Origin of the sequence: Hymenobacter negativus (genome assembly GCF_016056375.1) — a bacterium.
Lineage (GTDB): Bacteria > Bacteroidota > Bacteroidia > Cytophagales > Hymenobacteraceae > Hymenobacter > Hymenobacter negativus_A.
Map to the genome: position 1 here is coordinate 173,015 of NZ_JAEDAE010000008.1, position 98,646 is coordinate 271,660.

Sequence of the window (98,646 nt, forward strand, 5' to 3'; positions counted from 1 at the left end):
GGAAAGCCAGCGTGAAAACACCCGTGACGGGCAGCGTGGCCGGCCCGGGCAGCAGTTCTACATCGGCCGGATTAGTGGCGGGGAGCTTGGGCTGAGCGGCTGGCGCAGCCGGGCCAGGCTTGGCTGGGGGAGCCGGTGGGGCCTGGCCCAATTCGGCCAGCCAAAGCCCCGGCAGCAGCCCCAATGCCCAAAAAAGTCCTCCCATAGTTGCTAGCGCATTATCACCCGCTAAAAGTAGCTCAAAACGCTGGGTTCAGCCATTCTGGCTAAAACCACAATTCATTATTTGCCACCCGGCGGCGGGGGCCATAACAAAAAATACGGGCATAATCAATCCCTATCCCCACCAGTTGCCGTATCTGCTTTCAAATCACCCATACGGTTGCGGTTTAATCTTATTACAGACGGGCTCCTGGCACCGTCCGGGATTGTATTGCCTTCTCCGTTGGTTCCAATTTCCACCTAACTACTTCACGCTCATGTCTGACAACCTCCAGCCCCGCGGCTCCGACGATACTTCGTTCGCTCAGCCGCTCTACACTCCCATCAAGCGTCGTTCGTTCTTTATGTATGCCGGCGCTACGGCTGGGGCCACGGCCCTGGTACTGGCCGGTTGCTCGAAAGACTCTGACAACGCTACCCCTTCGCTGCCCGCCGGCAACAGCGTTACTTCGAGTGGCGCCATCAGCCTGGGCTCGGGCGATGTGGGCGTATTGAACTTTGCTTACGCGCTGGAACAGCTTGAAGCTGACTTCTATAGCAAAGTAGCAGCTTTATCCAACGGCTCAACCCTGCTCGGGTCTGATTTTGCCTACTTCCAACAAGTAGCCAAGCACGAAGCCATTCACCGCGATTTCTTCAAGGCAGCCCTCACCCGCGACGCCAGCAGCCAGGTACTTCGTGGCCTCACGCCCAAATATCCTGCCCCAACGTTCACTGACCGCACCAACATCCTGGCGACGGCCAAAGCCTTTGAGGACCTGGGCGTAGCAGCCTACAACGGTGCCGGCAAGCTCATCAAAAAGGCTGACTACCTGGTTATTGCCGGTCAGATTGTATCGGTTGAGGCACGCCACGCCGCTTATATCCGCGACCTGATTACGCCCGGCTCGTTTGCGGCCGACGAAATCGTGAACACGACTACAGGCCTGGACGATTCCAAAACGCCCAAGGACGTGCTTGCTATTGCCCAAGCTTATATCACGGAAACGCTCGACGGCAGCTACGTTGGGGTTAATAGCTAAGCGTCCTTTCCATCACTTGTAATTCTCCTTCGCCATGGATTTCTTCAAAATAATTGACCAGCTTTCGGAAGTAGACGCCGACGTAATGGGCCGCTTCGATTCGCGTCGCTCCGTTTTTAATTCTCTGGGCAGCATGGCCAAGCGCACCGCGCTGGCTGCCACGCCCTTGTTTCTTGGCTCACTTTTCCAGAAAGCCTACGCCGGCACTACCTCCACTGCGGTAGAAGTGCTGAACTATGCGCTGACCTTGGAATTGCTGGAAGCCGACTTCTACCGTCAGTTCATCGCCACCGGCTTTATTCCGACGGGTGCTCCGGCCAATGCCATTGCCCAGATTAAGAAGCACGAAGATGCCCACGTCAAGCTTCTCAGCGGTGCTATCAGCCAGATGGGTGGCAAGCCCGTAGCGGGCACTGACACCACGGGTGTACGCTTCAAGGGCTTGCCGGCTGGCATCCCCAACACTTACGCGGGCTACCTGAGTGTGGCTCAGCTGCTGGAAGACGCCGGGGTGCGTGCATATAAAGGCCGCGCCGGCGAACTCATCGGCACCGATTTGTTGACTACGGCGCTGCAAATCCACTCGGTGGAGGCCCGCCACGCCGCCCACATTCGCACCATGCGCAGCCAGACGCCTTGGGTAAGCCCCACCGACGACTTGGCTAGCCATCCCGTGTACACCAGCGGCCTTACTTCGGGCAGCACGGCACCCACCTCCATTACCGCCGGGGGCAGCAGCTACGGCATTCCTGCTTATTCGGCTGCCAGTCCGGTAGAAAACAACACCACTCAGTCGGGTGTAGCCATTACCACGGCTCTGGCCAACCAGTACACGGCTGCCGATGCCGCCGCCTCGTTCGACGAGTACCTGCAAGCCGCCGAAATACTGGACGCTTCGCGCGCTGGTGGTTTGGCATTGTTGTCTTAGAGTCTACAGTGCGCTGCTTTTTAGCAGCAATTGTTTCAAAGCCGGTTCCGCACACGCGGGACCGGCTTTGTGGTTTATAATATCCGCCGAGGCCGGGGTTTCGTTTCCGGGGTGTGCAACGAGTTAGCTTTGTATCGGCATCTTCTAACCGAATCCGCTTCAGCCTTCGGGAAATGGGCTGGTTGCGGGTTTCGCACCGGCCCGGCCCCGAGCCAATGGCTTTCGCAGTTGCCCCTCCTTTTGCTCATCAAACGCTATTTTCTCATGTCCGATACGCTTCGGCCCACTGATTCTCAAAGCCCGCAGCCGGTGCAGCCCTTGCTGGCACGCATCAAGCGCCGGTCCTTCTTTATGTATGCCGGCGCTACGGCCGGGGCTACGGCGCTGGCCCTGGCCGGCTGTTCGAAGGATGAAACCACGCCCAGCAGTGCCGCCACCAACGTCAGCTTCGGCACTGGCGATGCCAGCGTGCTCAACTACGCCTACGCCCTCGAGCAGCTCGAAGCTGCCTTCTACGCCAAGGTGGCCGCCCTCACCACCTCGCCACTGCTGGCCGCCGAAGTGCCGTATTTTGCCAAATTGGCCACCCATGAGGCCATTCACCGTGACTTTCTGCGCACGGCCATCAACCGCGACTTCGGCGGCACCATCATTCCCGACCTCACGCCGAAATTCGACAGCATCGACTTCACCAAGCGTGTGAAGGCCGCTACCGATACCAAGCTGGGCATTCTCGATGCCGCCAAGGCATTTGAGGACCTGGGCGTGGCGGCCTATAATGGCGCGGCCAAGCTTTTCAAAGGCTCGGTGTACTTGGGCATTGCGGGCCAGATTGTGTCGGTCGAGGCGCGGCACGCCGCCTACGTGCGCGACCTGATTACCCCCGGCTCCTTTGCCACTAACGAGGGAACCGATGTGCTCGGCTTCGACCGGCAGCTGACGCCGACCGCCGTATTCGCCATCGCGCAAACCTTCGTGGAGCAAAAGCTCGACGCCAGCACCATCGGCCAGTAATCCTCTTCTTCCGACTTCTTTTTTGCCATGAATTTTTTCAACATCATCGACCTGCTGGCGGAAGCTGACCCCGACGTACTGGACCGTTTCAGCTCGCGCCGCGCCGTGTTCAACTCGCTGGGCACTGTGGCCCAGCGCGCGGCCCTGGCCACCTCGCCCCTGTTTCTGGGCGCTTTATTCCAGAAGGCCTACGCCGGCACGGCCTCGCTGCCCACCGACATCCTGAACTACGCCCTGACCCTAGAGCTGCTCGAAGCCGACTTTTACCGCCAGTTCCTCGCCGCCGGCCAGATTCCGGCCGGCGCGGCCTTCGATGCCATCACCGTCATCAAAACCCACGAGGACGCGCATGTAGCCTACCTGCACGATGCCGTCATCAAGGCCGGAGGCACGCCGGTCACAGGCTCAAGCACAGCCGGCATCCGCTTCAACCCCAGCCTGCTGCCCGCCACCTACGCCGACCAGCTGAAGTATGCCCAGGTGTTGGAAGACACCGGCGTGCGCGCCTACAAAGGCCGCGCCGCCGAGCTAATTGGCACCGATTTGCTTACGCCGGTGCTCCAGATTCACTCCATCGAGGCCCGGCACGCGGCGCATATTCGCACCATGCGCGGCCAGCAGCCTTGGGTGAGCATTGGCGACGACCTGGCCGCCGATGCCAACTACAAAGCCGCCTATACCAGCGGCGTAGCCAGCAGCACGCGCACCACCGTCGCCCTCGGCGGCACCACCTACGGCATCCCAGCCTTCAACCCGGCCCAGCCCAGCCCCCAGGAAAGTAATTTGCAGCAGGGAGCGGCCGGCACGAAACTCGCCCTGCTCATCACCACGGGCATCGGCAGCACCACGTACCTGCCCGATGATGCCGCTGCCGCCTTCGACGAGCCCTTGCAGGCCGCTGAGGTACTGGACTCTTCCCGCGCCGGCGGGCTGCTGGCTTAAGCCATAACCACACTCTGAGCGGCACTCTTTCGGCTGCCAGCCGGTTCTGCCCCGCGCAGGACCGGCTTTGTTTTTTAGGGCTTTGCAACCAATGGATGGGTAGCGAGTACCTTTGTAATGGCTGGAACCCGGCTTCTCGGGTTAGCGGGCTGGCTTGAATACTTTACGAATGTCTGACCACACTTTTTTGCCCGCCTGGCGGGAGCAGTCGCTGGGGCGACGCGTGTTTCTACGGGTTTCGGCGGCTTCGGCGGCCTCAGTGGCTCTGATTGCGGCCGGCTGCTCGGGTACTACTACCACCCCCACTCCTGCCGACCCTTACCAGCTGGCTCTACCAGCCGGCGACTCGGGCCTGCTGTACTACGCCTACCTGCTGGCCCTGGCCCAGATTACGCTCTACCAGAAAGTAGTAGACGCTCCGCCCACGGACCTGACCACTGCCGAGCGCGCCGTTTTTGCCGACCTGCGCGACCATGAGGTAGTGCATCAGAAAACCATTAGTTACCTCATCGACACGACGGGCGCTACGCAACTGGTTCCTACCGACTTCGTGTTCAATCTCAGCAAATTCACGCTCAGCACCCGCGCGGGTGTGCTGGCAGCCGCTCAGCAGGTTGCCGACCTCGTGGCGGCTGCTTACCCGGTGCTGCTGACGTTGTTCACCACCAGCAGCGTGCCGCAGCGCACCATTCTGCTCAAGATGTCGTCGGTGCAGGCCCGCCAGGCCGCGGCAGTGCGCGACCTGCTCACGCCCGGCTCCTTTGCCAACAGCGACGTGGTGGACAGCGCCGGCCAGCTGCTCACCAAAACCCCTACCGAAGTGATGACGGCACTGGCCCCCTACTTCGCTCCTTACGTTATTTCCGTGGCCAGCCTGGCTGTTCCTGTATGAAGCTGATTTCCATTCTTGACCACCTAGCGGCTGCGCCCGCCACTGCCGCGCCGGCCCCCCGCCGCGCCCTGCTGGCCCAGCTGGGGCGGGCCGCCGTGGCGGCACTGCCGCTGGGGGCAGCCCTGCCCGCCGCCGCCGCGCCAGCCGATACGTCCTACGATGCCGTGACGCAGCTGCTCCAGCTCGAACGCACGCAGGTTGCTCTTTATACCCAGGCCCTGGCCGCTACCGGCCTCATCCCGGCGGCGCAAACTGCCGATTTTCAGCGCCTGTTGGCCCACCAGACCCAGCACGCCGCCCTGTTCCTCAAAGCCCTGCAGGATGCCGGAGCCATTGTACCCGCCCTGCCCCGGTTCGATTTCAGCGGCAAGCACGGCGTGGCCACCAACCCCGAGCTGTTTCCTAACGTGCTCACGAACTATGACGCCTTCCTGGCCCTGGCCCAGCAACTGGAAGACCTGAGCGTGCGCCTCTACCAAACACAGTCCATTAATATCAGCGACTCGCAGCTGCTGCGGGCCGCGCTGCGCATTCACGCCGTGGAGGCCCAGCATTCGGCCCACATTCGCGGGCTGCGCAAGGGCCGGGGCGCAGTAGTGCAAAACTGGCCCAGCGAGGAAGACACCGCTATAGTGCGTCCCGCTGCCGCCCAAGCCTTGACCACGGCCGCTACGGGCGGCGAAGAAAATGGTGTTCAGTACGTAACGCCGGGGGTGCCAATTCCATTCGCTTCTTTGCTGCTCATCAGCACCAACACGGCCATTCACGACCCGGCGCTGGCCGAGGCTTTTGATGAGCCCGTAAGCAGCGCAGCAGCTCAGGCAGCCCTGAATTTGTTCGTGTAACCCGCACTTATAAAATTTTGGCTTTTTATCCAAAAAGAGTGGCCCTGGCTGCTCTTTTTGCGTATCCGGCCCGCTAGTGTTCCACTTCAGGAGCACCATGGATTGTGAAAATCTTAAGTATATATATTAACTTTAATATCCGACAGCAAGTCTTATCAATTAATATTGCTGCGCTTCTACTTACTATTTCACCGTCCTTTTTTCCCCACCCTATGCTGGATTACGTGAAAATGATTCTGACCAAGGTCAGCTTCAACAAAGCCCTGTTTGAGAAAGAACTGCGCAAAGCCCTCAAAATGATAAAGCCCGCCGAACTGCCTGACTTCCGCACCTGGTGCTACCGGCAGTTTGTGCGCCTCTACCGCCGGGTGCTCAAGCGGGTATTTGCCAGCACCACGCCGGAAATCGGCCTGGCCTAGGAAAAGCCCCCGCGCGGGCCGACGCTATTCGGCCACAAACCTGATGTTGCGTTTCAGCCCTTCGTAACCCGTGCGCTTCACGGCCGACTGACGGAACAGCTCCGTAAATAATTCGTGGGTGATTTCGCGCCAGTCGCCGGGCGTCAGGTCTTTGAGGCCGGGCGCGGGGTTGAACTGTGGCTCGTTGTGCGGCTTCGCAAAGCGGTTCCAAGGGCACACGTCCTGGCAGATGTCGCAGCCGAAAATCCAGTTGCCAAACTGCCCGGCCACCTCGGTCGGAATCTGGTCTTTGAGCTCGATGGTGAAGTAGCTGATGCATTTGCTGCCGTCTACCACGTAGGGCTCGGTGATGGCTTGGGTGGGGCAGGCATCCACGCACTTGGTACAGGTGCCGCAATAGTCGCGGATGGGGCCGTCGGCGGGTAGCTCTACATCCACAATCAGCTCGGCAATGAAGTAGAACGAGCCCGTGCCGGGTGTTATTAGGTTCGAATTTTTACCTACCCAGCCGAGGCCGGATTTCCTGGCCCAGGCCTTGTCCAGCACCGGCGCCGAATCAACGAAACACCGCCCGCCAATGGCACCGATTTCAGCTTCCATGTCGGCCAGCAACGTTTTCAGCTTGTCTTTGATGACGAAGTGATAGTCGCGGCCGTAGGCGTATTTGCTGATTTTGAGGGTGTCGTCGGGCTGCTGGGTTTCCGATGCGGGGTAGTAGTTGAGCAGCAGCGAAATCACCGATTTGGCCCCGTCTACAAGCAGGCGCGGGTCGAGGCGCTTGTCGAAATGGTTTTCCATGTAGCCCATCTTGCCGTTCATGCGGCGCGTGAGCCAGGTTTCGAGGCGTGGGGCTTCTTCCTCCAGGAATTCCGCTTTCGAAATGCCGCAGGCCATAAAGCCGAGCTCGGCAGCACGGCGCTTGATGAAGGGAGCCCATTGGGACTGGGGAAGCATGGGCAATGGAATTGATAACAGGTAAAAATAGGTCATCCTGAGCGCAGCGAAGGACCTTATCACGCTTAGCCGACTGTGCTGAACAATCTTTTAGGCGTGATAAGGTCCTTCGCTGCACTCAGGATGACGGACAATATAAGGCGACAGCCTTACGAGGTTATCTCATCAAACAAGCTCGCGCCGTTATTGCCGCGCAAGTGGTTTGGCAGCAGGCGGCCGAGGTGCTGGTACGCGGCCTCGGTGGCCTCACGGCCGCGCGAGGTGCGCTTGATGTAGCCTTCCTGAATCAGGAACGGCTCGTACACTTCTTCGATGGTTTCGCCTTCCTCACCGCAGGCGGTGGCAATGGTGCTGATGCCCACCGGGCCACCCTTGAACTTGTCGATGATGGTGGTCAGGATGCGCTTGTCCATGTCGTCGAGGCCGCGGGCGTCTACATCGAGGGCGTTAAGGGCAAACTGCGCGATTTCGACCGTGATGGTGCCGTCACCCTTGATTTGGGCGAAGTCGCGGGTGCGGCGCAGCAGGTTGTTGGCGATGCGGGGCGTGCCGCGCGAGCGACGGGCAATTTCAAAGGCCGCGTCCTCGTGGATGGGCGTGCCCAGAATCTCGGCCGAGCGCTGCACAATGCTGGTCAGCAGCTTGGAGTCGTAATACTCCAAGCGGGCCGAGATACCGAAACGTGCCCGCAGCGGGGCCGTGAGCATGCCCGAGCGCGTGGTAGCGCCCACCAGGGTGAAGGGCGACAGCGAAATCTGCACCGAGCGGGCATTCGGGCCCGAATCGAGCATGATGTCGATGCGGTAATCCTCCATCGCCGAATACAAGTATTCTTCCACCACGGGGTTGAGGCGGTGGATTTCGTCGATGAACAGCACGTCGTGTGGCTCCAGGTTGGTGAGCAGGCCAGCGAGGTCGCTGGGCTTGTCGAGCACGGGGCCACTGGTCATCTTGATGCCCGAACCCAGCTCGTTGGCAATGATGTGCGATAGGGTAGTTTTGCCCAGGCCGGGAGGGCCGTGCAGCAACACGTGGTCGAGGGCATCGCCGCGCATTTTGGCGGCGGCCACAAACACTTTCAGGTTCTCCAGAATCTTGTCCTGGCCCGTAAAATCGTCGAAACTGAGCGGCCGGAGGGCTTTGTCGATGTCCTTGTCGGTGGCATCAAACCCGTCGGTGCCACCGGTAAGATAGGCTTCGCGCATAATGATATTGCTAAAATGATTGGTCGGCGCTTGCTAAGCGTATGAGTAACTAAATCAGCAGCGAAAAAGCTCCTTGCGTTGAATAAAAATCGGCTGTCATCCTGAGCGCAGCCAAGGACCTTATCAGGTTGGAGCGGCTATTCTGATGTGATAAGTTCCTTCGCTGCTCTCAGGATGACAAAAGGCCTCCAGAGGCCCCGTTCCTACTCGTGCAGCAGCACTTCGATGTCGAGGTGCAGCCAGTCGGTTTCCCAGGATTTGTGGTTGAGGCGGGCCGAAAGGTGCTTGCCGGCATCGAGCAGGCGGGCTACGGTCTCGTTGCGGCCCTCGGGCAGGTAGCCGAGCCAGACGTTGGCGGGGTCGGTGGCGGGGGCGGTGTGCACCTGCACGGCCCAGTCGTCGTAGTGGTTATCGGCTTCGCGGCTTAGGTGCAGGGCCTGGCCCACCTTTAGCTTGGGCTCGTATTTTTCCAGGTTGGGGCGGTGCGAGGTGCCGGCCACGAGGCATTCGAGCAGCACAAGGGGTTCGGAAGCAGGGACGACTTTCATCATGGGGCCAAATTACGGCACCGGGATGGCTTCTGCTACCGGCACGGCGGCCACAGCCGGCGTAACAAGCGGCGGAACCGGCCCGAAACGACTCCGCTTGTACCGCGCCTTGATGTAGTGGTTGCTGGGCATTTCCACGAAGCGGTGCAACAGGTAGCTCAGCACCATGCTCAGCACGAAGATGAGAGCGGCCAGCACGTACATGTTATCGAAGAGCCCGCGGTGGTCGTTCTCATACTTCAACCAACGGATTACCAGCTGGTGAATGAGGTAGAAGCTGAAACTGATTTCGCCCAACAACACCATCGTCCGGCCAGACAGTAGCGTCGAAAGGTAGCCCCGCTGGTAGGAAAACGAGAGGATTACGAAGGCAATGGGCAGCCAGTAGTAGCACGAATACCGGTACACGATGGCAAAGTCGCGGTGAAAGTGAAACACCGTGACGAAAGCCGCTAACGACAACACTTCGAGCGCGGTAGCACCCAGGCGGGAACGGTAGGCCCGGCCCACAAAGCCCTGCTTGTAAACCTGATGCAGGGCAATGCCCAGCAGAAAGTCGACCAGCCGGAAGAACGGATTGATGTAGAACAGCTTGTGGTACTCGTCTTCCTGCGATACCTGCATCAGAAACGGCACCGCGAGAAACAGTACCCACCCAAAGCGGAGCAGCAGCTTGTTGCGGACCAGCAGAAACACCACGAACGGGAACGTGAAGTAGAAGAACATTTCATCCGAAATGCTCCACGACGGCCAGTTGTAGGAGAAATAGTACGGCATCTCCGGAATGAATGCCTGCAACAAGGTGGCGTTGGTGAACAGCACGTTGAGCCCGGTGGCCATGTTCTGGAAAGGGCCCGCGTATTCCTCGGCCGAATACAGCATAAGGCCCAGGGCCAGCAGCATGGTGACGAGGTGCAGCGGGTACACCCGGGCAATGCGGGCCACCCAGAATTCGCGAAACGACACCCGCCGGCTCAGCAGCCGCTCATCGTAGTTCAGCGACAGAATGAAACCGCTCAGGATAAAGAAGAAGCTGACCCCAATAAAGCCCTCGCCCATTACCAGCTCGTACCAGTGGGCATACCGGGGGTAGGTGGCCGCATCGAAGAACTGGATGTGGCTGGCAAACACCATGAAGGCAAACAGAAACCTCAGCGAGGTGAGCGGCTTAATCATTGAGCTGTGCGTAACGGGACTGCGCCCGCATGGGTTAGTGATTGGGTGATTTATCTGCCGGCCACTGGGGTAGAGAGGCGCTGGCAGGACGTGAATACCCTGGATTACGGGGCCGATGCCGTGCGTGGGAAAGATTAACTGTGAAGCGCCTGCCCCAACAGACAGTTCTGGTTGAAACTGTACATCAGATAGCTGAACTGCTCGCTGACATTGCTGTTCGCACTGCCGCTGACTAAGTTCGTTACCGAAGTTTTGCACCGATAACGCTGCTTAACAAGAAGTAAAACTACGGTACGGATGGGAGTTTTACAGTGCAGACATAGTTGGGCAGGGCGCATTTTCAGGTTTTCTTCCCAATTTACCGTAGCCATCGTGCGTGGCAGCCCAGCCCTTCCCCATGGCCGATTTTGATGACGACGACTTGGATGCAGCTTCTGAAGAAGAGCATGCTGCCGAGCAAGCCGCACAGTTTGAAGCCGAATTGCAACGGCAAATTGCCCTGCTGCCGCCCCAACTCTACGAAACCATGCAGCCGCTGCTGCTGCTGGGCAGCGTGGCCAGCTACATGCTGCTGGGCCACGACGACGACCCGGTGCCCCTGGCCCTGAAGGAGCTACTTAGCTACGACCTCGACACGCTGCAGCTGGTGGTGGCCGCGGCCGACAACCACAGCCTGGCCCGCCTGATGGCCGCCCACACCCTCCAGCTGTTCGACTTTGTGGTAGTGGGCCGGCTGGTGTTCGAAAGTGCCCTGGACGAGCCCCTGCGGGCCTACCTGTCCCGCCACCAAGCCCCAGAAGGGGGGTTCGCCGGGCCGCGCCAGTACATGCTCACCTTCGGCGAGTCGCTGCTGGAAAACATTGCGCAGTACCTGGCCGGGACCGATGCCGAGCTACGCGAGGAGTTGCACCTGCGCCGCCTGCAAACCGAAAGCATCTTCGCCCGCCTCGACGACACGCTGCGGCCCTACTATCCGCCCGGCCACTCGCCCGAAGAAATCCAGGCCGAGGCGCTGGACGCGGCCGACGAAGCCGAAGACGCGGAAGAGCCGGCCGTGCACGTCACCTTCAACGCAGGCCAGCGCGTGACGCTGAGCACCGCCCTGCGCCTGCCCTACATTTTGGCCGAACTGGGCGAAACTGCTTTTGGCCGGGCGCTGGGCGGGGTGCGCCGCCTGCGCCGCAAGGCCCTGGAGCGGCTGGCCGCCCGCCTGGCCGCCTCCGATGCCGAGGAGCCGCTCAGCCTCAGCCGCTCGGAGCTGCTGCGGCTGTACCAGGCGGCGCAGGTGTGCGCCCTGAGCACCGTGACCGACGTGATGGCCACCGGCAGCCTGGAAGACGTGATGCGCAACGCGGCGGCCAGGAGTGAAGAAACCGCGGAAGAAATAGCCGCCTCGGCCCACCATGCCCGTGAAGTGCTGCTGCTGCTGATGGCCGGCTTCGTGGAAGTGGTCGAAGTCAACCACCCCGATGATGAGGAAATAGCCGAGGCGAAAGCCGAAATCTCGCAGCTAGCCGAGCTGCTGGCCGAGTGATGATTCGGCCGCCCGCAGCCAAGCTTTACGCTTGCTAAAATTGTAGCACTCCTTTCCAACCACATTCCCTATGACAAACTTTTACTCACTCCCCCGCTGGACACTGCGCACCGGCTTGTTGCTGGCCCCGGCGGGCGTGGCGCTGGCCCAGGCTCCCGTCATTACCTCGGTTATTCCGATGGCTAATGCGCGGGCGGCGGCTCGCAGCGGCCCCGTCACGGTTAACTTTAACCAACCGCTCACGGCCGCTTCGGCGGGGTCGCTCAAGGTGTTCTCGGCCCAGCAGGGCGGGCTGCGCTCGCGTGGGGCCACGCCGGCGGTGGCGAGTGGTAGCACGCTGAGCTTTGCGCCGACGGCCTATGATTTTCGGCCCGGCGAGACGGTGCAGTACACCGTGACCACGGCGGCGGCTGGCAGCGGCGGGGCGCTGGCCCAGGGCCGGGTGGGGCAGTTTACGGCGGCGGTTGGCGGCACGGGGCGGGGATATTTTCAGCCCGGTAATGAGCCTGCCGTGGGCGGTATGCCTGCTTTTATGACAGCGGCCGATGTGAATAGCGACGGTGCCCTGGACCTGCTCCTGTGTAATATGGGCAGTGCTGCCGCCCCAGGTTCAACAGTAAGCATAAGGCTGAATATGGGCAATGGGACTTATAGCGGCACGCTAAATGTGCCAGTAGGCAACATGCCGAGCGGTATAAATACAGGTGATGTAGACGGAGATGGCGACATCGACTTCGTGGTGGCCAATCAGCTCAGCAACACCGTAAGCGTGCGTCTGAATGATGGCAGTGGGGGGTTCACGGGTGGCCAGGAAATAGCCGTGGGTCCTGCTCCCTACTCGGTGACGCTGGGCGACGTGGACGGGGACGGCGACCTGGATTTACTGGTCCCCAACTCGGGGGCGAATTCTGGCACTACCACCGGTAGCGGCACTGTAAGTCTATGTCTCAATGCTGGCAACGGCACTTTTGGTGGTGGCCAGAACGTGCCCTCGGGCGGCTTCAGCCCATGTAATGTAGTAGCCGCCGATGTGGACAATGACGGCGACCTCGACCTGCTGATAGAAAACTATGGTGGTAACAACGTGAGCGTACGCCTGAATAACGGCACCGGTAGCTTTAGCGGCACCCAGAACGTGGCGGTTGGCAGCATTCCGCTGAGCATGGTGGCCGGCGACGTGGACGGCGATGGCGATGTAGACTTGCTCACGGCTAACTTTTATGGCAATACCGTGAGTGTGCGCTTAAACGATGGCAGCGGCATATTCTCAGGGAGCCAAGAAGTGAGTGTAGCAGGCGGTCCGCTAGGCATGGCTTTAGGCGACGTGGACAGCGACGGCGACCTAGACCTGCTTGTGCCTATTGCCACTACCACTCCTTACTCCCCCAATAATCCGGTGAGCTTACGCCTTAACAACGGCAGCGGCATCTTTGGCGGCAGCCAGGAGATGGCCGTAAGGGGTATACACTCTTTTATAACAATTGGCGATGTAGACAGCGACGGCGACCTGGATTTCATTACCGATAACGGCACCAATACGGTGAGTGTGTATCTAAACGGTGCTACGGCCTTGGCGACTAGTAATGGCCTGCCCACGCTGCAGCTACTAACCCTCTACCCCAACCCCGCCTATGGCGCAGTAGCCCTCACCGGCGCCGCCCCCAACGCCCCGCTCACGGTGCTCGATGCGCTGGGCCGGGTATTGCTCACGGCCACGGCTGATGCGGCTGGCGCGGCGCGGCTGGTGCTGCCCGAGGGTCTGCCGGCTGGCGTGTACTTAGTGCGCAGCGGCGGGAAGGTACGCCGCCTAACCGTGGAGTAAGCCCAGGCGGAATCCTGACGCTGCGTAAGTTGCGGGGGCATTCATTTCCTCCTCCCCTCCCTTTTTATGAAAAAATTCCTTCTCCTGGCTTCTTTGTCGCTGGCCGTGGCTGGCTCGTGGGCGTTTTATCCCAACGCAGCGCCCGCCCCTACGGGCTACCTGATGGTGGTGGGCAGCGGCCGCCCGGGCAATGAGTCCTATGTGCCCGAAATCATTACCATTCAGCCCGATGGCAAGCAGCAGGTGCAGCGCCTGACCAACGTGAAGCCCGGCACCGACCGCACCAGTACCGACGTGGCCGTGGCCCTGCATCATGCCGAGGTATTACAGGTGAATGCCTTGGCCGCCAAAGGCTGGCGGTTGGTGAGCGTGGCCCAGAGCACCGTGGGCGTGGGGGCTACCACCGAAACCGTGTACATGATGGAGCGGCGCTAACACGTTCTGCTAAAACAAGAACCGGCCGCCTCAGCAATGAGGCGGCCGGTTCTATTACCGCTGTTCGGCTAAAACGGGCCCTATTTAAATGCCTGAATACCCGTAATATCCGCACCCGTAATGAGCAGGTGAATGTCGTGCGTGCCCTCGTAGGTAATCACCGATTCGAGGTTCATCATGTGGCGCATGATGGAGTACTCGCCGGTGATGCCCATGCCGCCGTGAATCTGACGGGCTTCGCGGGCCACGTGCAGGGCCATGTCGACGCTGTTGCGCTTGGCCATCGAAATCTGGGCGCTGGTGGCTTTGCCTTCGTTTTTGAGCACGCCCAGGCGCCAGGCCATGAGTTGGGCTTTGGTGATTTCGGTGAGCATCTCGGCCAGCTTCTTCTGCTGGAGCTGGAAGGCACCGATGGGCCGGCCGAACTGCTCGCGCTGCAAGGAGTATTTCAGGGCCGACTCATAGCAATCAATGGCTGCGCCGATGGCGCCCCAGGCAATGCCGAAACGGGCCGAATCGAGGCAGGACAGCGGGCCTTTCAGTCCATCTACGTTGGGCAGGATGTTCTCTTTGGGGATTTTCACGTCCTCAAACACCAGCTCGCCGGTGCAGGAGGCGCGCAGGCTCCACTTGTTGTGGATTTCGGGCGTGCTGAAGCCTTCCATGCCGCGCTCCACAATCACACCTTTGATGCGGCCCTGCTCGTTTTTGGCCCACACCACGGCCACTTGGCACTCGGGCGAGTTCGAAATCCAGAGCTTAGCGCCGTTCAGCAGGTAATGGTCGCCCATGTCCTTGATGTTGGTAGTCATGCCGCCGGGGTTCGAACCGTGGTCGGGCTCGGTGAGGCCGAAGCAGCCCAGCCACTCGCCGGAAGCCAGTTTGGGCAGGTACTTCTTGCGCTGCTCTTCGGAACCGTAGGCGTAGATGGGGAACATTACCAATGAGCCCTGCACCGAGGCCGTGGAGCGCATGCCGGAGTCGCCGCGCTCAATTTCCTGCATGATGAGGCCGTAGCTGATGTAGTCGAGCCCGCCGCCGCCGTATTCCTGCGGAATGGTGGGGCCGAAGGCGCCCACGTCGCCAAACTTGCGCACGATTTCGCTCGGAAAGTGCGCGTCCTGCGCCCACTTTTCGATGTTGGGGCTGATTTCCTTCTTCACGAAGTCGCGGATGGACTGGCGGATGAGGAGGTGCTCCTCGGTCAGCAGGCCGTCGAGGTCGAAATAATCAGTGAAGCCGTTGGCATTGGTGCTGCCTTTCTGGGCAGTGTGGGCCTTGGCCTGGGGGGAGAGAACGTCAGCTTCGGATGACATGGGGCGGGGATTGGGGTGGTGAGGTGGGAATTTGGGCAAAGATAACAGGCTGACCGGAGCCGCCGGAGGTTGGCAGGGCCGGGCGGCAGACGAGGTAGCCGGCTTACATTTCGGCACTTTTACCAGGCTGGCAGACGGCTGCTCGCTTGCCGGCTTCGTTAAAAGCCTACTGCCCTTCTTTCTGCTCGCCGCGCCATGCCCAACCCAATGCCCACCCATCATCCCGAAAAGCTCAACGAGCTGGAAGCTACCGCTATTTGCGGCAACGACATATCATCGTCGTGCCTGTATGTGTCGGCGCTGGCCATTTCCTACGCCGGGCAATATGCCTGGCTGGCGCTGCTGATAGTGGGCATCGTGTTGTTTCTGTTTCGCAAAATCTATGGCGAAGTGGTGGGGGCCCTGCCCCTGAACGGCGGGGCCTACAACGTGCTGCTGAATACCACTAGCAAGCGCAACGCCGCGCTGGCGGCATGTCTCACCATCCTGTCGTACATGGCCACGGCCGTGCTATCGGCCAACGAGGCCATGCAGTACCTGCACACGCTGTGGCATGGGCTGCCCATTATCGGAGCTACCATGGGGCTGCTGGGGCTGTTTTTGCTGCTCACCATTTTGGGCATGTCCGAGTCGGCCATCGTGGCGGTCATCATTTTCATTACGCACCTTACTTCTCTCACGCTGCTGGTGGGGGTGGCGGGGTGGTACCTGGCCACCCACGACCTGCACACCCTGGTGCTCAACTTCCAGGTGCCGGTGAAGGGCGGCAGCATTCTGAATGCGCTGTTTTTCGGGTTTAGTGCGGCCATGCTGGGCATTTCGGGGTTCGAGAGCTCGGCCAACTTCGTGGAAGAACAAGCCCGGGGCGTGTTCCAGAAAACGCTGCGCAACATGTGGGTGGTGGTCACGGTGTTCAACCCGCTCATTGCGTTTCTGGCGGTAGCGGTGCTGCCGCTGGCGTCCGTGGGCCAGCACACCGAAACGCTGCTCTCGTACCTGGGCACCGTCACGGGCGGGCCGTGGCTGGGCACGCTGATTTCGGTGAATGCCGTGGCCGTGCTGAGCGGGGCCGTGCTCACGTCCTTCGTGGGCGTGAGCGGCCTGATGAAGCGCATGACCCTGGACCGCATCCTCCCGCAATTTTTTCTGAAGGAAAACGGCCGGGGCAGCAACTACTTCATCCTGCTGGCCTTTTTCCTGCTCTGCATTTCGGTGCTGCTCATCACCAACGGGCAATTGGGGCCGCTGGCGGGCGTGTACACCATTTCGTTTTTGTCGGTGATGGCCTTCTTCGCCCTCGGCAATTTCCTGCTGAAGGGCAAGCGGCCCAACCTGCCGCGCCCGGTGGTGGCGGGCATCGTCACAGTGACGCTGGCTCTGGCCGGTGTGCTGCTGGCTCTGTTCGGCAATGTCAAGATTCACCCCGAGTACCTGATTGTGTTCCTCGAATACTTCCTGCCGGCCCTGGCAATAGTTTCCATCATGCTCAACCGCATTGCCATTCTGCGGCTGCTGCTGCTGGCGGCCGAGTGGCTGGTGCAACACCTGCCGCGGGTGGCGCGCCTGGCCCGTCTCAAAATTCAGCGGCACCTGCGCGAGCTGGCCCGGCAGGAATTCGTGTTTTTTACGAAAGGCGACAACGTGGCCAACCTCAACAAGGTGATGACTTACGTGGTCGAAAACGAATTTACCAACCGCCTCAAAATCGTCACCCTGCTCCAGCCCGGCGAGAAATACCCCGAGGAGCTGCTAAACGACATCAAAGTGCTGGACCGTGCCTACGAACAGATTGAAGTCGACTTCGTGACGATGGAAGGCCACTTCGGCCCGACGCTGATTGAGGAGTTGTCGAAGCGCTGGAACATCCCCAAAAACTTCATGTTCATCGGCTCGCCCGGCGACCGGTTCCCCTACCAGATTTCGGAACTGGGCGGCGTGCGGCTCATCATCTGAACCACGGATTCATTCGGATTTCACGGATTTTGTGGACAGCAATATAGAGCTTATAGTAAATCTGCACAGAATCAACAAAAAAGGCCACTCATTGAGCGGCCTTTTTTGTTGGAATACTACGTTGATAAATCGTCCACGAAATCCGAAAAATCCGAATGAATCCGTGGTCTAGAAACGCAGATTCAGCGAAGCCAGGAAATTGGTCTTGGCTTGTGGATAAACGTAGTTGAAATACTGTGTCTGGCCGCCGTACACGTAGCCGTAGGTGTAGCCGTTATTCACGTACTCGGTGGCGAAAACGTTGTTGACCAGCAGGGCCATTTCTACTTCGCGCAGGCCAGCGAAGGCCGCCGGGTGCCAGAGGTAGCGCAGGCGCACATCCTGCACGTAGTAGGGCGCGATGCTGCGGCTCGCGGTGCTGGTGTTGTCGAGGTACTGGCGGCCGGCGTAGCGGGCCAGCGCGGCCAGTTTCAGGCCGGCCACGGGCTCCACCTCGGCGGTGTACGCGGCGGTGAGGTCGGGCGAGAAGGCAATGTTGGTTTGCTTGAAATACGTGGCCTTCTCGCCACCCTGGTCGTAGTCGGCCAGGTAATCGGTGTAGTTGTTGATTTTATTGCGGCTGGCCGTGGCCGTGGCCGTGAGCGTGAACTTAGACACCGGCTGCCAGGCAAGCTGGCCCTCCACCCCGGCGCGGTACGAGTCGGCCACGTTGGTATGAATGGGGTTGCCCACATCATCGAGGTGGCCCGACAGCACGAGTTGGTTGCGGTAGCGCATGTAGTAGCCGTTCAGGCTGGCCTGCACCTTGCCGGCGGTGCGGCGCAGGCCGGCTTCGTAGTTGAACAGCGTTTCGGCGGTGGGGCGGCGCTCGGCGGGCGTGTCGGTGTAGTCGGTGCGGGTGGGCTCGCGCTGCGCCACGGCAAACGAGGCGTAAAGCTGCGTGCTACCCGTGAGTTGATAGGTGAGGCCGGCTTTCGGATTCAGAAAGCGAAAGTTGATGGCTTGCTGGCTCTTGGCACCGTCGGGGCGGCCATCGGGCGCAAACAGCTCGTAGCGCACGGTGCGGTACTGCAAGTCGCCGAAGATGCCCAGCGCGTCGGTCAGGCTCACGTTGGCGCGGGCATAGACGTTGAAATCCGTCTTGTGGGCGTTGGGCTCGTCGTAGTAGCGGGTGCCGGTTTCGGGGATGTTGAGGCCGCGCTGGGCCCAGGTCAGCTCATCAAAATGCTGCCCCCGGTAGCCCACGAATGCGCCGCCCAACGTGGCCTCGGTCAGGCGGCCGGTGGTGGGGCGCAATTGCAGGGCGTAGGTAGCGCCGTATAAATCGGTCTTGAGCCAGCGCCGGCGAATAACGTCGGTACTCGTGAGCGTATCGAGGCTGCCACTGGCATTGGGCTGGAAAGCAGGCCCGCCGATGCCGTACTTGGCGAAGCCCTGGTTGGCTTTGTATTCCTCGTAATAGCCGCCGCCCCGCGTCCAGAACGGCGTTACGCTCAGGTTGAGGGTGCTGGTAAGCTGGCGCGAAATCAGGAACTGGTAGTAGTCCTGCTGGTAATTGTCGGTCTGGTTTTTATAGCCCGGCTGGTGCTGGCCGGCGTCGGTGCCGGCTTCGTTGTAGCGGCGGTTTTTGTGCAGCAGCGAATCGGCCAAGCCGTACCAGCTTTGGTAAGTGGTTTCGTAGCCGGTGAGGACGAGGGCGCGCAGCAGGGTCTTTTCGTCGGAATACGTACCGGCCAGGTACAGGCTTTTCAGCCGGCTCCAGCCCCGGTCAATATACCCCTCACTCTGCACCCGCGAAGCGCGGGCATCCACTGTGAAGTGACCGTTTATCAGCCCGGTGCCAGCCATAATGGTCGATTTCCAGGTGCCAAACGAGCCCGCCGAGTTGTTCACCTCGGCGTAAGCTTTGGAGCGCAGGCCCAAGGTTTCCACATTCAGGCTGGCCCCGAAGGCACCCGCGCCGTTAGTGCTGGGCCCGGCCCCGCGCTGCACCTGAATGCTCTGGGTGGATGAGGCCAAATCCGGCAAATCGACGAAAAACACGCCGTGGCTTTCGGCTTCGTTCACCGGCACGCCGTTCAGCGTCACGTTGATGCGGGTGCCGTCGGTGCCCCGAATGCGGATGCCGGTGTAACCTACGCCAGTGCCCGCGTCGGAGGTCGTGACCACGCTCGGCGTCTGGTCGAGCAGGTAGGGAATGTCCTGGCCGAAGTTGCGGGCCTGCAGCTGGTCGCGGCTCACGTTCTGGTAGGTAGTGCCGGTTTTGTCGGTGGCGCGGGTGGCCGTCACAATGGCCCCGGGCGTGAGGATGCGACGGGCAATGGCCGTATCAGTGGGCACGGTGCCGGACGCGGGGACTTGCGCCCACGCCGGCGCGGCGGCCAGCGCGCACAGCGCCACCCCCGCAAGGAGTACAGTTTTCAAAAAAGAGTTGGGTAAAAAGTGGAACGCGCCGTCGCCCCAGGGGTCGGAGCGGCCGCGGAATCGTCCGTGGATTGTTTATTCCCTTCGCCGGCATTACCCGGTTCAGGTTCGATGGGTATCATCTCAGCCGATGTCGTGCACAACATCAGCACCCCTAAACATGGCGCAAAGATATAACCTGCCGCTTTGGGGCGCATCTTTTTTATTTTTCAGGACGGGCGCAGGCGGCGGTTTGCTGACTGTCAGTTAATTTAGGGACGTCGGCCGGCAGAACGCCGGGCCGGGGGCCTACGTTATAGACTCCGCACCGCTTTAGCCGCTTTCGCCATGTTCAGCTTAGTCTACGCCGTCGCCTTTTGCGCCTTCTTCCTGTTTGTGCTGGTGCTGCCGCGCCGCCGCCGCGTAGTGCCCCCGCCCCCGCCCAGCGACGGCGACGACGATGGCGGCGAGCCCCACGACCCCGGTCTGCCCGACCTCGACCTGCCCCCCGGCATCTCGCGCCCCATCAATGACTGGGAACCAGACTACAACCGCCGTAGGGTAGAGATTTAGGATGCGATTTCAGAACAGCGGAGTTAAAAGGCTAAAGCCCCGTCGAACGCGGATTTAGCCTTTTACTCCGCTTTGTTTATGGCTTGCTCATAGCGCCACGGCCATGCGCACATAGGCCACGGGGCCTTTGTAAAACGTTTCGCCCTCGGGCCGCAGTCCGAACCGGGCGTAGAAACCGGCGCTGTTCTGCCGGGCATCGCACCAGATGCGGGCAGCGCCCAACCGCAGGGCCTCGCCAAAAACATGCCGGAGCAGCGCGCTGCCGATACCCTGCCCCTGGCAGTCGGGCCGGGTGGCAAACTTGCGAAAACGGGCCGTCTCATTCTCCACGAACAGGGAGATTACCGCCACCAACTCCTCTTGTCGAAAAGCGCCGAAGTGGTGGCCCGTGCTGTCATCTTCAATTTTGACGTAGGCCAGGGGCTTATCGGGCCACAGCACCTGGTGGCGCAAGGCATACGTGTCCTCCGGCCGGATGAGGCAGATATCAAAAGAGTCGTGCATTGGCTAACGGCACTGAAATCAGCCGACGGTGATGGTGTAGGCGGCGGTGAACGTCTGGCCGGGCTCCAGGGTCAGGATGCCTTCTTTCTGGCTTAGCTCGCCGGGCTTGCCGGCGGCGCTGGCAATGCCGTGCCAGGGCTCGACGCACACAAAATTGGCGCCCGGACCTTTGGTCCAGAGGCCGAGGTAGGGAAAGCCATCGAACTGGAAGCGCACGAAGTGGGCCGACTTATGCGAGCGCAGCGTGAGGCCGCTGAAATCGTAGTGCTTGAACACCAGCGCGTCATCGGCAAACAGGTTGTAGCTCAGGGGCAACTCCCGTTCTTCGGTGAGCACGGGAGCAGTTTGGCCCGTGAGCAGGCCGCCCTGCAGCAGGTGGCGCTCCAGGGTCACGGGGTGGTCGAATTCGAAGTAGTAATCCTCGAATTTTTCATCCGGCAGCAGCGGGCAGCGCACGGCCGGGTGCGCCCCAATGCTGAAAAGCAGCGGTGCATCGGTGGCCGGGTTGCGCACGTCCCAGCGCACGGTGAGCTCGGTGTCGCGCAGGGTGTAGGTGATGGTGAGCTCGAAGGCGAAGGGGAATACGACGCGGGTGGTTTCGTCGTGGTGCAGGCGGAACACCAGCTCGGTGGCCGTGTGGCGCACCACGGCAAACTCCTGGTCGCGGGCGAAGCCGTGCTGCGGCAGCTTGTAGTGGCGGCCTTCGTAGGAGTAGGCGTCATCGGGCAGGCGGCCCACCAGCGGGAACAGCACGGGCGCGTGCCGGGCCCACACGGCGGGGTCGGCGGGCCAAATGTATTCGAGGGCGTTGACGGTGGTGCGCAGGCTGGTGAGCTCGGCTCCGTGGGCGGCAAACGTGGCCTGGCAGGCGGGCGTGCTGAGGGTGTAGTGGGCGGGACGGTAGGCCATGCGGGGTTCTTCTAAAATAGGAGCAGAATCAGCGGCAGAATATTGGGCGGCCGTGCGCAGCAGCTCATCTACCAGAAAGCGGGCCTGGGCAAAGCGGCGCTCGCCGGAGCCGGAAATTTCGGCAAAGTTGGACATGCGCTCGCTCAGCTCGCGGCGGTAGAGGTCGTAGAAATGTTGGCGCAGGTGCGGGTGCTCGCGCAACGGGTCGGGCTCCCAGGGCAGGTCCACGCCCATTAGCAGGGCCAAGTCGTACTGCTGCTGGTCGATGGTGCGCAGAATCCACTCGGGGCAGGAGCCGAAAGAATGCTCGGACCAGATTTTTATCACCAGCAGGTCGCTGTCGCAGAAAAACAGGCCGTTGCGGGCGCGGGTTGCGGCTTCGGCTTCGGCGGCGAGCTGGCCGCGGGCTATTTCCTCCAGGTCCTCGGGGGTATAGTGCGGGCCGGACAGGGCCAGGTATTCGCGGGCAAACTCGGGGGCAAAGGAGGTGCCGTAGTGCGCCGCCAGCTGGGCGGCCAGCGTCGATTTGCCCGTGGACTCGGGGCCGGTGAGAGAAACGCGCAGCAACGTATTGGGTGGGTGGGGCAACGGACGCGGTGAAAGAGGAAACAGCGGGCAGGCAAGCGTCGGGAGTCATCATCTGGGTGGGATGACGCGGGTGTCCCCCGGCGCAATTAATCAATTTATCAGCGGGCCGAAACCGCTCATACGGCAGCCGGTGTGGATGGTACGGCAGTGGGGTGCACTAATTCGCGCCGCCACTGCCAATAGCCGTAGGCGGCCAGCCCCAGGTAGAGCGCATAGAGCAGGCTGGTAGGGTAAAGGTCTTTGTACCAAAGCACGGGCACGTAAATCAGGTCGACCAATATCCAGATGAGCCAGTTTTCGAGGCGCTTGCGGGTGAGCAGATACTGGGCCACGATGCTGCCGGCGGTGGTGAAGCTGTCGAGGTGTGGCAGCGAGGCATCGGTGTTATAGTGCAGGTAGTAGCCGAAGCCCAGGGTGAAGGCCACGGCGAAGGCCAGGCCCGCCAGCCACTCGCGGCGGGTGGCGTGCGTCACGCCCAGCTCCGTGGCGTTGCGGCCGCCGTACAGCCACTCGTACCAACCGTAAATGCTGAGGGCGATGAACAGAACCTGGAGGTAGCAGTCGGAATAGAGCCGCGCCCGGTAGTAGACAAAAACGTAGAGCAGGCAGCTGATGATGGCCACCGGGAAGTTCCAGATGGACTCGCGCGCGGCCAGCCACACGCAGGCAAACCCCGTGGCCACGGCCACCAGTTCCAGCGCAGTGGTGGCGTGCCAGTACTGCACAAACGAAGTCGGAATATTGAGCAATAAAGGAGCAAACACGCGGGCACGGCCTGGTATGAAGCCGCAAGGTAGAACGCGACGGGCCTATTTTTACGGCTTCAATCCCCGCTCCATGTCCAGCTCCGCCCTAGAAATCAGCCCCGAAGACCTGCACCGCCGCCTGCAAGCCGGCGACGACATTCAGCTCATCGACGTGCGCGAGGAAATGGAATTCGAATATTGCCACCTGCCCGGCAGCCTGCTGCTGCCCCTGGACGAGCTGCCGCGCCGCGCCGCCGAAGTCCGCACCGAGGGTCCGGTGGTGGTTATTTGCCACCACGGGGTGCGCTCGGCCCACGCCCTGGGCTACCTGCGCCAGCGCCTGGGCCGCACCAACGTCATCAACCTGCGCGGCGGCGTGGCCGCCTGGGCCGAGCGAGTCGACCCGGCGTTTCCCACGTATTAGGGCCAGCCGCGGCCGCCACTTGCCGGGGTTCGTTGTTATCCCTGCTAACCGCTGCCGCTCTTCATGCCCGCCTTCCCGCTGCCCACCAGTCCCCTCCCTGCCCCCAACGCCCCTACCCTTTCGGACCGGTTGGCCCTGCGCGAGCGGCCCGAAGGCCTGCCCCTGCTGCGCCAGCAGTGGAGCGAGCTGCTTTTTCTGCACTGGGCCGTGCCGGCCGAACTACTGCAGCCGCACCTGCCGCCCCGCCTCAAAATTGACCTGCACGAAGGCATGGCGTGGCTGGCCGTGGTGCCGTTTCAGATGAGCAAGGTGCGGACCCGCCTCACGCCCGAGGTTCCGGGCACCAACGCCTTCCTGGAGCTGAATGTGCGGACTTACGTGCATCTGGACGGCGTGCCGGGCGTGTGGTTTTTCTCGCTCGATGCCACCAGCGCGCTGGCCGTGTGGGTGGCACGCACGTTTTTCCGGCTGCCCTACCTGCGGGCCGATATGCGCATGGAACGGCCCAGCGCCGATTTGCGGCAGTTTACGGCCACGCGCACCCACGGTGGAGCGCCGGCCGCCAGCTTCCGCGCCACCTGGAAAATCGGCGCGCCGCTGCCGCCCGCGGAGCCGGGCTCACTGGCGTTCTTTCTCACCGAGCGGTACGCCCTCTACACCAGCAACAAGGCCCGCACCAAGCTCTACCGGGGCCGGGTGGCGCACACGCCGTGGCCGCTCAGCACCGCCCAGGTGCTGCACCTGGAGTCGAACCTGATTGAGGGGCATGGCCTGCCCACGCCGGCCGGCAAGCCTGTGGTGCACGCCGGTGGCCCCGTGAGCGTGGAGCTGTGGCCCATGCAGCAGGTGTAGCACGGCTACTCCCGCAGCCAACGGGTCATTTTTGGGAAGCCTTCCGTCGTCGTTAGTCCCATCCAGACCAGCAAGGGCAGGCCGGGATAGATGCCCTGGCGAAAATTGTTCAAAATCCAGTTGCTGGCGTTGCGGTAGCCGTCGGGGTGAAACACGATTTCGGGTGGCATTCCGATGACCTCGCTGGCAGCATAAGACCAGAGCATGGCCACGATTTCCTCGCCATCGATGCCGTTTTGGTCGGGTTTGCCGGCCATCACATTGCCTGCCAGCTGGGCGCGCTCGGCGGCGGGCGTCACGGCCAGGTGGCCGGCCTCGTGGAGGATGTCGCCGGGGTAAAGCAGCTTGGCCGGGTCAATCAACAGGCCGCCGTTTTCGATGAGGATGCCGGGCAGGAAGGTCTCGACGCTCAGCTCAACTTCCTGGGTTGGGATGCCGATTTCGGCCAAAAACTGCCGCATGGCGGGCAGGTGGGCGAGGGCGGCCGCATCAGCGGGCAGAGAGGCGGCGGGATGATTAGACATGACGAGCAATATGGCGTTGGGCCAAACTTACGGCGACGGCCGCTTCGGCAGTGGCGCAGGCTTCCTGAAGCAGCCCCAAAGCCGGTGCTGCTATTTGGCTAATGGCAGCCATTGCAACCGCCACTGCGCCCGGGCACACCTTGCCCGCCGGGCAGTTTCCGGCTATCTTTCAGCATGCAGCACCAGGAATTTGCGCCTCCCGAAGAACTTCGAAATACCATCAAGTGCTTCTGGCACAACCGCCGGGATTTCGGCGACCTTCCATCGACGTTCGAGGTACAACCGGATGGCTACGCGGAAATTATTTTTCAATTCGGCAGTGCCTTGAGCATTGCGACCCCGGCCGGCTGGCAGCCTCTGGCTTCCCCGTTTCTGATGGGGCTGCTCAACCAGCCGGCGCTTTTGCGCACAGCAGGCCCGCTCGAAATTATCGGTGTTCGGTGCTTTCCCTGGACGGTGTTCGATGTGCTGGGCCTGCCGCCCAACAAGGCCGGCGGGCGCCTCGTGGAACACCCCATCGCCCAGCTGCAAGCCCCGCTGGCTGAACTGATGCAGGCGGGCCGGCTGGCCGAGGCACTGGCGCAGCTAACCGGGTATTTCCTACAGGCCGGATTGCCGGGCACCGACGACCCGCTGCTGCTAAAAGCGGGCGCGGCAATGCGCGAAGCCAACGGCACCCTGCCGGTAAGCCAGGTAGCGGCCGCAGCCCACGCCACGGTCCGCACCCTGGAGCGGAAGTTCAAGCAGGCGGTGGGCCACACGGTGAAGGACGTGGCCGGCCTGATGCGCTTCGAGCAGGTGCGCAACCAATTGTGGCGGCACCCGGCGGCCAGCCTGGCCGGCCTGGCGCAGGAGCTGGGCTACGCCGACCAGGCCCACCTCAGCCGGGAATTCAAGCGCTACAGCGGCACGACGCCCGCCGCCTTCGCCCGCCAAGCCCGGCACGGGCAGCAGGCCATCAGCCACGATTTTGTCGCGTTTGTACAAGCCTAACGCCGGGGCCTTCCGGAATTTTGTGCGGCAAATTATTCACCCCGAAAGCCGCCCTCAACCGCATGGAATCCGCCCAAAATCAATTGGTTTACGATGTTATCATTTCCGGGGCCGGGCCGGTCGGGCTGCTGCTGGCCTGCGAGCTGGCCCTGGCCGGCTGCTCCGTGTTGCTCCTGGAAAGAGCCGAAAACCCGCACTCGCCCCTCAAGCAGCTACCGTTTGGAATACGCGGGCTCTCGGCCCCCACCATTGAAGCGCTTGACCGCCGGGGGCTGCTGCCGGAGCTGGAACTGCACAAGCGCCTGAAGAGCCCCCACCAGCACGCCGGGGAAGGGGCTCGCCGGCAGGTAGGGCACTTCGCCGGCATTCCTTTTCACGAAGGCGATATCGACTTCACGCAGTGGAAAAATCGCCTGCCCGGCTCGACGCCAACCAGCCTGATTTCCGAAATGCAGGAGCTGGAAACGGTGCTGGCCCGCCGCGCCGAAACCCTGGGCGTGGTCATCAGACGCGGCCTGGCCCTGACGGGCTTTCAGCAAACCGCAGATGCGGTGACTGTTCAAGCCGGCGACCATTCCTTTACCGGCCACTGGCTGGTGGGGTGCGATGGCAGCCGCAGTGCGGTGCGCAAGCTGGGCGGGTTTGATTTTGCCGGCACGGAGCCGGAATTCACCGGTTACACCGTGAAAGCGGACCTCGCCGACCCTGAGAAACTCCGGCCCGGCCGCAACCTGACGCCCAGCGGCATGTACCTGCAATCGCAGCCCGGCTACCTGATGATGCAGGACTTCGACGGCGGCGCGTTTCACGATGCCGGCCAGCCCATCACGCCCGAACACGTGCAGGAAGTGCTGCGCCGCATCTCGGGCACCGATGTGACCGTCAGCGCCCTGCACACCGCCACCACCTGGACCGACCGGGCCCGGCAAGCCACCGCCTACCGCCACGGCCGGGTGCTGCTGGCCGGCGATGCTGCGCACATTCATTCGCCCCTTGGCGGCCAGGGCCTGAACCTGGGGCTGGGCGATGCCATGAACCTGGGCTGGAAGCTCGCCGCCACCATTCGGGGGCAGGCCCCTGCCGGCCTGTTGGACAGTTACTGCGCCGAACGGCACCCCATTGGGGCGCAGGTGCTGGATTGGTCGCGCGCCCAGGTGGCTCTCATGAACCCCACCCCGCAGGCCCGCGCCCTGCAGGCCATCGTGCGCGACCTGCTGAATACGCGCGACGGGGCCACCTACTTCGCCGGCCGGGTGTGGGGCATTGCCACGCAGTACGACTTCGGAGCCGGCCACCCGCTGGCAGGCCGTAGCGCGCCCAACGTTGAGCTCGAAGACGGAACGACAATGGGCGAGCTCCTGCACGACGGCCAAGGAGTCCTGCTTGATTTCGATAGAACGGCATCTCTCAAGGCATTGGCCGGCGCCTATAGCAAACAGCTGAAGTATGTTTCGGGCCGGGCAAAAGACCAGCTAGGCTTACGCGCCGTTTTGGTACGCCCCGACGGTATTGTTGCCTGGGCTTCAGCCGCCGATGAGGCCCTGGATGGCAACGACTGGCAGCAGGCAGCCGCGCGCTGGTTTGGGGGCCGCGCCGGAGCGGAGCAGTAGGCCGCAAGGGCACTGCTTCAGCAAACGGCAGGCTTGCGGCTGTTAGCACCCAAGGCCTCGCACAACAGGCCGTAATTTTGGGACGATGCCCAACGCCTTCGTCCTGCCGCCCCTCCCCGACCTGCCCATCATCGCGGCGCTGCCCAAACTGCGGGCTGCGCTGGCCGCCCACTCCCGCGTGGTGCTGGAAGCGCCGCCCGGCGCGGGCAAAACCACTGTGGTGCCGCTGGAGCTGCTGGCCGCCGAGTGGCGCAATCCCGACGATAAAATCCTGGTGCTGGAGCCGCGCCAGCTGGCCGTGCGTGGCGCCGCCGCCCGCCTGGCCCAGCTGCTGGGCGAGCCCGTGGGCCGCACCATCGGCTACCGCGTGCGGCTCGATAGCAATGTGAGCCAGGAAACCCGCGTGGAAGTCATCACCGAAGGCATTCTCACGCGCATGATTCAGGACGACCCGGCGCTGGAAGGTGTGGCGGCGGTGGTATTTGATGAATTTCATGAGCGGAGCTTGAACGCCGATTTAGGTTTGGCGCTGGCGCTGGATGCCCAAGCCGTGCTGCGGCCCGAGCTGCGCATCCTGCTAATGAGCGCCACGCTGGAGGCCCGGCGGCTGGGCCAGTGGCTGCCCGCGCCGGTGGTGTCGTCGGCCGGGTTTCTGTTTCCGATTGAAACGCATTACCTCGACCCGCGCCGAGCTTCCGCCTTGCCCAACAAGCCCGCCGAGCGGCTGGCCGAGCTGGTGCCCGCACAAGTACGAGCAGCTTTGAACGCCCACCCGCAAGGCGACATCCTGGTTTTCCTGCCCGGCGTGGGCGACTTGCAACGCAGTGCCCGCAAGCTTCAGGATGCCTTGCCCGACCACGTCGTCCTGCACTTGCTGCACGGCGAATTGCCGCTCGAAGCGCAGGACGCGGCCCTGCGTCCGGTAAGCGGCGGCCGGCGCAAGGTCATCCTGGCCACCAGCATTGCCGAAACCAGCCTCACCATCGAGGGCGTACGGGTAGTAATTGACGGCGGCTTTGCGCGGGTGCCGCGCTTTGTGCCGCGCACCGGCTTCACCACCCTCGAAACCGTGCCCGTGGCCCGCGCCGCCGCCGACCAGCGCCGGGGCCGCGCCGGCCGCCTTGCCCCCGGCACCTGCTACCGCCTCTGGACCGAAGCCGAGCATCACAACCTGCCGGCCCACCGCCCGCCCGAAATCCACACCGCCGACCTCAGCAGCCTCGCCCTGGAGCTGGCCCTCTGGGGCGCGGCCGAGCCCACCAGCCTGCGCTGGCTGGACGTGCCGCCAACGGCGGCGTTTGCGCAAGCCACTGAGCTGCTGCTGCGACTGGGAGCTTTATCAGGGCAGGAGGGTAAGGGAGTAGGAGGGTATGAGGCTTCGAAAGCAGAACCATCACAAATAACTCCTGCCCTCCTACCCTCCCACCCTTCTACCCTAATAAAACCCACCCCCCACGGCCGGCAGCTAGCCGTGCTGGGCCTGCCGCCACGCCTGGGCCACCTCGTGGTGCGCGGGCAAGAGTTGGGCCACGGCTCTGCTGCCGCCTCCTTGGCCGCGCTGCTGGCCGAGCGCGACCTGTTGCGCTGGGCCGCCCCCTCCGACACCCGCCCCGCCCCGCCCGACCTGCGCCTGCGCCTCGAAGCCCTGGCCAGCGGCCGCCCGCCCTTGCCCGGCCTGGCCCTGCACCACGCCACCCTGCAACGCGTGCGCGACGTGGCCCGCAACCTCACCGGCCGCCTGGGCAAAACCGCCAAGCCACCAACCCACCAATCCGCTCACCCGCCTGTGGGCCTGCTCACCGCGCTGGCCTACCCCGACCGGTTGGCCCAGCGCGAAACCCACGACCGCCTGCGCCTTGTGACCGGCCAGCGGGTGAGCCTGAACACCATCGATGTAGACCCACAAGCCACCTTTTTCGCTGTGGCGCACCTGGCAGGCACAGCCTCGGCCCCGCGTGCTACGCTGGCCGCTCCGCTCGGGCAGGATGAGCTGGAATTAGCCTTCGCCGACCAAATTACGACCACCGACGAGGTGCGCTACGATGCCACCACCCAACGCGTGACCGGCCGCCGGGTGCGCCGCCTGGGGGCCTTGCTGCTCGAAGAAAAAATTATTGGCCAGCCCGATGCGGTACTGGTGGCACGGGCCCTGCTGAATTATTTGCAGGAAGCCGGCGTGAGCAAGCTGAATTGGACGCCCGCCGCCCGCCAGCTGCAGCAGCGGCTGGAGTTTCTGCGGCAGCACTTCCCAGGTTCTGATGCTGCGGAACCCTGGCCGGCTTTTGACGATGCCACGCTGGCACTGGAGCTGGCCGACTGGCTCGGGCCGCACCTCGACGGTCTCAAAACCCTCGACCAGGTGCAGCGCCTCGACCTGTATGAACCGCTGCTGGCCCGCCTGCCCGGCGGCTGGAACCAGCGCCAGGAGTTGGACCGCCTTGCTCCGGCCGCGCTGGAAGTGCCCAGCGGCTCGCACATCACCTTGGACTACAGCGACCCTGCCGCCCCCGTGCTGGCCGTGAAGCTGCAGGAATTATTTGGCTTGACGGAAACGCCCACCGTGGCCGCCGGCCGCGTGCCGCTGCTACTGCACCTGCTCTCGCCGGGCGGCCGCCCGGCGCAGGTAACGCGCGATTTGCGCAGCTTCTGGGAGAAGGGCTATTTCGAAGTCCGCAAGGACTTAAAGGGCCGCTACCCCAAGCATCCCTGGCCCGACAAGCCGATGGAGCACATTCCGACGCGGCTCACGAAAAAGCGGCTGGGGCAGTAGCGCAGGGCTGAGTCAACGGCTTTTACCCAGTTGAAGAATTGGCTAAAAAACCATTTCGCCGCCAAAAAACCGTCACGTAACTTCGTAGAAAATCAAGCTTTTTCCACAGTTACATGGCTTCTACTGCTACTCCCGAAGCGCCGGTTATTGCCGGCGACCAACTCACGCCGGGCTGGCTCAAAATTGTTTGGCTTTACCTGATGCTGGTGCCCGCATTGGTGTGGGGCTTTTCCAGTTTATCCGGGCCGCGCAGCCTGGCCTCGGCCCTGATTACGGTGGTAACGGTAGGCTTCGGGCATTCCATCGGCCTGCACCGCGGCATTATCCACCGCTCGTACCGCTGCGCGCGGTTCACGCGCGGCATGCTGGCCTACTTATTTGTGCATACCGGGCTGGGCGGGCCGCTGTCGTGGGTGCGGGTGCACTATTTCCGCGACTACTGGCAGAACCGGCTCGACTGCCCGGCCTACTTCCGCTACGACCACTCCATCGCGAAGGACTACTACTGGAATCTGCACTTCGCCCTGAAATCGGGCGACATCGGCCGCTACGAAATACCCGACGAAGACTTGTACGACCCCTGGCTGGCCTTCCTCGAAAAAACCTGGTATCTGCACGTATTGGCCGCGGCGGGCCTTATCTGGGCCTTTTTCGGATTTGAGGCGATGATAGTGTGCGTGCCGCTGCGCATCAGCATCACCATTCTGGGGCACTGGTTTGTGGGCTTCATCTCGCACAAGTACGGCTACGCCCGCTACGACATCGACGACGCCACCGAGCACGGCTACAACAACTGGGTGCTGGGCGCGCTGTCGTTCGGCGAGGGCTTCCACAACAACCACCACGCCCACCCCAGCTCGGCCAAAATGAGCACCGAATGGTACGAGCTGGACCTGGGCTGGTACCTGGTGGCCGGCCTGCGTGCCGTGGGCTTGGTGTGGGACGTGCAGGTGGTGGGCCGCGACCACACCCAGAAAGCCCGCGCCAAAGAGCGCAGTTTCCGCTGGCGCTGGCCCTGGCAGGACTAGCGGACTAGTGGGATAGCGGGTTGGCGAATGGAATCAGGTGTGCGGATATAGCCTAACCCACCAATCCACTAACCCACCATTTATCGCATCTCATTGTCATCCAAAAAGTTCTTGCCGTCGGCGCGGGGCGAATAGTGGCGGTGCAGCCAGCGGCTAAGGCCGCCCAAGCCCGGCAGCAGCACCCGCTCGGTGATGTTGGCCTGGTCGAGCTTGTCGCGCACTTCCCACTTGAGGCGAGCCGGAATGATGATGCGGAAGTACAGCTCCGGGCGGTCGGCCAGCCAGTCGTGCAGCACGCTCTGGGCCGTGCTCATCAAGGAAAACAAGGCGTACTGGTGCACAATACGCGCGTCGAGGCTGGGCGGCTCCAGAAACAGCACGTAAGGCTCGGCCTGCAGCTCTTCGAGCTCGCGCAGGCTGCTGCTCACGGGTTGCAGCAGCTCAGAAGTAAACACGTTGGACCCCTCCCCCTGCAGGGCCTGGCGCAGGCGCTGGGGCAGGTGCTCGGCCGCTTTCACGTAGTTCAGCGCCCAAATGATGCCGTCTTCGTGGTAGGCGGCCAGGTCGTCGGTGGCGAAATGCAGGGCCACATAAGGTGAGTACGTCCAATCGAGCAGGCGGGTGGGCAGGCCGTGGTGCTGCGCCAGCGCCAGCCAATCCCAGGTGCTGGTGGTGGCGGTGGGCAGGCTGTTTTCGCGGGCGTACTTGCGGAAGTTGCGCAGCAGGTGGTGCTCCAGGTTCTGATATTCACCGCCCAGCCGCTGCAAGCTGGTTTCGAGTTGAAAATGGCGCGAGCGGCCGCCCCGGTACACAAACGGCGACCGAAACCGCCCAATGCGCGCATCCCAGGTGTTCTGGAACAGCAACCGCTGCAGGTCTTCCCAGGAAGTGGCTTCGTAGTCGTTGTTGGCAGAAAGTGGCATGGGGCGAAGATACGCGGGGCTGGAAAGCTTGTATGCAGTAGGGGCAGGGCTTGCCCCCGCCCAGTCGTCAGAACCGACCCAACGATTCCCTTCAACGACCGGGCGGGGGCACGCCCCGCCCCTACCTCATACGTTGCTTACTCCCCCGCCGGAAAATCGGCCGCGTCGCCCACCTCAGCGTACTGCTCCAGCTCCTTCGCAATGCTTGCGAACTTCTCGCGGGCACCCTTCACGGCTGCTTTGCCAAGGGGCAGGTGCAGCGGCGGATTCTCCAGCTGTACCACGTCGTACATGGCCTTGGCAGCGCGCACCGGGTCGCCGGGCTGCTTGCCGCTGTAGCCCTGAATGCCGCGCAGGTTTTCGCCTACGGTGGCCTGGTAATCATCGATTTTGGTATCGGCAATGGTGGCCGACTCGCCGGCCCACTTTGTGCGGAAGCCGCTGGGCTCGATGTTCGTCACCTTGATGCCCAGCGGCCCCACCTGCTGGCTCAGGCTCTCGCCAATGGCCTCCAGGGCAAATTTCGAGGCGTTGTAGATGCCCACGCCGGGGAAAGTTTTCAGCCCGCCAATGCTGGTGATGTTGAGCACGTGGCCGCTGCGCTGCTTGCGCAATTGCGGTAGCACGGCGCGCAGCACGTGCAGGGCACCGAACACGTTCACATCGAACTGCCGCTGTACTTCCTCGGCCGGCACTTCTTCGATGCTGCCCATCGAGCCGTAGCCGGCGTTGTTCACGATGACATCGAGCTGATTGAATTTGGCGATGGCATCGGCAATGGCGGTTTTGACGGTGGCCTCATCGGTCACGTCGCACACCAGGCCGAGGGTGCGGCCTTCGGCTTTCTTGGTGAATTCGTCGGCTTGCTCGGGCTTGCGGAAGGTGGCGGCCACGCGGTCGCCTTTTTCGAGCACGTAATCGGCCAGGGCTTCGCCGAAACCGGACGAGGCCCCGGTAATAAACCAGGTTTTGGCAGTGGAATCAGACATAATTGGTTTGAATAAAATGGTAGCTGCTAAGACGGGTTGGAGCCGTGAATTGTTTGCCGGCATTTTGGTGTAGAGACGCGACACTTCGCGTCTCGTCGTTGAGCGAGACCGAACGACACCCGCGCGGCGCAGACAACAAGACGCGAAGTGTCGCGTCTCTACACAGCTCCCTACCCCCTACCGTACCTTTGCGGCCCAGATTCGCTCAGCCTTCCCAATCCCACCCACTCCCTATGAAAAAGCTTTTCTCGCTACTGCTGGCGCTTATTGGCTTCACTGCCCAGGCCCAGGTTACATTCAAAATCACGGCTGTGCCGGCCAACACGCCGGCCAACGCCACCCTCTACATCGCCGGCACCTTCAATAGCTGGAACCCCGGCAGCGCCGCCCACGCCCTTACCCATAACGCCGACGGCAGCTACCAAATCACGCTGCCCGCCGCCACCGGCACCATGGAATACAAGTTTACGCGCGGTTCCTGGGCCGCCGTCGAAACCAACGCCTCGAATGGCTCGGTGCCCAACCGGAGCTACACCTTTAGCACAGCTCCGGCCACCGTGCTGTGCCAGGTGCTAAACTGGGAAGACCTCGCCGGCGGCACACCCGGCACGGGCACATCCACCGCCGCAGCCAATGTGAGCGTGATTTCGACCACGTTTGCCATGCCGCAGCTGGGCCGCACGCGCCGCGTGTGGCTCTACCTGCCGCCCGGCTACGCCACCAGTGGCCGCCGCTACCCCGTATTGTATCTGCAGGATGGCCAGAACGTGTTCGATGCCGCCACTTCCTTCGCCGGCGAGTGGGGCGTGGACGAGGCCCTGAACCAGCTGGCCGCCAGCGGCCAGGACCCCACCGGCTGCATCGTGGTAGCCGTCGACAACAGCGCCAATCGCCTCGACGAATACTCGCCCTGGAACAACCCGGCCTACGGCGGCGGCCAAGGCGATTTGTACATCGATTTCTTGGTGCAAACCCTCAAGCCCTACATCGATGCCAACTACCGCACCCTGCCCGACCGCGCCAACACCGGTATCGGCGGCTCCAGCATGGGCGGGCTCATTGCCACCTACGCGGCCCTGCGCGAGCCTTCGGTATTTGGCAAAGTGGCGTCGTTTTCGCCGGCCTATTGGTTTGCCTACCCGCAGCTGGCTGCCTACGTCCACCAGCACCCGGCCAACCCCAACACTCGTTTCTATTTCGTGAGCGGCACCACCGAAAGTACCACCATGGTGCCCCAGATGCAGGCCCTGCGCGACTCGCTGCAGCGCGGCGGCGTGCCGGCCGCCAACCTCAACTTCAACACCCGCACCGACGGCCAGCACGCCGAATGGTTCTGGAAGCGCGAGTTTCCGGCCGGCTACTCCTGGCTGTATGCGCCTGCCACGGCCACTGCGACGCGCCCGGCCCAAACCCTCGCCGTGAGCCTCTACCCTAACCCCACCGCCCGCGAATTGCGCGTATCGCTGCCCGCTACCCTGGCCGGCGATGCCCTGCTCGAAATCAGCGATGCGCGGGGCCGGGCCGTGCTGCGCACCCGCGTGCGCAACGGCCAGGCTGTAGACGTGAGCCGCCTAGCCTCCGGGCTGTACCTGTCGCGCCTCACGGCAGGCAGCGCGGTGGGCACCAGCAAATTCACCAAAGAATAATCATAGTGCGGCGGGCAGGCGGGCTTCTAACCCAACTTCCCGCCGTATCTTTGCCTGGCAAAAGGCCTAAACCCCCAACCCCTTTTGCCATGGCGGACTCCGCAACCCCCAAAATTGCCTTCGAGGCCCTCACCTACGACGACGTACTGCTGCTGCCAGCATACTCCGAGGTTTTGCCCCGCGACTGCGACACCGGCACCCGCCTCACCACCAACATCCGGCTGCAAACCCCACTGATTTCGGCGGCTATGGACACCGTGACGGAGTCGGACATGGCCATTGCGCTGGCGCAGGAAGGTGGCCTGGGCATTATTCACAAGAATATGTCCATCAAGGCGCAGGCCGAGCAGGTGCGCCGCGTGAAGCGCAGCGAGTCGGCCCTGATTCAGGACCCTTTCACCCTGCCGCCCACCGCTACCCTGGCCGACGCCCGCCAGCTCATGCGCAAGCACAACATCGGCGGCATCCCGGTGGTGAACAGCGGCCACGTGCTCGAAGGCATCCTTACCAGCCGCGACCTGCGCTTCGAGAAGGACATGAACCAGCCGGTCACGACCGTGATGGTGCCGCTGGCCCGCCTCGTAACGGCCCCCGCCGGCATCACCCCGGCCGCCGCCGAAACCCTGCTCACCGACAGCAAAGTCGACAAGCTGCCGTTGGTTGACAGCGAAGGCCGCCTGGCCGGCCTGATGACTTACAAAGATATTCGCAAGCGCCGCCGCGCCCCGCACGCCAGCAAGGACCAGTTGGGCCGTCTGCGTGTAGGGGCCGCTGTGGGCGTCACGCCCGACCTGCTCCAGCGCGTGGCCGCCTTAGTCGAAGCTGGCGTGGACATCGTGAGCCTCGACACCGCCCACGGCCATTCCAAAGGCGTTATGGATGCCGTGCGGGCCATCAAAGCTGCCTACCCTACCCTAGACGTGATGGCCGGCAACGTGGCCACCGCCGCCGGGGCCCGCGCCCTGGCCGACGCCGGGGCCGATGTTGTGAAAGTGGGCGTGGGCCCGGGCTCCATCTGCACCACGCGCATCATCGCCGGCATTGGGGTACCGCAGCTTTCGGCCGTGCTCGAAGCGGCTAAGGGCCTGGAAGGCACCGGCGTGACGCTGGTAGCCGATGGCGGCATCAAGTTCTCGGGCGATGTGGTGAAAGCCCTGGCCGGCGGTGCGGCCGCCGTGATGGTGGGCTCGCTGCTGGCCGGCACCGAAGAAGCCCCCGGCGACCTCATCATCTACGAAGGCCGCAAGTACAAGAGCTACCGCGGCATGGGCTCGGTGGAAGCCATGGAAGACGGCAGCAAAGACCGGTACTTCCAGGATGCCGAGGACGACGTGAAGAAGCTGGTACCCGAGGGCATTGTGGGCCGCGTGCCGTTTAAAGGCAATGTATCGGAGGTGATTTATCAGTTGGCGGGCGGCCTGCGGGCTGGCATGGGCTACGTGGGCGCAGCCAACATCGAGGCCCTGCAGGCGGCGCAGTTCGTGCGCATCACCGGGGCTGGCCTGCGCGAAAGCCACCCGCACGACGTACAGATTACCCGCGAAGCACCGAATTATTCGAGCCGCTAGCCCGATTGGTACTCCGCCATAGCTGGATTAGTGCTTTGAATTACAATGGGCAATACTGGCTACGGCCGGTATTGCCCATTTTTTATGCTTTCCAATGGATGGAGCCTTTTCAGGCAGCCGATTGTATCTTGCATGCCGGTTGAGCGTCGGCGACGGCGCGGCGGGCTGGTGTGCTTGTGTTATTCCTGGTTTCTGTCTGTGCGTCATCCGTTACTGTACATTGGTTTTCTCTTAGCGCTGCTGAGCGGAGCGCTGGCCGTCGGCAATCTGTTGGCTGACGGCGGCCCCGGAGCCGCGCCGTGGACCACTTGGCTGCTACTGCTGGCGGACCTGGGCACGCTTGCGGTACTGCTTAAGCTGTTTTTCCGGGCCCCGGCAGCCTCTGCGACCTCGAGCGTTGCCACCCCGGCTGCCCTCCGCGAAAGCGAGGTACTAAGCCTGCAGCGCTTGGCCCAGATTGTGCAGCGGGGCCAGACCTCTACCGAGGTGTACACTGTCTTGCTGGAATCGGCAGTGCAAACCGTGCGGGCCGACGCCGCCTGGCTCGACCTCGACGCCAACCATACCGGCACCGACGACACCAACGCCACACAGTATTACAACATCGTGCCCGCGCAGGCCGAGGCCCTGCGCGCCGGCCTGCGTGCTCACCCCTTGGTGGAGGGTGAGCACGTGGTCAACGACCTGAACCGCCGCCCCGGCTTTCTGGGCACCTCGCAGGCCTACCGCTCGCTCATTCAGCTACCGTTGCGTGGCCTGCATTTCAACTACGGCACATTGTATTTGCTGAAAGTGGAGCCCGGCACCTTCAACCGCGAAGATGTCAGCATCCTCCAGACTTTCACCGGCCAGGCCGTGCTCAGCATCGAAAACCTCGAGCTGATGCGCGCCTCGCTGGCCAATCAGCGCACTCAGGAAGAGCTAAAAATTGCTTCCCAGGTTCAGGACAGCCTTATTCCTAAAAACCTGCCCACCGATAACTGGTTCGAAATCAGCTCGCACTCGCTGGCGGCTAAGGAAGTGGGCGGCGACTTCTACGATTTCCTGCACCTGCCGGGCCGGCGACTGGCCGTCATCATCGGCGACGTGAGCGGCAAGGGCGTGACCGCCGCCTTCCACATGGCCCAGATGAAGGGGATTTTCCACTCGCTGATGCAGGAAAACCCGCTGGCCAAGAACGAGCGCGACAAATTCCCGGTGCCCAGCAAGTTCATGGCCCAGGCCAACACCGCCCTCATTCACTGCCTGGAAAAATCATCTTTCATTACATCTTCGCTCTATATTATTGACTATGAGCAGGGTGGATTTGTATTTGCCCGCGCCGGTCATTGCCACACGCTTTACTACCACGCCCTGCGCGAGGAAGTTTTTTACTTCGACTCGGCCGGCCTTGGCCTCGGCATCATCCGCAACGAGAGCTACGAGAAGCACATCAAAAACCAGTTTTACGACTACAGCCCCGGCGATGTGATGGTGATTTACACCGATGGCATTGTGGAGGCGCGCGGCGGCTCCGGCACCGACGAGTACGGCGAAGACCGCCTCAAGCTGCGCCTGGAGGAAAGCTATTTCCAAGAGGCCGAAGACATTAAAAACTTCATCCTCGACGACCTCAACGCCTTCACCCACGGCTTCCCCATCCACGACGACCAGACCCTGCTCGTGATTAAATTCAAGTCGGCCCAACCCCTACCGTAGGCCTGACGTATCGCCCTCATTATGAAAGTTACTGCCCAACCCTCCGCCGATACCCTCACCCTGCTGCTTGATGGCGAGCTGGATGCCAGCTCCGCCATTGTGCTTGACACCGAGCTGGCCAAGCCCGACATTCTCAACTATCGCAAGGTCCTGATTGACTGTGCCAAACTCAGCTATATTTCCTCGGCTGGCCTGGGGGTTTTCATCTCGCACCTCCAGCGCTTTCAGGATGCCAACGTGAAGCTGGTGTTCTTCAACATGCAGGAAAAAGTATTCAACGTGTTTGAAATCCTGGGCTTGGATGCGCTGATGACCATCGTACCCAGCCTCACCGAAGCCGAAGCCGCTTAATTCAGTTAAGGGTTAAGAGTTAAAAGTTATACGGTTGAATTCGTCGTCTTTGTCATTTCAACTGCCAACTCTTAACTCCTAACTTCTAACTCTTAACTTCCCATGAAGTCAGCTCTCCGCATTGCCTGCTCGCGTGCCCACCTGCAACAGGTGCGCGATTTCGTGCGGAATTATCTCAACACCCGGCCGCTTTCCGAGGTGATGGTGAACCAGGTAGTGCTGGCCGTGGATGAGGTGGTGGCCAACTTCATCATCCACGCCAATGGCGAGGATGAAACCCAGTTTCTGGACCTTACCCTGGCGTTTGATAAACAGGACCTTAACGTGGAAATTGCCGACAATGGCGACACCATTTTCCTGCCCGGTCCCACGGCCAGTCCCGATTTCCACGCCTACATTCAGCAGGGCCGCAAAGGCGGCATGGGCATGACGCTGGTGAACCGGCTCATGGACCGCGTGGAGTTTTTCACGCGTGGCAACCACACCGTGTGCCACCTCAGCAAGCACCTGGCCTGAGCCCTGCTTTTGCCTCTTATTTTTGAGACCGTTGTGCCCGGCACGACGGTCTTTTTTTTATCCCGCCTCTCCGGCCGAGAACATGCGTCATTCCGCCCGGATTTTAGTTAATTTCGCACCGGTAATTTTATGCCCGCGCCGCTACTTACTACTGGCTTAGCGCTTTTGTCTTCTAAACTTTCCTATGCATAAACGCATTCTGTACGCCGGCGCGGCCGTCGCTACGCTGCTGGCTGGCTGCCAAACCACCAAACCGGCCGCTTCGGCCACCACGGGTTCTACTGCGGTCGGTCCGGCCGTTGAAACGCTGGGCAACTACCCGGTACCGGCCAACGAGTTTGCCTACGTCTACCGGAAAAACAACAGCTCGGCCCCCGACTACGGCACCCGCCAGAGCGTGAATGACTATCTGGACCTCTACACCAACTTCCGCCTGAAAGTGCTGGAAGCCGAGCAGAAGGGCCTCGATACCACGCAAGCCTTCAAGCGCGAGCTGGAGGGCTACCGCCAGCAACTGGCCCAGCCCTACCTTACCGAAAAAAGCGTGACCGACCAGTTGGTGCGCGAGGCTTACGACCGCATGGGCCAGGAGGTAAACGCCTCGCACATCCTTGTGCGCGTATCGCCCGATGCCACGCCGCAGGATACCCTGATTGCCTACCAGAAGATTGTAAAACTGCGCGAGCAGGCTCTGTCCGGCGCCGATTTTGGCCAGCTGGCCCGCGCCAACAGCGAAGACCCTTCGGCGCGGGAAAACGGTGGCAAGCTGGGTTACTTCACGGCCATGCAGATGGTGTATCCGTTTGAGTCGGCGGCCTACAAAACGCCCGTGGGGCAGGTGTCGCAGCCCATCCGCACGCGCTTCGGCTACCACATCATTAAGGTGAACGACAAGCGCACGGCGCAGGGCGAAATCAAGGTGGCCCACCTCATGATTCGCATGAACGCCAATGCCGCCAAAAACGACTCGCTCACGGCCAAAAAGAAAATCGACGAGCTGTACAGCCGCCTGAAAAAGGGCGAGAACTGGGACAAGCTTGTGGCTCAGTTCTCGGAAGACGCCGGCTCGGCGGCCAACGGTGGCGAGCTGCCGCCCTTCGGCACCGGCCGCATGATTCCCTCGTTCGAGGATGCCGCCTTCAAGCTGCAAAAGCCCGGCGACATCGCGCCCCCAGTCCAGACGCCCTACGGCTGGCACATCATCAAGCTGATTGAGCGCCAGCCCTTGGCCAAGTTCGCCGACATGGAGCCCAGCCTGAAAAGCAAGGTGGCCAAGGATTCGCGTTCGGAGCTCAACAAAGCCGCTTTCCTGAAGCGTGTGCGCCAGGAAGACCAGTTCTCGGAAATAGCCGCCGCCAAAACCTATGCATTCAGCAAAGCTGATACGGCACTGGTAGCTGGCCGCTTCAAATACACGGCCCCCGCAGCTACAATGAAGGCTGCGAAAGGTGCATCCAACGACAATTCAACCCTTTTCACCATCAAGGGCAAGCCCTATCTGGTGAAGGATTTCCTGGCTTATGCGCAGCAAAACCAGCGGCCCCGCACGGGCGCACAGCCGGCTTTCGCCATGCAGCAGCTCTACGACCAGTACGTAGAGCAAAGCCTGACCGACTTCGAGAAAAACAGCCTCGACACCAAGTATGAGGACTATCGCATGCTGGTGAAAGAGTACCGCGACGGCATCCTGCTGTTCCAGTTGATGGACGAAAAAGTGTGGAGCAAGGCTATTGAGGACACTGTGGGCCTGAAAAAATACTTCGCTGACAATCAGGCCAAGTACCAGTGGGACCAGCGCGTGCAGGGCACCGTGGTGAGCGCCGCCACACCCGCCTTGCTGGCCCGCGTGCAGCAGGCCATGAAAGCCGGGCGCTTCCCGCTCACCCGGAGCGTGCCTCCCCGCATCACCTTCACCAACGGCACGGCGCTGGCGAAAACCGGCGTATTAGCGCTGGATGATATCAGCAAGCGCATGAACCAGGATACCAGCATGCTGGTAACCATCACCGGCCGGGTGAAGAAGGGCGAAAAAGCCAGCCTGGCCAACGCCCGCGCCGACTCAGCGGTGCGCCAGCTGCGCCGCCGGGGCGTGGCCGCCGGCCGCATTCGCAAAGTGGTGCAGGCCAAGCCGGGCACCGATAATTCGGCGCAGGTGGCCCTGTTCAGCGGCAGCCCCGTCGCCATCGAATCGGAGCTGAACGAGTTGAACCCGTTGTCGGTGCAAATCAGCCAGAAAGTGTTCCAGAAAGGCGATAACAAGGTGATGGATGAGCTGATGAGCAAAGGCCCCGGCACCTACAACGTGCAAAAGGACGGCCGCTATTACGCCGTCACCATTGACCGCACGCTGCCCGCCGGCCCCAAAACCCTGGCCGAAGCCCGGGGCCAGGCCACGTCGGACTACCAGACCTACCTGGAAAAAGAATGGATTGCCCAGATGCGCGCCGCCCGCCCCGTGAAAGTGAACGAGGCCGAAGTAAGCAAGCTGGTAACCAAGTAATCATTGGGTGAATGAGCGAATGGCTGAATGGGTGAATGACCAATAAACATTCACCCATTCAGCCATTCGCTCATTCACCTAGGCTTATCTGCAACCTTCCCGGCGGGCTTGGGCTCCTTGTTTTTGCCTGCCAACGGATTTATGGTGAAATTTGTGGGGCCGTTTGGGTGTTAGCCCCGCACGGACCAGGCCGGGACATCTGTCCACTGGCTTTTCAATACGACTTTATGCTTGTTAATGTGAATCGCGCTGTAGCGTCGGCCCTGCTTACTCTATTGCTGTTACTGGGCTTTGCGCCCGCTTCCCAAGCCCAGTTGGGTATCAGCCGGCCGAAGGGCCAGCAGTTGCTCGACGGCATTATTGTGAAGGTAGACAACCAAATTGTGCTGCGTTCCGAAGTGGAGCTCATCTACGCGCAGGAAGTGGCCCGGGCCGAAGGCAAGCCGCTGCCGCCGGATTTGAAATGTAAAATTCTGCAAAGCCTGGTGCTGAACAAGCTGATGCTGGCCCGTGCCGACGTGGACTCCGTGACGGTGGAGGACAAGCAGGTGAACGGGGAAGTAGACCGCCGCATGGCCTATTTCGCGCAGCAGATTGGCTCCGAAAAGCGCCTCGAAGAGCAATACGGCAAGTCCATCAAGGCACTAAAAGACGACTTAAGGCCCCAGATTAAGGACCAGCTCACGCAGCAGAAAATGCAGGAAACCATCACCGGCAAGGTGGCGGTGACGCCGCGCGAGGTGGCCGCTTACTTCACCCGCATTCCGAAGGACAGCCTGCCCTACTTCAGCACCGAGGTGGAAGTGGGTCAGATTGTGGTGCCGGCGCAGGTGAACGACAAGGCCAAGCAGGCCGCCATTGCCAAGCTCAATGATATCCGGGCGCAAGTGCTGGCCGGGGCTGATTTTGCGACCCTTGCCAAAGCCAATTCGGAAGACCCGGGCTCGGCGAAGGAAGGTGGTTACCTGGGCTTTTTCAAACGCGGCGAGCTAGTGCCGGAATACGAAGCGGCATCGATGAAGCTGGAGCCCGGCCAAATGTCGCCGGTGGTGCAGTCGCAATTCGGCTTTCACCTCATTCAGTTCATCGAGCGCAAAGGCAACACGTATTCGACGCGCCACATCCTGCTGAAGCCCGAAACCGGCTCGGCCGACGTGAGCGCCTCGGCCAAGCTGCTGACGCGCCTGCGCCGCCAGATTCTGTCCGACAGCATCACCTTCGCCAAAGCTGCCAAGGACAACTCCTCCGATAAAACCAGCAGCAGCAACGGCGGCCTGCTCGCCAACCGCCAGGACGGCGGCTCGCGCCTGCCCCTTGACAAGCTCGACCCCGCCATCTTCTTTACAATCGACACCATGAAGGTGGGCCACATCACCCCGCCCATGCCCTACCGCACCGACGACGGCAAGGACGCCATGCGCATCCTGTGGCTGAAATCGAACACGCCGCCCCACCAGGCCAACCTGCAGGACGACTACCAGAAAATTGCTGCCGCCGCCCTCAACGAGAAAAAAACGAAGGCGCTAGACGAGTGGTTTGCCAAAAACCGCGGCACGGTGTACCTCGAAGTGGAGCCGGAATACGCCCAGTGCAAGGTGCTGGACGTGGCGGAAAAATAACTTTCTGGCGCTTCGAAACGTCATGCAGAGCGCAGCGAAGCATCTTGCCGCCATCAGTAATTGATTTTACTACTGCGGTAAAGATGCTTCGCTGCGCTCGGTATGACGGGCTTTCTCCTTCCTCCTAAAAATCTCAATGGCTCAATTCCAAAACGATAAAGAAGCTGCCGATGCCTTGGCCGCCTCCTTCCAGAAGCTGCGCCAGGAAATCGGCAAGGTCATCGTGGGGCAGGACGAAGTGGTGCGCCTGGTGCTCACGGCTGTGTTTTCACAGGGCCACAGCTTGCTGGTAGGCGTGCCCGGCCTGGCCAAAACGCTATTGATTCAGACCATTGCCGACTCGCTGGATTTGTCGTTCAACCGCATCCAGTTCACGCCCGACTTGATGCCCTCCGACATCGTGGGCTCGGAAACGATGAACCAGCAGCGGGATTTTCACTTCGTGAAAGGCCCCATCTTCGCCAACATCATCCTGGCCGACGAAATCAACCGGACGCCGCCCAAAACCCAGGCCGCCCTGCTCGAAAGCATGCAGGAATACGCCGTGACGGTGGCCGGACAGCGCTACCCGCTCAGCCGTCCGTTCTTCGTGCTGGCCACCCAGAACCCCATCGAGCAGGAAGGCACCTACCCCCTGCCCGAAGCGCAGCTCGACCGCTTCATGTTCAACATCGAATTGGGCTACCCCACCTATGCCGAGGAGCTGAACATCGTGAAGCAAACCACCTCCAACGCCAAACAGACGGTGAACAAGGTGCTGCACGCGGCCGACATTCAGGCCTTTCAGGAGCTGGTGCGCCGCGTGCCGGTGGCCGACAATGTGGTGGAGTACGCCGTAGGGCTTGTGCACAAAACCCGCCCCAACACCGAGCGCGCCCACGCCCGCACCAACCAGCTGCTGGAGTGGGGCGCCGGCCCCCGCGCCTCGCAGCACCTCATTGTGGGGGCCAAGTGCAACGCCCTGCTCAACGGCAAGTACTCGCCCGACATTGAGGACGTGCGCGCCGTGGCCGTGCCGATATTGCGCCACCGCCTCGTGCGCAACTTCAAAGCCGAAGCCGAAGGCATCGGCGTGGAACAGATTGTGAAAGAGTTGTTATAAGGGACTTGGGGTCTTGGTTTCTTCGCCAGACTGTAAGCCAACCAAGTACCCAAGCCCCTAAGTACCCAAGACCCTAATATGGAAGCCCAAGCCTACTATCAGCAATTTGAGCGCAACGTGCGCATCATCCTCGACGCCCTGGCCGCTGGCCTCGACCTGCGCACCACGGCCCTCGAAACCAGCCTACCCATCGAAGTGTACGTGCTGTGCGAAGTGCTGAATCAAGGTGCCGGCGAGGACTTCGCCCTGAGCGCGAGCGGCGTGGCCCGGCTGGCCGAGTTCCAGCAGCAGTTCATGAAGCACGAGGGCCAGACGCTGGCCGCCATGCAGCGCGTGCTGGCCGACAAGCGCGGCACCATGCGCACTCCTGAAGGCCGCGTGCTGGTGAAGGAAATGCTCATCCGCCGCCTCGAATTCTTCAACGAAGCCGCCCGGCAGGTGAACGTAATGCGCACCCAGCAGTCGCTGGGCAGCCCCAGCCAGTACGTGGGCGTAAACAAATAGCCCGCTTATTTCTTGTAAAAGGGCCGCATCCGGGCACGGATGCGGCCCTTTTTTTCGTAGTTCGCTGCCTATGCTGTCACGTGCCCCGCTTTACACCGAACGCCTCTGTCTGCGCCCCTACGAGCCAGCCGACGCCGACGCGTTTTTCGCGCTGCTGCACGCCGACCGCCCCCGCTTCCAGCCCTCCTTCCCCGACCGCCTGCAGGCCGTGCGCTCTGTGTCCGATGCCGTGGTTTCGCTCCGCGCCTTTGCCGAGGACTGGCGCACGGGTCGCTTCTATGTGTTCGGCATCTGGCACCGCGCCACGGCCGAGTACGTGGGCGATATCTGCCTGATGCCGCAGCACAAGGGCCAGGCCGAAATTGGCTACTATCTCTCGGCCCGGGCCGAGGGCCACGGCTATGCCCGCGAGGCCCTGGCGGCCATCATTGCCTTTGGATTTGAGGCCGTGGGCAGCCAGCGGCTGCTGGTGCGCTGCTTCTTAGGCAATGCGCGCGGGCAGGCCGTGGCCCGCGCCGTGGGTTTCCAGCCCGAGCCGCCGCCTAAGCGCCCCATGTGGTTCCGTAATTCCGATGCACTGAGCGAAATCCGGCGCTTCTGGCTAGCAAAACCTTAGCTCAAGCTACTGGCCCACCCGTACGCGCCGGCCCACGTTGCCCAGCAGCCAGTCTTGCCGGAAGTTGAAGTACATCCCGAAAGAATAATCGAGCAGTTTGGCATTGAGGTCAAAGACCGGCTCGACCCGCGCCGTGAGCGCCGCACCGTCGGAAATGCGGAAATCGCGCAGCAGCCGCACCATGATAATCTTGCGCTTGGGGTCCAAAAAATCCGGGTTCGACACCGTGCGCGAGGCGCTTTGGTACAAATCGCCCCCCAGCGGTGCCATGAAGCGCGAGCCCTGCCAGTAGCTTACCATCACGTCAGCGTAGCGGGTTTCCAGGGTGCCGTTCAAATACAGGCCCCGGCCGTACTGAAACGGAAACTGGCCCTTGGTGAAGGAATAATCCTGGTAGCCGAGCACGTAGCCGTTGAACCGAAAGGCCCGCACCGTGGGCCCGCTCAGGGCGCGGCGCGCTTCCAGGCCGAAGGCTTCGTTGAACACCGTTTGCAGGGGCTTGTCGAGCGTATCAATCTGCCCGCCGTGGTGAATGGCCGTGAACTGAAACGGCAGGGCCACCGTCCACTGGCTGCCGTCGGGGCTGATGCGGTAGCTCGTGCTCAGGCCACCGGCCACTTCCTCCTGGTAGTTGCTGTAGCGGTACTGTTGGCGCTGCCAGTCCACCCACTGGTCCACAAACAGCCGCTTGCCCTGGTAGCGCATCTGAATACCTTCTTCCAGCGGATTCAGCATCACCCGCTCAAAGTTGAACATCGGCTCGATGTAGTTGTGGTGCAGATTTGCCCGGATATTGCCCAGAATAATCTGCTGCTTGCCCGTGGTCCAGGTGGCCCGGAATGTGGGGCGCACTGCCTTCAGCACGGGGTTGCCGAAATCTTTCCAAAGGAAGATGCCACCTTCCAGCCGCAGGTCTTTGGTAGGATAATACACGAGTTGCGGGTTCAGCTGCGTGCCGTACAGCGTGTAGCCGTCCACAATCTTGTTGAAGTATTCGTTGTCCTTGAAGAAGGTGAAGGCATTCATAGAAACCCGTAGCTCACCTGAATTACCCATTCCGGAAATAGAATCATCAAATTGCTTAGACGTTTGGAAAAGCGGAGTTAAGCAAACGAATTCGTCTCTGGGAGCGCCAGGGCGAGCAGATGTAAATGCCCGATTGTCCAGTTGCGCCTGTACCGTTTCTACTCTAATTAGCACAGCCACAAGGGCAACTAATATTTTTAGATAATTCCTCATATATTTCCGCTTTCTGCGGCACGATTCCGGGAGTCGTTGTGTTAGAAAAAGCCGCCGCAAAACAGCCCGTTTGGGGCTTTTAACAAAGAATAGATTTATTCGATTGCGGCCCGGCCAAAACCGTTAACTTTACCAAACCTAACCCGTTTTTTTTAAACACCCCACATGGCACTAGCTACCAAAGCGGCTCCGAAAGCCGACAAAGCTGAAAAAGCAGAACGCGGCGACATGAGCATCGCGGCCGAAAAGATGAAAGCCCTCCAGCTCACGCTCGATAAGCTGGACAAAGCTTACGGCAAAGGCACGGTGATGAAGCTCAGCGACCAGAAGGTAGGCGACATTCCGGCCAACAGCACGGGTTCGCTGTCGCTCGACATTGCCCTCGGCATCGGCGGCCTGCCCAAGGGCCGCATCGTGGAGATTTACGGGCCGGAATCGAGCGGTAAAACCACGCTCACGCTGCACGCCATTGCCGAAGCCCAGAAAGCCGGCGGCATGGCTGCCTTCATCGACGCCGAACACGCCTTCGACCCCATCTACGCTCAGAAGCTGGGCATCGACACTGCCAACCTGCTCATCGCCCAGCCCGACAACGGCGAGCAAGCCCTCGAAATCGCCGACCAGCTGATTTCGTCGGGTGCCGTGGACATCTGTGTGATTGACTCCGTGGCCGCCCTCGTGCCGAAAGGCGAACTCGAAGGCGACATGGGCGACTCGAAAGTGGGCCTGCACGCCCGCCTCATGAGCCAGGCCCTGCGCAAGCTCACCGGCACCATCAATAAGACGGGCTGCCTGTGCATCTTCATCAACCAGCTGCGCGAGAAAATCGGTGTGATGTTCGGCTCGCCCGAAACCACCACTGGTGGTAACGCCCTGAAATTCTACGCTTCCGTGCGCCTCGATATTCGCCGCATCGGCCAGATTAAGGAGGACAAGGACAACGTGACCGGCAACCGCACCAAGGTGAAGGTGGTGAAGAACAAAGTGGCGCCGCCCTTCAAGGTGGTCGAGTTCGACATCATTTACGGCCAGGGCATCTCGAAAGTCGGTGAGATTGTGGACCTCGGCGTCGACATGGGCATCATTGCCAAGTCGGGCTCGTGGTTCAGCTACGGCGACCAGAAAATTGGCCAGGGCCGCGAAGCTGTGAAGACCCTGCTGCTTGATAACCCCGAACTGGCCGACGAAATCGAAGCCAAAATCCGCCAGATGGCCAAGGGCGACGAAGACGTCATCCCCGTGGACATGAGCGGCCCCGAAGATGGCGACGACACGCTGTAAGCACCATCGCGTCTTCCGCGAATAATCCAAAGCCCGTTGCAAATCGCAACGGGCTTTTTTTATGTTCGTACCTTTACCTTAGCTCCGGGGCTGGCATTACGTTTGTCTAGGGCCAGGCTGCCCCTTCTTTTTATTATAGTTATTGTTATGACGCGCCGCTGGTTATTTCTTACTCCTGCCCTCCTGGTACTACTGGCTTCGGCCCAGCTCGCAATGGGGCCTGGCGATGCTGTGCGCAGCGTTCCGCAGAACAGTTTTGGCCGCGGGGAAAACATCAAGTACACGGTGCACTACGGCCTCATCAACGGCGGCGAAGCCACCGTGGAAACGGCCGGCAGCCTGGAGCGCGTGAACGACCGGCCCTGCTACAAGGCCACCGTGAGCGGCAAAACCACCGGTTCGTTCGATTTTTTCCTGCGCATCCGCGACCAGTGGCGCGCCTACATCGATACTACCAGCATTCTGCCCATCCGCGCCCAGCGCGACATTGCCGAGAAAAACTACCGCAAGAAGGAAACCGTGGATTTCGACCACCTGCACGATGTAGCCGAGGTGCAGGACCACAACAAGGATAACCCCAAGCGCACCACCGTGAAGGTGGCCAACAATACCCTGGAGCTCGTGAGCGGCTTTTATTACCTGCGCACCCTCAACTTCGACCGCATGAAGGTGGGCGACGTGGTGCGGATGCCTGGCTATTTCGACGGTGATAATTTCATTCTGGACGTGGTGTACAAGGGCCGCGAAGTAGTGGAAACCAAAGCCGGCGACGTGCGTGCCTTCAAACTGGTGCCCAAAATGCCCAACAACAAGCTGTTTCGGGGCGAAAACGCCATTTCGGTGTATCTCTCCGACGACCGTAACAAGATTCCGGTGCTGTTTCAGGCGGAAATGTTTGTGGGCACGGTGAAGGTAGATATGGTGCGCTACCAGGGCCTGAAATGGAAACTGAACCTGGCCAACTAGCCCGGGCCGGGCAGTCCACTCAGTCATTCTTCATAATTCATTGCCGGCTTGGCCTCATGGGTTACTTTCGTAGTAGCCATGAGTTCCATCCCGCTGCTTATCGTCAATTTATCCCCGGTTCCGCTGGTGGTGGCGTGTATGGTGGGGCTGGTGCGGTACCGCCGGTACGAGGCCGTGCGGCGCTATTTAGTGTGGCTGTCTTGGCTGGCCCTACTGGTCACGGCGGTGGCCATGTGGCTTCAGCGCCAGCACCGGCCCAATCTATTTTTGGCCCCCATCGATACCGCCATTGAATTCACGCTGCTAGGGCTGATATACCGACGGGTGCTGTGGCCGCATCCCGTGGCCCGGTATCTGCCGGTTGGCATTGGGCTGTTTGTGGTGGGCACGGCGCTCACCAGCTGGCCCCAGCCTGGCACGGTCGAGTTCAGCCCCATCCAGCATTTCATCGAAAGTGTGGCCATGCTGCTGCTGGTGGTGCTGTATTATCGGCGCGTTCTTAAAGCCCTTCCGGTGTCATTGGCACCACTGGAACGCGAGCCCGTGTTCTGGATTTCGGCGGGCGTGTTTCTGTATTTTTCGGCCAACAGCCTAATTTTTCTTACCAGCAACCTGGTCCTGTTCCATTCCAAAGAGCTCAGCCTGAACATCTGGGCCATTCATGCCCTGCTGTATGCTTTTCTGAATGGCTTTTTCATTGTGGCGCTGTGCCTCCCCTCTCAGCTGCCGGACGTCACACAATCGTAACATGACGCCGGCCGCCGCAGGCGGTACTTTTGCGGAAACATTGCCTTGCTTCACCTAAGCCCCAACGCCGTGACTGCTGCCAAAACGCCCGTGTACAAGATTCTCGTGGTTGATGACGACCCGGACATTGTCGAGCTGCTGGAGTTCAATCTGAAAAAAGAGGGCTACCAAACCGCCTCCGCTTCCGACGGTCGCAAAGCTCTGGACGTAGCCGCCGAGTTTCACCCCGACATCATCCTGCTAGACGTGATGATGCCCAACCTCGACGGCATTGCCGCCTGCCGCCTGCTACGCGAAAACCCGAGGTTCAAGGACACTTACATCCTGTTCCTCACCGCTCGCGCCGAGGAGTTTTCCGAAGTGGCCGCTTTCGAGGCCGGGGCCGACGACTTCATCGCCAAGCCCATCAAGCCGCGCGCCCTGCTCGGCCGCTTGGCCGCCGTGAAGCGCCGCGACCAGGACCCCCACGCCGCCGTCGATGCCATCGATATCAATGGCCTGCGCATCGACCGCACCGCCTTCGCCGTGTACCAGGACGGCAAGAAAATCACCCTGCCCAAGAAGGAGTTTGAGCTGTTGTCCTTCCTGGCTGCCTCGCCCCACAAGGTCTTCAACCGCGAAGAGCTGCTCCAGAATATCTGGGGCAACGACGTGTTTGTGCTGGCCCGCACCGTGGACGTGCACGTGCGCAAAGTGCGCGAAAAAGTGGGCGACCACCACATCCAGACCATCAAGGGCGTGGGCTACAAGTTCAACGCGGACTAAATCAGTCACCTATATTGTTCTGTCATCCTGAGCGTAGCGAAGGACTTTCTCACGGTTGAACCATCGTTGTTCGGGCGTGAAAAGGTCCTTCGCTGCGCTCAGGATGACTTATTTTTACCCGAACAGTTCAAAATGATATGAACCTCTCCTCTCGCACCATTGCCATCCTTATTGCGCTGCTGGTGGCGTGCGTGCTCACCACCTATGCTCGCATTGGCCCCACGCTGCCGTTTCGGGAGGCTTTTCTGGCAGCGGGCATCACGGTGGCAGCGTGCTTTTTGTTGATATACTTGTCGTTTGAAGCCCTGATTTTCAAGGAAATCAACGGCATCTACGCTGGCTTGGAGCACATCAAGCGCAAGGAATTCAAGAAGCTGAGTAACAAGTTCCTGTTTCGGCCCGAGCCCGTGAAGCGCGTGCGCGATGAAATCCTGCAAATGGCCGAGCGACGCCAGCAGGAGCTGGACGAACTGGTGCGCCTGCAGGCCCTGCGCCGCGAGTTCCTGGCCGACGTGTCGCACGAGCTCAAAACGCCGCTTTTTGCCGCCCAGGGCTTCGTGCACACCATTCTCGATGACGAGGACGACGAAATCGACCTGGCCACCCGCCGCAAGTTCCTCGCCAAGGCTGCTGCCAGCCTCGACACGCTCGATGCGCTGGTGCAGGACCTGGTCACCATCGCGCAGCTCGAAAAAGGCGTGGTGCGCATGCGCCGCCAACGCTTCGATTTGATTGTGCTGGTGCGTGAAATCTTCGAGCTATTGGAGCAGCAGGCCGCCCGCCGCGGCACCCACCTGGAACTATTTCCACCAAGCTTGCCTGAGACCGGCCTGCTGGTAGTGGCCGACCGCAACCGCATCCGCCAAGTCCTCATCAATCTGATTGACAACGCTATCAAATATGGCCGCGACAAAGGCCGCGTCGTAGTTTCATTGGTCGAAAGCGGCCGGTCCGTTCGCATTGCCGTGCGCGACGACGGCGCGGGCATTGCCCCCGAGCATCAGGGGCGCATCTTCGAGCGTTTTTACCGCATCGACAAAAGCCGCTCACGCGAGTCGGGTGGTTCCGGGCTGGGGCTCGCCATCAGCAAGCACATTGTGGAGGCGCACAAGTCCACCATCAAGGTGAAAAGCACGGTGGGCGAAGGCACCACGCTGGAATTCAAGCTGAATAAGCCCAAAAGCGGCGCGGTGGGAAGCGCGGCCTGAGGCCGTCGTACCTTTGCGGTCTCTTATGAAGCTCCCGAATTTCTCCGACCTCGTTATTTTCGAAAACGACGACTACCTCGTTGTCAATAAGCCGCCGTTTCTGGCCACGCTCGACGAGCGGGTGGGCGGCGCGCCCAACATGCTGCGCCTGGCCCGCCAGCACCACGACGACATTCAGGCGGCTCACCGGCTCGACCGCGAAACCAGCGGTGCGCTGGCCTTCGCCAAAACCCCGGCGGCTTACCGCCACCTGGCCATGCAGTTCGAGAACCGCGAGGTGAAAAAGCAGTACCACGCCGTGGTGTGGGGCACCCCGCAGCTCGACCACCAGTTAGTGGAACGCAGCATCGAAACCACCAGCCGCGGCAAAGCGCGCCTCGCCTACAAGGGTAAACCCGCCGAAACTTACTTCACCACCCTCGAAAACTTCACCCGCCACTCGCTCATTCTTTGCGAGCCCGTCACCGGCCGCATGCACCAGATTCGCCTGCACCTGATGTACCTGCAGGCCCCGATTATTGGCGACAAGGACTACGGCGGGGAGGACTTCTACCTGTCTTCGCTGAAGAAAAAATTCAACATGAAAGAGGGCGAGGAAGAGCAGCCGTTCATCAAGCGCTTTGCCCTCCACGCCCTCAAGCTGCAATTCACCGGCCTGGACGGCGAAGAAATATCAGTAGAAGCGCCGTATCCGAAAGATTTCCGGGTGCTGATAGATACGCTGCGGCAGCTGGCGTAGCCCCAGTGGCCGATGCAACGGCCTAAACAGCGCGCCTATTTAATCCGCTCAAAAACCGCTAGTTGGCAAGTTCCCCGGTCAGGATGACTGGCATCCCGAATGATGGCATCATGCCAACGCAGGCGGAACGCAGAGTCCTGTTGAAGCATTTCCAGCGGAATGTGGGCTTCGGTCTGCGCGTACACATCGTCCCAGACCACCAGGGAATTTACCGGCAACGTCTCCAGAATAGGGTGCCAGTCCTTGGTTAAAGGCGGGCAGCGGGCGGCATCGAAAGGGTCGACGCCGAGTGCGGGGGCCACGTAGGGAGCCTCAAATGCGATGGGCGGCAGCGGTTGCCCCGCATACGCCTGGTGCAGCCAGGCGGCCGCGCGTTGGGCCAGTTCCTGGTCGGGCGCGCGGCTGAAATCGCGCGCGGGCCGAATGGCGTTGCGGGCCCCGGTAAATAGCCAGCCCACTACCGCCACGGTGGCCACCAGCCGGATGCGCTGGCGGGCCGTTTCGGTGCGGGCCCACTCCGTGAGCAGCGCCAAGCCATTGAGGGCTACCACGGCGGCCAGGGGCGCAATGCCGGCCAGCACCCGCGCCAGCCCCGCGGAGTTGAACAAGCCCATGGCCCAGAAGATGGTATGCGCGGCCACGAAGACTGTGATACTACCGTATATCAGCAGCAGCTCGGCGGAAAATAATGGCGACTGCCGCCGGGCCGGCTGGCCCAGGTCGCGCACCATACGGGCACCTCCCAGCCCAAACAAAACCGTGAGCACCCAGCCCAGCAGGTTAGGGATGTTGCGCAGAAAGTGGCTCCACTCGCCATGCCCGTAGGCTGATATTGTGCCGTAGGGATTATGACCAAACACCCAACCCAGCTCGCCAAATGCCACCGCCCCAATGGCTGTATATAGTACATAGCCCAGCAGTACCAGCGGCAAGCTGCGCCATTGCCGCTGCCACGCCAGGTACACCACCCACAGGCCAATCAGAATAAAGCCCTCGGAGCGCGCAAATGGCAGAAACGACACCGCCGCCGCCGACCAACCCGGCCGGCCGGCCACGGCCAGCCACACCGCCCCCACCAGCACCAATCCAAACAATGGTTCGGTGAGACCGGAAAACTGAATCAGGAAATAGTCGGGGGCCGCGTAAGCAAACAAAATGGCCAACTCCGGCACGGGCAGGCGCAAGGCCTGTGCGATGCGAAAAGCGCACCAAGCCGAAGCGGCTACCACCACGCACTGAAACGCTTTCATTCCCATGAACCCGGCCTGCGCCGGGCCCGCCGCCAGCAACGTAAGCAGCGGCTTCGCCCACGAATCCAGAAAATTGAGTGGGTGTGCGAATGCGTAGCGGGCAAACAGGTAATGATTGATGCTATCGCCGGAATCATGCGTGCCTTTAGTGAAAAAGGCAACGACGAGGGACAAGGCGAATAGTCCGGCCAACAACAGCCGGGCCCGGCGGGTAGCAACAGCGAAAACCGGCACAGCGACAGTGAAAAGCATAGGTAATGGCAAACCGTAAAAGTACGTCTGCGCGCAATGAGCCCCTGCTTACTCCATTACATACTCCCCAGCTGGCCGCGGGCCTGGCAGCGATAAATATAAATTCCAACTCCCGTGGAACGGCTTGCCACAAGGTTTCCTAGAAAAACTACTGCGCCACGTTTGCCTATTTCCCGATAAATCAGTACCTTTGTGTCCGTTTTTCCCGAAGCCCTAGCGGCTCCGTACTCTTATTCAATAGTTTAGCATACCTTTTTTTCGACTCATGGACCACCTGAGCTTCAAGACGACCCACGTCAATAAGGCCAACGCCCAGAAGAGCTGGGTTATCGTAGACGCCAGCGTGGCCCCGCTGGGCCGCGTTGCCAGCCAGATTGCCAACATCCTGCGTGGCAAGCACAAGCCTTCGTTCACCCCCAACTCCGACTGCGGCGACAACGTCATCGTTCTCAACGCCGACAAGCTGCGCGTGACCGGCAAGAAAATGACCGAGAAGGTCTACATCACGCACTCGGGCTACCCCGGCGGCCAGAAGCGTCGCACCGTGCGCGAGCAGATGAACCGCGACTCGCGTCGTGTAATTGAGCACGCTGTGAAAGGCATGCTGCAAGACAACCGCCTCGGCGCCGCTCAGTACCGCAACCTGTACGTGTACGCCGGTACCGAGCACCCCCACGAAGCTCAGCAGCCCGTGGCCATCGAACTGACCAACCTGTAAGCCACAACGGCTCACGCTTTTTTAATTTTTCCACTAATGGCAATTACCAACACCTCTGGTAGAAGAAAAACCTCGGTGGCCCGCATCTACATGCAGGCCGGGCAAGGGAATATCACTATCAATGACCGGGACATGAAATCGTACTTCAGCAACGAGTTGCTGGAGAACGTAGTGAACCAACCCCTGGCAATCCTCGAGCAAGTCGGCCAGTACGACATCAAGGTGAACGTGCGCGGCGGCGGCATTTCGGCTCAGGCCGAGGCTATCCGTCTGGCTATCACCAAGGCTCTGGTTAGCGACAACGAAGAAGTTCGTCCTGCTCTCAAGAAGGAAGGCTTCATGACCCGCGACCCGCGCATGGTGGAACGCAAGAAATTCGGCAAGCGCAAGGCTCGTCGTTCGTTCCAGTTCTCGAAACGCTAATCCAGGAGGAAATATATCATGGCCCAGACTACCTATAAGGACCTGCTCGACGCAGGTGCCCACTTTGGTCACCTCACCCGCAAGTGGGACCCCAAAATGGCGCCGTACATCTTCATGGAGAAGAACGGCATCCACATCATTGACCTCAACAAGACGCTGGTTTCGCTTGACTACGCAGCCCAGGCTATTCGCAACATCGCGAAGAGTGGCCGCAAAATCATGTTCGTAGCCACGAAAAAGCAGGCGCAGGAAATCGTTACGACGGAAGCCGAGCGTTTGAAAATGCCTTTCGTAACCGACCGGTGGTTGGGTGGTATGCTCACCAACTTCGCCACGGTTCGCAAGAGCCTGAAGAAGATGGCCACCATCGACAAGATGGTAAAAGAGAACACCGCTTACGCCGCACTGGCTAAGCGCGAGAAGCTGATGATGCAGCGCGAGCGCGAGAAGCTCGACCGCGTGCTCGGTGGTATCGCCGACCTCGGCCGTCTGCCCGCTGCTCTGTTTGTAGTGGACGTGAAGCGCGAGCACATCGCCGTGAAAGAGGCGCAGAAACTGGGCATCCCGGTTTTCGCTATCTGCGACACGAACTCGAACCCCGAATTGGTACAGTTCCCGATTCCCGCCAACGACGATGCCTCGAAGTCGATTCAGCTCATCGTGAGCGTGATTGGCAAGGCCATCGAAGACGGCCTGTCGGAACGTAAAGTTGACAAAGAAGATGCCGACCGCAAGGAAGCCGACGAGGCTGCCATTGCCGAAAAAACGGCTGCTGACGAAGAATAGTCCCTTCTTAGCTCTTTGAAAAAAGGGAACCTTCGAGTAGTCTAGGCTCCGGAGGTTCCCTTTTTGATTTCAGGCCGATGTAGAGACGCATACTTGCGTCTCGCGCCAGAACGGAATCGGCCGCTTGTTGCAAATTAATTGTTCAAACGGGAGACGCAAATATGCGTCTCTACAACCCCTCCCCTACTTCCAATGGCCGCTATTACCGCCGCAGACGTAAACAAGCTCCGCACCATGACCGGTGCCGGCATGATGGATTGTAAAAAAGCCCTGACCGAAGCCGATGGCGACTTCGAAGCTGCGCGCGACATTCTGCGCAAGGCCGGTCAGAAAATCGCGGACAAGCGCGCCGAGAACGAAACCTCGGAAGGCTTCGTGACCGTGGCCGTGAGCGAGGATGGCACTAACGGCAAGCTGGTGGCCCTGGCCTGCGAAACCGAGTCGGTAGCCAAAGTGGCTAACTTCCGCGAACTGGTGCAGCGCATCCTGGATGCTGCTGTGCGCACCAACGCTACTACCAAAGAAGAGCTGCTGGCTGTGAAAGAAGATGATGGCCTGACCATTCAGGAGCACATCACCGACCTGACCGGCAAAATCGGCGAGAAGCTGGACCTGACCTACGTAACCCTGACCGGCGAGAAAGTAGCTTCGTACATACACTCGGACAGCAAAAAAGGCGTGCTCGTAGCCCTGAAGAACGTGGGCTCGGCCGACGCTGCTGCCGTGGGCCGCGACGTGGCCATGCAAATCGTGGCCATGAAGCCTGTTGCCGTTGACAAAGACGGTGTGGACTCGGCTACGGTGGAGCGCGAAATCGAAATCGGCAAAGAGCAGGCGCGTGCCGAAGGCAAGCCCGAGGCAATGCTGGAGAAAATTGCCCAGGGCAAGCTGAACAAGTTCTACAAAGAGCAGACCCTGCTGAACCAGGAGTTCGTAAAGGACGGCTCGATGACCATCGCTCAGCTGCTCGACAGCAAGTCGAAAGGCATGACCGTAACGGACTTCAAGCGCGTGGCTATCGGCGCTTAATTGCCGTTTTTAGTTGAAAAGGGAAAGCCCCGCTGGCATTGTGCCGGCGGGGCTTTTTATATATCCGCTGAATTGCGCCCAGGCAGTAAACTCAGTACAATTTCAGGAATGTCGTCATCTATGACCATACCGTCTATATATATACTGGTTTCATCAGCTCGCATTAGTTGCCACTTCTGAAGCACTTCTTCGGCTTCTTCACCAGCACTCATGAACATATGAGTCCAGGGTGGCGGGCAGTATTGATTCCACATACTTGATAACGCACTTAAAGCCTCATAAAGGTCTTTATTGCGCTCTATCAGCTGATTTCGCAACTTCTCATTTTCTGCCTTCAAACTAGCAACTGCCTCTTCATTATCCATTTCGCAAACTACTCAATCCTTTGACTTCTGCCACGCCCGCACTCGCGCCTTAGAATTCTCGCGGATGTTCATGTAGAACAGCGCATAGTCGGCGATGTGGCGGGAGTAACGCAGCTTCTTCTTACCGGAGGGCGGGAAGTGGGGAAATCCCTTGAAGCGCGGCGCATGTACCCAAAGCTGGCCGTGATGAATCTGGGCGTCGGTGAAATTGGGGTGGACGTGCTTGAAGCGGATGCTAACAGCGCCGCGGTTGAGGCTGGCCGGGGCGAGGGTAGAATCGAGCGTCCAGGTGAGGGGGTTGACGGCGATGCTGGGCTGGAACATGGATGACTCGTGGCCGGCATCGGAGGTGTTGTAGGCGACGTAGCAGTCGGTGGCCAGCGAGTCGGCGCAGGGCTTGAGGGTGGTGAATTCGTTGGGCTTTACCTGGAAACCGATGAGGTAGGCGGCCACGAGCTGGCGGCGCAGCGGGGTAGGCTTATCGAAGAATTCGTGAAGCAGGCGCGTGGCGTGGTCGGTGCCCTGGCTGTGACTGGCGATGATGAACGCGCGGCCCTGGTTGAAGTGCGCGAGGTAGTACTGGAAGGCGGAGCGCACGTCAGAGTAAGCCAATTCCAAGGCTTTCTCACCGTTCGGCTCCTTATCGAGGAAGGAGAAGAGCGTGGCCTGGCGATAGCGCGGCGCGTAGATGCGGCCGGTGGCATTGAACACGCTGGCCTGCTGCTTGATGGTGGTGCGGTCAGTGTACTTGTTCAGCCACTTTTTGCGCACGTCGCCGTTCCAGTGCCGGGGCGAGTAGTAGGTGGTAGGGTGGATGAAAAATACATCAACGGCGGCCGTGGCCTGCTCGTCGCGCAGGGTGGAATGGCGCGGCACGGCATCGGCCGAGTCTTTTTTGGTAGGCAGGGCGGCCCAACTGCTGGCCTGGGCGTAATCGGGGGCCGGCGGGGGGGTGTATTTCTCAAAATCCCGGCCCGGCTTGAGCAGCAGCCGGATGCAGCCGTTCAACGGCAGGAGTAACAGCAGAATCAGCGCGGTGCGGAGGCAAGGGGGTAACCGGAGCATATTTCAACTTCATACAAGGCGCCGCCTGACGCCGGAACCTCACCCCCGTCCCCTCTCCACAGGAGAGGGGAGCCGGACGATGGCATGGAGACTCAGCGGGACGTTCCTTAATTTTTTACTGAACAGCCACCGGCCAATGCTTCAACTCGCGCGGGGTGCCGTCGGCGTTATAGAGCAGCGTCAGCGGCTCAGCAGGCTTGGCTACTACATCGGCCAGGGTGATGTTCCAGCGCAGCCACATTTCGGCCAGGGTTTGGGTGTAGGCGCTGTTTTCCCAGGGGTTGAAGATGGCACCGGTCACGTCGTCGATGAGGGCGTCGAACACAAGTTGGGTGTCGCCGGGGCGCGGGTGGCGCGGGTAGATGTCGGGCACGACGTGCAGCAGGTGCGCGGCGTAGTACACGCGGGCTTTGAACTCGGCAATCTGAACCGGATGCAAGGGGCGCTGGGCGTCGGCGTAGACTTTGCGCATGGCTTGGCCCACGAGGCCAATATCGACCAGGCAGGCAACCAGCACCGTTTTATCGAGCTTGATGCTGAATACGAGCGTATTCAGGTCGTCGTCATACTCAAAAGGCGTTACATCTTCGGTGGGGTCGGCTTCTAATACGAAGACTGAGCCGGGCACGAAATCGGCGTATTCAGTAGGCACGCGCAGGCCTTGTAGCAACTGGAAAAACGCTTGAAAGCGACGCACCAGCGCGGCGTTTTCGGCCAGCGGGTATTTAGGCTTTATCAGGGGTTCGAACTCGTTCAGCAGCTCAGTGATGAAGATGCCGTAGAACATTTTGCCCATCCACAGAAACAGTGTGTCGTCGCCGAGGGCGCGCAGAGCGGCGGTACCCTGCGCGGCGGCAGCTTCTACCCTACTCTCCAGCTCGGCGATGCGCTGGCGGGCGGCGGGGGCGGCAGGCAGGCGCAGGTCTTTGATGAGAGCGGTGCGCTGGTCTAGGAGTTGAATGGGGCGCTCGGCGAGGTTATAGCGGGCCTGTAGCCATTCGGCGAAGACGGGCACGGTATCGTCGGGCCCGACGGGCTGGCCGCTGAGGAAGCAGGTTTCGGGGCCGAAGCGCATGCCATCGAACGGGTCGTAGGGCAGCAGGTCGGAGGGAGATAATAGAGCCATAAAAAGCAGTAGCGCGAACTTGGTGTTTCGCGTCGCCACGCGGCCAGCCGGAAGTTTCCGGGCAGCGCGGGGACGCGAACTACAAAGTTCGCGCAACAATGGTTACGGCGGAATGCCGCCTGTTTACTTCGAGAGAGTGTTGCCCGCTTTGATGAGCTGCTTGCTCAGGTTGGTGAGCGGCGCAGCATAGTCGCCGCCGGCCTCGTCGGCTACTTTGGCGGTTTCGGCGCCCAGGCTGGCGAGGATTTCGGCGATGTCGTGGGCGGGCGTTTTGCTGTCCGACAGCATGTCGCTGAGCTGGCTGAGCTCCTGCTTGATTTTGGCCAGACCGGGGCGGTCGGAAGCAGCCAGTACGGCAGCCCAGCGCTCCACTTCGGTGAGGCCCTGTGGGCCGGAGTTAATGGGTGTGCTGGCCGTTAGGAACGTGAGGGTGTCGTCGAGCAGAGCAGTATTTTGCTGGTCGCTCACGGCCATGGGCACGGCGGGCGTGGCGGGCGTTTGCGGAGTGGCGGCGGTGGAATCCATGGGAATGCGAAAATAAAAAGATGCGTGAGGGCTATACTGTTGCGGGCCGATAAAAGTTAGCTGGGCGATTTACGCAGGCTTGGGCGGCGGTTAGGCCGTGCCACGCGCGGCCGGCGCATGGGTTACCTTTTTCCTCCCCGTTGATTAACCGTCAAATCTCACTCTCAAATTCAACGACCATGAAAATCTCCGTTAAAGCCCTCTTCGTAGCCGCCGCCGTTGCCTTCACCGCCACCGCTTGCGAGCAAACCAAAACCACCGAAACCACGACCACCACGCCCGAAGGCACCACCGCTACCGTAGTTACCGATAGCACCGCCACCACGGCTACCGAAGCTGGTGCCGCCGCTGGCGCTGCTGTGGACAACGCTTCGGCCAACATGAAAGAAGGCATGCAGGAAGCTGGTGCCAAAATGGATGCCGCTGCCGACAAAGCCGGCGCTAAAATGGACGCCGCCGGTGCCAAGATGGACGCCAAAATGGATGCCGCCGGTGCCAAAATGGACGCCATGGGCGACGCTGCCGCCAAATCGGCCCAGCAGACCAAAGAGAACATGAAAGAAGCCGCCAAGAAGTAATTCCAGCCGGTTTTAATTTCCTAAAAAGCCCCGCACAAGAGATTGTACGGGGCTTTTTTATGCATTTCGCTCAGGCATTGGCTATTTCCAGGAGCACGTCGTAGTACGGACGGCCCAGGGTGCGGGCGCGCAGCCAGGAGTAAAAACTAATAACCTGAAGGTCTTCGCGCTCCTCGGAAATGAACGGGGGCAAGTGGGTCACGCGGTTGCCGAAATCGTGGTCGTGCGCGGCGTTGGGGTTTTCGATGAGCTCGCGCACTAGGCCGAGGTAGGTAAGCACGGGGCGATAGGGGCCGCCGGCGGGTGCGGCCTCGGTGGCGGCGGCCGCATCGGCGGGCACGGCGGGAAACAGGTCGCGGATGGTGCGCTCGATGGCGCGCAAGCGGGTCAGGGCCTGCTCGGCGTTGTCGAGCTCAACTTGGATGAGTACTTCGCCGATGTTGCGGTTTAGCAGCCATTCCAGGCCCAGGTGCTGTTCCAGCCAATGGTCGGTGCGGGCCAGGCTGAGCAGGGCCTGGTTGGCTTTGGCAAACTTGCCTTCGGCGAAGTAGTGGAACGTGAGCTGGAAGCGGGCCGTGAGGTCGTCGGCGGTAGTGAGGGTTTTGGGGCCGCGCAAAGTGGCTTCGAGCAGGCCAATGCTTTCGGCATTGCGGCGCAGAAAGGCGTAGTTGGCGGCCAGCAGGAAGGTGAAGCGCGGCGCAAACTCGCTGAACTGCCGGCCCGTTCCGGCGCTCATCAGGGCGGTGCCTTTTTCCAGATACGCCACCGACTCGGCAAAGCGGCGCGAGCGGTACAGGGCGTGGGCCAGCATGTAGAGTAGCTTGAGCTGGTGTCCCCGCTGGGCCGGCGCAAAGCCGTGGCGCCGCTCCATGAGGTTATAGCAGCGCTCGATGAATATGGCAAACGACGTGAAATCGCGCCGCACCAGCATGGCACTGCGTGTGATGGACATGAGCCGGCTCAGCAGCGAGGGCGAGCGGGCAAAGGCTTCCTGCAAGTCGTACTCAGCCAGAATCTGCTGCAAAATGGCATCAACGGCCACCGCGGCCCGGCCGCGCACCCGCGACTCGCGCAGGCGCTGGCGCAGCAGGCTGTCGGCAATGTTGGCGCGCTCTTCCTCGTCGGCGGCTTTTTTGTTGGCCCGGTAGCGGGGCAGAACGTCGTCGAGCGGCGCGGCGTGGGGCGACCCGGCGTGCTGAATTTGCAGATTATACACGGCGTTCAGCTGCTCGTACTGCTCGGTTTCGCGGCCCAGCTTCTCGGCTTTGCGCAGGGTGGCCCAGGCCAGGCGCGGAATACCGGCCTCGAAGAGGTATTGGGCCAGGGTGAGGTGGCCGCGCACGGTGGCGGCGGCCGTGGTATCGAGTTGGCGCTGGCGCAGCAGCAGGTAGTCGGTGAGGTGGCGCATGAGGCGCTTGCGCAGCGCGTAGTAGGCCACGGGGTTGGGCTCGTTGGGGTAGAGCTGGGCAATGAGCTGCTCGGTCTTCAGCTCCCTGGCCCGCACCAGCAGTTCGTATAGGCGCGAATCGAGGCGGCCGACGGTTTTGCGGCGCTGCCGCTGAATGAAGCGGCCGAAATCGCGGCGGTCGTCAGGGCTGAGGGTGAGCAGGGTAGTGCGCAGGTCGTCCATGGATGCGGCAGGCAGGCTTTTTCGATTATTCAGCGCTCGGGCTAATATCCTTTTTCAATAATACTAAAACCTAATGTTCAGCATTTTGAATCCAATTAACCCAATTATACAAGGTCTAACAATGTGCAAAATACGGTTGAAAACCGGCTGGCAAATGCGCCACCTTTAGCCATGTTTTCACCCTTAGCCCCTCGCGCCATGTTTGCACGCCTACTCTTCTTGTTTTCCCTGCTGGTGCTGCTGGCCGGCCCGGCCCACGCCCAGGACTTTCTCACCAAGCGCAACGGCGACGAAGTTGCGGTGAAGGTGGTTGAAATAACCCCGGCCGAAGTCAAATACCGTCGCGCCGACAACCCCGACGGCCCGCTCATCAGCATCTGGCGCACCGACGTGTTCATGATTCGCTACGCCAACGGCACCAAGGAAGTGCTCAACGCGGCCCCGGCAGCGGCTGCCGGAGTCGGCGTGCCCGTATCGGCCGCGGCGGCGCGCGCGGCTTTTCCGGCCGAAGTGCCCACGCTCAGCAATGCATCGCCTGACGATGCTATTTTGGACGAGCCCATTCGGCTCGATGGCCCGCGCATTGGCTTTACCGTGCTCTCGGCCAGCGTGCTGGACAAAGCCCGCGAAAGCGTGCCCGACCTCAACCCTTTTCTGACGCAGTTTGGCTGGCAGTTCGAGAGCCGCCTGTTTCGGATGCCCAACGGGGTGAGTGGGCTGGCCGAATTTGTGCCGCTGGTGGGCGGGCTGGAGCAGGGCAAATTCCTCCCCAGCATCAGCGGGCTGCTGGGCATCCGCGGGGCCAAGGGCCTGGAGTTCGGCGTGGGGCCGAACCTGACGCCACTGGGCACCAATCTGGTGCTGGCCATGGGTACTTCGTTTCACTCCAATGGCATCAACTTTCCGGTGAACGTGGCCGTGGTGCCGGGGAACGGCGGCGCCCGCATCAGCCTAATGCTGGGGTTCAATGCCCGGCATCGGTAGTTCATGCGTTCTGCTTGCACGCTCATAGTTGTGGGCAAAGTATAAAATTCCGGCATTCGGCCCGCCGCCTCAACGCGCCTAAACGCCTTGCGTACAAGCTCAACACTTTCACCACAGCCCACCCTTATTTCCTCCTAACCAATTTCCCTTTTCACTCATGGACCTCAACAGCAATAACGTTAACGACAACACCGAGCTGCAAGCTCGCGGCAACTGGAACCAACTGAAAGGCGAAGCCAAACAGAAGTGGTCCAACCTGACTGACGACGACCTGACTTATAACGAAGGCAAACAGGACGAGTGGTTCGGCCGCCTGCAGGAGAAAACCGGTGAAACCATCGACAACATCAAGAACTGGTTCAACGAAAAGACCGACAACGCCACGGCTTCGACCACCGGCACCGAATACCGGGCTCGTGGCGACTGGAACCAGATTAAAGGCCAGGCCAAGCAGAAGTGGGGCAATCTCACCGACGACGACCTGACCTACAACGAAGGCCAGCAGGATGAGTGGTTCGGCCGCCTGCAGGAGAAAACAGGCCACGCCATTGATGACATCAAAGGCTGGTTCCAGCGCACGTTCTAAGGCATTCTTTCCCCAACGCAGTAGCGCGGCTTCCAAACAATCCAGCGCTACTGCATGACTCAAAAAGCCCTTTCTGGAGACAGAAAGGGCTTTTTATTTGAATCACAGCCGAACTACACGTTGGCCGTTTCGGCCACGTAGTCACTCAAATACTGGTACCGCTCTGTGAGCTGGCCGGCTTTGGCGATGGTGGCGCGGGCAATAACGCCCTCGGCGTCGGGGCCCAGCAGGTGGGGCAGCACTTTATCGATGAGCTGGCGGCCGAAATCGCGGCTGGCGTTGCGGGGCAGTTCACAGGGCAGGTTATCTACGGCCATCTCGGTGATGTTTTCCGGGCGCGAATAGGCCGGCTCCAGCTCGCCGGTAATGGGGTTGTAGTCGAAAGCCGGCTCGGCGATGGTGCTGCTGCGCTTGGTGGTGGGCACCGAGCCGTTCACGTCGCAGGTCACGTCGGCGATGGTGTTGATGCGGAAATCGGGTTGGCGCGTGTCGGCTTCGGTGAACAGCAGCGGCGCGGCTGGGTGCCAGTAGGCGCAGGCAATGAGCAGGTCGGTCACGGGCAGGAAATTGCCGAACGTGGACTCGTACTCTTCCGGGTGTTGGTGGAAATTCTGGGTATCCCACACGCGGCCGTCGCGGCGGCGGTTGTAGTCGGAGCTGCGCAGCTGCGTGTACACCGGCTCGTTGAAATCGAGGTAGAGGTAGTCGTACACACTCACGCGGCGGATGCCCATCCGGTCGAGCACTTCGAGCGCGCCCTGGGCCACGCGGCCCGAGCCCGTCACGGCCATTTTGATGGGCGGCAGCTTCTTCACCTTGAAAAATTCCTCCTGCATGTCGTCCATGTCCACGCACTGCCAAGCGGGTTTCAGGTCGTAGAGGTTGTGCTTGCGGCCGTAGGTCAGCAGGCCATTGTAGGCCCCTACAATGCCGGCGTAGCGCCCGAACGCCACGATGCGCTCGCCGTGCTCGTTGGTCAGCAGCTCGTAGTCAATCAGGGTAATGTTCTTTTTGAGCACAGCTTGCAGCAGCTTGCGGTTGGCGGGCTGCTTCTTCACGGTGTGCGAGAAGAAGAGGTAGGTTTTGTTGGGAATGAGCTGGTCGACGGGCACTTCCTTAACGCCCATCAGCACGTCGCAGGCGCTCACGTCGTCGCGCACTTCCAGGCCCAGGTCGCGGTATTCCTGGTCGGCGTAGCTGCGAATGGGGCTGCTTTGCACCACGATTTGCAGGCCGGGAAAGCTGGTCTGCGCCTCCACACACTTCTTGGGGGTGAGGGGCACGCGCTTATCGGGCGGGGTTTTGCCTTCGCGAATGAGGCCGATGGTGAGGGACATGGAATGGGGTGGGAATTGGAAGAGGAAATGGAAAACGCCTGTCATCCTGAGCGCAGCGAAGGACCTTCTCACGTCTGCATAGCTTGCCGCACTCAAGATTAAGCAGGCGTAACAAGGTCCTTCGCGGCGCTCAGGATGATAGACGGATTCGGTGAAGCTACAAGGCACCATCGAACCAGACAATCGGCCAAAATTACGGCTTTGCCCGCAGTTCGCCGGGACGTTTCGGGCGTACCTTTGTTAAGGAATCTGAATCCGTAACCCCACCCGCCTAACCGGCTTCCCACCAACCCATTCCCGTCTTTATGTCGTTGAAATTCTCGCCAGTCGACGTTTTTGAAGCCCGCCACAACGCGCCCGGCACCGATGCCCGGGCGGCGATGCTCCGCACCATCGGCGTGGACAGCATCGAGCAGCTCATCGCCGAAACCGTGCCGCCCGCCATTCGCCTGAAACGTGCCCTCGACCTGCCCGCCGCCCTCAGCGAACGGGCTTTTTTGGCGAAATTTAAGCAGATTGCCGGCCAGAATCAGGTATTCAAATCCTACATCGGCCTCGGCTACCACGACACCACCCTGCCCCCCGTTATCCAGCGCAACATTCTGGAAAATCCGGGCTGGTACACCGCCTACACGCCTTACCAGGCCGAAATTGCCCAGGGCCGCCTCGAAGCCCTCATCAACTACCAGACGGTAGTAATTGACCTCACCGGCCTCGAAATTGCCAACGCCAGCCTGCTGGATGAAGGCACCGCTGCCGCCGAGGCCATGCACATGCTGCACTCGCAGACCAAGAAAAAAGGCGCCAACCAGTACTTCGTGTCGGAGCAGGTGCTGCCCCAGACCATCGACCTGCTGCGCACCCGCGCCACCCCGGTTGGCATTGAGCTGGTGATTGGCAACCACCGCCAGATTGACCTCAGCAACGAAGGCTTCTTCGGCGCGATGGTGCAGTACCCCGCCGCTGATGGCGAGGTGTTCGACTACAAAGACTTCATCGCCCAGGCACAGAAAAATAACGTGTTTGTGGTGATGGCCGCCGATTTGTTGGCTCTCACGCTGCTCACCTCCCCTGGCGAGTTGGGCGCCGATGTCTGCGTGGGTAACTCGCAGCGCTTCGGCGTGCCGATGGGCTACGGCGGCCCACACGCCGGCTTCTTCGCCTGCAAAGACCAGTTCAAGCGCGTGATTCCCGGCCGCCTCATCGGCCAGAGCGTGGATGCGGCTGGCAACAAGGCCTACCGTATGGCCCTGCAAACCCGCGAGCAGCACATCCGCCGCGAAAAGGCTACCAGCAACATCTGCACCGCGCAGGTGCTGCTGAGCGTGCTGGCCGGCATGTACGCCGTGTACCACGGCCCGCAGCGCCTCCAGCAGTTCGCCACCAACACCCACCTGCTGGCCCAGACCCTGGAAGCCGGCCTGAAAAAGCTGGGCGTGGAGCAAACCAACGCACACTATTTCGACACGCTGAACCTGCGCCTGGAAAGCGCCGAACTGCAGCAGGCGTTGAAAAAAGAAGCCGAAGCCGCCCGCCTCAACTTCCGCTATTTCGACGAGGTGCGCGTGGGTATTTCGCTGAACCAGAACACCGAGCTGCACGATGTGGCCGACATTCTGGACGTGTTTGCCAAAGTGCTGGGCAAGGAAGCCGACCAGCTGGCCGAAGCCGTAGCAGCCGACGAGCTGCGCGTGCCCGCCAGCCTCATCCGCAGCAGTGAGTACCTCACGCACCCGGTGTTCAACACGCACCATGCCGAGCACGAGATGCTGCGCTACATGAAGCAGCTCGAAAACAAGGACTTGAGCTTGGCCCATAGCATGATTGCGCTGGGCTCGTGCACCATGAAGCTGAACGCCACCGCCGAGATGATTCCGGTGACCTGGCCCGAAATCGGCGGCCTCCACCCCTTCGCTCCCATCGACCAGGCCAAAGGCTACGAGCAGATTTTCAGCGACCTGCAAGCCTGGCTGTGTGAGGTAACCGGCTTCGCGGCCGTGAGCCTGCAGCCCAACTCCGGCGCGCAGGGTGAGTACGCCGGCCTGCTGGCCATCAAAGGCTACCACGAGGCGCGAGGCGACCACCACCGCAACGTGTCGCTGATTCCGGCCTCGGCCCACGGCACCAACCCCGCTTCGGCCGTGATGGCCGGCATGCAGGTAGTGGTGGTAAAAAGCACCGAAGACGGCAACATCGACGTGGCCGACCTCAAAGCCAAGGCTGCGCAATACGCTGACAACCTGAGCTGCCTGATGGTGACCTACCCCAGCACGCACGGTGTGTACGAGGAAACTATCATCGACATCTGCGAAACCATCCACCAGCACGGCGGCCGCGTGTACATGGACGGCGCCAACATGAATGCCCAGGTAGGCCTCACCTCCCCCGCCACCATTGGGGCCGATGTGTGCCACCTCAACCTGCACAAAACCTTCTGCATTCCGCACGGCGGCGGCGGCCCCGGCGTTGGCCCCATCGGCGTGGTGGCCGACCTCGTTCCCTACCTTCCTGGCCACGCCGTGGTGCCAGTAGAAGGCCGCACCAGCGGCTCGGTTTCGGCTGCGCCGTGGGGCTCGGCCAGCATCCTGCCCATCAGCTACGCCTACATTTCGATGATGGGCGGCGATGGCCTGAAGCGCGCCACCGAAACTGCCATCCTCAACGCCAACTACATCAAAGCCCGCCTTGAGCCGCACTACCCGGTGCTTTACACCGGCAGCCACGGCCGCTGCGCCCACGAAATGATTCTGGAATGCCGCCACTTCAAAAAGGCCGGCATCGAAGTAGAAGACATTGCCAAGCGCCTGATGGACTACGGTTTCCACGCCCCTACGGTATCATTCCCCGTAGCCGGCACGCTTATGATTGAGCCCACCGAAAGCGAAAGCAAAGCCGAGCTCGACCGCTTCTGCGACGCCATGATTTCCATCCGCAAGGAAATTGCCGAAGTGGAGGCCGGCCGCGCCGATGCCAAGGAGAACGTGCTCAAGCACGCCCCGCACACTGCTGCCACGGTGCTGGTGCACGAGTGGACGCGCCCATACACCCGCGAGCAGGCCGTGTACCCCATGGAGTACGTGCGCGCCAACAAGTTCTGGCCCGCCGTGGCTCGCATCGACTCAGCCTACGGCGACCGCAACCTGATTTGCAGCTGCACCCCGATGGAGGAATATGCCGACCAACAGGAAGAGCTGGTGCAGGCCGATAAAGGCCCGTCTTATTAGGTTAAGAGTTAGCAGTTAAGAGTTAAAAAAAAGCCCGTCTGACAATTCAGACGGGCTTTTTTTTAACTCTTAACTGCTAACTCTTAACTTACTTGCGGTTGCCCCGCTCGTTGCCGCGCTCGCCGAAGCAGCGGCGGTCCATGTAGCCTACTTTAGTTTGACCGTCTTTATCGAGCCGGACGCGCACGAAATAGGCGTTGATGGTATCGGTTACCTGCACCTCGTTGCCGGTGGTGGTTTGGGCCAGGATGGCAGACGTTTTTTTCATGCCATCGTACACCGGGCAGTCCACGATGGTATTGTGCGCTACGGGGGTACGGTCGGCGGCCGCTTTACCCATTTCGTCGCGCGTGGAGGTGCAGGCGGCAAACAGACTGGAAACAGCCAAAAAGAGTAGGGCAGTTCTTTTCATCAACGAGGAAAAAGCAAGGGTGGGGATTTTGGAGGTAAGGTAGGACAAATTCCCGTGATGGCAATATTTTGTCTTCTTATTTGAATTCGCTTACCCACGGCCCAAACCCATAAAAATGGAACGCCAAAACCCTCTTTTCCGTTAATATCACAGCCTCCGGAAACACCCCGTTTATCCTCATAAACGGCTTTTTAGGGGCATTACTCCACCCCGTCTTCCTTTCTTATTTTTATGAATCGCATCACCCGTTTTCTGGCCCACCCAGTGGCCTTGGTTGCCGCCAGCTTAGTGCTGTTGCTGGGTCCCAGCGGCTGCACCACGGCCTCCCGCGTAGGCGTAACCAATGACTTCGACCATGCTGTAAACTTCCGGGCTTTCAAAACCTGGGCCTGGTACCCGCAGCAGCCCCGCGACGCTGAGGGCGGCCCGGCCAAGGGCTACGAGTCGTTTCTCGACAAGCGCATGCGCGCTTCGGTAGCTTCGGAGATGGCAGCTAAGGGCCTTACCGAGGTAACGACCGCACCCGATATCTACGTGGCTTACAGTGCCCGCGTGGAGGACAAACAGCAGGTTTCGCCCTACTACAATGGCCTCGGCTACCCATACGGCTACGGCTATGGGTACTACGGCCGAGGATACTCGCCTGTAACGCAGTACAAGGCTGGCACTGTGGTGATTGATATCATCGATGCCCGCCGCAAGGAGCTTGCGTGGCGTGGCACCGGCCAAGCCCAGGTCAACCAGAACACCATCGACGAAGCCGAAACCCACCGCATCGTAAACGGCATTCTGAGTACCTACCCGCCGCAGGATAATAACGCCCGCCGCTAAGAAGCGCCAGCCGTTCGACAGCAAAAAGCCCGCTCAAATTGAGCGGGCTTTTTGTTTATAAATGGTAAAGGAAGTCGTTAAACCGGCACGTTTACGTGGCGCTCGGCGTGGTAGGAGCTGCGCACCAGCGGGCCGCTCTCCACGTACTTCAGGCCACGACGCAGGCCTTCTTCCTTGTAATGAGCAAATTGGTCGGGGGTGATGAACTCGGCTACTTCGAGGTGGCGCTTGGTGGGCTGCAGGTACTGGCCGAGAGTGAGGATATCGAGGCCGTTGGCCACAAGGTCGTCCATGGCCTGGTACAGCTCGTCGGGCTTCTCGCCCAGGCCCAGCATGATGCCGGACTTGGTGCGGTGGCCGGCCAGCTTGGTGCGGCGGATTTGCTCCAGGCTGCGGTCGTAGCGGGCCTGGGGGCGCACGAGGCGGTAGAGGCTGCCCACGGTTTCGACGTTGTGCGAAATCACTTCCTGGCCGCCCGAAATCATTACCTCCAGCGCGTCCCAGTTGGCTTTCACGTCCGGAATCAGGGTTTCGATGGTGGTTTCGGGCGAGAGCTGCTTGGTGAGCACCACGGTGTCGCGCCACACGCTGGCGCCGCGGTCCTTCAGCTCGTCACGGTTCACGGAGGTGATGACAGCGTGCTTCACCTTCATGAGCTTGATGGCCTCGGCCACGCGACGGGGCTCGTCGAGGTCGTACTCGGTGGGGCGGCCGGTGGCTACGGCGCAAAACGAGCACGAACGGGTACAGATGTTGCCCAGAATCATGAACGTGGCCGTGCCCGCGCCCCAGCACTCGCCCATGTTGGGGCAGTTGCCGCTCTCGCAGATGGTGTGCAGCTTGTGCTCGTCGACGAGGCGGCGCACGGCGGCGTATTCTTCGCCCACGGGCAGCTTCACGCGCAGCCAGTCGGGCTTGCGGGGGCGGGCAGGGGCAGCCGTTTCGGGCTGGATAACGGGCAAATCAATCATAAAACGAATTATGAGTTATAAATTATGAATTATGAGTTGGCAGCAGGGAAGAAGCGGATGCCCAAGCACAACAAAATTACGAACGAAGTGCTTCGACGCCGGCTCCGGGCGCAAACTCATCATTCATAATTTATAACTCATAGTTATTTAGGACCGGTGCCCGAAATACAGCGTCAGGTACACGGAAGGGAAGAACTTGCGGTTCAGCGCGTCGGTGTCGGACAGGGTGCTGGGGCTGAGGATGAGCAGGCGCTTGGTGAAGCCTTCGACCAGGAAGCCTACTTCCAGCCCCGTTACGGCGTCGCGGTAGCGGCCATACTCGAAGCTGAGGCCGCCGCGCAGGTGGAAGCCGGGCACCACCTGCGTCTGGCCAATGCCGCTAAATAAGGGGCCGTGGTCGAGAATGGCGCCCGTGATGGTGTGTTTGTACGGGTCATACTGCTCGTTCACGATTTCATCGGTCGAGAGGTTGATGACGTTCGTGCGCGTGGCGGTGCGGTCGTAGCTAATGTAATAAGGCATCAGCAAGCCGAAGGACGGGCCCACGCTGAGCAGGCCGTTTACCTGCACGCCAGCATCGGCAGCTTTGCGAAACAGGATGCGCTGGAGGCCCACCGAAGGCCGCAGCACAAATGCGTAGTTGGTTTTGCGGTTGATGTAGGTGCCGCCAATGAGGGAGTTGATGCGCTCTTCCTTGGCGTTTTTCAGCATCACGCCCTCCAGGCTCCAGAAGCGCAGCAGGCGGTCGTCCAGTACCCGCGTGGAGCGAATGGACGCGCCGCCCAGCAGCCCGCCCTGGGTGTTAAAGTTCACCCCGAAAACAAACTCCTTCTGGTACGACTGCTCATCGGAAGGCGCGTCGGAAATCATATCGGAACGCAACGGGGCCGATGAGGGGCGGGAAGGCTCGGCCGATGCGGGCGCGGTTGGCGCGGGAGTAGCTGCCGGCGCAGGGCGGCGCTCCTGAGCTTTTGCCCCGCCGGCCATGAGCAGGCCGGCAGCCAGCAGGCCCCAGCGGTAGGTAGGTGCAGAAAAAAAACGCATAATCTTCAACCGAAAAAGAACCCGAACCGACGCCGAAAACGCGGCGCACCAAGTAATACGTAAATTAGCGAAAGAACAAACAACTCTGTAAAGGTAACTTCCTGATTTGATGAGCACCGCCACTGCCCGCTACGCCGGCAACCTCCGCACCGAAGCCACGCACGTTGCCTCGGGCAATGTTATTCAGACCGATGCCCCCGTGGACAACCACGGCCGGGGCGAAGCCTTTTCCCCCACCGACCTCGTGAGCACGGCCCTGGGCTCGTGCATGATGACGGTGATGGGCATTGTGGCCGAGCGCCACCAGTGGGATTTGGTGGGCAGCACCTTTGCCGTGCAGAAGCACATGAGCACCGAAGCCCCGCGCCGCATTGCCCAAATCGATGTGACGTTTACGCTGCCCGCCAGCCTCACGCCCACCGAGCGCGCCCTGCTGGAGCGCTCGGCCCACACCTGCCCGGTGGGGCTGAGCCTGCACCCGGACGTGCGGCAAAACATTGTGTTTGAGTACAAATAGCACGGGGTCGGAAGAAAGGAACGGCTGCCTGGTTTCAACGCATGAAACCGGGCAGCCGTTCCCTCATTTGGCGCTGGCTACTAGCCGTTCACGGCCTGCTTCACATCGGCGAGGCGGATGCCCATGTGCGAGGCGTCGTAGGCACACTCGCCGTCCTTTATGAGCAGGAGCTGCGGCGACTCGTGGCGAATGCCGAACTGCTCGGCTACCTGGGCCGATAGGGGCCGGAAGCGCAGCAAGTCAAGGTAATAGATGGGCAGGTCGAGGCCACTGTCGGCCCACTGGCGCTCAATTTTGCTCTTGGCTGCCGCGCTAATGGAGCAGGTGGTGCTGTGCTTGAAAATGAGCACCGGCTGCTCGTGCGAGGCTTGGGCGAGCTGGATAATTTCGTCGGGTTGGGTGAGGGGAAGCCAGGGAGTGGACATTGTGATGCGATGAATTGGATGAAGGACTGGGGCCGGATGAATGGCGCAGGTTTGGTGCGCGGGTACATTACAACAACTTACGGCCAGTAGATTCCCGCCGGGCGGCTCATTCTTTTTAGTTGGCCTTTTCCTTCCGGTTACCGGATTGGGCGGGCGGGCGTTGCAGGTTGTTCTTTTTGCGGCGCAGGCCCAGAAAGCCGGGCGGCTTCACGTTGGGCGCGGTGCCGGATTTGTAGTTGAGGTCTTTGCGGATTTCGGGCACGGGCTGGGTGCTTTCGCCGCGCTTGAGCTGCCCGCGGGTTACGTCGAGGTGGCTGTCTTTGTAGGGCGAGTCGGTGCTGCGGTCTTCGCGCAGGGCGCGGCGGTTGGCGGCTTTTATTTTGCCGGGCTTCACGCGCTCAATCTGGGCCTGGGCCGGCGCGGCATTCAGCAGAAGTACGGCCACGGCCAGCAGCCCCAGCAGCCGGCTAAGGCTTGCCCCCAGGCGCAGGGCTTGGCGCGGGCTCCGCAGCCGGCTCCGGCTTGGGAGCGGGCATGGCTTCATCGGGCAGTTCCTGTTCGGGCGTCGTGCTGGGCTGCTTGGGCGCCGGCCGGTGGTCGGGGCTGTAGTTGGGTTTTGCATGGAAGCCGTATTTGAAGAAGTTGCGGATAGACTCGATGGGGTGGAAGCCTTTGCTCACCTTGTGGCGCTTGCGGCGGTTCAGCTTGGGCTTTTTCATGAGCCCGTGCTTGTCGTATCGCACCGTGGAGCGCTCGGGATACACGCTGCTCTTGGCGGCGGCGGTGCTGGCGCTGGCCGTGGCCCCATCGTTGCTGGGCGTCGAGACATCGGTGGCGGCTTCCGGTGCGTCGGCACCCGCTTTCTTCTTGGCCGAGGCGGCCGATTTGGCCAGGTCGTTTTGCAGCTTTTCGTGCTCCTTCTTCTCTTTCTGCTGCGCAATGAACTCCGGCGAGGGCTTGGGCGTGGGCAGCCGGTACGGGTGAAACACCTTGTGGTAAAGCGTGCAGCTACCCAGCGCACTCAGCAGCAGCACGCCCAGCAAGGACCGGAATACGACGGAGGGTAAACAGTATTTCACCGCAAAGCAGACAGAACCAATTAAATCAGAAACAGAAAGATACGCCGGGCCCGCGCGAAAACCGCGCCAACCCGGCGGCTAGTAGTTGCGCAGGGCCTGCACCTGCTCGCGCAGGCGCTGCTGGGGCAGAAAGGCGGCCTCCAGCGGCGGCGCAAACGGAATGGCCGTATCCAGCGAGGCCACGCGGCGCACCGGCGCGTCGAGGTGCTCAAAGCAATTCTCGCCAATCCAGGCCGCAATTTCGCCGCCGATGCCGCCGGTCAGCGTGTCTTCGTGCAGGATGAGGACGCGGCCGTTTTTCTCCACGGTTTTGCGCACGGCTTCCTGGTCCCAGGGCAGCAGGGTACGCAGGTCCAGAATGTCGGCCGACACGCCCAAATCCTGGCAAGTTTGCAGGGCCCAGCGCACGCCCATGCCGTAGGTAATGATGCTCAGCTCGTTGCCCTCCTGGGCCAGCGCGGCCTGGCCGATGGGCGTGGTATAGTACGCCTCCGGCACGGGGCCGGACAGGCTGCGGTACAGCATCTTGTGCTCGAAGTACAGCACCGGGTTGGGGTCTTCGAAGGCGGCGCAGAGCAGGCCTTTGGCGTCGTGCGGGTTGCTGGGATACACCACTTTCAGGCCGGGCACGTGCGTGAACCACGCCTCGTTGCTTTGCGAGTGGAACGGACCGGCGGCCGAGCCCGCGCCGGTGGGCATGCGCACCACCACGTCGGCATTCTGGCCCCAGCGGTAGTGGCTCTTAGCCAAGTTGTTCACAATCTGGTTGAAGCCGCAAGTCACGAAATCTGCAAACTGCATCTCGACCATGCTTTTCTTGCGCTTGATGCTCAGGCCCAGTCCGATGCCCACGATGGCCGACTCGCACAAGGGCGTATTCCGCACCCGCGCTTTGCCGAATTCGGCCACGAAACCTTCCGTGATTTTGAACACGCCGCCGTAATCGGCAATGTCCTGGCCCATGAGCACGAGCTCGGGGTAGCGCGTCATGCTCTGCTTCATGCCCTCAGAAATAGCATCGATGAAGCGGATTTCGCGGGCCGTGCCGTCTTTCGGCGCATCCGTGGCGGGCGCGTCGAAGGGCTGGTACATGTCGGCAATTTCCTCCTGAATGTCGGCCGTGGGCATCGGCTCGGCGTCGGCTTCCTGCAGGCCGGCCTCGATAGCGGCCTTGATTTTTTCGCGGATGCCGTGCTTGGCCGTTTCGGTGAGAATGCCTTCGTCGAGCAGCCACTTCTCGAAGTTTTCGACCGGGTCTTTGGCGGCCCATTCTTCCATCAGGCTCTGGGGCACGTACTTGGTGCCGCTGGCTTCCTCGTGGCCGCGCATCCGGAACGTGAGGGCTTCCACCAGCACGGGGCGCGGGTTTTGGCGGAGGTCTTCGGCTAGGCGCTTCACGGTGGTGTACACTTCGAGCACGTTGTTGCCATCGACCTGCACGGCTTCCATACCGTAGGCGGGGCCTTTGTCTACGAAGGACTTGAAGCGGAACTGCTCGTTGCTGGGCGTGCTCAGGCCGTAGCCGTTGTTCTCAATCATGAAAATGACCGGCAGCTGCCACACGGCGGCCACGTTCAGGGCCTCGTGGAAGTCGCCCTCCGAAGCGCCGCCGTCGCCGCTGTATGTCAGGGTCACTTTCGGTTTTTTGTCGAGCAAATCGGCCAAAGCAATGCCGCCGGCCACGGCCAGCTGCGGGCCGAGGTGCGAAATCATGCCTACGATGTGGTGCTCGTTGGTGCCGAAGTGGAAGCTGCGGTCGCGGCCCTTGGTGTAGCCGGTGCGCTTGCCCTGCCACTGCGCAAACAAGCGGCCCAGCGGCACCTCGCGCCCCGTGAACACGCCCAGGTTGCGGTGCAGCGGCAAAATGTACTCATCGGCCTCGAGCGCCAGCGTGCTGCCCACCGAAATGGCCTCCTGCCCGATGCCCGAAAACCATTTGCTCACCTTGCCCTGGCGCAGCAGAATCAGCATTTTTTCCTCAATCAGCCGGGGCCGCAGCAGGTGCTGGTAGAGGTGCAGGAGGGTTTCGTTGGAGTGGTCGTGGCGGTCAAAAGTCATGACGAGGTGGGTGGGTTTGGGTGGGCAAAGGTAGGAAAGCAGGGCGCGCACCGGGCTACTTTCCGCACCGGCCTCTGCGCAGTTCATTTCCGCCCTCATCTTTTGCTCAGAACTCCGTCCGAATTTTACCCGGCAGGTCCGGCACAGCTTTCCCGCTTTTCTTATTAAAAAAGACCGGCGGGCCGGCAGCTATGGAGAATTGCGTGCCGATGGATGAAAATGGGTAAGAGAGCAAAAAGCATAGGAATCCTAAGAGAAAATCAGCACCTTGAGCCCCAACTGTCATTCATCTCGTTTCCAATCTTCTACAGTTGTGCTTATTAAACACTTTTTACACTGATAATCAGGTAACTACTGTTCATCTACTTGCCATTAGTGGCGCACCTGTTACCCTGGCAGTTCTTTCCCTGCCCGTATTTTATGGCCGACCTGCTTCCGCTTACTTGCGTCATCGTCGACGACAACGAGATGAGCCGCCTGGCTCTGGAGCATTTTGTGGCCCTTACGCCCGGCCTGGAACTGGCCGCGACGCTCCCCGACGGCCTCACCGCCCTGCAATTCCTGCAAACGCACCCGCCGATTGACTTGCTGCTGCTCGACATCGAAATGCCCCACCTTACCGGCCTGGAGCTGATTCGGATATTGTCGCAGCCGCTACCGGCCATTGTGCTGGTCACCTCGCACCACAGCTTTGCCGCCGAGGCCTTTGAGCTGCCCGTGGCCGACTACCTTGTGAAGCCCGTGGACTACGCCCGCTTTCTCCGGGCAGTGAAGCAGGTGCGAGCCTTGCGGCCGGCCCTTGCGCCTCCCCTCCCCGCGCCGGAAAACTCCAATGTGTTTGTCAAAGTCAATGGCCGGCTGGTCCGCATCAATTTCGATGAGGTGTATTACATCGAAGCCCTGTCCACGTACTCGGTGCTGGTCACGGCTACGCACAAGCACATTGTGCACCTCACGCTCAAAAGCCTGGAGGAGCGGCTGCCGTTCAGCCACTTCGTGCGGGTGCACCGCTCATACATCGTGAACACCCGCCTCATCGATGCCATTGATGACCACCAACTCACGCTCGGCCCCTATACCGTGCCCGTGGGCAAGCTGCACAAAGCCGAGCTGATGCGGCGGCTGGCCCCGCTTTAGGCGGCGGCTTCCAGCGCGGCCAGCTCGGCCGGCATGGCGGCCAGCACCCGGCCCACCACGGCGGCCAACTGCTCGACGGCTTCCGCCAGTACCTCCGGCGCGGGCAGCGTGGCCGGCGTGGCCTTGGGGTGGGCCCGGCCGAGGGTTTCCAGCGGCGCGGCTGCGGCCACCACGCCCAGAGCCAGCAAATTGGGCTTGATGTGGTGCGCGATTTCGGCTACCTGAGCCCAGTGCCGGGCGGCAGCGGCGGCGCGCAACTGCGCCAGGCTCAGCGGCATGTTGGTCTGGAAGGAGCGCAGTATCTGCCCCACAAAAGCGGCGTGGCCCTGCGACTGCTGGCGCAGGCGTGCCAGGTCGTAGAGTGGCTCCGCGGGGGCAGCGAGCAAGGCCTCCATCTTGTGGTACAGCACTTCTTCATCGAAGGGCTTGGCCAGGTAATCGTTCATGCCAGCGGCCAGGTACTGCTCTACATCAGAACGAAAAGCATTGGCGGTAAGCGCAATAACCGGCGTATTGGCCCGCCGTGCATCGGGCAGCTGGCGCAGGTTTCGGGTCACGTCCACGCCGCTCATACCGGGCATCTGGATGTCCATCAGCACGATGTCGTAATAGTTGGCTTCCAGGCAGGCCAGGCCGGCGGGGCCGTCCACGGCTTCCTCCAGCACCACGCCCCAAGGGGCCAGCGTCATCTGGGCCACGGCCCGGTTTATTTCGTTGTCTTCCACCATCAGCACGCGCACCCCGGCCAGCCGGCCGGTGTCGTAGGCAGCGGTGAAGCCCCGCGCCTGCGCCGGCACCGGAGCTTTGGGCAGCGTCACGGTGAACACAAACGTGGTGCCTCGGCCCACGGCGCTGGTCATGGTGAGCGTGCCGCCCAGCTGCGCCACCAGGGCCCGGGCAATGCTCAGTCCCAGCCCGGTGCCGCCAAATTGGCGGCTGGTATCGGCATAAGCCTGGGTGAAGCTCTCGAAGATGCGCTCCTGCTGGGACGGGGCAATGCCAATACCGGTATCGGCCACGCTGAACCGGACCGTTAGGGTGTCGGCCGTTTCGGCCACCAGCTCGCTCGACGCGTTGATGATGCCCCGCTCCGTGAATTTGAGCGCGTTGCTGACCAGGTTGATAATAATCTGGTTGAGGCGGTGCGCGTCGCCAATTACCCAGGGCTGGGGGCAGCTTGTGCGCAGCGAAGTACCCTCGAAAACCAGGCCTTTCTCGGTGGCCTGCAAGGCCAGCGGCTGCAATGCAGCGCTCACCGAATCGCAGAGGTTGAACGCCACCTGCTCCATTTCCAGCTTGCCGGAGCTGATTTTGGCCATGTCGAGCACGTCGTTCACCACGCTCAGTAGGTGCTGCCCGGAGCGCTGCATGATGTCGATGAGCTGCTGCTGACGCGGGTCGAGCGGGGTTTTGGTCAGGTGGGCCGCCATGCCCAGCACGCCGTTGAGCGGCGTGCGGATTTCGTGGCTCATGTTGGCCAGGAAATTCTGACGGGCCGTGGCGGCGGCCTCGGCCGCCAGCTGGGCGGCCTTCAGCTCGGTGATGTCGGTGCTCACGCCCAGTACGTGCACCGTGCCGTCGGGACGGTGCAGCGGGCGCTTGGTGGAGTGGTACCAGCGCACGCTGCCATCGGCCAGCGTGAAGCAGTCTTCCACCACTATTTCGCGATTGCCATCCATCACCTGGGCATCGATTTCGGCGAAGCGGGCCAGTTCCTCGTCGCGGGTGCGGTGGCGGCTGTCGGCATCGCCGCTCAGCTGGGCGGCCGCGTGAAGCTCCTGAATGGCGCGATTCTGAAAGAGAAACTTGCCGGCCCGGTCGCGCACGAAAATCATGCTGGGCGTGGTGTCCAGCACCTGCCGAGTAAATGCCTGCTCGTCGGCCAGGGCCTGCCGGGCTTGCTCGCGGTCGGTCACATCCAGGCCGTAGCCGATGAACCACGCCAGCGCGCCATCGGGCCCGAACACTGGTTGCAGGCGGCGCAGAAAATGGCGCGGGCCACTAGGTTTGGCCACTACTTCGGTCCATTCCACCACCTGGCCGGCACAGGCGCGGTCGAACAGGGCGCGGTGCCGGGGGGTAAATTCGGGCGGACAGCCGGGCTGCGGGGCCAACTCGGCCAGGGTTTTGCCCTGGGCTGCCTGGCGGGCGGCGGGGTCGGCCATGGCCGCCGGGTTGAGGTACTGAAAGCGTAACTCGGCATCCACCACCCCTATTTCGGCCGGCAGACTATTGAGAATGGTTTCATAAAAAGCCAGCTGCTGCGCGGCTGACGAAGCTTGTTCGCGGGCCAGAGCCAGTTCCTTTTCAAGAGCCGCGATGCGGGCCGTTGCCTCGGCGAGCGTAGCGGATGCTTCGAGGGATGTAATAGCGGGTAATGAATCGGGCATAGAACAAGGGCATAGGCAGCTAAATAAAGGTCCGGCAGAAGGTGTACTTAGAGGATAGTTCGTGCTCGAATGGCCGATTTAGCCGGACCAATGGCATTTTTTTCTGGTTAAAACTGCCGGGGCCTTTTTTCAACGTAGCGCGTCTGGGTTTCGTGTGCCTGGCATTTGGTGCCCGAATGCCTCTATTGAACCGGCAGAGGCAGGGGACCGGCAAGTCTGTTTCTGAGGCGCGTCATGTTTTTGTCCCCAACCGCAAACCCGCCGTGCTTTTTCGAGGTTAATCAGCCTCGGGCGCGGCTCGTACCTTTAGCCCTTTCCATTGCTTTTACTATGATTCATTTTACCGAATTCACCCTCGACAACGGCCTGCGCTGCATTGTGCACGAAGATTTCAGCACGCCGATGGCCGTGCTCAACGTGATGTACGACGTGGGCTCGCGCGATGAGGACGCCGAGCACACCGGCTTTGCGCACTTGTTTGAGCACCTCATGTTTTCGGGCTCCGTCAACATTCCCAGCTACGATGAGCCGCTGCAGCGCGTGGGCGGCGAAAACAACGCCTTCACCTCGGCCGACGTCACCAACTACTACCTCTCGCTGCCGGCGGCCAACCTCGAAACCGGCTTCTGGCTCGAAAGCGACCGGATGCTGAACCTGGCCTTCTCCGAAAACGGCCTCGAAGTGCAGCGCAAAGTGGTGGTGGAAGAGTTCAAGCAGAGCTACCTCAACCAGCCCTACGGCGACGTGTGGCTCCAGCTTAAGCCCCTCGCCTACCGCACCCACCCCTACCAGTGGAACACCATCGGCAAGGAAATCTCGCACATCGAAAACGCCGTGATGGACGACGTGCGCGGCTTTTTCAAAAAGCACTACGCCCCGCAAAATGCCGTGCTGGTGGTGGCCGGGGCCGTGAGCGCCGCCGACGTGCGCCAACTGGCCGAGAAGTGGTTTGGGCCCATTCCTGGCGGGCCGGCCTACCAGCGCCAGCTGCCCCAGGAGCCCGTGCAGGCCGAGGCGCGGCACCTCACCGCCCACGCGCAGGTGCCGCTCAGCGCCTTGTACAAGGCCTACCACATGCCCGCCCGGGGCGATGCCCGCTACCACGCCGTGGACCTGCTCAGCGACATGCTGGGCCACGGCAAATCGGCGCGGCTGCACCAGCGGCTGGTGAAGGAGCAGGCGCTGTTCAACAACATTTCGTCGTCGCTCACCGGCTCGCTCGACCCCGGCCTGCTCGTTATCAGCGGCAAGCTGAACGAGGGCGTGGACATTAAAGCCGCCGATGCCGCCGTGGAAGCCGTGGTGGCCGAGTTCCTGACCCAGGACGTGGATGCCCACGAGCTCGAAAAAGTAAAAAACCAGGCCGAAAGCAGCCTGGTGTTCGGCGAAATCGACCTCCTGAACCGCGCCATGAACCTGGCCTACAGCAAGCTGCAGGGCGACGCCAACCTGGTGAACGACGAAAGCCGCCGCATCCAAGCCGTGACTGTGGCCGATGTGCGCGCCATGGCCCAGCTGGTGCTCCGCCCCGAAAACTGCAACACGCTCTACTACGAAGCCGCCGCCGTGGCCGAACCAGCGTAGTCGGTAGAGGTTTCAACCAAAAAGAAAGGTCACGCTATTTGTAGCGTGACCTTTCTTTTTGCGTGTTTGCTGCACCAGCGGGGGCTTAGCGCTTAGCTTTCACCTTGGTTTTGCCGGGCGCCACCGGCACGTTGCTGTCGCGGCTGAGGGTGCTGTTGGCGGGTTTCACGTAGCGCGGGCGCGGGGTGCGGTTGTCGTTGTAGCCGCCGTTGTTCTGGTAGCCCACCTGCTTGCGCATGGGCATGCTGGGAGCCAGGTACGACATCGTGCCGTTCTTGATGTCCTCGGGCACGCCGGCCCCGTAGGGCTTGCCGGTGTGGGGGTTGATGTTGGGAGCTTTGCGGGCGCCCCGCGCCGAGTAAGGCGCAATTTTCTTGCGGGCGGCGCGGGTTTTGGTTTGCGCGTTGGCTCCGGTTACGGCAAAGGTGACCAGCAGCAGCGTGGCAAAAAAGTAACGGAACATCGATGGAATTCTGAAAAGTGAAGTGATACAAAAATAGCTGCGCCGACAGGCCGATAAGCAGGCCGGCTCCCCTCATACGCACCACGGCCCGCTACGGGTGAGGTCGAACGACGGAAGCCGACTGGCAATACGAAAAGTGGCCCGGCCGGGATTTACCCAACCGGGCCACTGCTAGGCCGAATTAGTTGCCGAGCGTGGTTTGCGTGGCGGCCGTTTTGCGGGGCGGGCGCACGCTGTAGGGCACCATGCCGTTGCTGGTGCGCATGTGTACCGGCATGCCAGGAGCGGCATACACGTTGGCGTTGTCAATCTCGCCGCGCGAGGTGCTGGCGGCGGGGTAAGCGCTGCCCCAGCCGCCGTCGGTGGTGGTTGCGGTGCTGGCCACGGCGGTCTGCATGGTTTCGAGGGGAGGCCAGCCGTCGTTCATCACGGGCGTGGTGGGGGTGGTTTTGAGGGCAACGCGGCGGGCTTTTTTGGCGGCGCGGGCGGAGGCTTTTACCGATTTATCCGTCTTCTTTTTGGCGGCGACGGGCGTAGTCTGGGCGCTGGCTTCAGCCAACAGGAACACCGACAATGCAAGGGTAAGGATGGAGCGGAACATGGCTGAAGTGAAAAGAAGCTGAGAAGAAAAAGTTGATTCGTTTAGCTGCCAGGGTACATTTCGAAAAGCGTGCCAACTTATTCGGCTTTTTCCCCGGCCCATGCAAAACGGCCCGATTGGTGCGCAAATGCGTACCAATCGGGCCGTTTCATCGACGTAAGCCCGGGTTCTACCGGGGTGTGAGCGTGGTGCCGCCTTTGGGCCGGGCGGGAGCCGGCCCGTTGTAGCTGCCTACTTTCTTGGGGTTATCCACGTTCACGGGCATGCCGGGGGCGGCATATACGCTCTGGCCCTTGCCGTCGGCGCTTTCCGTGGAGCCCACCGCGCCGTTGCCGCCGGGGCCAATTTTGGTGCGGTCACCGGTTTCGGCCGGCGCGGGGCTGGCAGTGGTGTTACGCGTCACCATCTTTTTCGGGGTGGCGGTGCGGGTGGTCGTGGTTTTGCGGGTGGCGGTTTTGGTGGCGGGGGCCGTTTGGGCCGATGCTTCGGCCGCGATGGCCAGCGCCAGTACCAGGGTGAGAACAGAACGGGTCATGAGCGTGAGTTGGGGGTGGTGAGGGAAACGGCAGTGCCGCGCGGCAACGCAGCTACAGGCATACGCGAAACCCCGCCGCGAGGTACACCCCAGTTTACCATGCCGACCCAATTAAATGGCTGCGTCCGGAAAATGCCGGGAAATACTGGTGCACGAAAAAGCCCGGCCGCTCCTTTTCAGGCAGCAACCGGGCTTTTGGCGGTGAGCTTTCCAACAGCTTTTTCATGTTGAAACGCTACCAGAATACGTTTACCAGCCCAGCGGCTCGGGCGCTTTTTTCTTGGGAGCAGGGGCAGTTTTGGCAGGAGCCTTGGCGGGTGCGCCGGCTTTGGGCGCGGCAGCCGTGGGGGCCATTTCGGCACCGTTGGCGGCGTTGCCAGCCCCGCTGGCCGCCTCGGCGGCTACCGGAGCGGCAGCGGCGGGGGCAGGTGCCGCGGGCGCGGCAGCGGCCTCAGTCGGGCGCGGGGGCCACGGCTTGTCGCGGCGGGGCTTGCGGTTGAGGCGGCGCTCGCGCGCAGCAATGGCATCGTCTTCCATCACGTGGCGGCCGCCGCGCATCATCACGGGCGCGCCGGGTGCCACCGAGATGCCCTGGCCAATGCTGGCGCTGCTGGGCGCGCCACCACCACCAAAGCCGCCTTTATCGGCCGCAGCCGGAGCGGCCGCCTCGGGCGCGGGCGTAGCGGCCGGCGCTTCGGGAGCTACGGCGGCATCACCGCCATTCTGCGTGGCCTTCTGGCCGGCAGCAGTCGAGGAACTACTCTTGGTGGTTTTCTTGGCCGGAGCTTTCTTGGGAGCATCCCAGCCCCCGGTGTCCCAGCCACCGCTTTGGGCGGCGGCGGAAGTAGCTAATCCTCCGCTGATAAGTAAAAAGAATAGGGCGCGCTTCATGGCAGGAGATTTTTGTAGATGATTTATAAACGGCGTAACTGAATGTGTTTGCGAAACGTTCGGCCAAGGCCGGAGCCTTGCCGTAACTTTGCGGGCTATGATGCAGGAATCCATTGCCGCGCTGACGGCCGAAATTACGACGGCCGAACTGAATAATCCCGCCGCCCTCGATGCGTTTCGCATCAGCTACCTCGGCCGTAAGGGCCGGCTGGCCGACTTGTTCGACCAGCTCAAGACCGTGCCCGCCGAAGACAAACGCGCTGTAGGCCAGCAGCTCAACGCCCTGAAGCAGCAGGCGCAGGCCCGCTTCGACGAAGCCCAAGCCGCCGCCGAAGCGGCAGCCGATAACGCCCCCGCCAACCCCGATTTTGATTACACCCTGCCTGTGGTGCCCAACGCCCTGGGCACCCGCCACCCCCTGAGCCTGGTGCGCGAGGAGATGCTGCGCATCTTCGGCCGCATTGGCTTTGCCGTGGCCGAAGGCCCGGAGATTGAGGACGACTGGCACAACTTCACCGCCCTCAACTTCCCCGAAAACCACCCGGCGCGCGACATGCAGGACACGTTCTTCGTGGCCCCGGTATCGCACGCGGCCGGCGCGGCCGACGCCGGGGCCACCGGCGAAGCCGCCACCGGCGCGCCCGACCTGCCGCACCTGCTGCGCACCCACACCAGCACTGTGCAGGTGCGCGTGATGGAAACCGAGCCCCTGCCCATCCGCCGCGTGATGCCGGGCCGCGTGTTCCGCAACGAGGCCATTTCGGCGCGCGCCCACATGATGTTCCATCAGGTGGAAGGCATTTTCATTGACGAAGGCGTGAGCTTCGCCGACCTCAAGCAAACCGTGTACTACTTCGTGCAGGAGCTGTTCGGGGCCGACATCAACATCCGCTTCCGCCCCAGCTTCTTCCCCTTCACCGAGCCCAGCGCCGAGATTGACATTACCTGCCTGATTTGCAAGGGTAAGGGCTGCAACATTTGCAAGTATTCAGGCTGGGTGGAGATTGGCGGCTGCGGCATGGTGGACCCCGCTGTGCTTGAAAACGCTGGCATCGACCCCGAGAAATACTCGGGCTACGCCTGGGGCATGGGCATCGAGCGCATTGCCATGCTCAAGTACCAGATTAAGGACCTGCGCCTGTTCACGGAAAACGATATGCGCTTCCTGCGGCAGTTTGAGGCGCTCTAACTCAACGACAACCGAACTAATTAGCCCAGTTGGGCATTCTAGGCAACCCATCCCGCCCCGGATGGGCACTGGCAATATTGTGATTCATGAAAGTTAGAAATCAGACCCAGAATAAGGTAAACGTCATCACCCTCGGCTGCTCGAAGAACATCGTGGACTCGGAAGTCCTGATGGGCCAGTTGCAGGCCAACCAGTTCGATGTGACGCACGAGGCCGAGAAATCGGACGCCAACATCGTCATCATCAACACCTGCGGCTTCATCGACAACGCCAAGCAGGAAAGCATCGACACCATTCTGCGCTACGCCGACGAAAAAGAAGCCGGCCGCCTCGAAAAGCTCTACGTAACGGGCTGCCTCTCGCAGCGCTACAAAGACGAGCTGGAGGTGGAAATTCCGCAGGTGGATGCCTATTTCGGCACCCTGGAGCTGCCCCAGATGCTGAAGACGCTGAACGCCGACTACAAGCACGAGCTGGTCGGCGAGCGCCTGATTACCACGCCCAAGCACTATGCCTACTTCAAAATCGCCGAGGGCTGCAACCGCCCCTGCTCGTTCTGCGCCATCCCGCTGATGCGCGGCAAGCACGTGGACCGGCCCATTGAGGACCTGGTGAAGGAAGCCAAGCGCCTGGCCGGCATGGGCACCAAAGAGCTGATTCTCATCGCTCAGGACCTGACCTACTACGGACTGCAGCACTACGGCGAGCGCAAGCTGGCCGACCTGCTGCGCAACCTGTCCGACGTGAACGGCATCGACTGGATTCGCCTGCAGTACGCCTACCCCTCGCAATTCCCGCTGGATGCGCTGGACGTGATGGCCGAGCGCGAAAACATTTGCAAATACCTGGATATGCCCTTGCAGCACGGCTCCGACAACATGCTAAAAACCATGCGCCGGGGCATCACCAAGCGCCGCACCATCGAGCTGGTGGACACCATTCGGCAGCGCGTGCCGGGCATTGCGCTGCGCACCACGCTCATCAGCGGCCACCCCGGCGAAACCGAACAGGACTTCCAGGAAATGTATGATTTCGTGGAGCAGACGCGCTTCGAGCGCCTGGGCATCTTCACCTACTCGCACGAGGAAAACACCCACTCGCACACCCTCGTGGACGACGTGCCGGCCGAGCTGAAGCAGGAGCGCGCCGACGCCATCATGGAGCTGCAGCAGGGCATTTCGATGGAGCTGAACGAGGCCCGCGTGGGCCAGACCTACAAGGTGCTGTTCGACCGCAAGGAGAGTGGCCACTTCGTGGGCCGTACCGAATTTGACTCGCCCGAGGTGGACAACGAAGTGCTGGTGCCGGTGGAAAAGGACACGTTTGTGCGTCTGGGCGACTTCGCGAATGTGAAGATTGACTCGGCTTCGGATTTCGACCTGTACGGCCACCTGGTGTAGAGACGCATACTTGCGTCTCGTCGTCTAGACCAATTCACCGGTTATCGCTCAACGACGAGATGCAAATATGCGTCTCTACCTCCCCCGCATGAAAGCCCGCCTCAACCAGCAGGACATCGAGTACCGCGTGGAGGGCCCCGCCAGCCCCGGCGCGGCCGAAATCCTGCTGGCCAATGACGTCGACCTGACGGCCACGCAGCCCTGGGCGGCGGCCGGCTACACGGTGGCGCCCTGGCTCACGCCGGCCGAAAATGCCACTCTGCGCGAAGGCCTGATTGAGCTGGTACGCACGGCCGTGCGCAATGCGGGGTTTGATATTCCGGCCGACTGGCCCGTGACCGAATACCACCGGCTGGTTGGCGACGACGATGCCCGCCACCTGGCCGTGGTGCAGCAAACCACCACCTGCCCGCTCGCAGCCCTGCCCCTGCCGGTGGCCACGCTCGAAGCGCGGGTGGCTGAGCTCTGCGGCCGGCCCATCAGTGCCCATAACCCGGCGCTGGGCCGGGCGCAGTTTCACCTGCGCATTGTGCGGCCCCGGCGCTCCGACAACAACCCGCTGCACCGCGACGTGTGGCTGGACCGGCTGCGCAATGGCATCAACATTTACTTCCCGCTGGCGGGCAGCACCGCCGATTCGTCGCTGGCGCTGCTGCCCGGCTCGCACTGGTGGCCCGAAGACCAGCTGACGCGCACCCACGCCGGGGCCGTGTACAACGGCGCGCAGTACAGCGTGCCTGGCGTGGTGGCCTCGGCCCAGCCGCTGCACCTGCTGCGTCCCAACCCGGGGCCGGAGGAGGTCATGATTTTCTCGCCTTACCTGCTACACGGCGGGGCCGTGAATTTGAATGAGGACGCCACGCGTCTTTCGCTGGAAATGCGGTTTTGGGCGGCTGAATAAGCGTGGGGTTTAACTTTTCGGCCGGGGCCGGGTTTTGTGCGGACTTTTGCCATTGGCCCGGGTTCATACCGAACCCGGCCTTGCTCGTATTCCCCTCATGCCTACTCGCTGTACCACACTGCCCTACGCCGAAACCGGCGCATTCTCGGGCCTGCTGACCGATTACATTGCCCAAAACCCGGCCCTGGCGCCGTTTTACCACCGCTTTCCGGCGCTGGAAAACTTCGCCGCCCAGATTGAAGAGAAGAAGGCCAGTTACTCGCCCGAAGCCCGCAAGCGGCTGGTGGCCGCCCTGCGCGACCAATATGGCTTGGCCCCCGAGCCGGAGCCAGCCATCGAAGCCAACCTGCTGCTGCTGGCCGAGCCCACCACCTTCACCGTGACGACGGGGCACCAGCTCAACCTGCTCACGGGGCCGCTGTATTTCATCTATAAAATTGTGTCGGCCATCAAGCTGAGCCGGGAGTTGAAGGCGAAATACCCGCAATACGATTTCGTGCCGGTGTACTGGATGGCCACCGAGGACCATGACTTTGCCGAAATCAACCACTTCTCGCTTTTCGGCAAAACCTATGCCTGGGACGCGGCCGGCACCGGCGGCCCGGTGGGCCGCCTCCCGCTCGACGGTCTCAGCGAGCAGCTGCTGAGCCAGCTACCGCCTGAGGTACCGGCCGCTTTCCATAAGGCTTATTCCGAATCGAAAACGCTGGCCGAAGCCACTCGCAAGCTGGCTGATTCCCTCTTCGGCGAGTTCGGCCTGGTGACACTGGACGCCGACCGCCCGGCCCTGAAACAGGCTCTGGTACCGCTGCTGGAAAAGGAAATTGGAACGCACGCCTCAAATGCCGCCGTGCAGGCCACCAACGCCCGCCTGACCGCCGCGGGCTACAAGCCGCAGGTGTATTCGCGGCCCGTGAACCTGTTTTTCATCACCGACGAAGGCAAGCGCGAGCGCCTGGAACCCGACGCCAGCGGGGCCGACTGCGTGGAAGTGACCATCCGCAACACCGCGAAATGCCACAGCCAGGCCGAATTGCTGGCCCTGGCGAAGGCACACCCCGAGCAGTTCAGCCCCAACGTGGTGCTGCGGCCGGTGTACCAGGAAATTCTGCTGCCTAACCTGGTGTACATCGGCGGCGGGGCCGAGGTGGCATACTGGTTCCAGCTGAAGGAGGTATTTGCGGCGTTTGGCGTGCCGTTTCCCATTGTGCTGCCGCGCAATTCGGCCGAGTACATCAGCCGGGCCAACGCGGGCAAGCTCAAGAAGCTGGGGCTGACTACGCACGAAATTTTCCGGCCGCTGCCGGAGCTGAAGAAGCAGGTGGGCGCGGCCCTCGGCCAGGAAGAAATCAGCCTGAAAGAGCAGCAGCAGGCCCTGGCCGCATCGTTCCAGCAGGTGCAGGACCTGGCCCAGCGCCTCGACCCCACCCTGGTAAAAACCGTGGCCGCCGAGGCCCAGAAAGCCGCCGCCGGCCTCGCCGGCCTCGAAAAGCGCCTGAGCAAGGCGGCGGAAATGAAGCACGAAACCGCCTACACCCAGCTGGCTGCCCTCAAGGACAAGCTATTCCCCGGCGGCGGCTTGCAGGAACGCAGCGAGAACGTGCTCAGCATCCTGATTAATAACCCCGGCTTTATCGGGCAGCTCATTGAGGCGTTTGAGCCGCTGGCGCTGGAGTTCACGGTGCTGGAGGAGGAATAAGTATTTTTGAAGCTAATCATTCATTAGGCTTCTGCTGTGAGATTTTTGCGGCCACTTCCTGCATTCTTTGGACCAACGGCGGCCGTGCCGGGCATCAGCGGTAAGTGGATAGGGAGGCTGGCTGCCATTGGCGGCATGGTGCTGGGCGTGGTACGCCCGGCAACCGCCCAGGCCAGCTATACAGGGCAGCTCGGTGGGGCTCGCGTTGAAATGTTGTTGGAACAAATTATTCTCCCGCGGGGAATAGGCGTGTACCTCTACTCAAAAGTCGGGACCCCTATCGTACTGAATAGCAACATACGCCACGGAGCTCTCGTCTTGACGGAGTACACTGCCGACCGCCCGATTACGCAGCAAACCCTCTTCAAAACCAAGTACAAGCCGACCGCCACATTCACCATTCCGGCCTTTTCGTTTAGCACCCCGGTACTGCACGGAACCTGGCGCAGCCTGACCACAAAACGGCAGCTTCCCCTAACGCTGACGCTAACAACCGGCCCCGATGATGCGGGTACGGCAGCGGCGCCGCCCACCGCGCTGCAAATGGATGCCGCACCAGATTATTATTTTAAAACGCTGCTGACAGGCAAAAGCAACGACCCGGCGACCCGGGTGAAAGCCGTGCAAGTCATTGAAAAGAAAACCAACCGCATAATTCAGCAATTTCCGGTCAACTGCCGGGCCATTGGGTCGCACAACGTATCAGTTGACGATTACAACTTCGACGGGTTGCTGGACTTCTCCATTTACGAGGATGACGCGGAAACACCGGATTTGGCTTCGTTTGGCTACAACAACAGCACGAGTCAGTATTTTTTGTACGACCCTGCTGCCAAGCAATTCATTGCGAGTGGTTTTCAGGGAATCGGCCTCACCTTCGATGCCAAGAAGAAGCGAGTATATAAATACACACCAACTAACACTTACGGAGTCGTAACTGAAGCGGAATACCGCGTGGTAAATAATCACCTCGTGCTGATAGGTAAGCGCACCTTCGAACGGTATCCACATCTCAAGGACTTGTAGTCAGCGAGCGTCGCGCCTGCAAATAGCCATGTCCACCACCAAAGTCACTTTCCGCCGCGCCGCCCTTGCCCGTCGCCTGGCCCTGCCGGCCGCCGAAGTCGCCCAACGCAGCCAGCAATTGTGCGAGCAACTCTTCCAGTATTTCCCGGTGGCGCAGTGGCGCTGGCTGCACCTGTTTCTGCCGCTGGCCCGGCGCAATGAGCCGGATACGTGGCCGATTATCCACCGCATCTGGACTGAAAAGCTGCCGGTGCGACTGGCCGCGCCCGTAGTGCAGGCCGATGGTATTTCGCTGCGCCACTATGAATTGACGCCGGCCACGCCGCTACAGTCCAGCCGCTGGGGCATCCCGGAGCCCGCCGCAATAGCTGATACGGAAGTGCCCACCATTGCTTTCGATGCCGTGCTGGTGCCGCTGCTGGCCGTGGACCGCGCCGGCCACCGCATAGGTTACGGGGGAGGATTTTACGACCGATTTCTGGCCCAGTGCCGGCCGGATACGCAGTTCATCGGCTTGAATGTGCTAGATGAGCCCCCCGTGGCCGCCATTCCCGATGTACTGCCCACCGATGTGCCGCTCACGGCCTGTATCACGCCGGGCGGCGTGTGGCGGTTTTGAGGCATCCGGCAAAAACGCAGTATTAATCTATTTATTATACGGATTGAGAATAAATTATTATTCATAATATTCTCACAATAAGGCAATAATGCGCTGCGTTGGCCGGGTATCTTTCACCTAATATCCGCCACATTATGATGACCAATGCCCAGCTGGCCACGGCCAGCCTCGACGACATCGTGTTCGATGGTCGCAACCGCCACTACGGGGCCTACGAGCTTCGGGCCCTCTACCAGCGCCACATGACGCGGGCGTTGATTATTGCCACGGCTATGCTGGCGCTGCTGCTGGTGTTTCCGCTGCTGGCGCAGCTGCTGAAGGAGGACGTGGTAGTAGCGCCGACTGATGCTGACAAAGGCAAGGTGACGCTCATTGCGCCGCCGCTAGCACCTGAAAAGGTGATTACGCCACCTCCGATAACCGCACCGCCCAAGTCAGTGCTGCCGGCTGCTCCTGTCCAACATCTGGCCACTACGCGTTTCACCGAAATGAAAGTTGCGCCCGATGACCAAGCAACGGAAGATGTACCAGACCATAAGCTATTGGAAAATAGCACAATTTCCGCCGTCACCACCCCTGGCGAGAATTCGACAGCCGACCTGGGGCCCCTGACCGACAACAGCGGACCCAAAGAAATAGGAAGTGATGTAGTAAAAGAATCCGCTTATTTCTACGTGGAGCAGATGCCGGAACTGCCGGGCGGTGGCGGCCAGAAAGCCATTGTAGCAGCTATTCAGAAGGCCGTGAAATACCCGGCATCGGCCCTTAGCAATCAGGTTGAGGGGAAGATATACGTCAGCTTCGTGGTGAATTCCGTGGGCGACGTTTCTGATGTAAAGGTGGTAAAAGGCTTAGGCTATGGGCTTGATGAAGAAACCATCCGTGCAGTAAAAACCCTGCCCCGATTCACCCCTGGCAAGCAAAACGGCCGGGCCGTCAGCGTGGCTTATACCGTGCCTATTAGTTTCAAAATTCAGTAAATCAGTTCAGCCCTCTGAACCAAAAAGCCCGCCGTGCAAACGCAGCACGGCGGGCTTTTTGCGTCATTACTTCGTCGCCGCGTCCACGCTCGTAATGCGGGCCTGGCCCCACGGCGCGATGCTGACACGCACCCGCAGCGGATGCAGGCGGCCGGCTTTTTCGAGGCGCAGGCCACTGCCTTCGGGCACATAGTAGCGCTCCAGGTTGAAGCGCAGGGCGAATGAGCCCCGGTACACATCCGTGACCCAGCCGCGCAACACCGCCTGTCCTGCGCCAGCCTTAGGCGCTTGCGGATACACGCCCACGGCCGTGCTGAGGCTGTCGGCCCCCGTGGCTAGCAGCACGAACACGGCCTGCCGACGTTGGGGCGCCCCGGAGCCGTGCCAGGCGCTCAGGGGGGTGGCACTGATGGCGTAGTGCAGGCGTACAAAGTCGCCGTAGAGCAAATCCTTGGGGTCGATGGGCGTGGTGGCTAGGATTACCCGCTGGCCCAGGGCCGTGGTGGCGTAGCCCGCGCCGGCCACGCCCAGCACGTAGAGCACCTGCGCGGCCACCAGCGCCCGCAGCAGCGGGCGGCGGCGCGCCGGGGCCGAAAACCAGGAGAGCAGGTCGGTCACGTTAATTATGAGTTATGAGTTGGCTCGGGGGCTTCAGGTGCGGCAGCTGATGTTGGCGGCGTGCCGGCCTGCTGGGCGACCAGTGGCGCAGCGGCAGCCAGCACCTGAGCATTGCGGCGGCGCAGGTACCAGCTCAGGCCCAGCAGCAGGACGCCGCCCAGCAGGAAAAACAGCGACTTATCCATGAAGCCCCAGGTGAGCTTGAAATAGGCCACCGCCGTAGCGGCCACAAACAGCACCGCGCCAATGGTAAGCTGCTCGGGGTCATGCTCGCGGTTGGCGCGGGCCAGCACCGAGCCGGCGTGGGCATACAGCACCACCAGTGTAGCCACGGCCAACGACAGCCCGCCCGAGAGGTAAAACCCCGGCAGCAGCAACAGCCACTCAGGCAGTGTACCGAGGCGGCCCCGCGCCCGCTTGCCGGCCACCGACACGGCCAGCACCGCCACCAACGCTGCCAGGTAGGGCAGCAGCGGCGGCCGCAGGATGTTGGCATAGGCGTCGGCCTCACCAAAAATGGCCAGCCCGAACATGAACAGATACGCCGCTACCAACGAGGGCACCTGCAGGGCCCGCCCGCCGGCGCGGTTGGGCTGCCAGTCGCCGGCTGCGTAGATGAGCATGGCCGGCACGAAAAACCAGGTGATTTTGGAATGCTGCACAATGATGAACAGCCCCGCCTGCCACAGCAAGCCCACCGCCAGGACGGTGGCGCTCACGGTATCGGGCCGCCGCCACCAGTAGTAGCCCATGCCGCCCACCACCAGCCAGGCCGTGACGTAGCTGAAAATTCCCAGCGACTCGACGCAGTACGTCTGCACCGCTGCGCCGATGAGCACCGTGAGCAGCACCAGCAGCCGCGAGCCGTACACATAGCTCAGGGCGGTGCCGGCTATCACCCAGGCCAACAAGCCGCTGGCATCGTAGCCCACCAGCTGAAAAAGCTGGCTGGTGAGGATGATGCTGGCCCCGAATAGCAGCAGCCCAAGGCCGATGAGGCCGTGACCAAGGTCGGGGTTGCCACGGCGCAGGAAATAGGCCCCGGCGCTGTAGCTGCCCAGCAGACTGCCCAGCAGCAGCGCCAGCCGCAGGGCTGCGGGCAGGCCCTGCCAGTTGGCAGCCACCACGCTCAGGCCGCTCAGGCCCACCAGCACGCTGCCCAGGATGGGGAGCAGGCCCAGGGCGGGCGCTTCTTGCGGGTAGCGGGCCAGCAATTGCTGCCGCTGCGCCTCGCTAATGAGGCCATCGGTGACCCAGCCGGGGCTTTCGGTATCGAGAAATTTGCGGGACATGGCCGAAATGTAACGCCAAGTTTGGCCCTGAAACAGAGTGGCGGGGGGAGTAGCAGGGTTTGATGGTGGCAAAAGCACCGGGCGAGAAATGCCAAACCGGCCGGCTCAACGGTAAAAACCTGGCTGAAGCTCATCGAAATTTTGCGTGGGTTCGCGGCTTTTTTGGGTTGATTGGCCAGATTCGGAGCGGCGGCAGAGACGTGAGGCGGGTTGTTTTGGGCATTCTTCACTCTCAAGCCCACGCTTATGAAACTGATGCTTCCGCTTTGTCAACTGGCCACGGCTCTGTTGCTCTGGCTACCATTTGCCAGCCCCGCCCAAACGCCCGCCCCGGCGCCGGCCGAAACGGTATTTGCCGGCGTGCCACAGGAAAACATTGTGGGCGAGGCCCCGGACTTCAAGCTATTCGACCAGAAATTCTACGACAACCAGCTATTTTTTCTGGGCGAATCGCACGGCGTGCAACGGCCGCAGGAGCTGGATTTCGCCCTTCTCAAACACCTCAACCAGCGCGCCGGCGTGCGTACCTACCTGGCCGAAGTAGATGCCCCCAAAGCCTACTACCTGAACGAATACCTGCGCACGGGCCAGGACAGCACCTTGCGTCGCGTGTTCCGGAGCTGGGTAGCCGGACGGGCGCAGTGGGGCAATCAGGATTTTTACCACAAAATCCAGCGCATCCGGGCTTTGAACCAGACGCTGCCAGCGGCCCGGCGCATCCGCTTTGTGGGCATCGACGGCTTGCAGGACCTGCCGCTGGCCGCCGACTACGTGCGGGCACTACTGCCCCGCCAGCCGGTGCCCGCCCCACTGCGCGGTCAGCTAGACTCAGCGATGACCCTGCTACGCGGCACGGCGACCGGCTCGCTGGCGGCCCTCGGCGCGCGCACCGCGCAGGAGTTGGAGCGCCCGGCGGCACGGTACCAGCAGGCCCTCGGGGCTGATAATTACGCCAACCTGGCGCTGTTGCTGCGCAACCTCGCTTACGCCGGACAGGGCCTGAGCCGCGAGGCCATGCTGTTTGCCAACTTCGAAACCGTGTACCGCACCAAGCGGCTGGACCGCGAAAAGCTCTACGGCATGTGGGGCCTGGCCCATGTGCTGCAAAGCCCCGTGCAGGGCAATTTTACCATGCTGGCGGCCCGCATCCGTCAAAGTACTCTGCCGCTGCACCACAAGGTGGCCTCAGTGCTGTGCGTGTTCAGCGGCTGCCAGATGCTATACCCCAGCGCCGGGCTGCCCGCGCCTTGGCAAACGCCCAGCCAGCCCTACAGCATCACCGACAAATTCAACCACGACGGCCCGCTGGTGGTGCTGGAAGGCCTGGCCGAGCTGAAGCAGCGCACCGCGCCCGGCAGCAGCACCCTGTTCCGGCTCGATGCGCCGGGCGCGGCCAGCCTGCGCCAGCCCATCCGGCTGCGCTACGCGCCGGGCATGCCCGCCGACCAGCAGTTGCAGTTCCAACCCCAGGTGCCGGCAGCGGCCTACGCGCAGTACCTGCTGCTGGTGCGCGACTCGGGCCCGGTGCAACCGCTGCGGCCCGCCACCGGCCCCGTTGGCCGCCGCTAACCCCGCATCCGGGTGCATATTGCCAACCGGCCCGTTTTTTCCATTCCGCATGAGCTCCTTATTTACCGGCCAGCGGCCTTCGCGCTCCGACCTGCAGCTGGTGGCCGCCTACTGGCTGGTGGTGGCCCCGGTGCTGCTGCTGCAGTACCGGGCCGATACCGGCGGCGGCGCCAGGCAGGTGCTGCCCGTGGTGGCGGCCACCGTGCTGTTCGATACCGCCACCGTGGCGCTGCTGGTGGGCGGGCTGCTTCCGCTGTTTCTTCGGGGGCGGCACTGGCTGGGGCTGGGGCTGCTACTGCCGTTTCTGGTGCTGAGCGGCAGCGCCTACCTCGGCCTGTATGGCCGGCTGCTGGGGCATCCCATCAGCCTGGCGGGGTCGCACATTGTGCTGGGGGCCGTGGCCCACGCCAAAAGCTACGGTCTGCTGGCCGTGCTGCTCACCGGCAAGCGCTATTTTGAGGCCCAGCGCCATGTACTGCTGCTGCAAAAGGCCCAGGCCGAAAGTGCCCTGCGCAACCTCAAGGCACAGCTTGACCCGCACTTTCTGTTCAACAACCTTAACGTGCTGCGTGGCCTTATTCAGGAAGACCCGGCGGGCGCCAACGAGTTTGTGACGCGGCTGGCGGCGCTCTACCGCTTCCTCATCCGGCACCAGCACGAGGACGTGGTACCCTTGGCCGAGGAGCTGCAGTTTGCCGACGAATACGTGTACCTGCTGCGCCACCGCTTCGGGGCGGCCTACGAATTCAGCCAGCAGCTGCCCCCGGCGGCCGACGTAGCCGAGCTGTTGCTGGTGCCCGGCACCATTCAGCTGCTGCTCGAAAACGCCATTAAGCATAACGCCGGCAACGAAGACGTGCCCCTGCTCATTAGCCTCGAAGCCACGGCCACGGCCCTTACCGTGCGCCACGCCCGCCGGCCCAAGCGCACGCCCGTGGAGTCGGCCGGCACGGGGCTGGCCAACTTGCGCGAGCGGTACCGGCTGCTGTTTCAGCAGGAAATCCGGGTCGAAGCCCTCGCCGATTCATTTACGGTCACCATTCCGCTGCTGCGCCAGGCCCGCCGGGCCGCCGTGGCCCAGCCGCTCGTTAGCGCATGAATATCCTGATTCTGGAAGACGAGGAGCCCGCTGCCCGCCAGCTCACGCAGCTGCTGGCCCAGGCCGGGTACGCCACCCCGCCGCCCGTGCTCCGCAGCGTGGAAAAGGCCCTGGCCTGGCTCCAAACCCATCCCCTACCCGACCTCATTCTCTCGGATATTGAATTGCTCGACGGCAACGTTTTTTCGCTGTACGAGCAGTTTCCCGTCGCTTGCCCCATCATCTTCACCACGGCCTACGACCAGTTTCTGCTGGCCGCGTTTCGGGGCAATGGCATTGCCTACCTGCTCAAGCCCTTCACCTTGGAGCAATTGCAGGCTGCCCTGGCCAAGTACGAACGGCTGCGCACCAGTTTCGCGCCACCGCCGGCTGCCACGCCCAGCCTGCCGCCCGACGTGATGCGCGAGCTGACCCAAGCGCTGCGCCAGCACAGCCAGCCGACCTACAAGCAGCGCTTTTCGGTCCGGATGCGCAACGGCCTCCACCTGCTCCAGACCGACGACATCGCCTACCTGCAAGCCGACGAAGGCGTGACTTTCGCCATCGACGGGGCCGGCACACGCTACCCCCTCAGCGGCACGCTGGCGGAGCTGGAGCGCCAGCTCGACCCCAGCCGCTTCGGCCGCCTCAACCGTTCCGAGCTGGTGAATGTAGCCTTCATCGAGCGGGCCGAGCCGTATTTCAACAACCGCCTCGCCGTGAAGCTGCGCGCGCCCGGCGTCACCCTCACCACCAGCGCCGCCCAAACGCCCGAGTTTCGCCGCTGGCTGGAGGGGTAATTGTAGCGTGGACTTTGCGGGTCCGCGTGTGGCGGGTGTCGTTCGGGCAGGCGCGGACTCACAGAGTCCACGCTACGGCTTCATTTCCGTGCCCGCGTCATTTCGCGCTTGCCGGGCGGGCCGGGCAGCTTTTCGGTGAGCCAGCCAGCAGCGCGCAGGTTGCGCCGGAACTGGCCTTGGGCGCAGTAGCTCACCAGCACCGCGCCGGGCGCAGCGGCGGCATGGAGCTGGGAAAATATGGCCTCGCTCCACAGCTCGGGCTGTTTTTCGGGGGCGAAGGCATCGAAATAGATGAGGTGGTAATGCACGGCGGGCAGCATGGCGGCTTGCAGCGCCTGGTGCAGTTTGCGCAGCCGGAAGCCGGGCCGCAGCTCTACCAGCACATTCCAGGGCGCGGCGTGCAACTCAGCAAATAGCTCTTTGAGGGGAGTGCCCCGCTCGTCCCACTCAGGCTGCAGGGCGGCTACTATGGCGGGCGGCAGCGGGAAGGTTTCGAGGCCGTCGTACTCGATGGCGGCGCCGGCGGCCTGGGCCGCATCCAGCGTCAGCAGGGCGTTCAGGCCGGTACCGAGGCCAATTTCGAGGATACGCAGGGGTTGACCGGTTTCGGCAGTGGCAGGGAGCAGCGGCAGCAGCCCGTGCCGGATGAATACGTGCGCCGACTCCTGCCGTGCCCCGTGCTGCGAGTGGTAATGCTCGTTCAGGGCCGGTACAAACAGCGTGGCCGAGCCGTCGGCCGTGCGACGCACTTCTACCTTTGGCTCGTCAGAAAAAGATGGATTATGGTTGCCTCGTTGCTCGTTTTCCAATTCACTCATTCGCTCAGTTACTCATTCACTCCTTGCAAAGATGCCCCGCGTAAAAGTAGCCCTGCCCGCCGCCTTCCCCTTCGCCACCGACATTCCGGTCCGCATCACCGACCTCAACTATGGTGGGCACCTCGGCAACGATGCCCTGCTGGGCCTGCTGCACGAGGCGCGGGTGCATTTCCTGCGCTCGGTGGGCCTGGACAGTGACTACGATGCCGTTACCAAGCTCGGCCTCATCATGGTGGACGTGGCCGTGGAATACAAAGGCGAAGCCTTCCACGGCGACGTGCTGCGCTTCCAGATGGCCGGTAACGACCTCAGCAAGTACGGCTTCGACGTGGTGTACCACGTGCACAACCAAGCCGGCAAGGAAATAGCCCGCGCCAAAACCGGCATGCTCTGCTTCGACTACAACATCCGGAAGTTGCGCCCGCTGCCGCCGGAGCTGGCCGCGCGGCTATAACTGTTATTCCGAGCGCAGCGAGGAATCTGAGCCAAACGCATTACCCAGATTCCTCGCTGCGCTCGGAATGACAGCCGCGCCGGGAACCCAACGCCCTGTTGGCTTGTATCTTTGCACTATGCTGCTAGAATTGCCCCTCGCCCCCACCGTTAAGAAGCGTGATATCCGCAAAACCTCGCCCGACGAGCTCAAGGCCTTTATGGTGGAGCACGGCGAGAAGCCCTTCCGCGCCAAGCAGGTAACGGAGTGGCTGTGGAAGAACACGGCCGCCACGTTTGAGGAGATGAACAACATCTCAGTGGCCACCCGCGAGCTGCTCGACCAGCACTTCGTCATCAACGGCGTGACGGTGCAAAACAAGCAGCTCAGCAACGACGGCACCATCAAATCGGCTTTCAAGCTCTACGATGGCAACGTGGTGGAAGGCGTGCTCATCCCGCACGACACGCGCATGACGGCCTGCATCAGCTCGCAGGTGGGCTGCTCGCTCACGTGCAAGTTCTGCGCTACGGGCTACATGGACCGCAAGCGCAACCTCGACGCGGCCGAGATATACGACCAGGTGGTACGCATCCGGGAGCAGTGCGAGGCCCAGTACGGCACGCCGCTCACCAACATCGTGTACATGGGCATGGGCGAGCCGCTGCTCAACTACGCCAACGTGGTGGAAAGCGTGCGCCGTATCACCGCGCCCGATGGCCTGAACATGGCCCCGCGCCGCATCACCATCAGCACGGCCGGCATTGCCAAGATGATTAAAAAGCTGGCCGATGACGACGTGAAGGCCAACCTGGCCCTCTCGCTGCACGCCCCGACGGACGTGAAGCGCAACGAAATCATGCCCATCAACGAGGCCAACTCGCTGGCCGCGCTGAAGGAAGCCCTGCAGTACTACCACCAGAAAACCGGCCGCAAAGTCACGTATGAATACATCGTGTTCGACGGCTTCAACGACGGGCTGGACGACGCAGCCGAGCTGCTGAAAATCAGCAAGTGGCTGCCCTGCAAAATCAACCTGATTGAGTACAACCCCATCGACAACGCCAGCTACCAGAACGCGGAGGCCGACAAAATCACCGCCTTCCACAAGTTCCTGGCCGACCGTGGTGTGCAAACCAATATCCGCCGCTCGCGCGGCAAGGACATCGACGCGGCTTGCGGTCAGCTGGCGGTGAAGGAGGAAAAGACGGCGGCTTAGAATCGGCGGCGCTTACGTTCCCAAAAGGCCGGGCCTTGCTGCATTGAATTTGCAGCAAGGC

Annotated in this window: 94 protein-coding genes, 2 pseudogenes and 1 riboswitch (1 of these 97 running past the window's edge); of the genes and pseudogenes, 59 read left to right on the forward strand and 37 right to left on the reverse strand. The window is 61.5% G+C overall.

Annotated features, from left to right (window positions below; all coding sequences use genetic code 11):
- Positions 1-205 carry the 5' portion of a BatD family protein gene (locus I7X13_RS16560; protein WP_198076323.1) on the reverse strand. It extends 1,334 nt beyond the left edge of the window, so only the first 205 of its 1,539 coding nucleotides appear in the window; it begins with the start codon at positions 203-205; the stop codon falls past the left edge of the window.
- A gap of 274 nt (positions 206-479) precedes the next feature.
- On the opposite strand from I7X13_RS16560, the gene I7X13_RS16565 reads away from it, so the two are divergent.
- The 7 genes from I7X13_RS16565 to I7X13_RS16595 all read left to right on the forward strand — a co-directional run bounded on the left by I7X13_RS16565 (position 480) and on the right by I7X13_RS16595 (position 6,284).
- Positions 480-1,244 carry a ferritin-like domain-containing protein gene (locus I7X13_RS16565; RefSeq protein WP_198076324.1) on the forward strand — a complete coding sequence of 255 codons (765 nt, stop codon included), beginning with the start codon at positions 480-482 and terminating at the stop codon, positions 1,242-1,244.
- A 34-nt stretch (positions 1,245-1,278) separates the two neighbouring features.
- Complete coding sequence (locus I7X13_RS16570; protein WP_198069918.1) at positions 1,279-2,172, forward strand: ferritin-like domain-containing protein; 894 nt, start codon at positions 1,279-1,281, stop codon at positions 2,170-2,172.
- 264 nt (positions 2,173-2,436) lie between these two features.
- Positions 2,437-3,186 (forward strand): ferritin-like domain-containing protein, encoded by a 750-nt coding sequence (locus tag I7X13_RS16575; protein WP_198076325.1) that lies wholly within the window; start codon positions 2,437-2,439, stop codon positions 3,184-3,186.
- 27 nt (positions 3,187-3,213) lie between these two features.
- Positions 3,214-4,128 (forward strand): ferritin-like domain-containing protein, encoded by a 915-nt coding sequence (locus tag I7X13_RS16580; RefSeq protein ID WP_198076326.1) that lies wholly within the window; start codon positions 3,214-3,216, stop codon positions 4,126-4,128.
- A gap of 169 nt (positions 4,129-4,297) precedes the next feature.
- Positions 4,298-5,020, forward strand: a complete 723-nt coding sequence (locus I7X13_RS16585; RefSeq protein ID WP_198076327.1) for a ferritin-like domain-containing protein — start codon at positions 4,298-4,300, stop codon at positions 5,018-5,020.
- Positions 5,017-5,865, forward strand: coding sequence for a ferritin-like domain-containing protein (locus tag I7X13_RS16590; RefSeq protein ID WP_198076328.1), 849 nt, complete (start codon positions 5,017-5,019; stop codon positions 5,863-5,865). Before I7X13_RS16585 ends, I7X13_RS16590 begins: the two co-directional genes overlap by 4 nt.
- Before the next feature lie 212 nt (positions 5,866-6,077).
- Positions 6,078-6,284, forward strand: coding sequence for a hypothetical protein (locus I7X13_RS16595; RefSeq protein WP_198069913.1), 207 nt, complete (start codon positions 6,078-6,080; stop codon positions 6,282-6,284).
- A gap of 24 nt (positions 6,285-6,308) precedes the next feature.
- Here I7X13_RS16595 and queG read toward each other — a convergent pair whose 3' ends face one another.
- The 4 genes from queG to I7X13_RS16615 all read right to left on the reverse strand — a co-directional run bounded on the left by queG (position 6,309) and on the right by I7X13_RS16615 (position 10,167).
- Positions 6,309-7,238 carry a tRNA epoxyqueuosine(34) reductase QueG gene (gene queG, locus I7X13_RS16600; RefSeq protein ID WP_198076329.1) on the reverse strand — a complete coding sequence of 310 codons (930 nt, stop codon included), beginning with the start codon at positions 7,236-7,238 and terminating at the stop codon, positions 6,309-6,311.
- Positions 7,239-7,387: 149 nt separating this feature from the next.
- Entirely contained in the window at positions 7,388-8,443 is a 1,056-nt protein-coding gene (gene ruvB, locus I7X13_RS16605) for a Holliday junction branch migration DNA helicase RuvB (protein WP_198069911.1), read from the reverse strand.
- A 203-nt stretch (positions 8,444-8,646) separates the two neighbouring features.
- A complete protein-coding gene (locus I7X13_RS16610) occupies positions 8,647-8,994 on the reverse strand; it encodes an HIRAN domain-containing protein (protein WP_198069910.1) in 348 nt (115 codons plus the stop codon).
- A 9-nt stretch (positions 8,995-9,003) separates the two neighbouring features.
- The gene (locus tag I7X13_RS16615) at positions 9,004-10,167 is read right to left on the reverse strand and encodes an acyltransferase family protein (RefSeq protein WP_198076330.1); all 1,164 of its coding nucleotides are present in this window, start codon (positions 10,165-10,167) and stop codon (positions 9,004-9,006) included.
- 397 nt (positions 10,168-10,564) lie between these two features.
- On the opposite strand from I7X13_RS16615, the gene I7X13_RS16620 reads away from it, so the two are divergent.
- The 3 genes from I7X13_RS16620 (at position 10,565) to I7X13_RS16630 (ending at position 13,958) form a co-directional block, all read left to right on the forward strand.
- Positions 10,565-11,701: a hypothetical protein gene (locus I7X13_RS16620; protein WP_198076331.1), complete on the forward strand. Its 1,137-nt coding sequence runs from the start codon at positions 10,565-10,567 to the stop codon at positions 11,699-11,701.
- A gap of 70 nt (positions 11,702-11,771) precedes the next feature.
- Positions 11,772-13,523, forward strand: a complete 1,752-nt coding sequence (locus I7X13_RS16625; protein ID WP_198076332.1) for an FG-GAP-like repeat-containing protein — start codon at positions 11,772-11,774, stop codon at positions 13,521-13,523.
- Between the two features lie 66 nt (positions 13,524-13,589).
- Complete coding sequence (locus I7X13_RS16630) at positions 13,590-13,958, forward strand: DUF4177 domain-containing protein (RefSeq protein WP_198076333.1); 369 nt, start codon at positions 13,590-13,592, stop codon at positions 13,956-13,958.
- Between the two features lie 80 nt (positions 13,959-14,038).
- Here I7X13_RS16630 and I7X13_RS16635 read toward each other — a convergent pair whose 3' ends face one another.
- Positions 14,039-15,274 (reverse strand): acyl-CoA dehydrogenase family protein, encoded by a 1,236-nt coding sequence (locus I7X13_RS16635; protein ID WP_233454820.1) that lies wholly within the window; start codon positions 15,272-15,274, stop codon positions 14,039-14,041.
- A gap of 195 nt (positions 15,275-15,469) precedes the next feature.
- Here I7X13_RS16635 and I7X13_RS16640 point away from each other — a divergent pair, with 195 nt between their 5' ends.
- Positions 15,470-17,227: an APC family permease gene (locus I7X13_RS16640; RefSeq protein ID WP_233454821.1), complete on the forward strand. Its 1,758-nt coding sequence runs from the start codon at positions 15,470-15,472 to the stop codon at positions 17,225-17,227.
- Positions 17,228-17,395: 168 nt separating this feature from the next.
- Here the strand turns inward: I7X13_RS16640 and I7X13_RS16645 are convergent, their stop codons facing one another.
- Positions 17,396-19,651 carry a TonB-dependent receptor gene (locus tag I7X13_RS16645; protein ID WP_198076334.1) on the reverse strand — a complete coding sequence of 752 codons (2,256 nt, stop codon included), beginning with the start codon at positions 19,649-19,651 and terminating at the stop codon, positions 17,396-17,398.
- A gap of 62 nt (positions 19,652-19,713) precedes the next feature.
- Positions 19,714-19,817, reverse strand: a riboswitch (TPP riboswitch).
- A 161-nt stretch (positions 19,818-19,978) separates the two neighbouring features.
- On the opposite strand from I7X13_RS16645, the gene I7X13_RS16650 reads away from it, so the two are divergent.
- The gene (locus I7X13_RS16650) at positions 19,979-20,203 is read left to right on the forward strand and encodes a hypothetical protein (RefSeq protein ID WP_198069903.1); all 225 of its coding nucleotides are present in this window, start codon (positions 19,979-19,981) and stop codon (positions 20,201-20,203) included.
- Between the two features lie 87 nt (positions 20,204-20,290).
- Here the strand turns inward: I7X13_RS16650 and I7X13_RS16655 are convergent, their stop codons facing one another.
- The 3 genes from I7X13_RS16655 to pnuC all read right to left on the reverse strand — a co-directional run bounded on the left by I7X13_RS16655 (position 20,291) and on the right by pnuC (position 22,968).
- Positions 20,291-20,707, reverse strand: coding sequence for a GNAT family N-acetyltransferase (locus I7X13_RS16655; protein ID WP_198076335.1), 417 nt, complete (start codon positions 20,705-20,707; stop codon positions 20,291-20,293).
- 18 nt (positions 20,708-20,725) lie between these two features.
- On the reverse strand, positions 20,726-22,204 hold the full coding sequence (locus I7X13_RS16660; protein ID WP_198076336.1) for an aldose epimerase family protein: 1,479 nt from the start codon (positions 22,202-22,204) through the stop codon (positions 20,726-20,728).
- Between the two features lie 116 nt (positions 22,205-22,320).
- Entirely contained in the window at positions 22,321-22,968 is a 648-nt protein-coding gene (gene pnuC / locus I7X13_RS16665; protein WP_198076337.1) for a nicotinamide riboside transporter PnuC, read from the reverse strand.
- A 73-nt stretch (positions 22,969-23,041) separates the two neighbouring features.
- On the opposite strand from pnuC, the gene I7X13_RS16670 reads away from it, so the two are divergent.
- The gene (locus I7X13_RS16670; RefSeq protein ID WP_198076338.1) at positions 23,042-23,374 is read left to right on the forward strand and encodes a rhodanese-like domain-containing protein; all 333 of its coding nucleotides are present in this window, start codon (positions 23,042-23,044) and stop codon (positions 23,372-23,374) included.
- 63 nt (positions 23,375-23,437) lie between these two features.
- Positions 23,438-24,226 (forward strand): YqjF family protein, encoded by a 789-nt coding sequence (locus I7X13_RS16675; RefSeq protein WP_198076339.1) that lies wholly within the window; start codon positions 23,438-23,440, stop codon positions 24,224-24,226.
- A 5-nt stretch (positions 24,227-24,231) separates the two neighbouring features.
- Here I7X13_RS16675 and I7X13_RS16680 read toward each other — a convergent pair whose 3' ends face one another.
- Positions 24,232-24,750 carry a hypothetical protein gene (locus tag I7X13_RS16680; protein WP_233454822.1) on the reverse strand — a complete coding sequence of 173 codons (519 nt, stop codon included), beginning with the start codon at positions 24,748-24,750 and terminating at the stop codon, positions 24,232-24,234.
- 174 nt (positions 24,751-24,924) lie between these two features.
- Here I7X13_RS16680 and I7X13_RS16685 point away from each other — a divergent pair, with 174 nt between their 5' ends.
- The 4 genes from I7X13_RS16685 to I7X13_RS16700 all read left to right on the forward strand — a co-directional run bounded on the left by I7X13_RS16685 (position 24,925) and on the right by I7X13_RS16700 (position 31,151).
- The gene (locus tag I7X13_RS16685; RefSeq protein WP_198076340.1) at positions 24,925-25,743 is read left to right on the forward strand and encodes a helix-turn-helix domain-containing protein; all 819 of its coding nucleotides are present in this window, start codon (positions 24,925-24,927) and stop codon (positions 25,741-25,743) included.
- 62 nt (positions 25,744-25,805) lie between these two features.
- Positions 25,806-27,353, forward strand: a complete 1,548-nt coding sequence (locus I7X13_RS16690; RefSeq protein WP_198076341.1) for an FAD-dependent monooxygenase — start codon at positions 25,806-25,808, stop codon at positions 27,351-27,353.
- 85 nt (positions 27,354-27,438) lie between these two features.
- Positions 27,439-30,123, forward strand: a complete 2,685-nt coding sequence (gene hrpB, locus I7X13_RS16695) for an ATP-dependent helicase HrpB (protein WP_198076342.1) — start codon at positions 27,439-27,441, stop codon at positions 30,121-30,123.
- Between the two features lie 113 nt (positions 30,124-30,236).
- Positions 30,237-31,151: a fatty acid desaturase gene (locus tag I7X13_RS16700; RefSeq protein ID WP_198069894.1), complete on the forward strand. Its 915-nt coding sequence runs from the start codon at positions 30,237-30,239 to the stop codon at positions 31,149-31,151.
- Positions 31,152-31,231: 80 nt separating this feature from the next.
- On the opposite strand, the gene I7X13_RS16705 is transcribed toward I7X13_RS16700, so the two are convergent.
- Positions 31,232-32,074 carry an FRG domain-containing protein gene (locus I7X13_RS16705; RefSeq protein WP_198069893.1) on the reverse strand — a complete coding sequence of 281 codons (843 nt, stop codon included), beginning with the start codon at positions 32,072-32,074 and terminating at the stop codon, positions 31,232-31,234.
- Positions 32,075-32,211: 137 nt separating this feature from the next.
- Positions 32,212-33,063 (reverse strand): oxidoreductase, encoded by an 852-nt coding sequence (locus I7X13_RS16710; protein WP_198076343.1) that lies wholly within the window; start codon positions 33,061-33,063, stop codon positions 32,212-32,214.
- A gap of 233 nt (positions 33,064-33,296) precedes the next feature.
- Between I7X13_RS16710 and I7X13_RS16715 the strand changes: the two genes are divergently transcribed.
- The 10 genes from I7X13_RS16715 (at position 33,297) to I7X13_RS16760 (ending at position 45,183) form a co-directional block, all read left to right on the forward strand.
- Positions 33,297-34,709, forward strand: a complete 1,413-nt coding sequence (locus I7X13_RS16715; RefSeq protein ID WP_198076344.1) for an alpha/beta hydrolase-fold protein — start codon at positions 33,297-33,299, stop codon at positions 34,707-34,709.
- Between the two features lie 89 nt (positions 34,710-34,798).
- Positions 34,799-36,277 (forward strand): IMP dehydrogenase, encoded by a 1,479-nt coding sequence (guaB, locus tag I7X13_RS16720; RefSeq protein WP_198076345.1) that lies wholly within the window; start codon positions 34,799-34,801, stop codon positions 36,275-36,277.
- 198 nt (positions 36,278-36,475) lie between these two features.
- Positions 36,476-37,975 (forward strand): PP2C family protein-serine/threonine phosphatase, encoded by a 1,500-nt coding sequence (locus I7X13_RS21950; RefSeq protein WP_198069889.1) that lies wholly within the window; start codon positions 36,476-36,478, stop codon positions 37,973-37,975.
- A gap of 21 nt (positions 37,976-37,996) precedes the next feature.
- The gene (locus I7X13_RS16730) at positions 37,997-38,326 is read left to right on the forward strand and encodes an STAS domain-containing protein (protein ID WP_198069888.1); all 330 of its coding nucleotides are present in this window, start codon (positions 37,997-37,999) and stop codon (positions 38,324-38,326) included.
- A 102-nt stretch (positions 38,327-38,428) separates the two neighbouring features.
- Entirely contained in the window at positions 38,429-38,842 is a 414-nt protein-coding gene (locus I7X13_RS16735) for an ATP-binding protein (protein WP_198069887.1), read from the forward strand.
- Between the two features lie 184 nt (positions 38,843-39,026).
- Entirely contained in the window at positions 39,027-41,342 is a 2,316-nt protein-coding gene (locus I7X13_RS16740) for a peptidylprolyl isomerase (RefSeq protein ID WP_198076346.1), read from the forward strand.
- A gap of 239 nt (positions 41,343-41,581) precedes the next feature.
- Positions 41,582-42,961, forward strand: a complete 1,380-nt coding sequence (locus I7X13_RS16745; RefSeq protein WP_317191583.1) for a peptidylprolyl isomerase — start codon at positions 41,582-41,584, stop codon at positions 42,959-42,961.
- Positions 42,962-43,097: 136 nt separating this feature from the next.
- Entirely contained in the window at positions 43,098-44,063 is a 966-nt protein-coding gene (locus tag I7X13_RS16750; protein ID WP_198069884.1) for an AAA family ATPase, read from the forward strand.
- Between the two features lie 78 nt (positions 44,064-44,141).
- Positions 44,142-44,567 (forward strand): hypothetical protein, encoded by a 426-nt coding sequence (locus tag I7X13_RS16755; protein WP_198076348.1) that lies wholly within the window; start codon positions 44,142-44,144, stop codon positions 44,565-44,567.
- 70 nt (positions 44,568-44,637) lie between these two features.
- On the forward strand, positions 44,638-45,183 hold the full coding sequence (locus I7X13_RS16760) for a GNAT family N-acetyltransferase (RefSeq protein WP_198076349.1): 546 nt from the start codon (positions 44,638-44,640) through the stop codon (positions 45,181-45,183).
- A 6-nt stretch (positions 45,184-45,189) separates the two neighbouring features.
- Here the strand turns inward: I7X13_RS16760 and I7X13_RS16765 are convergent, their stop codons facing one another.
- Entirely contained in the window at positions 45,190-46,209 is a 1,020-nt protein-coding gene (locus I7X13_RS16765; RefSeq protein WP_198076350.1) for a hypothetical protein, read from the reverse strand.
- Between the two features lie 441 nt (positions 46,210-46,650).
- Here I7X13_RS16765 and recA point away from each other — a divergent pair, with 441 nt between their 5' ends.
- The 6 genes from recA to I7X13_RS16795 all read left to right on the forward strand — a co-directional run bounded on the left by recA (position 46,651) and on the right by I7X13_RS16795 (position 52,128).
- Positions 46,651-47,703 (forward strand): recombinase RecA, encoded by a 1,053-nt coding sequence (gene recA, locus I7X13_RS16770; RefSeq protein ID WP_198070074.1) that lies wholly within the window; start codon positions 46,651-46,653, stop codon positions 47,701-47,703.
- 147 nt (positions 47,704-47,850) lie between these two features.
- On the forward strand, positions 47,851-48,669 hold the full coding sequence (locus tag I7X13_RS16775) for a DUF3108 domain-containing protein (RefSeq protein WP_198076351.1): 819 nt from the start codon (positions 47,851-47,853) through the stop codon (positions 48,667-48,669).
- A 78-nt stretch (positions 48,670-48,747) separates the two neighbouring features.
- Positions 48,748-49,416, forward strand: coding sequence for a hypothetical protein (locus I7X13_RS16780; protein WP_198076352.1), 669 nt, complete (start codon positions 48,748-48,750; stop codon positions 49,414-49,416).
- A 69-nt stretch (positions 49,417-49,485) separates the two neighbouring features.
- Positions 49,486-50,181: a response regulator gene (locus tag I7X13_RS16785; protein WP_198069878.1), complete on the forward strand. Its 696-nt coding sequence runs from the start codon at positions 49,486-49,488 to the stop codon at positions 50,179-50,181.
- 137 nt (positions 50,182-50,318) lie between these two features.
- Positions 50,319-51,389 carry a sensor histidine kinase gene (locus I7X13_RS16790; protein ID WP_198076353.1) on the forward strand — a complete coding sequence of 357 codons (1,071 nt, stop codon included), beginning with the start codon at positions 50,319-50,321 and terminating at the stop codon, positions 51,387-51,389.
- Positions 51,390-51,414: 25 nt separating this feature from the next.
- Positions 51,415-52,128, forward strand: coding sequence for an RluA family pseudouridine synthase (locus tag I7X13_RS16795; protein WP_198076354.1), 714 nt, complete (start codon positions 51,415-51,417; stop codon positions 52,126-52,128).
- Positions 52,129-52,163: 35 nt separating this feature from the next.
- Here I7X13_RS16795 and I7X13_RS16800 read toward each other — a convergent pair whose 3' ends face one another.
- Complete coding sequence (locus tag I7X13_RS16800; protein WP_198076355.1) at positions 52,164-53,630, reverse strand: hypothetical protein; 1,467 nt, start codon at positions 53,628-53,630, stop codon at positions 52,164-52,166.
- A gap of 265 nt (positions 53,631-53,895) precedes the next feature.
- Here I7X13_RS16800 and rplM point away from each other — a divergent pair, with 265 nt between their 5' ends.
- From rplM to tsf, 4 genes are all read left to right on the forward strand, one after another.
- Positions 53,896-54,348, forward strand: coding sequence for a 50S ribosomal protein L13 (gene rplM, locus I7X13_RS16805; RefSeq protein WP_198069874.1), 453 nt, complete (start codon positions 53,896-53,898; stop codon positions 54,346-54,348).
- 36 nt (positions 54,349-54,384) lie between these two features.
- Positions 54,385-54,771 (forward strand): 30S ribosomal protein S9, encoded by a 387-nt coding sequence (rpsI, locus tag I7X13_RS16810; RefSeq protein ID WP_198069873.1) that lies wholly within the window; start codon positions 54,385-54,387, stop codon positions 54,769-54,771.
- 18 nt (positions 54,772-54,789) lie between these two features.
- Positions 54,790-55,557 carry a 30S ribosomal protein S2 gene (rpsB, locus tag I7X13_RS16815; RefSeq protein ID WP_198069872.1) on the forward strand — a complete coding sequence of 256 codons (768 nt, stop codon included), beginning with the start codon at positions 54,790-54,792 and terminating at the stop codon, positions 55,555-55,557.
- 192 nt (positions 55,558-55,749) lie between these two features.
- Positions 55,750-56,586 (forward strand): translation elongation factor Ts, encoded by an 837-nt coding sequence (gene tsf / locus I7X13_RS16820; protein WP_198076356.1) that lies wholly within the window; start codon positions 55,750-55,752, stop codon positions 56,584-56,586.
- Positions 56,587-56,642: 56 nt separating this feature from the next.
- Here the strand turns inward: tsf and I7X13_RS16825 are convergent, their stop codons facing one another.
- The 4 genes from I7X13_RS16825 to I7X13_RS16840 form a co-directional block, all read right to left on the reverse strand.
- Positions 56,643-56,951 carry a hypothetical protein gene (locus I7X13_RS16825; protein ID WP_198076357.1) on the reverse strand — a complete coding sequence of 103 codons (309 nt, stop codon included), beginning with the start codon at positions 56,949-56,951 and terminating at the stop codon, positions 56,643-56,645.
- Positions 56,952-56,963: 12 nt separating this feature from the next.
- Positions 56,964-58,016, reverse strand: coding sequence for a DUF3089 domain-containing protein (locus I7X13_RS16830; RefSeq protein ID WP_198076358.1), 1,053 nt, complete (start codon positions 58,014-58,016; stop codon positions 56,964-56,966).
- Positions 58,017-58,131: 115 nt separating this feature from the next.
- On the reverse strand, positions 58,132-59,142 hold the full coding sequence (locus I7X13_RS16835; RefSeq protein WP_198076359.1) for a hypothetical protein: 1,011 nt from the start codon (positions 59,140-59,142) through the stop codon (positions 58,132-58,134).
- 123 nt (positions 59,143-59,265) lie between these two features.
- Positions 59,266-59,667: a hypothetical protein gene (locus tag I7X13_RS16840; RefSeq protein ID WP_198076360.1), complete on the reverse strand. Its 402-nt coding sequence runs from the start codon at positions 59,665-59,667 to the stop codon at positions 59,266-59,268.
- Between the two features lie 179 nt (positions 59,668-59,846).
- Here I7X13_RS16840 and I7X13_RS16845 point away from each other — a divergent pair, with 179 nt between their 5' ends.
- A complete protein-coding gene (locus I7X13_RS16845) occupies positions 59,847-60,245 on the forward strand; it encodes a hypothetical protein (protein WP_198069866.1) in 399 nt (132 codons plus the stop codon).
- Positions 60,246-60,315: 70 nt separating this feature from the next.
- Here the strand turns inward: I7X13_RS16845 and I7X13_RS16850 are convergent, their stop codons facing one another.
- On the reverse strand, positions 60,316-61,875 hold the full coding sequence (locus I7X13_RS16850) for a hypothetical protein (protein WP_198076361.1): 1,560 nt from the start codon (positions 61,873-61,875) through the stop codon (positions 60,316-60,318).
- A 198-nt stretch (positions 61,876-62,073) separates the two neighbouring features.
- Here I7X13_RS16850 and I7X13_RS16855 point away from each other — a divergent pair, with 198 nt between their 5' ends.
- From I7X13_RS16855 to I7X13_RS21575, 3 genes and pseudogenes are all read left to right on the forward strand, one after another.
- Complete coding sequence (locus I7X13_RS16855) at positions 62,074-62,859, forward strand: hypothetical protein (protein WP_198076362.1); 786 nt, start codon at positions 62,074-62,076, stop codon at positions 62,857-62,859.
- Positions 62,860-63,016: 157 nt separating this feature from the next.
- Positions 63,017-63,220 (forward strand): annotated as a pseudogene (locus I7X13_RS21570) (CsbD family protein); the annotation flags it as partial.
- A gap of 60 nt (positions 63,221-63,280) precedes the next feature.
- Positions 63,281-63,445: pseudogene (locus I7X13_RS21575) on the forward strand (CsbD family protein); the annotation flags it as partial.
- A gap of 113 nt (positions 63,446-63,558) precedes the next feature.
- On the opposite strand, the gene I7X13_RS16870 reads toward I7X13_RS21575, so the two are convergent.
- The gene (locus I7X13_RS16870; RefSeq protein ID WP_198076363.1) at positions 63,559-64,782 is read right to left on the reverse strand and encodes an NAD(P)-dependent oxidoreductase; all 1,224 of its coding nucleotides are present in this window, start codon (positions 64,780-64,782) and stop codon (positions 63,559-63,561) included.
- Positions 64,783-65,087: 305 nt separating this feature from the next.
- On the opposite strand from I7X13_RS16870, the gene gcvP reads away from it, so the two are divergent.
- Positions 65,088-68,006: an aminomethyl-transferring glycine dehydrogenase gene (gene gcvP, locus I7X13_RS16875; protein ID WP_198076364.1), complete on the forward strand. Its 2,919-nt coding sequence runs from the start codon at positions 65,088-65,090 to the stop codon at positions 68,004-68,006.
- A gap of 88 nt (positions 68,007-68,094) precedes the next feature.
- Here gcvP and I7X13_RS16880 read toward each other — a convergent pair whose 3' ends face one another.
- A complete protein-coding gene (locus I7X13_RS16880; protein ID WP_198069861.1) occupies positions 68,095-68,418 on the reverse strand; it encodes a hypothetical protein in 324 nt (107 codons plus the stop codon).
- A gap of 231 nt (positions 68,419-68,649) precedes the next feature.
- Here I7X13_RS16880 and I7X13_RS16885 point away from each other — a divergent pair, with 231 nt between their 5' ends.
- A complete protein-coding gene (locus I7X13_RS16885) occupies positions 68,650-69,249 on the forward strand; it encodes a DUF4136 domain-containing protein (RefSeq protein WP_198069860.1) in 600 nt (199 codons plus the stop codon).
- A gap of 77 nt (positions 69,250-69,326) precedes the next feature.
- On the opposite strand, the gene lipA is transcribed toward I7X13_RS16885, so the two are convergent.
- Both lipA and I7X13_RS16895 read right to left on the reverse strand, forming a co-directional pair.
- Positions 69,327-70,220, reverse strand: a complete 894-nt coding sequence (gene lipA, locus I7X13_RS16890; RefSeq protein ID WP_198076365.1) for a lipoyl synthase — start codon at positions 70,218-70,220, stop codon at positions 69,327-69,329.
- Between the two features lie 147 nt (positions 70,221-70,367).
- Positions 70,368-71,264, reverse strand: coding sequence for a hypothetical protein (locus tag I7X13_RS16895; protein WP_198076366.1), 897 nt, complete (start codon positions 71,262-71,264; stop codon positions 70,368-70,370).
- Between the two features lie 109 nt (positions 71,265-71,373).
- On the opposite strand from I7X13_RS16895, the gene I7X13_RS16900 reads away from it, so the two are divergent.
- Positions 71,374-71,781 carry an OsmC family protein gene (locus I7X13_RS16900; RefSeq protein ID WP_198069857.1) on the forward strand — a complete coding sequence of 136 codons (408 nt, stop codon included), beginning with the start codon at positions 71,374-71,376 and terminating at the stop codon, positions 71,779-71,781.
- Positions 71,782-71,861: 80 nt separating this feature from the next.
- Here I7X13_RS16900 and ytxJ read toward each other — a convergent pair whose 3' ends face one another.
- The 4 genes from ytxJ to I7X13_RS16920 all read right to left on the reverse strand — a co-directional run bounded on the left by ytxJ (position 71,862) and on the right by I7X13_RS16920 (position 75,343).
- Positions 71,862-72,206, reverse strand: coding sequence for a bacillithiol system redox-active protein YtxJ (gene ytxJ / locus I7X13_RS16905; RefSeq protein WP_198069856.1), 345 nt, complete (start codon positions 72,204-72,206; stop codon positions 71,862-71,864).
- 115 nt (positions 72,207-72,321) lie between these two features.
- The gene (locus tag I7X13_RS16910; protein WP_198076367.1) at positions 72,322-72,651 is read right to left on the reverse strand and encodes a hypothetical protein; all 330 of its coding nucleotides are present in this window, start codon (positions 72,649-72,651) and stop codon (positions 72,322-72,324) included.
- A 22-nt stretch (positions 72,652-72,673) separates the two neighbouring features.
- Positions 72,674-73,285 carry a hypothetical protein gene (locus I7X13_RS16915; protein ID WP_198076368.1) on the reverse strand — a complete coding sequence of 204 codons (612 nt, stop codon included), beginning with the start codon at positions 73,283-73,285 and terminating at the stop codon, positions 72,674-72,676.
- A 78-nt stretch (positions 73,286-73,363) separates the two neighbouring features.
- A complete protein-coding gene (locus I7X13_RS16920) occupies positions 73,364-75,343 on the reverse strand; it encodes an alpha-ketoacid dehydrogenase subunit alpha/beta (RefSeq protein WP_198069853.1) in 1,980 nt (659 codons plus the stop codon).
- 420 nt (positions 75,344-75,763) lie between these two features.
- On the opposite strand from I7X13_RS16920, the gene I7X13_RS16925 reads away from it, so the two are divergent.
- Positions 75,764-76,480 (forward strand): LytR/AlgR family response regulator transcription factor, encoded by a 717-nt coding sequence (locus tag I7X13_RS16925; protein WP_198076369.1) that lies wholly within the window; start codon positions 75,764-75,766, stop codon positions 76,478-76,480.
- Here I7X13_RS16925 and I7X13_RS16930 read toward each other — a convergent pair.
- Positions 76,477-78,870 (reverse strand): PAS domain-containing protein, encoded by a 2,394-nt coding sequence (locus I7X13_RS16930; RefSeq protein ID WP_198076370.1) that lies wholly within the window; start codon positions 78,868-78,870, stop codon positions 76,477-76,479. The genes I7X13_RS16925 and I7X13_RS16930 overlap by 4 nt on opposite strands.
- A gap of 330 nt (positions 78,871-79,200) precedes the next feature.
- Here I7X13_RS16930 and I7X13_RS16935 point away from each other — a divergent pair, with 330 nt between their 5' ends.
- A complete protein-coding gene (locus I7X13_RS16935; protein ID WP_198076371.1) occupies positions 79,201-80,454 on the forward strand; it encodes a M16 family metallopeptidase in 1,254 nt (417 codons plus the stop codon).
- An 85-nt stretch (positions 80,455-80,539) separates the two neighbouring features.
- Here I7X13_RS16935 and I7X13_RS16940 read toward each other — a convergent pair whose 3' ends face one another.
- The 5 genes from I7X13_RS16940 to I7X13_RS16955 all read right to left on the reverse strand — a co-directional run bounded on the left by I7X13_RS16940 (position 80,540) and on the right by I7X13_RS16955 (position 82,944).
- Positions 80,540-80,917, reverse strand: coding sequence for a hypothetical protein (locus tag I7X13_RS16940; protein WP_198076372.1), 378 nt, complete (start codon positions 80,915-80,917; stop codon positions 80,540-80,542).
- 181 nt (positions 80,918-81,098) lie between these two features.
- Positions 81,099-81,518: a hypothetical protein gene (locus I7X13_RS16945; RefSeq protein ID WP_198076373.1), complete on the reverse strand. Its 420-nt coding sequence runs from the start codon at positions 81,516-81,518 to the stop codon at positions 81,099-81,101.
- 169 nt (positions 81,519-81,687) lie between these two features.
- The gene (locus I7X13_RS16950) at positions 81,688-82,053 is read right to left on the reverse strand and encodes a hypothetical protein (protein ID WP_198076374.1); all 366 of its coding nucleotides are present in this window, start codon (positions 82,051-82,053) and stop codon (positions 81,688-81,690) included.
- A 94-nt stretch (positions 82,054-82,147) separates the two neighbouring features.
- Positions 82,148-82,279 carry a hypothetical protein gene (locus I7X13_RS21780; protein WP_262895114.1) on the reverse strand — a complete coding sequence of 44 codons (132 nt, stop codon included), beginning with the start codon at positions 82,277-82,279 and terminating at the stop codon, positions 82,148-82,150.
- Positions 82,280-82,302: 23 nt separating this feature from the next.
- Positions 82,303-82,944, reverse strand: a complete 642-nt coding sequence (locus tag I7X13_RS16955) for a hypothetical protein (protein ID WP_198069846.1) — start codon at positions 82,942-82,944, stop codon at positions 82,303-82,305.
- Between the two features lie 100 nt (positions 82,945-83,044).
- On the opposite strand from I7X13_RS16955, the gene pheS reads away from it, so the two are divergent.
- The 7 genes from pheS (at position 83,045) to I7X13_RS16990 (ending at position 90,758) form a co-directional block, all read left to right on the forward strand.
- Positions 83,045-84,133 (forward strand): phenylalanine--tRNA ligase subunit alpha, encoded by a 1,089-nt coding sequence (pheS, locus tag I7X13_RS16960; protein ID WP_211532104.1) that lies wholly within the window; start codon positions 83,045-83,047, stop codon positions 84,131-84,133.
- An 86-nt stretch (positions 84,134-84,219) separates the two neighbouring features.
- The gene (gene rimO / locus I7X13_RS16965; protein ID WP_198076375.1) at positions 84,220-85,533 is read left to right on the forward strand and encodes a 30S ribosomal protein S12 methylthiotransferase RimO; all 1,314 of its coding nucleotides are present in this window, start codon (positions 84,220-84,222) and stop codon (positions 85,531-85,533) included.
- Between the two features lie 88 nt (positions 85,534-85,621).
- A complete protein-coding gene (locus I7X13_RS16970) occupies positions 85,622-86,434 on the forward strand; it encodes a phytanoyl-CoA dioxygenase family protein (RefSeq protein ID WP_198076376.1) in 813 nt (270 codons plus the stop codon).
- A 97-nt stretch (positions 86,435-86,531) separates the two neighbouring features.
- Positions 86,532-88,133, forward strand: coding sequence for a bacillithiol biosynthesis cysteine-adding enzyme BshC (gene bshC, locus I7X13_RS16975; protein WP_198076377.1), 1,602 nt, complete (start codon positions 86,532-86,534; stop codon positions 88,131-88,133).
- Positions 88,134-88,178: 45 nt separating this feature from the next.
- Entirely contained in the window at positions 88,179-89,159 is a 981-nt protein-coding gene (locus I7X13_RS16980; RefSeq protein ID WP_198076378.1) for an XAC2610-related protein, read from the forward strand.
- A gap of 28 nt (positions 89,160-89,187) precedes the next feature.
- On the forward strand, positions 89,188-89,778 hold the full coding sequence (locus I7X13_RS16985) for a 5-formyltetrahydrofolate cyclo-ligase (protein ID WP_198076379.1): 591 nt from the start codon (positions 89,188-89,190) through the stop codon (positions 89,776-89,778).
- Between the two features lie 134 nt (positions 89,779-89,912).
- Positions 89,913-90,758 carry an energy transducer TonB gene (locus I7X13_RS16990; RefSeq protein ID WP_233454823.1) on the forward strand — a complete coding sequence of 282 codons (846 nt, stop codon included), beginning with the start codon at positions 89,913-89,915 and terminating at the stop codon, positions 90,756-90,758.
- 66 nt (positions 90,759-90,824) lie between these two features.
- Here the strand turns inward: I7X13_RS16990 and I7X13_RS16995 are convergent, their stop codons facing one another.
- Both I7X13_RS16995 and I7X13_RS17000 read right to left on the reverse strand, forming a co-directional pair.
- Complete coding sequence (locus tag I7X13_RS16995) at positions 90,825-91,376, reverse strand: GDYXXLXY domain-containing protein (protein ID WP_198076380.1); 552 nt, start codon at positions 91,374-91,376, stop codon at positions 90,825-90,827.
- A 5-nt stretch (positions 91,377-91,381) separates the two neighbouring features.
- Entirely contained in the window at positions 91,382-92,668 is a 1,287-nt protein-coding gene (locus I7X13_RS17000; protein WP_198076381.1) for a DUF2157 domain-containing protein, read from the reverse strand.
- A 246-nt stretch (positions 92,669-92,914) separates the two neighbouring features.
- Between I7X13_RS17000 and I7X13_RS17005 the strand changes: the two genes are divergently transcribed.
- Genes I7X13_RS17005 through I7X13_RS17015 form a run of 3 tightly spaced genes read left to right on the forward strand, consistent with a single transcriptional unit; the run spans position 92,915 to position 96,115 of the window.
- Positions 92,915-94,237: an erythromycin esterase family protein gene (locus I7X13_RS17005; protein ID WP_198076382.1), complete on the forward strand. Its 1,323-nt coding sequence runs from the start codon at positions 92,915-92,917 to the stop codon at positions 94,235-94,237.
- A 49-nt stretch (positions 94,238-94,286) separates the two neighbouring features.
- Positions 94,287-95,336 carry a sensor histidine kinase gene (locus I7X13_RS17010; protein WP_198076383.1) on the forward strand — a complete coding sequence of 350 codons (1,050 nt, stop codon included), beginning with the start codon at positions 94,287-94,289 and terminating at the stop codon, positions 95,334-95,336.
- On the forward strand, positions 95,333-96,115 hold the full coding sequence (locus I7X13_RS17015) for a LytR/AlgR family response regulator transcription factor (RefSeq protein WP_198076384.1): 783 nt from the start codon (positions 95,333-95,335) through the stop codon (positions 96,113-96,115). Before I7X13_RS17010 ends, I7X13_RS17015 begins: the two co-directional genes overlap by 4 nt.
- A gap of 80 nt (positions 96,116-96,195) precedes the next feature.
- Here I7X13_RS17015 and mnmD read toward each other — a convergent pair whose 3' ends face one another.
- Complete coding sequence (gene mnmD / locus I7X13_RS17020; RefSeq protein ID WP_198076385.1) at positions 96,196-96,933, reverse strand: tRNA (5-methylaminomethyl-2-thiouridine)(34)-methyltransferase MnmD; 738 nt, start codon at positions 96,931-96,933, stop codon at positions 96,196-96,198.
- Between the two features lie 31 nt (positions 96,934-96,964).
- On the opposite strand from mnmD, the gene I7X13_RS17025 reads away from it, so the two are divergent.
- Entirely contained in the window at positions 96,965-97,387 is a 423-nt protein-coding gene (locus I7X13_RS17025) for a thioesterase family protein (protein ID WP_198069836.1), read from the forward strand.
- Between the two features lie 118 nt (positions 97,388-97,505).
- Entirely contained in the window at positions 97,506-98,585 is a 1,080-nt protein-coding gene (gene rlmN, locus I7X13_RS17030) for a 23S rRNA (adenine(2503)-C(2))-methyltransferase RlmN (RefSeq protein ID WP_198069835.1), read from the forward strand.
- Positions 98,586-98,646 lie beyond the last annotated feature (61 nt).

Coding starts and splice junctions, on each gene's coding strand:
- I7X13_RS16565 (WP_198076324.1), top strand. CDS start 480: ATGTCTGACAACCTCCAGCCCCGCGGCTCCGACGATACTTCGTTCGCT.
- I7X13_RS16570 (WP_198069918.1), top strand. CDS start 1,279: ATGGATTTCTTCAAAATAATTGACCAGCTTTCGGAAGTAGACGCCGAC.
- I7X13_RS16575 (WP_198076325.1), top strand. CDS start 2,437: ATGTCCGATACGCTTCGGCCCACTGATTCTCAAAGCCCGCAGCCGGTG.
- I7X13_RS16580 (WP_198076326.1), top strand. CDS start 3,214: ATGAATTTTTTCAACATCATCGACCTGCTGGCGGAAGCTGACCCCGAC.
- I7X13_RS16585 (WP_198076327.1), top strand. CDS start 4,298: ATGTCTGACCACACTTTTTTGCCCGCCTGGCGGGAGCAGTCGCTGGGG.
- I7X13_RS16590 (WP_198076328.1), top strand. CDS start 5,017: ATGAAGCTGATTTCCATTCTTGACCACCTAGCGGCTGCGCCCGCCACT.
- I7X13_RS16595 (WP_198069913.1), top strand. CDS start 6,078: ATGCTGGATTACGTGAAAATGATTCTGACCAAGGTCAGCTTCAACAAA.
- queG (WP_198076329.1), bottom strand. CDS start 7,238: ATGCTTCCCCAGTCCCAATGGGCTCCCTTCATCAAGCGCCGTGCTGCC.
- ruvB (WP_198069911.1), bottom strand. CDS start 8,443: ATGCGCGAAGCCTATCTTACCGGTGGCACCGACGGGTTTGATGCCACC.
- I7X13_RS16610 (WP_198069910.1), bottom strand. CDS start 8,994: ATGATGAAAGTCGTCCCTGCTTCCGAACCCCTTGTGCTGCTCGAATGC.
- I7X13_RS16615 (WP_198076330.1), bottom strand. CDS start 10,167: ATGATTAAGCCGCTCACCTCGCTGAGGTTTCTGTTTGCCTTCATGGTG.
- I7X13_RS16620 (WP_198076331.1), top strand. CDS start 10,565: ATGGCCGATTTTGATGACGACGACTTGGATGCAGCTTCTGAAGAAGAG.
- I7X13_RS16625 (WP_198076332.1), top strand. CDS start 11,772: ATGACAAACTTTTACTCACTCCCCCGCTGGACACTGCGCACCGGCTTG.
- I7X13_RS16630 (WP_198076333.1), top strand. CDS start 13,590: ATGAAAAAATTCCTTCTCCTGGCTTCTTTGTCGCTGGCCGTGGCTGGC.
- I7X13_RS16635 (WP_233454820.1), bottom strand. CDS start 15,274: ATGTCATCCGAAGCTGACGTTCTCTCCCCCCAGGCCAAGGCCCACACT.
- I7X13_RS16640 (WP_233454821.1), top strand. CDS start 15,470: ATGCCCAACCCAATGCCCACCCATCATCCCGAAAAGCTCAACGAGCTG.
- I7X13_RS16650 (WP_198069903.1), top strand. CDS start 19,979: ATGTTCAGCTTAGTCTACGCCGTCGCCTTTTGCGCCTTCTTCCTGTTT.
- I7X13_RS16655 (WP_198076335.1), bottom strand. CDS start 20,707: ATGCACGACTCTTTTGATATCTGCCTCATCCGGCCGGAGGACACGTAT.
- I7X13_RS16670 (WP_198076338.1), top strand. CDS start 23,042: ATGTCCAGCTCCGCCCTAGAAATCAGCCCCGAAGACCTGCACCGCCGC.
- I7X13_RS16675 (WP_198076339.1), top strand. CDS start 23,438: ATGCCCGCCTTCCCGCTGCCCACCAGTCCCCTCCCTGCCCCCAACGCC.
- I7X13_RS16680 (WP_233454822.1), bottom strand. CDS start 24,750: ATGTCTAATCATCCCGCCGCCTCTCTGCCCGCTGATGCGGCCGCCCTC.
- I7X13_RS16685 (WP_198076340.1), top strand. CDS start 24,925: ATGCAGCACCAGGAATTTGCGCCTCCCGAAGAACTTCGAAATACCATC.
- I7X13_RS16690 (WP_198076341.1), top strand. CDS start 25,806: ATGGAATCCGCCCAAAATCAATTGGTTTACGATGTTATCATTTCCGGG.
- hrpB (WP_198076342.1), top strand. CDS start 27,439: ATGCCCAACGCCTTCGTCCTGCCGCCCCTCCCCGACCTGCCCATCATC.
- I7X13_RS16700 (WP_198069894.1), top strand. CDS start 30,237: ATGGCTTCTACTGCTACTCCCGAAGCGCCGGTTATTGCCGGCGACCAA.
- I7X13_RS16705 (WP_198069893.1), bottom strand. CDS start 32,074: ATGCCACTTTCTGCCAACAACGACTACGAAGCCACTTCCTGGGAAGAC.
- I7X13_RS16710 (WP_198076343.1), bottom strand. CDS start 33,063: ATGTCTGATTCCACTGCCAAAACCTGGTTTATTACCGGGGCCTCGTCC.
- I7X13_RS16715 (WP_198076344.1), top strand. CDS start 33,297: ATGAAAAAGCTTTTCTCGCTACTGCTGGCGCTTATTGGCTTCACTGCC.
- guaB (WP_198076345.1), top strand. CDS start 34,799: ATGGCGGACTCCGCAACCCCCAAAATTGCCTTCGAGGCCCTCACCTAC.
- I7X13_RS16730 (WP_198069888.1), top strand. CDS start 37,997: ATGAAAGTTACTGCCCAACCCTCCGCCGATACCCTCACCCTGCTGCTT.
- I7X13_RS16735 (WP_198069887.1), top strand. CDS start 38,429: ATGAAGTCAGCTCTCCGCATTGCCTGCTCGCGTGCCCACCTGCAACAG.
- I7X13_RS16740 (WP_198076346.1), top strand. CDS start 39,027: ATGCATAAACGCATTCTGTACGCCGGCGCGGCCGTCGCTACGCTGCTG.
- I7X13_RS16750 (WP_198069884.1), top strand. CDS start 43,098: ATGGCTCAATTCCAAAACGATAAAGAAGCTGCCGATGCCTTGGCCGCC.
- I7X13_RS16755 (WP_198076348.1), top strand. CDS start 44,142: ATGGAAGCCCAAGCCTACTATCAGCAATTTGAGCGCAACGTGCGCATC.
- I7X13_RS16760 (WP_198076349.1), top strand. CDS start 44,638: ATGCTGTCACGTGCCCCGCTTTACACCGAACGCCTCTGTCTGCGCCCC.
- I7X13_RS16765 (WP_198076350.1), bottom strand. CDS start 46,209: ATGAATGCCTTCACCTTCTTCAAGGACAACGAATACTTCAACAAGATT.
- recA (WP_198070074.1), top strand. CDS start 46,651: ATGAGCATCGCGGCCGAAAAGATGAAAGCCCTCCAGCTCACGCTCGAT.
- I7X13_RS16775 (WP_198076351.1), top strand. CDS start 47,851: ATGACGCGCCGCTGGTTATTTCTTACTCCTGCCCTCCTGGTACTACTG.
- I7X13_RS16780 (WP_198076352.1), top strand. CDS start 48,748: ATGAGTTCCATCCCGCTGCTTATCGTCAATTTATCCCCGGTTCCGCTG.
- I7X13_RS16790 (WP_198076353.1), top strand. CDS start 50,319: ATGAACCTCTCCTCTCGCACCATTGCCATCCTTATTGCGCTGCTGGTG.
- I7X13_RS16795 (WP_198076354.1), top strand. CDS start 51,415: ATGAAGCTCCCGAATTTCTCCGACCTCGTTATTTTCGAAAACGACGAC.
- I7X13_RS16800 (WP_198076355.1), bottom strand. CDS start 53,630: ATGCTTTTCACTGTCGCTGTGCCGGTTTTCGCTGTTGCTACCCGCCGG.
- rplM (WP_198069874.1), top strand. CDS start 53,896: ATGGACCACCTGAGCTTCAAGACGACCCACGTCAATAAGGCCAACGCC.
- rpsI (WP_198069873.1), top strand. CDS start 54,385: ATGGCAATTACCAACACCTCTGGTAGAAGAAAAACCTCGGTGGCCCGC.
- rpsB (WP_198069872.1), top strand. CDS start 54,790: ATGGCCCAGACTACCTATAAGGACCTGCTCGACGCAGGTGCCCACTTT.
- tsf (WP_198076356.1), top strand. CDS start 55,750: ATGGCCGCTATTACCGCCGCAGACGTAAACAAGCTCCGCACCATGACC.
- I7X13_RS16825 (WP_198076357.1), bottom strand. CDS start 56,951: ATGGATAATGAAGAGGCAGTTGCTAGTTTGAAGGCAGAAAATGAGAAG.
- I7X13_RS16830 (WP_198076358.1), bottom strand. CDS start 58,016: ATGCTCCGGTTACCCCCTTGCCTCCGCACCGCGCTGATTCTGCTGTTA.
- I7X13_RS16835 (WP_198076359.1), bottom strand. CDS start 59,142: ATGGCTCTATTATCTCCCTCCGACCTGCTGCCCTACGACCCGTTCGAT.
- I7X13_RS16840 (WP_198076360.1), bottom strand. CDS start 59,667: ATGGATTCCACCGCCGCCACTCCGCAAACGCCCGCCACGCCCGCCGTG.
- I7X13_RS16845 (WP_198069866.1), top strand. CDS start 59,847: ATGAAAATCTCCGTTAAAGCCCTCTTCGTAGCCGCCGCCGTTGCCTTC.
- I7X13_RS16850 (WP_198076361.1), bottom strand. CDS start 61,875: ATGGACGACCTGCGCACTACCCTGCTCACCCTCAGCCCTGACGACCGC.
- I7X13_RS16855 (WP_198076362.1), top strand. CDS start 62,074: ATGTTTGCACGCCTACTCTTCTTGTTTTCCCTGCTGGTGCTGCTGGCC.
- I7X13_RS16870 (WP_198076363.1), bottom strand. CDS start 64,782: ATGTCCCTCACCATCGGCCTCATTCGCGAAGGCAAAACCCCGCCCGAT.
- gcvP (WP_198076364.1), top strand. CDS start 65,088: ATGTCGTTGAAATTCTCGCCAGTCGACGTTTTTGAAGCCCGCCACAAC.
- I7X13_RS16880 (WP_198069861.1), bottom strand. CDS start 68,418: ATGAAAAGAACTGCCCTACTCTTTTTGGCTGTTTCCAGTCTGTTTGCC.
- I7X13_RS16885 (WP_198069860.1), top strand. CDS start 68,650: ATGAATCGCATCACCCGTTTTCTGGCCCACCCAGTGGCCTTGGTTGCC.
- lipA (WP_198076365.1), bottom strand. CDS start 70,220: ATGATTGATTTGCCCGTTATCCAGCCCGAAACGGCTGCCCCTGCCCGC.
- I7X13_RS16895 (WP_198076366.1), bottom strand. CDS start 71,264: ATGCGTTTTTTTTCTGCACCTACCTACCGCTGGGGCCTGCTGGCTGCC.
- I7X13_RS16900 (WP_198069857.1), top strand. CDS start 71,374: ATGAGCACCGCCACTGCCCGCTACGCCGGCAACCTCCGCACCGAAGCC.
- ytxJ (WP_198069856.1), bottom strand. CDS start 72,206: ATGTCCACTCCCTGGCTTCCCCTCACCCAACCCGACGAAATTATCCAG.
- I7X13_RS16920 (WP_198069853.1), bottom strand. CDS start 75,343: ATGACTTTTGACCGCCACGACCACTCCAACGAAACCCTCCTGCACCTC.
- I7X13_RS16925 (WP_198076369.1), top strand. CDS start 75,764: ATGGCCGACCTGCTTCCGCTTACTTGCGTCATCGTCGACGACAACGAG.
- I7X13_RS16930 (WP_198076370.1), bottom strand. CDS start 78,870: ATGCCCGATTCATTACCCGCTATTACATCCCTCGAAGCATCCGCTACG.
- I7X13_RS16935 (WP_198076371.1), top strand. CDS start 79,201: ATGATTCATTTTACCGAATTCACCCTCGACAACGGCCTGCGCTGCATT.
- I7X13_RS16940 (WP_198076372.1), bottom strand. CDS start 80,917: ATGTTCCGTTACTTTTTTGCCACGCTGCTGCTGGTCACCTTTGCCGTA.
- I7X13_RS16945 (WP_198076373.1), bottom strand. CDS start 81,518: ATGTTCCGCTCCATCCTTACCCTTGCATTGTCGGTGTTCCTGTTGGCT.
- I7X13_RS16950 (WP_198076374.1), bottom strand. CDS start 82,053: ATGACCCGTTCTGTTCTCACCCTGGTACTGGCGCTGGCCATCGCGGCC.
- I7X13_RS21780 (WP_262895114.1), bottom strand. CDS start 82,279: ATGAAAAAGCTGTTGGAAAGCTCACCGCCAAAAGCCCGGTTGCTGCCT.
- I7X13_RS16955 (WP_198069846.1), bottom strand. CDS start 82,944: ATGAAGCGCGCCCTATTCTTTTTACTTATCAGCGGAGGATTAGCTACT.
- pheS (WP_211532104.1), top strand. CDS start 83,045: ATGCAGGAATCCATTGCCGCGCTGACGGCCGAAATTACGACGGCCGAA.
- rimO (WP_198076375.1), top strand. CDS start 84,220: ATGAAAGTTAGAAATCAGACCCAGAATAAGGTAAACGTCATCACCCTC.
- I7X13_RS16970 (WP_198076376.1), top strand. CDS start 85,622: ATGAAAGCCCGCCTCAACCAGCAGGACATCGAGTACCGCGTGGAGGGC.
- bshC (WP_198076377.1), top strand. CDS start 86,532: ATGCCTACTCGCTGTACCACACTGCCCTACGCCGAAACCGGCGCATTC.
- I7X13_RS16985 (WP_198076379.1), top strand. CDS start 89,188: ATGTCCACCACCAAAGTCACTTTCCGCCGCGCCGCCCTTGCCCGTCGC.
- I7X13_RS16990 (WP_233454823.1), top strand. CDS start 89,913: ATGATGACCAATGCCCAGCTGGCCACGGCCAGCCTCGACGACATCGTG.
- I7X13_RS17000 (WP_198076381.1), bottom strand. CDS start 92,668: ATGTCCCGCAAATTTCTCGATACCGAAAGCCCCGGCTGGGTCACCGAT.
- I7X13_RS17005 (WP_198076382.1), top strand. CDS start 92,915: ATGAAACTGATGCTTCCGCTTTGTCAACTGGCCACGGCTCTGTTGCTC.
- I7X13_RS17010 (WP_198076383.1), top strand. CDS start 94,287: ATGAGCTCCTTATTTACCGGCCAGCGGCCTTCGCGCTCCGACCTGCAG.
- I7X13_RS17015 (WP_198076384.1), top strand. CDS start 95,333: ATGAATATCCTGATTCTGGAAGACGAGGAGCCCGCTGCCCGCCAGCTC.
- mnmD (WP_198076385.1), bottom strand. CDS start 96,933: ATGAGTGAATTGGAAAACGAGCAACGAGGCAACCATAATCCATCTTTT.
- I7X13_RS17025 (WP_198069836.1), top strand. CDS start 96,965: ATGCCCCGCGTAAAAGTAGCCCTGCCCGCCGCCTTCCCCTTCGCCACC.
- rlmN (WP_198069835.1), top strand. CDS start 97,506: ATGCTGCTAGAATTGCCCCTCGCCCCCACCGTTAAGAAGCGTGATATC.